The 115343-nt window shown below is 63.8% G+C and carries 110 protein-coding genes, 4 tRNA genes, 2 pseudogenes and 1 riboswitch (1 of these 117 running past the window's edge); of the genes and pseudogenes, 46 read left to right on the top strand and 70 right to left on the bottom strand.

Annotation, left to right across the window (positions count from 1 at the left end; genetic code table 11):
• The 39 genes from secY to ACKVEX_RS11180 all read right to left on the bottom strand — a co-directional run.
• A protein-coding gene (secY, locus tag ACKVEX_RS11370) for a preprotein translocase subunit SecY (RefSeq protein WP_473215841.1) crosses the window boundary here: on the bottom strand, positions 1-660 show its beginning. 666 nt of this gene lie to the left of the window's left edge; only the first 660 of its 1326 coding nucleotides appear in the window; the start codon lies at positions 658-660; the stop codon falls past the left edge of the window.
• A 15-nt stretch (positions 661-675) separates the two neighbouring features.
• Positions 676-1113: a 50S ribosomal protein L15 gene (gene rplO, locus ACKVEX_RS11365; protein ID WP_473215840.1), complete on the bottom strand. Its 438-nt coding sequence runs from the start codon at positions 1111-1113 to the stop codon at positions 676-678.
• 1 nt (position 1114) lies between these two features.
• The gene (gene rpmD / locus ACKVEX_RS11360) at positions 1115-1297 is read right to left on the bottom strand and encodes a 50S ribosomal protein L30 (RefSeq protein WP_473215839.1); all 183 of its coding nucleotides are present in this window, start codon (positions 1295-1297) and stop codon (positions 1115-1117) included.
• Positions 1298-1300: 3 nt separating this feature from the next.
• The gene (rpsE, locus tag ACKVEX_RS11355; protein WP_473215838.1) at positions 1301-1828 is read right to left on the bottom strand and encodes a 30S ribosomal protein S5; all 528 of its coding nucleotides are present in this window, start codon (positions 1826-1828) and stop codon (positions 1301-1303) included.
• Between the two features lie 12 nt (positions 1829-1840).
• Positions 1841-2194 (bottom strand): 50S ribosomal protein L18, encoded by a 354-nt coding sequence (gene rplR, locus ACKVEX_RS11350; protein WP_473215837.1) that lies wholly within the window; start codon positions 2192-2194, stop codon positions 1841-1843.
• A gap of 12 nt (positions 2195-2206) precedes the next feature.
• Entirely contained in the window at positions 2207-2740 is a 534-nt protein-coding gene (gene rplF, locus ACKVEX_RS11345) for a 50S ribosomal protein L6 (protein ID WP_473215836.1), read from the bottom strand.
• A gap of 9 nt (positions 2741-2749) precedes the next feature.
• Complete coding sequence (rpsH, locus tag ACKVEX_RS11340; protein ID WP_473215835.1) at positions 2750-3145, bottom strand: 30S ribosomal protein S8; 396 nt, start codon at positions 3143-3145, stop codon at positions 2750-2752.
• A 12-nt stretch (positions 3146-3157) separates the two neighbouring features.
• Positions 3158-3463 (bottom strand): 30S ribosomal protein S14, encoded by a 306-nt coding sequence (gene rpsN, locus ACKVEX_RS11335; protein WP_473215834.1) that lies wholly within the window; start codon positions 3461-3463, stop codon positions 3158-3160.
• Between the two features lie 7 nt (positions 3464-3470).
• On the bottom strand, positions 3471-4010 hold the full coding sequence (gene rplE, locus ACKVEX_RS11330; protein WP_473215833.1) for a 50S ribosomal protein L5: 540 nt from the start codon (positions 4008-4010) through the stop codon (positions 3471-3473).
• Positions 4011-4019: 9 nt separating this feature from the next.
• On the bottom strand, positions 4020-4337 hold the full coding sequence (gene rplX, locus ACKVEX_RS11325) for a 50S ribosomal protein L24 (protein ID WP_473215832.1): 318 nt from the start codon (positions 4335-4337) through the stop codon (positions 4020-4022).
• A 12-nt stretch (positions 4338-4349) separates the two neighbouring features.
• Positions 4350-4718 (bottom strand): 50S ribosomal protein L14, encoded by a 369-nt coding sequence (rplN, locus tag ACKVEX_RS11320; protein WP_473215831.1) that lies wholly within the window; start codon positions 4716-4718, stop codon positions 4350-4352.
• Positions 4719-4868: 150 nt separating this feature from the next.
• Positions 4869-5138 (bottom strand): 30S ribosomal protein S17, encoded by a 270-nt coding sequence (gene rpsQ, locus ACKVEX_RS11315; RefSeq protein WP_473215912.1) that lies wholly within the window; start codon positions 5136-5138, stop codon positions 4869-4871.
• Positions 5138-5329, bottom strand: coding sequence for a 50S ribosomal protein L29 (gene rpmC / locus ACKVEX_RS11310; RefSeq protein WP_473215830.1), 192 nt, complete (start codon positions 5327-5329; stop codon positions 5138-5140). Before rpmC ends, rpsQ begins: the two co-directional genes overlap by 1 nt.
• A gap of 2 nt (positions 5330-5331) precedes the next feature.
• On the bottom strand, positions 5332-5745 hold the full coding sequence (rplP, locus tag ACKVEX_RS11305; RefSeq protein WP_473215911.1) for a 50S ribosomal protein L16: 414 nt from the start codon (positions 5743-5745) through the stop codon (positions 5332-5334).
• The gene (rpsC, locus tag ACKVEX_RS11300) at positions 5745-6539 is read right to left on the bottom strand and encodes a 30S ribosomal protein S3 (RefSeq protein WP_473215829.1); all 795 of its coding nucleotides are present in this window, start codon (positions 6537-6539) and stop codon (positions 5745-5747) included. Before rpsC ends, rplP begins: the two co-directional genes overlap by 1 nt.
• Before the next feature lie 9 nt (positions 6540-6548).
• On the bottom strand, positions 6549-6878 hold the full coding sequence (rplV, locus tag ACKVEX_RS11295; protein ID WP_473215828.1) for a 50S ribosomal protein L22: 330 nt from the start codon (positions 6876-6878) through the stop codon (positions 6549-6551).
• A gap of 9 nt (positions 6879-6887) precedes the next feature.
• Positions 6888-7163, bottom strand: coding sequence for a 30S ribosomal protein S19 (rpsS, locus tag ACKVEX_RS11290; RefSeq protein ID WP_473215827.1), 276 nt, complete (start codon positions 7161-7163; stop codon positions 6888-6890).
• Between the two features lie 10 nt (positions 7164-7173).
• On the bottom strand, positions 7174-8001 hold the full coding sequence (rplB, locus tag ACKVEX_RS11285) for a 50S ribosomal protein L2 (RefSeq protein ID WP_473215826.1): 828 nt from the start codon (positions 7999-8001) through the stop codon (positions 7174-7176).
• Between the two features lie 5 nt (positions 8002-8006).
• The gene (rplW, locus tag ACKVEX_RS11280) at positions 8007-8312 is read right to left on the bottom strand and encodes a 50S ribosomal protein L23 (RefSeq protein ID WP_473215825.1); all 306 of its coding nucleotides are present in this window, start codon (positions 8310-8312) and stop codon (positions 8007-8009) included.
• Positions 8309-8929, bottom strand: coding sequence for a 50S ribosomal protein L4 (rplD, locus tag ACKVEX_RS11275; RefSeq protein ID WP_473215824.1), 621 nt, complete (start codon positions 8927-8929; stop codon positions 8309-8311). The genes rplW and rplD overlap by 4 nt, the downstream gene beginning before the upstream one ends.
• Before the next feature lie 11 nt (positions 8930-8940).
• Positions 8941-9585 carry a 50S ribosomal protein L3 gene (gene rplC / locus ACKVEX_RS11270; protein ID WP_473215823.1) on the bottom strand — a complete coding sequence of 215 codons (645 nt, stop codon included), beginning with the start codon at positions 9583-9585 and terminating at the stop codon, positions 8941-8943.
• A gap of 122 nt (positions 9586-9707) precedes the next feature.
• Positions 9708-10019 (bottom strand): 30S ribosomal protein S10, encoded by a 312-nt coding sequence (gene rpsJ, locus ACKVEX_RS11265; protein ID WP_473215822.1) that lies wholly within the window; start codon positions 10017-10019, stop codon positions 9708-9710.
• A gap of 59 nt (positions 10020-10078) precedes the next feature.
• Positions 10079-11269, bottom strand: coding sequence for an elongation factor Tu (gene tuf / locus ACKVEX_RS11260; protein WP_473215810.1), 1191 nt, complete (start codon positions 11267-11269; stop codon positions 10079-10081).
• A gap of 28 nt (positions 11270-11297) precedes the next feature.
• On the bottom strand, positions 11298-13394 hold the full coding sequence (fusA, locus tag ACKVEX_RS11255) for an elongation factor G (protein ID WP_473215821.1): 2097 nt from the start codon (positions 13392-13394) through the stop codon (positions 11298-11300).
• Between the two features lie 107 nt (positions 13395-13501).
• Positions 13502-13972: a 30S ribosomal protein S7 gene (gene rpsG / locus ACKVEX_RS11250; protein ID WP_473215820.1), complete on the bottom strand. Its 471-nt coding sequence runs from the start codon at positions 13970-13972 to the stop codon at positions 13502-13504.
• A gap of 33 nt (positions 13973-14005) precedes the next feature.
• The gene (rpsL, locus tag ACKVEX_RS11245) at positions 14006-14383 is read right to left on the bottom strand and encodes a 30S ribosomal protein S12 (RefSeq protein ID WP_473215819.1); all 378 of its coding nucleotides are present in this window, start codon (positions 14381-14383) and stop codon (positions 14006-14008) included.
• A 162-nt stretch (positions 14384-14545) separates the two neighbouring features.
• Complete coding sequence (gene rpoC, locus ACKVEX_RS11240) at positions 14546-18775, bottom strand: DNA-directed RNA polymerase subunit beta' (protein ID WP_473215818.1); 4230 nt, start codon at positions 18773-18775, stop codon at positions 14546-14548.
• 43 nt (positions 18776-18818) lie between these two features.
• On the bottom strand, positions 18819-22952 hold the full coding sequence (gene rpoB / locus ACKVEX_RS11235; RefSeq protein WP_473215817.1) for a DNA-directed RNA polymerase subunit beta: 4134 nt from the start codon (positions 22950-22952) through the stop codon (positions 18819-18821).
• A 168-nt stretch (positions 22953-23120) separates the two neighbouring features.
• Positions 23121-23501 (bottom strand): 50S ribosomal protein L7/L12, encoded by a 381-nt coding sequence (gene rplL / locus ACKVEX_RS11230; RefSeq protein WP_473215816.1) that lies wholly within the window; start codon positions 23499-23501, stop codon positions 23121-23123.
• A gap of 52 nt (positions 23502-23553) precedes the next feature.
• Entirely contained in the window at positions 23554-24078 is a 525-nt protein-coding gene (gene rplJ, locus ACKVEX_RS11225) for a 50S ribosomal protein L10 (RefSeq protein WP_473215815.1), read from the bottom strand.
• Between the two features lie 293 nt (positions 24079-24371).
• Entirely contained in the window at positions 24372-25070 is a 699-nt protein-coding gene (gene rplA / locus ACKVEX_RS11220; RefSeq protein ID WP_473215814.1) for a 50S ribosomal protein L1, read from the bottom strand.
• Between the two features lie 2 nt (positions 25071-25072).
• Positions 25073-25504, bottom strand: coding sequence for a 50S ribosomal protein L11 (gene rplK / locus ACKVEX_RS11215; protein WP_473215813.1), 432 nt, complete (start codon positions 25502-25504; stop codon positions 25073-25075).
• Positions 25505-25605: 101 nt separating this feature from the next.
• On the bottom strand, positions 25606-26139 hold the full coding sequence (gene nusG, locus ACKVEX_RS11210) for a transcription termination/antitermination protein NusG (RefSeq protein ID WP_473215812.1): 534 nt from the start codon (positions 26137-26139) through the stop codon (positions 25606-25608).
• Between the two features lie 2 nt (positions 26140-26141).
• Complete coding sequence (gene secE / locus ACKVEX_RS11205; protein ID WP_473215811.1) at positions 26142-26489, bottom strand: preprotein translocase subunit SecE; 348 nt, start codon at positions 26487-26489, stop codon at positions 26142-26144.
• A gap of 25 nt (positions 26490-26514) precedes the next feature.
• Positions 26515-26590 (bottom strand) — tRNA-Trp (locus ACKVEX_RS11200).
• Positions 26591-26660: 70 nt separating this feature from the next.
• Positions 26661-27851 carry an elongation factor Tu gene (tuf, locus tag ACKVEX_RS11195; protein ID WP_473215810.1) on the bottom strand — a complete coding sequence of 397 codons (1191 nt, stop codon included), beginning with the start codon at positions 27849-27851 and terminating at the stop codon, positions 26661-26663.
• Between the two features lie 79 nt (positions 27852-27930).
• Positions 27931-28005, bottom strand: a tRNA-Thr gene (locus ACKVEX_RS11190).
• Between the two features lie 23 nt (positions 28006-28028).
• Positions 28029-28102, bottom strand: a tRNA-Gly gene (locus tag ACKVEX_RS11185).
• A gap of 68 nt (positions 28103-28170) precedes the next feature.
• Positions 28171-28255, bottom strand: a tRNA-Tyr gene (locus ACKVEX_RS11180).
• A gap of 165 nt (positions 28256-28420) precedes the next feature.
• Between ACKVEX_RS11180 and ACKVEX_RS11175 the strand changes: the two genes are divergently transcribed.
• From ACKVEX_RS11175 to ACKVEX_RS11160, 4 genes are all read left to right on the top strand, one after another.
• Positions 28421-29821: an FAD-binding oxidoreductase gene (locus tag ACKVEX_RS11175; protein ID WP_473215809.1), complete on the top strand. Its 1401-nt coding sequence runs from the start codon at positions 28421-28423 to the stop codon at positions 29819-29821.
• A 193-nt stretch (positions 29822-30014) separates the two neighbouring features.
• The gene (locus tag ACKVEX_RS11170) at positions 30015-33584 is read left to right on the top strand and encodes an indolepyruvate ferredoxin oxidoreductase family protein (protein WP_473215808.1); all 3570 of its coding nucleotides are present in this window, start codon (positions 30015-30017) and stop codon (positions 33582-33584) included.
• Entirely contained in the window at positions 33581-34378 is a 798-nt protein-coding gene (locus ACKVEX_RS11165; protein ID WP_473215807.1) for a class I SAM-dependent methyltransferase, read from the top strand. Before ACKVEX_RS11170 ends, ACKVEX_RS11165 begins: the two co-directional genes overlap by 4 nt.
• 123 nt (positions 34379-34501) lie before the next feature.
• Entirely contained in the window at positions 34502-35215 is a 714-nt protein-coding gene (locus ACKVEX_RS11160) for a nucleotide-binding protein (protein ID WP_473215806.1), read from the top strand.
• A 24-nt stretch (positions 35216-35239) separates the two neighbouring features.
• Here ACKVEX_RS11160 and ACKVEX_RS11155 read toward each other — a convergent pair whose 3' ends face one another.
• On the bottom strand, positions 35240-35869 hold the full coding sequence (locus tag ACKVEX_RS11155; RefSeq protein ID WP_473215805.1) for a response regulator transcription factor: 630 nt from the start codon (positions 35867-35869) through the stop codon (positions 35240-35242).
• Between the two features lie 543 nt (positions 35870-36412).
• On the opposite strand from ACKVEX_RS11155, the gene ACKVEX_RS11150 reads away from it, so the two are divergent.
• The 3 genes from ACKVEX_RS11150 (at position 36413) to ACKVEX_RS11140 (ending at position 39716) form a co-directional block, all read left to right on the top strand.
• Positions 36413-37204 carry an ABC transporter substrate-binding protein gene (locus ACKVEX_RS11150; RefSeq protein WP_473215804.1) on the top strand — a complete coding sequence of 264 codons (792 nt, stop codon included), beginning with the start codon at positions 36413-36415 and terminating at the stop codon, positions 37202-37204.
• Positions 37201-39132: a hybrid sensor histidine kinase/response regulator gene (locus tag ACKVEX_RS11145; RefSeq protein ID WP_473215803.1), complete on the top strand. Its 1932-nt coding sequence runs from the start codon at positions 37201-37203 to the stop codon at positions 39130-39132. Before ACKVEX_RS11150 ends, ACKVEX_RS11145 begins: the two co-directional genes overlap by 4 nt.
• A gap of 122 nt (positions 39133-39254) precedes the next feature.
• Positions 39255-39716 (top strand): PhaM family polyhydroxyalkanoate granule multifunctional regulatory protein, encoded by a 462-nt coding sequence (locus tag ACKVEX_RS11140; RefSeq protein ID WP_473215802.1) that lies wholly within the window; start codon positions 39255-39257, stop codon positions 39714-39716.
• Positions 39717-39828: 112 nt separating this feature from the next.
• Here ACKVEX_RS11140 and ACKVEX_RS11135 read toward each other — a convergent pair whose 3' ends face one another.
• The 9 genes from ACKVEX_RS11135 to icmF form a co-directional block, all read right to left on the bottom strand.
• On the bottom strand, positions 39829-41013 hold the full coding sequence (locus tag ACKVEX_RS11135; RefSeq protein WP_473215801.1) for a CaiB/BaiF CoA transferase family protein: 1185 nt from the start codon (positions 41011-41013) through the stop codon (positions 39829-39831).
• Between the two features lie 5 nt (positions 41014-41018).
• A complete protein-coding gene (locus ACKVEX_RS11130; RefSeq protein WP_473215800.1) occupies positions 41019-42254 on the bottom strand; it encodes a phenylacetate--CoA ligase family protein in 1236 nt (411 codons plus the stop codon).
• A 194-nt stretch (positions 42255-42448) separates the two neighbouring features.
• On the bottom strand, positions 42449-43291 hold the full coding sequence (locus ACKVEX_RS11125; protein ID WP_473215799.1) for an ABC transporter ATP-binding protein: 843 nt from the start codon (positions 43289-43291) through the stop codon (positions 42449-42451).
• Between the two features lie 153 nt (positions 43292-43444).
• The gene (locus tag ACKVEX_RS11120) at positions 43445-44767 is read right to left on the bottom strand and encodes an ABC transporter substrate-binding protein (RefSeq protein ID WP_473215798.1); all 1323 of its coding nucleotides are present in this window, start codon (positions 44765-44767) and stop codon (positions 43445-43447) included.
• Between the two features lie 84 nt (positions 44768-44851).
• Positions 44852-45919 (bottom strand): branched-chain amino acid ABC transporter permease, encoded by a 1068-nt coding sequence (locus tag ACKVEX_RS11115; RefSeq protein WP_473215797.1) that lies wholly within the window; start codon positions 45917-45919, stop codon positions 44852-44854.
• A gap of 37 nt (positions 45920-45956) precedes the next feature.
• Positions 45957-46883 (bottom strand): branched-chain amino acid ABC transporter permease, encoded by a 927-nt coding sequence (locus tag ACKVEX_RS11110; RefSeq protein WP_473215796.1) that lies wholly within the window; start codon positions 46881-46883, stop codon positions 45957-45959.
• Positions 46884-46913: 30 nt separating this feature from the next.
• Positions 46914-47696 (bottom strand): ABC transporter ATP-binding protein, encoded by a 783-nt coding sequence (locus tag ACKVEX_RS11105; protein WP_473215795.1) that lies wholly within the window; start codon positions 47694-47696, stop codon positions 46914-46916.
• A gap of 13 nt (positions 47697-47709) precedes the next feature.
• Positions 47710-49674 carry an AMP-dependent synthetase/ligase gene (locus ACKVEX_RS11100; RefSeq protein ID WP_473215794.1) on the bottom strand — a complete coding sequence of 655 codons (1965 nt, stop codon included), beginning with the start codon at positions 49672-49674 and terminating at the stop codon, positions 47710-47712.
• 292 nt (positions 49675-49966) lie between these two features.
• Positions 49967-53245, bottom strand: a complete 3279-nt coding sequence (gene icmF / locus ACKVEX_RS11095) for a fused isobutyryl-CoA mutase/GTPase IcmF (RefSeq protein ID WP_473215793.1) — start codon at positions 53243-53245, stop codon at positions 49967-49969.
• 131 nt (positions 53246-53376) lie between these two features.
• On the opposite strand from icmF, the gene ACKVEX_RS11090 reads away from it, so the two are divergent.
• From ACKVEX_RS11090 to ACKVEX_RS11075, 4 genes are all read left to right on the top strand, one after another.
• Positions 53377-54471, top strand: a complete 1095-nt coding sequence (locus ACKVEX_RS11090; RefSeq protein ID WP_473215792.1) for an AraC family transcriptional regulator — start codon at positions 53377-53379, stop codon at positions 54469-54471.
• A 122-nt stretch (positions 54472-54593) separates the two neighbouring features.
• Complete coding sequence (locus tag ACKVEX_RS11085; protein ID WP_473215791.1) at positions 54594-56678, top strand: PAS-domain containing protein; 2085 nt, start codon at positions 54594-54596, stop codon at positions 56676-56678.
• Positions 56675-57397 (top strand): response regulator transcription factor, encoded by a 723-nt coding sequence (locus ACKVEX_RS11080; protein WP_473215790.1) that lies wholly within the window; start codon positions 56675-56677, stop codon positions 57395-57397. The genes ACKVEX_RS11085 and ACKVEX_RS11080 overlap by 4 nt, the downstream gene beginning before the upstream one ends.
• A gap of 154 nt (positions 57398-57551) precedes the next feature.
• Positions 57552-58028, top strand: a complete 477-nt coding sequence (locus ACKVEX_RS11075; RefSeq protein ID WP_473215789.1) for a VOC family protein — start codon at positions 57552-57554, stop codon at positions 58026-58028.
• Positions 58029-58159: 131 nt separating this feature from the next.
• Here the strand turns inward: ACKVEX_RS11075 and ypfJ are convergent, their stop codons facing one another.
• From ypfJ to scpA, 7 genes are all read right to left on the bottom strand, one after another.
• Positions 58160-59026: a KPN_02809 family neutral zinc metallopeptidase gene (ypfJ, locus tag ACKVEX_RS11070; RefSeq protein ID WP_473215788.1), complete on the bottom strand. Its 867-nt coding sequence runs from the start codon at positions 59024-59026 to the stop codon at positions 58160-58162.
• Between the two features lie 99 nt (positions 59027-59125).
• Complete coding sequence (locus ACKVEX_RS11065; protein ID WP_473215787.1) at positions 59126-60514, bottom strand: KamA family radical SAM protein; 1389 nt, start codon at positions 60512-60514, stop codon at positions 59126-59128.
• 339 nt (positions 60515-60853) lie between these two features.
• A complete protein-coding gene (locus ACKVEX_RS11060; protein ID WP_473215786.1) occupies positions 60854-62845 on the bottom strand; it encodes an acetyl-CoA carboxylase biotin carboxylase subunit in 1992 nt (663 codons plus the stop codon).
• 16 nt (positions 62846-62861) lie between these two features.
• A complete protein-coding gene (locus tag ACKVEX_RS11055) occupies positions 62862-63077 on the bottom strand; it encodes a GDCCVxC domain-containing (seleno)protein (RefSeq protein ID WP_473215910.1) in 216 nt (71 codons plus the stop codon).
• 5 nt (positions 63078-63082) lie between these two features.
• Positions 63083-64615 carry an acyl-CoA carboxylase subunit beta gene (locus tag ACKVEX_RS11050; RefSeq protein ID WP_473215785.1) on the bottom strand — a complete coding sequence of 511 codons (1533 nt, stop codon included), beginning with the start codon at positions 64613-64615 and terminating at the stop codon, positions 63083-63085.
• 66 nt (positions 64616-64681) lie between these two features.
• Positions 64682-65701, bottom strand: a complete 1020-nt coding sequence (gene meaB, locus ACKVEX_RS11045; protein ID WP_473215909.1) for a methylmalonyl Co-A mutase-associated GTPase MeaB — start codon at positions 65699-65701, stop codon at positions 64682-64684.
• Between the two features lie 17 nt (positions 65702-65718).
• Positions 65719-67884, bottom strand: coding sequence for a methylmalonyl-CoA mutase (gene scpA / locus ACKVEX_RS11040; RefSeq protein WP_473215784.1), 2166 nt, complete (start codon positions 67882-67884; stop codon positions 65719-65721).
• Positions 67885-68230: 346 nt separating this feature from the next.
• Here scpA and ACKVEX_RS11035 point away from each other — a divergent pair, with 346 nt between their 5' ends.
• Positions 68231-68908 (top strand): GntR family transcriptional regulator, encoded by a 678-nt coding sequence (locus ACKVEX_RS11035; protein ID WP_473215783.1) that lies wholly within the window; start codon positions 68231-68233, stop codon positions 68906-68908.
• A 163-nt stretch (positions 68909-69071) separates the two neighbouring features.
• On the opposite strand, the gene ACKVEX_RS11030 is transcribed toward ACKVEX_RS11035, so the two are convergent.
• Positions 69072-70211, bottom strand: a complete 1140-nt coding sequence (locus ACKVEX_RS11030) for a M48 family metallopeptidase (protein ID WP_473215782.1) — start codon at positions 70209-70211, stop codon at positions 69072-69074.
• A gap of 445 nt (positions 70212-70656) precedes the next feature.
• On the opposite strand from ACKVEX_RS11030, the gene ACKVEX_RS11025 reads away from it, so the two are divergent.
• Both ACKVEX_RS11025 and ACKVEX_RS11020 read left to right on the top strand, forming a co-directional pair.
• The gene (locus ACKVEX_RS11025) at positions 70657-72078 is read left to right on the top strand and encodes a DEAD/DEAH box helicase (RefSeq protein WP_473215781.1); all 1422 of its coding nucleotides are present in this window, start codon (positions 70657-70659) and stop codon (positions 72076-72078) included.
• 209 nt (positions 72079-72287) lie between these two features.
• The gene (locus tag ACKVEX_RS11020) at positions 72288-72560 is read left to right on the top strand and encodes a ComEA family DNA-binding protein (protein ID WP_473215780.1); all 273 of its coding nucleotides are present in this window, start codon (positions 72288-72290) and stop codon (positions 72558-72560) included.
• A gap of 148 nt (positions 72561-72708) precedes the next feature.
• Here the strand turns inward: ACKVEX_RS11020 and ACKVEX_RS11015 are convergent, their stop codons facing one another.
• Positions 72709-74163, bottom strand: a complete 1455-nt coding sequence (locus ACKVEX_RS11015; protein WP_473215908.1) for a cobyric acid synthase — start codon at positions 74161-74163, stop codon at positions 72709-72711.
• 155 nt (positions 74164-74318) lie between these two features.
• On the opposite strand from ACKVEX_RS11015, the gene cbiB reads away from it, so the two are divergent.
• The 3 genes from cbiB to ACKVEX_RS11000 are packed head-to-tail and all read left to right on the top strand — an operon-like array spanning position 74319 to position 77238.
• Entirely contained in the window at positions 74319-75251 is a 933-nt protein-coding gene (gene cbiB, locus ACKVEX_RS11010; RefSeq protein ID WP_473215779.1) for an adenosylcobinamide-phosphate synthase CbiB, read from the top strand.
• Positions 75248-76336 (top strand): threonine-phosphate decarboxylase CobD, encoded by a 1089-nt coding sequence (gene cobD, locus ACKVEX_RS11005; RefSeq protein WP_473215778.1) that lies wholly within the window; start codon positions 75248-75250, stop codon positions 76334-76336. Before cbiB ends, cobD begins: the two co-directional genes overlap by 4 nt.
• Positions 76333-77238 (top strand): cobalamin-binding protein, encoded by a 906-nt coding sequence (locus ACKVEX_RS11000; protein WP_473215777.1) that lies wholly within the window; start codon positions 76333-76335, stop codon positions 77236-77238. Before cobD ends, ACKVEX_RS11000 begins: the two co-directional genes overlap by 4 nt.
• A gap of 8 nt (positions 77239-77246) precedes the next feature.
• On the opposite strand, the gene bluB is transcribed toward ACKVEX_RS11000, so the two are convergent.
• The 7 genes from bluB to ACKVEX_RS10965 all read right to left on the bottom strand — a co-directional run bounded on the left by bluB (position 77247) and on the right by ACKVEX_RS10965 (position 84510).
• Positions 77247-77954: a 5,6-dimethylbenzimidazole synthase gene (gene bluB, locus ACKVEX_RS10995; RefSeq protein WP_473215776.1), complete on the bottom strand. Its 708-nt coding sequence runs from the start codon at positions 77952-77954 to the stop codon at positions 77247-77249.
• A 77-nt stretch (positions 77955-78031) separates the two neighbouring features.
• Positions 78032-78637, bottom strand: a complete 606-nt coding sequence (gene cobO, locus ACKVEX_RS10990; protein ID WP_473215775.1) for a cob(I)yrinic acid a,c-diamide adenosyltransferase — start codon at positions 78635-78637, stop codon at positions 78032-78034.
• 5 nt (positions 78638-78642) lie between these two features.
• Positions 78643-79992, bottom strand: coding sequence for a cobyrinate a,c-diamide synthase (locus ACKVEX_RS10985; RefSeq protein ID WP_473215774.1), 1350 nt, complete (start codon positions 79990-79992; stop codon positions 78643-78645).
• Between the two features lie 5 nt (positions 79993-79997).
• Entirely contained in the window at positions 79998-80801 is an 804-nt protein-coding gene (locus ACKVEX_RS10980) for an ABC transporter substrate-binding protein (protein WP_473215773.1), read from the bottom strand.
• A gap of 65 nt (positions 80802-80866) precedes the next feature.
• Complete coding sequence (locus ACKVEX_RS10975; RefSeq protein WP_473215907.1) at positions 80867-81625, bottom strand: ABC transporter ATP-binding protein; 759 nt, start codon at positions 81623-81625, stop codon at positions 80867-80869.
• Positions 81626-81633: 8 nt separating this feature from the next.
• Complete coding sequence (locus ACKVEX_RS10970) at positions 81634-82653, bottom strand: FecCD family ABC transporter permease (RefSeq protein ID WP_473215772.1); 1020 nt, start codon at positions 82651-82653, stop codon at positions 81634-81636.
• A gap of 18 nt (positions 82654-82671) precedes the next feature.
• Positions 82672-84510, bottom strand: coding sequence for a TonB-dependent receptor domain-containing protein (locus ACKVEX_RS10965; protein ID WP_473215771.1), 1839 nt, complete (start codon positions 84508-84510; stop codon positions 82672-82674).
• Between the two features lie 125 nt (positions 84511-84635).
• Positions 84636-84885, bottom strand: a riboswitch (cobalamin riboswitch).
• 153 nt (positions 84886-85038) lie between these two features.
• Between ACKVEX_RS10965 and cobU the strand changes: the two genes are divergently transcribed.
• The 17 genes from cobU to ACKVEX_RS10880 all read left to right on the top strand — a co-directional run bounded on the left by cobU (position 85039) and on the right by ACKVEX_RS10880 (position 100847).
• The gene (gene cobU, locus ACKVEX_RS10960; RefSeq protein WP_473215770.1) at positions 85039-85581 is read left to right on the top strand and encodes a bifunctional adenosylcobinamide kinase/adenosylcobinamide-phosphate guanylyltransferase; all 543 of its coding nucleotides are present in this window, start codon (positions 85039-85041) and stop codon (positions 85579-85581) included.
• Positions 85582-85614: 33 nt separating this feature from the next.
• Positions 85615-86643, top strand: coding sequence for a nicotinate-nucleotide--dimethylbenzimidazole phosphoribosyltransferase (gene cobT, locus ACKVEX_RS10955; protein WP_473215769.1), 1029 nt, complete (start codon positions 85615-85617; stop codon positions 86641-86643).
• A 19-nt stretch (positions 86644-86662) separates the two neighbouring features.
• A complete protein-coding gene (locus ACKVEX_RS10950) occupies positions 86663-87433 on the top strand; it encodes an adenosylcobinamide-GDP ribazoletransferase (RefSeq protein WP_473215768.1) in 771 nt (256 codons plus the stop codon).
• Positions 87418-87969, top strand: coding sequence for an alpha-ribazole phosphatase family protein (gene cobC, locus ACKVEX_RS10945; protein WP_473215767.1), 552 nt, complete (start codon positions 87418-87420; stop codon positions 87967-87969). Before ACKVEX_RS10950 ends, cobC begins: the two co-directional genes overlap by 16 nt.
• A gap of 139 nt (positions 87970-88108) precedes the next feature.
• Positions 88109-89401 carry a diguanylate cyclase domain-containing protein gene (locus tag ACKVEX_RS10940; protein ID WP_473215766.1) on the top strand — a complete coding sequence of 431 codons (1293 nt, stop codon included), beginning with the start codon at positions 88109-88111 and terminating at the stop codon, positions 89399-89401.
• Between the two features lie 133 nt (positions 89402-89534).
• The gene (rfaE1, locus tag ACKVEX_RS10935) at positions 89535-90482 is read left to right on the top strand and encodes a D-glycero-beta-D-manno-heptose-7-phosphate kinase (protein ID WP_473215765.1); all 948 of its coding nucleotides are present in this window, start codon (positions 89535-89537) and stop codon (positions 90480-90482) included.
• Positions 90483-90512: 30 nt separating this feature from the next.
• Complete coding sequence (gene rfaD / locus ACKVEX_RS10930; RefSeq protein ID WP_473215764.1) at positions 90513-91460, top strand: ADP-glyceromanno-heptose 6-epimerase; 948 nt, start codon at positions 90513-90515, stop codon at positions 91458-91460.
• A 220-nt stretch (positions 91461-91680) separates the two neighbouring features.
• Complete coding sequence (locus ACKVEX_RS10925; protein WP_473215763.1) at positions 91681-91947, top strand: type II toxin-antitoxin system Phd/YefM family antitoxin; 267 nt, start codon at positions 91681-91683, stop codon at positions 91945-91947.
• A 6-nt stretch (positions 91948-91953) separates the two neighbouring features.
• Complete coding sequence (locus ACKVEX_RS10920) at positions 91954-92403, top strand: type II toxin-antitoxin system VapC family toxin (protein WP_473215762.1); 450 nt, start codon at positions 91954-91956, stop codon at positions 92401-92403.
• 17 nt (positions 92404-92420) lie between these two features.
• A complete protein-coding gene (gene waaF / locus ACKVEX_RS10915) occupies positions 92421-93527 on the top strand; it encodes a lipopolysaccharide heptosyltransferase II (RefSeq protein ID WP_473215761.1) in 1107 nt (368 codons plus the stop codon).
• Positions 93512-94609, top strand: coding sequence for a lipopolysaccharide heptosyltransferase I (gene waaC / locus ACKVEX_RS10910; protein ID WP_473215760.1), 1098 nt, complete (start codon positions 93512-93514; stop codon positions 94607-94609). The genes waaF and waaC overlap by 16 nt, the downstream gene beginning before the upstream one ends.
• Positions 94609-95730 (top strand): glycosyltransferase family 4 protein, encoded by a 1122-nt coding sequence (locus ACKVEX_RS10905; RefSeq protein WP_473215759.1) that lies wholly within the window; start codon positions 94609-94611, stop codon positions 95728-95730. The genes waaC and ACKVEX_RS10905 overlap by 1 nt, the downstream gene beginning before the upstream one ends.
• A complete protein-coding gene (gene rfaP, locus ACKVEX_RS10900; protein ID WP_473215758.1) occupies positions 95727-96572 on the top strand; it encodes a lipopolysaccharide core heptose(I) kinase RfaP in 846 nt (281 codons plus the stop codon). The genes ACKVEX_RS10905 and rfaP overlap by 4 nt, the downstream gene beginning before the upstream one ends.
• A complete protein-coding gene (locus ACKVEX_RS10895; RefSeq protein WP_473215757.1) occupies positions 96569-97333 on the top strand; it encodes a lipopolysaccharide kinase InaA family protein in 765 nt (254 codons plus the stop codon). Before rfaP ends, ACKVEX_RS10895 begins: the two co-directional genes overlap by 4 nt.
• Positions 97334-97630: 297 nt before the next feature.
• Positions 97631-99127, top strand: coding sequence for a lipopolysaccharide kinase InaA family protein (locus ACKVEX_RS10890; protein WP_473215756.1), 1497 nt, complete (start codon positions 97631-97633; stop codon positions 99125-99127).
• Between the two features lie 127 nt (positions 99128-99254).
• Entirely contained in the window at positions 99255-99839 is a 585-nt protein-coding gene (locus ACKVEX_RS10885; protein ID WP_473215755.1) for a lipopolysaccharide kinase InaA family protein, read from the top strand.
• Positions 99840-100253: 414 nt separating this feature from the next.
• Entirely contained in the window at positions 100254-100847 is a 594-nt protein-coding gene (locus ACKVEX_RS10880; protein WP_473215754.1) for a Uma2 family endonuclease, read from the top strand.
• Here ACKVEX_RS10880 and msbA read toward each other — a convergent pair.
• Genes msbA through ACKVEX_RS10865 form a run of 3 tightly spaced genes read right to left on the bottom strand, consistent with a single transcriptional unit; the run spans position 100816 to position 103333 of the window.
• Positions 100816-102675 carry a lipid A export permease/ATP-binding protein MsbA gene (msbA, locus tag ACKVEX_RS10875; RefSeq protein ID WP_473215753.1) on the bottom strand — a complete coding sequence of 620 codons (1860 nt, stop codon included), beginning with the start codon at positions 102673-102675 and terminating at the stop codon, positions 100816-100818. The genes ACKVEX_RS10880 and msbA overlap by 32 nt on opposite strands.
• On the bottom strand, positions 102672-103091 hold the full coding sequence (locus ACKVEX_RS10870; protein ID WP_473215752.1) for a PIN domain-containing protein: 420 nt from the start codon (positions 103089-103091) through the stop codon (positions 102672-102674). The genes msbA and ACKVEX_RS10870 overlap by 4 nt, the downstream gene beginning before the upstream one ends.
• Positions 103088-103333 (bottom strand): antitoxin, encoded by a 246-nt coding sequence (locus ACKVEX_RS10865; protein WP_473215751.1) that lies wholly within the window; start codon positions 103331-103333, stop codon positions 103088-103090. Before ACKVEX_RS10865 ends, ACKVEX_RS10870 begins: the two co-directional genes overlap by 4 nt.
• Positions 103334-103548: 215 nt before the next feature.
• On the opposite strand from ACKVEX_RS10865, the gene ACKVEX_RS10860 reads away from it, so the two are divergent.
• From ACKVEX_RS10860 to ACKVEX_RS10835, 6 genes are all read left to right on the top strand, one after another.
• Positions 103549-103773, top strand: coding sequence for an AbrB/MazE/SpoVT family DNA-binding domain-containing protein (locus ACKVEX_RS10860; protein ID WP_473215750.1), 225 nt, complete (start codon positions 103549-103551; stop codon positions 103771-103773).
• The gene (locus ACKVEX_RS10855) at positions 103770-104195 is read left to right on the top strand and encodes a putative toxin-antitoxin system toxin component, PIN family (protein ID WP_473215749.1); all 426 of its coding nucleotides are present in this window, start codon (positions 103770-103772) and stop codon (positions 104193-104195) included. Before ACKVEX_RS10860 ends, ACKVEX_RS10855 begins: the two co-directional genes overlap by 4 nt.
• Before the next feature lie 137 nt (positions 104196-104332).
• Entirely contained in the window at positions 104333-104584 is a 252-nt protein-coding gene (locus ACKVEX_RS10850; protein ID WP_473215748.1) for a type II toxin-antitoxin system Phd/YefM family antitoxin, read from the top strand.
• Positions 104584-105009 carry a type II toxin-antitoxin system VapC family toxin gene (locus tag ACKVEX_RS10845; RefSeq protein WP_473215747.1) on the top strand — a complete coding sequence of 142 codons (426 nt, stop codon included), beginning with the start codon at positions 104584-104586 and terminating at the stop codon, positions 105007-105009. The genes ACKVEX_RS10850 and ACKVEX_RS10845 overlap by 1 nt, the downstream gene beginning before the upstream one ends.
• A complete protein-coding gene (locus ACKVEX_RS10840) occupies positions 105006-107222 on the top strand; it encodes a lipopolysaccharide kinase InaA family protein (protein WP_473215746.1) in 2217 nt (738 codons plus the stop codon). The genes ACKVEX_RS10845 and ACKVEX_RS10840 overlap by 4 nt, the downstream gene beginning before the upstream one ends.
• A 3-nt stretch (positions 107223-107225) precedes the next feature.
• Positions 107226-108875, top strand: coding sequence for a Fic family protein (locus ACKVEX_RS10835; RefSeq protein ID WP_473215745.1), 1650 nt, complete (start codon positions 107226-107228; stop codon positions 108873-108875).
• A 105-nt stretch (positions 108876-108980) separates the two neighbouring features.
• Here ACKVEX_RS10835 and ACKVEX_RS10830 read toward each other — a convergent pair whose 3' ends face one another.
• Together ACKVEX_RS10830 and ACKVEX_RS10825 are read right to left on the bottom strand one after the other, a co-directional pair.
• Complete coding sequence (locus ACKVEX_RS10830) at positions 108981-109487, bottom strand: GNAT family N-acetyltransferase (protein ID WP_473215744.1); 507 nt, start codon at positions 109485-109487, stop codon at positions 108981-108983.
• Complete coding sequence (locus tag ACKVEX_RS10825; RefSeq protein ID WP_473215743.1) at positions 109484-109762, bottom strand: type II toxin-antitoxin system TacA family antitoxin; 279 nt, start codon at positions 109760-109762, stop codon at positions 109484-109486. Before ACKVEX_RS10825 ends, ACKVEX_RS10830 begins: the two co-directional genes overlap by 4 nt.
• A gap of 140 nt (positions 109763-109902) precedes the next feature.
• Between ACKVEX_RS10825 and ACKVEX_RS10820 the strand changes: the two are divergent.
• From ACKVEX_RS10820 to ACKVEX_RS10795, 6 genes and pseudogenes are all read left to right on the top strand, one after another.
• Positions 109903-110052, top strand: a pseudogene (locus tag ACKVEX_RS10820) (HVO_A0114 family putative DNA-binding protein); the annotation flags it as partial.
• A gap of 270 nt (positions 110053-110322) precedes the next feature.
• Positions 110323-111159, top strand: a complete 837-nt coding sequence (locus tag ACKVEX_RS10815; protein ID WP_473215742.1) for a Wzz/FepE/Etk N-terminal domain-containing protein — start codon at positions 110323-110325, stop codon at positions 111157-111159.
• Between the two features lie 188 nt (positions 111160-111347).
• Positions 111348-112331, top strand: coding sequence for an IS5 family transposase (locus tag ACKVEX_RS10810; protein ID WP_473215741.1), 984 nt, complete (start codon positions 111348-111350; stop codon positions 112329-112331).
• Between the two features lie 122 nt (positions 112332-112453).
• Positions 112454-113959: an oligosaccharide flippase family protein gene (locus ACKVEX_RS10805; RefSeq protein WP_473215740.1), complete on the top strand. Its 1506-nt coding sequence runs from the start codon at positions 112454-112456 to the stop codon at positions 113957-113959.
• 205 nt (positions 113960-114164) lie between these two features.
• A pseudogene (locus tag ACKVEX_RS10800) lies at positions 114165-115007 on the top strand (IS5 family transposase); the annotation flags it as partial.
• 33 nt (positions 115008-115040) lie between these two features.
• On the top strand, positions 115041-115343 hold a 303-nt coding region (locus ACKVEX_RS10795; protein ID WP_473215739.1), incomplete at its 3' end, for a helix-turn-helix domain-containing protein.

Here is a 115343-nt window from a genome sequence, read left to right as displayed (position 1 = left end):
CACGCAGATCACCAGCGCGGTGAAGGGATGCATCGCACCGGTCCGCACCAGCTCGAACAAGCCGCCGATGGCACTTGGCAGACCCGCCACGATTCCCGCGAAGATGATCAGGGAGATGCCGTTGCCGATGCCGCGCTCGGTGATCTGCTCACCCAGCCACATCAGGAACATCGTCCCCGTCACAAGCGTGGCCACCGTCACGAATCTGAACATCAGACCCGGATCGAGCACCAGACCCGGCTGCGATTCGAGCGCGATCGAAATCCCGACCGCCTGCGCGAAGGCAAGCACCAGCGTGCCGTAGCGGGTATATTGCGTGATCTTGCGTCGCCCGGCCTCGCCTTCCTTCTTCAACTGCTCGAGCGTCGGGATCGCCACCGTCATCAACTGCATGATGATCGACGCCGAGATGTAAGGCATGATCCCGAGAGCGAAGATCGTGAATCGCGACAGCGCACCGCCGGAAAACAGGTTGAACACGCCGAGGATGCCACCGGCCTGCGACTGGAACAATTCGGCCAGCCGCTCCGGATCGATACCGGGCACCGGAATGTGAGCGCCGATCCGATAGACGATCAGGGCGCCGAGAACGAAAAGAATTCTCTTCTTGAGGTCCCCGAAACGCCCGCTACTACCCAGCGCGGCTGAAGTTTTTGCCACGGTCGCCTTCCTCGATTACCCGGTCACCACGGTACCGCCGGCAGCTTCGATCGCTGCCAGTGCGCCCTTGGTCGCGCCCACGCCACGCAGAGTGACCTTGCGGCTGATGGAGCCGGACAGGATCACCTTTGCATTCTGGGTGCCGGCGGGCACGATTCCGGCCTGGACCAGCGCCAGCAGATCGATCTCGTCGATCGGCAGACGGTCGAGTTCCGACAGCCGCACTTCGGCGTTGCCACTTGCCGTCAGAGACACGAAACCACGCTTCGGCAAGCGCCGCTGAAGCGGCATCTGACCGCCCTCGAAGCCGACCTTGTGGAAACCGCCTGCACGGGACTTCTGTCCCTTGTGGCCGCGACCGCAGGTCTTGCCGAGCCCGCTCCCGATGCCACGACCGACCCGGCGCGCGACCTTCTTGGAGCCTTCGGCGGGCTTGATTGTATTGAGTCGCATATCAACCCTCACTCTTCACAAGGTACGAAACCTTGTTGATCATCCCGCGCACTTCGGGCGTATCGACCAGCTCGACCGAATGGTGGAGGCGACGAAGACCGAGACCACGAACGGTCGCACGGTGAGATTGTTTGGTACCGATCACACTCTTGACCAGCGTGACCTTGATCTTCTTCTCGGACATTGCTTACCCCAGAATCTCTTGGACGGTTTTGCCACGCTTGGCGGCAATCTCGGCCGGCGTGCTGATCGCGAGCAAGCCACTGATCGTGGCGCGCACGACATTGTAGGGATTGGTCGAACCGATGCACTTGCATATCACATCGGTCACGCCCATCACTTCGAACACTGCACGCATGGGACCGCCCGCAATGATGCCCGTACCGCTCGGGGCCGGCTGCATCAGCACGCGCGACGCACCATGGTGACCGATCACGGTGTGCTGCAGCGTACCGTTCTTCAGCGACACCTTGGTGAGCTTGCGCTTTGCCTCTTCCATCGCCTTCTGAACGGCGACCGGCACTTCGCGGGACTTGCCCTTGCCCATCCCGATACCACCATCGCCGTCACCGACCACGGTCAGCGCCGCGAAACCGAGGATGCGGCCACCCTTGACGACCTTGGTCACCCGGTTGATCGCAACCATCTTCTCGCGAAGGCCGTCATCACGCTCTTGCGCGGCAGGCGCACGCTTGTTGCTTTGTTGCTTAGCCATACAAATCCTCGCTTAGAACTTGAGGCCGCCTTCGCGGGCGGCATCAGCCAGCGCCTTGACGCGGCCGTGATAGAGAAAACCCGCGCGATCGAAGGAAACACTTTCGACACCGGCAGCCTTGGCTCGCTCCGCAATCAGCTTTCCGACCAACTCGGCCGCCCCCTTGTTACCGCCATGCTTGAGCTGCGAACGGACGTCGTTCTCGACGGTGGAGGCCGAAGCCAGCACGCGCGAGCGGCAGCCGGAAATGACTTGGGCGTAGATGTGCGAATTGGTACGGAACACAGTCAGGCGCACCGCTTTCAGTTCTGCGATCTTGGCTCGGGTTTTGCGAGCGCGACGCAGGCGAACTTGTTTTTTGTTCATGACGAACCGCCCTTACTTCTTCTTGGTTTCCTTGAGCACCACCACTTCGTCCGAATATCGGACACCCTTGCCCTTATAGGGCTCAGGCTGGCGGTACGCCCGCACTTCGGCCGCTACCTGGCCGACCTGCTGCTTGTCGATACCCTTGATCAGGATCTCGGTCTGGGTCGGCGTTTCCACTTTCACCCCCGCGGGCATCTGATGCACGACCGGATGAGAGAAACCGAGCGTCAGGTTGAGCTTGTCACCCTGCGCCTGAGCACGATAGCCGACGCCCACCAGATTGAGCTTGCGCTCGAATCCCTTGCTGACTCCGGTGACCATGTTATTCACCAGCGCACGCATGGTGCCCGACATCGCACCCGCACCGGCAACGCCATCGGTCGCCTTGCAGACCAGCGCGTCGCCTTCGCGTTCGATAGTCACGCCCTTGCCCAGCCGCTGGGTCAATGCGCCGAGCGGTCCCTTCACCGTGACCTCGCCGGCAGCGATGCTGACATCGACGCCTGCAGGAACCACGATGGGATTCTTAGCTACACGAGACATGAGACCTCCTTACGCCACGTAGCAGATGACTTCGCCGCCGACACGTCCGGCTCGCGCTGCGCGATCCGTCATGACGCCGCGAGGCGTTGAAACGATGGCGACACCTAGCCCGTTCAGGACCTTGGGAAGCTTTTCGCTGCCCTTGTAGATCCGCAGTCCAGGACGGCTGACACGCTCGATGCGCTCGATCACCGGACGACCCGCATAGTATTTCAGCTCGATGTCGAGCTCCGGCTTGGCGCCGTTCTCGCGCACCGAGAAGCCGTCGATATAGCCTTCGTCCTGCAGGACTCGGGCGATCGCAACCTTGAGCTTGGAGCTGGGCATCGACACACTGACTTTCTGCGCCTGTTGCCCGTTGCGGATGCGGGTCAGCATATCGGCGATAGGATCGGACATACTCATATCATATTCTCCTTACCAGCTCGCCTTGGTCATGCCCGGAACCTCGCCCCGGAACACGAGGTCCCTGAGCTTGTTGCGGCACAGCCCGAACTTCCGGAACACGCCACGCGGCCGACCGGTCAAGACGCAGCGCTTGCGCTCCCTGACCGGACTGGCGTTGCGCGGCAACTGCTGAAGCTTCAGACGCGCAGCCATGCGCTCCTCATCGGAAAGCTTCGCATCATTGATCTGAGCGATCAGCGCGGCCCGCTTGGCAGCGAACTTCACCACCAGTTTCCGACGCTTTTCCTCACGATTGATCAGAGCAAGTTTCGCCATATCACCCTCAATTCTTGAACGGGAACTTGAAAGCCGCCAGCAGAGCCTTGGCTTCTTCGTCGTTCTTGGCAGTCGTTGTGATGGAGATGTTCATCCCGCGCAGAGCATCGATCTTGTCGTACTCGATCTCCGGGAAAATGATCTGTTCTTTCACACCGATGTTGTAGTTGCCACGGCCGTCGAACGCCTTCGCCGACACACCGCGAAAGTCGCGAATCCGCGGCATCGCGACCGACACCAGCCGGTCGAGAAATTCGTACATGCGCGGCCCACGCAGTGTCACCATGCAGCCAATCGGGTAGCCGTCGCGGATCTTGAAACCCGCGATCGACTTACGAGCCTTGGTGACGACCGGTTTCTGCCCGGCGATCTTGGTCATGTCACCGACCGCATGCTCAAGAATCTTCTTGTCGCCAACCGCCTCACCCACACCCATGTTCAGCGTGATCTTCGTGATGCGAGGAACTTCCATGACCGACTTGAACCCGAATTGCTTGAACAACTCAGGGGCAACCGTCTCTTTGTAAAATTGCTGTAAGCGCGCCATCGTCACTCCTTAGGCGTCCACGAGTTCGCCGTTCGACTTGAAGAAGCGCACCTTGCGCCCATCCTCAAGCTCCTTGATACCCACGCGTTCGGCCTTCTGGGTCGCCGCGTTGAAGAGCGCCACATTCGACACGTGAATCGGCATTTCTTTCTCGACAATGCCACCGACCTCGCCTTTCATCGGGTTTGGGCGCACATGCTTCTTCACGCGATTCACGCCCTCGACGAGCAAGCGCTCGGCATCGACGCGGCGCAAAACCGTACCCCGGCGACCCTTGTCCTTGCCGGCAAGAATCGTGACTTCGTCACCTTTACGGATCTTGTTCATACCGACCACTCCTCAGAGCACTTCAGGCGCAAGCGAGACGATCTTCATGAACTTCTCGTTACGCAGCTCGCGCGTGACCGGCCCGAAGATACGGGTGCCAATGGGCTCGAGCTTATTGTTCAACAACACCGCGGCATTACCGTCGAACTTGACCAGTGCGCCATCCGGCCGACGGACGCCCTTGGCGGTGCGCACGACCACAGCGTTATACACGTCGCCTTTCTTGACGCGACCACGCGGGGCGGCATCCTTGACGGTCACCTTGATGACATCCCCAATGCCGGCATAACGCCGCTTGGATCCACCAAGAACCTTGATGCACATCACCGAACGCGCGCCCGAATTGTCGGCGACGTCCAGCATGGACTGCATTTGAATCATGAAGTTATCTCCAACTTACCCCGCCACAGCGGTCAGTCTTGGAACCCGTTTGGGTAGGGGGCTCGAATGAGCAAAAGCAAAGACGAAAATTATAACAGCCTGGCAAATATCTTGCCAAGCTGTTTCTAAAACAAACTGCGCCGGAAAGAATCAGATGATTCGTGCCTTTTCGAGAACCTGCGACACTTTCCAGGACTTGGTCTTGGAAATGGGTCTGCACTCCTCGATCTCGACCAGGTCACCGGCGGCGGCCTGACCGTCCTCGACATGAGCGTGGTACTTCGCACTGCGCGTCATCACCTTGCCATACAGCGCGTGCTTGACCTTGCGCTCGACAAGTACCGTGACGGTGTTCTGCATCTTGTCGCTCACGACGCGGCCGACCAGCGCACGGCGTACCTTCTGTGTCTGTTCAGTCATCATTGTCCCGCCTTTTCACGCAGAAGAGTACGCACACGCGCGATGTCGCGCCGGACCTTTCCGAGTTGGCTCGTGTTGTTCAACTGCTGAGTGGCCAGCTGCATGCGCAGCGAAAACTGCGCCTTCAACAGTTCGAGCAACTCTGTGTTCAATTCGCCAGCGCTCTTCGCGCGGAGTTCACTCGCTTTCATGATCACCCCAAATGACGCAGAACGAACACGGTTTCGAACGGAAGCTTGGCAGCTGCTAGCCGGAAAGCCTCACGTGCGAGTGGTTCGCTCACGCCGTCCATTTCATACAAAACCTTACCCGGCTGAATCTCGGCGACCCAGTACTCCGGATTACCCTTGCCGTTACCCATGCGCACTTCGGCCGGCTTGCGCGAAATCGGCTTGTCCGGAAACACACGGATCCAGATCCGACCGCCACGCTTGATATGACGGGTCATGGCACGACGGGCCGACTCGATCTGACGCGCAGTCAGACGCCCGCGACCGACCGCCTTGAGCCCGAACTCACCGAAGCTCACCTTCGCGCCGCGCGTCGCGACACCGGTGTTACGGCCTTTCTGCTCCTTGCGATACTTTCTTCTAGACGGCTGCAGCATCATTCACTCCTGCTATCTTCTTCGGGCTGCCGGACCGGGGCGTCCGCACCGGGACGACGACCACCACGACGACCGGGTCGCGCTTCACCGGCCTCGTTGCGCGGTGCGCCACGACGACCTCGACGTGCTTCCGGTTCCGGCTCGACCGCTACCGGCTTCTCGTTGCGTCCAAGCATGTCGCCCTTGTACACCCACACCTTGATGCCGATGATCCCGTAGGTTGTCTTCGCCTCCGCGACCCCGTAGTCGATGTCGGCACGCAAGGTGTGCAAAGGCACCCGTCCCTCGCGATACCATTCTGTACGGGCGATCTCCGCACCGTTCAGACGGCCGGCACTCATGATCTTGATGCCCTGTGCGCCGAGACGCATCGCGTTCTGCATCGCCCGCTTCATGGCACGACGGAACATGATCCGCTTCTCGAGCTGTTGCGCGATGGAATCGGCGATCAACTGAGCATCGATCTCGGGCTTGCGCACCTCCTCGATATTCACATGCACCGGCACGCCCATGATCTTCTGCAACTCGCGCTTGAGTGCCTCGATGTCCTCGCCCTTCTTGCCGATCACCACACCTGGCCGTGCGCTGAAAAGCGTGATCCGCGCATTCTTGGCGGGACGCTCGATCGTCACGCGACCGACCGATGCATGAGCGAGGCGCTTCTTCAGGAAAGCTCTGACCTTCAGGTCTTCGTGAAGCATCGTGGCGTAATCGCCGGTCGAAGCGAACCAACGCGAAGTCCAGTCACGCGTGACCGCGAGGCGAAATCCGGTCGGATGAATTTTCTGACCCATATGTACTCCTTATTCCCCGACGGTCACGAAGATATGGCAGGTTGGCTTCAGGATGCGGTTGCCGCGCCCCTTGGCTCGCGCGGTGAAGCGCTTCAGGCTCATACCCTCCTCGACGCTGATCGTCTTCACCTTGAGTGTGTCGATATCGGCGCCATCGTTATGCTCGGCGTTTGCAATCGCCGACTCCACTACCTTGCGGATGATCTTTGCACCCTTCTTCGGAGAGAAGGCGAGAATGCTGAGCGCCTGATCAACCGGCTTGCCCCTCACCTGGTCCGCAACCAACCGCCCCTTCTGGGCCGAGAGGCGAACACCGCGAAGAATCGCTCTGGTTTCCATGTCCACTCCTTACCTCTTCGCTTTCTTGCTCGCTGCGTGACCTTTGAAGGTCCGCGTGAGAGCAAACTCACCGAGCTTGTGACCGACCATGTTCTCGGAAATGAACACCGGAACGTGCTGGCGTCCGTTATGCACCGCGATGGTCAGACCGACGAAGTCCGGCAGCACGGTGGAACGACGCGACCAGGTCTTGATCGGCCGCTTGTCATTGCTCGTACGAGCCGCGTCGACCTTCTTCAGAAGGTGAGCGTCAACGAACGGGCCTTTTTTAATTGAACGAGCCATCTCTCACCTCTTAACGCTTGTGCCGACGCTGCACGATCATCTTATCGGTACGCTTGTTGCTGCGCGTGCGGTAGCCTTTGGCCGGCTGCCCCCACGGGCTGCGCGGCACACCACCCTCGCCGGTCCGACCCTCGCCCCCGCCATGCGGGTGATCGACCGGGTTCATCGCGACACCGCGAACGGTGGGACGGATACCACGCCAGCGATTCGCACCGGCCTTACCGATCTTGCGAAGCGCATGCTCGCCGTTACCGACTTCGCCTATCGTTGCGCGACACTCGACATGAACCTTGCGAACTTCGCCGGACCGCAGCCTGATCTGGGCGTACGACCCTTCCCGAGCCAGCAACTGGACCGAGGCTCCGGCCGAACGAGCGATCTGAGCCCCCTTGCCCGGCATCAGTTCGACGCAGTGAACCGTCGTGCCTACCGGAATGTTGCGAATCGGCAGGGTGTTCCCGGACTTGATGGGCGCCTCGGAACCGCTGACGACCTGCTGACCGACTTCCATGCCCTTGGTCGCAATGATGTAGGCGCGCTCACCGTCCGCGTAGCACACCAGCGCGATATTGGCCGAGCGGTTCGGGTCGTACTCGATGCGTTCGACGCGACCCACGATGCCGTCCTTGATGCGACGGAAATCGACGACGCGGTAGTGCTGCTTGTGGCCACCGCCCTTGTGGCGGACGGTGATATGTCCGTTGTTGTTACGGCCGCCGTTACGTGACTGCTTCTCCACCAGCGACGCCAAAGGGCGCCCCTTGTAGAGGTCGGCATTGACGACTCTCACCATGGACCGACGCCCTGCGGAGGTCGGCTTCGATTTTACCAGTGCCATTATTCTTACTCCCCGGCCGCGAAGTTGATTTCCTGGCCCGGCTTGAGGCATACGAATGCCTTCTTCCAGCCCTTGCGTCGCCCGGTAATCTTACCGAAACGCTTCACCTTGCCTTTCACGTTGGCAATCTGAACCGACTCGACTTCGACCTTGAACAACAACTCGACCGCTGCCTTGACCTCGGGCTTGGTCGCGCCACTCGCTACCTTGAACACGACCTGCTCGTTCTTGTCGGCTATATACGTGGCCTTCTCGGAGATCTGGGGCGCGAGCAGCACCTGCATCAGACGCTCTTGGCTAAATCCGCTCATTGCCAGGTCTCCTCCATCTTGGCCAGCGCACCCTTGGTGACCAGCACCTTGGAATAATTCACCAGCGAAACCGGGTCGGCTTCGGCGACCTCGAGAACCAGCACCTGGTGCAGGTTGCGCGAGGACAAAAAGAGGTTCTCGTCAAACTGATCGGTGATGACGAGCACTGAATCCAGCCCCATACCCTTCAGCTTTTCGGCCAGCAGACGCGTTTTCGGCGCATCGATATTGAAACTCTCGACCACGGCAAGACGGTCTTCACGCGCGAGCTGCGACAGAATTGCAGCGACGCCGGCGCGATACATCTTGCGATTGACCTTTTGCGAAAAGTTCTCGTCGGGCCTGCTCGGAAAAATCCGACCACCCCCACGCCACAGCGGGCTCGACGCCATACCCGCACGCGCACGGCCAGTGCCTTTTTGACGCCACGGCTTGCGCGTGGACTTCGCGATTTCAGAGCGACCCTTCTGGGCGCGGTTTCCGGAGCGCGCGTTGGCCATGTAGGCAACGACGACCTGGTGGACCAACGCCTCGTTGAAGTCGCGGCCGAACAGCGCATCGGACGCTTCGAGCGTCGACGCCTGCTCACCTTGTTCGTTCAGGAGTTTAAGTTCCATTACTTCCTCGCTCAGCTACCGGCCTTGACCGCGGGACGAATCAACACATCGCCGCCACGGGACCCGGGCACCGCCCCCTTGACCAGCAACAACTGGCGCTCGACGTCGACCTTGACCACCTCGAGACCCTGAGTGGTGCAAGTGACCGATCCCAGATGCCCGGCCATCCGCTTGCCCGGAAATACGCGACCCGGATCCTGCGCCATGCCGATCGAACCGGGGGCATTGTGAGAGACCGAGTTACCGTGCGAAGCGCGGTTGGACGAGAAATTGTGACGCTTGATGGAGCCGGCGAACCCTTTACCGATGGACGTACCGGTTACATCGACCTTCTGCCCCACTGCGAAGATATCGACGCCGACGACATCACCAGCTTTGAGCTCGGAGAGCTTGGCCGTATCGACGAGAAATTCCTTCAGGATATGACCGGCTTCGACGCCGGCCTTGGCACAGTGACCTGCAAGGGACTTGTTTACCCGGCTTGCACGACGCTTGCCAAAAGCCACCTGGACGGCCGAATAGCCGTCTGCTTCAGGTGTCTTGAGTTGGGTCACACGATTATTGGACACGTCAAGCACAGTCACCGGGATGGAACGACCATCCTCAGCAAAAATGCGAGTCATGCCAACCTTGCGACCGACAAGGCCTAGACTCATTTTCTTCTCCTGATTCCCGGTTACGATTGACCGGGGCCTATGAAAAACGCGACTTTACGCCAAAAAGCGTAAAGGCCGGATTATACCGGCCTTTTTCACTCACGCGCAAGTAGCGCGGGAACTTACTGCAGCTTGATCTCGACATCCACGCCGGCGGGCAGATCGAGCTTCATCAACGCGTCCACGGTCTTGTCGGTCGGGTCGATGATGTCCATCAAGCGCTGATGCGTACGGATCTCGAACTGATCCCGCGAGGCCTTGTTGACGTGCGGCGAACGCAGGATGTCGAAACGCTCCTTGCGGGTGGGCAGGGGGACCGGCCCACGAACCACGGCGCCGGTGCGCTTGGCCGTGTCGACGATTTCAAGGGCCGACTGATCGATCAGGCGATAGTCGAAGGCCTTCAGGCGGATGCGGATTTTCTGGTTTTGCATTTGAACTGTTCCTAAAGAGCGGGCTGCCCGGCGCCATGTGGCACCGGGCCGTCTGTAACTTACTCGATGACCTTGGCGACGACACCGGCGCCGACGGTACGACCGCCTTCGCGGATCGCAAAACGCAGACCTTCTTCCATCGCGATCGGCGCGATCAGCTTCACCGTGATCGACACGTTGTCGCCCGGCATCACCATCTCCGTGCCTTCCGGCAGCGAGATCGAACCGGTCACATCCGTCGTGCGGAAGTAGAACTGCGGACGGTAGTTGTTGAAGAACGGCGTGTGACGGCCGCCCTCTTCCTTGCTCAGCACATACACCTCACCCGTGAAGTGCGTGTGCGGCTTGATCGAACCCGGCTTGCACAGCACCTGGCCGCGCTCGACGTCTTCACGCTTGGTGCCGCGCAGCAGCACACCCACGTTGTCGCCCGCCTGACCCTGATCGAGCAGCTTGCGGAACATCTCCACGCCCGTGCAGGTGGTCTTGACCGTCGGCTTGATCCCGACGATCTCGATTTCTTCACCGACCTTCACGATCCCGCGCTCGACACGACCAGTCACCACCGTACCACGGCCCGAGATCGAGAACACGTCTTCGATCGGCAGCAGAAACGGCTTGTCGATCGCACGCTCGGGCGTCGGAATGTAGCTGTCCAGCGCAGCGGCCAGCTCAAGGATCGCCGGCTCGCCGATCGGGCTCTGGTCGCCCTCGAGCGCCTTCAGCGCCGAACCCTTGATGATCGGAATGTCGTCGCCCGGAAAATCGTACTTGGACAGCAGCTCGCGCACTTCCATCTCGACCAGCTCGAGCAGCTCCTCATCGTCGACCATGTCGCACTTGTTCAGAAACACGATGATGTACGGCACGCCGACCTGGCGGGCCAGCAGAATGTGCTCGCGCGTCTGCGGCATCGGGCCGTCCGCGGCCGAGCACACCAGGATCGCACCGTCCATCTGCGCTGCACCCGTGATCATGTTCTTCACGTAGTCCGCGTGACCCGGGCAATCCACGTGCGCATAGTGGCGGCTCTCGGTCTCGTACTCCACGTGCGCCGTGTTGATCGTGATCCCGCGCGCCTTCTCTTCCGGCGCCGCGTCGATCTGGTCGTACGCCTTCGCCTCGCCCCCGAACTTCTTCGACAGAATCGTCGTGATCGCCGCCGTCAAAGTCGTCTTGCCATGGTCAACGTGACCGATCGTGCCCACGTTTACGTGCGGCTTCGTCCGCTCAAACTTGCCTTTAGCCATTTCTCGAATCCTCGCTTGATATCAGAGCTTACTTACGATTGTTGATGACCGCTTCAGCGACGCTCTTCGGCGCTTCGGCGTAGTGTTTGAATTCCATCGTGTAGGTGGCGCGCCCCTGGGTCAGCGACCGCAGTTGCGTCGCATAACCGAACATCTCGGCCAAAGGCACTTCCGCCTTGATCTCCTTCATGCCGCCGGGAATGTCGTCCATGCCCTGCACGATACCGCGACGCCCGGACAAGTCACCCATGACATTGCCCATGAAATCCTCCGGCGTCTCGACAACGACCGCCATCATCGGCTCGAGCAGCGCCGGACTGGCCTTGCGCATGGCGTCCTTGAACGCCATCGACGCGGCCATCTTGAACGCGTTCTCGTTGGAGTCGACATCGTGGTAAGAGCCGTCGAACAGCGTGACCTTGACGTCCACCACCGGGAAGCCGGCCAGCACGCCGTTCGGCAGAGTGTCCTGCAGACCCTTGTCGACCGCCGGGATGTATTCGCGCGGAACCACACCACCCTTGATCGCATCGACGAACTCGTACCCCTTCCCGGTCTCGTTCGGTTCGAGCTTGATCCACACGTGCCCGTACTGGCCACGACCGCCCGACTGCTTGACGAACTTGCCTTCCTGCTCGACAGCCTTGCGAATCGCTTCACGATAGGCCACCTGTGGCGCGCCGACGTTCGCCTCGACATTGAACTCGCGACGCATGCGGTCGACGATGATTTCGAGGTGCAGTTCGCCCATGCCGGAAATGATCGTCTGACCCGACTCCTCGTCTGTCCGGACGCGGAAAGACGGGTCTTCCTGCGCGAGACGCGACAATGCCAGACCCATCTTCTCCTGGTCACTCTTGGTCTTCGGCTCCACGGCTACGTGAATCACGGGCTCCGGGAACACCATGCGCTCGAGGATGATCGGCGCCGACGGATCACACAGGGTTTCTCCGGTGGTGACTTCCTTCATGCCGACACAGGCCGCGATGTCGCCCGCACGCACCTCCTTGATCTCGGCACGCTCGTCGGCATGCATCTGCAGCAGACGACCGATCCGTTCCTTCTTGTTCTTGATCGAGTTCAGCACCGTCGACCCGGACTGCAACACGCCCGAATACACGCGAACGAAGGTCAGCTGACCGACGAAGGGATCGCTCATCAGCTTGAATGCGAGCGCGGAAAACTTCTCTTCGTCATCGGCACGGCGCGAAGTCTCTTTCTCGTCGTCATCCACACCGATGACCGGGGGAATATCGACCGGCGACGGCAGCAGATCGACCACCGCGTCGAGCATGCGCTGCACGCCCTTGTTCTTGAATGCGGTGCCGCACAGCATCGGCTGGATCTCGCAGGCGAGGGTGCGCTGACGAAGCCCCTGGATGATCTTCTCCTCGGACAGATCACCCCCCTCGAGGTATTCGTTCATCAGATCTTCGTTGGCCTCGGCGGCCGCCTCGATCATCTGCTCGCGCCAGTTCTCCGCCTCGGACTGCAACTCCGCCGGAATCGCGCGATAATCGAACTGCATCCCCTGGGAGGCCTCATCCCAGTAGATCGCCTTCATCTTGATCAGATCGACGACGCCTTCGAAGTTCTCCTCCGCACCGATCGGAATCACGATAGGCACGGGATTGGCTTTCAGACGGGTCTTCATCTGATCGACGACCTTGAAGAAATTCGCGCCCTGGCGGTCCATCTTGTTCACGAACGCAAGCCGCGGCACCTTGTACTTGGTGGCCTGGCGCCATACGGTCTCGGACTGCGGTTGCACGCCGCCGACCGCACAGTAGACCATGCAGGCGCCATCGAGCACGCGCATCGAACGCTCGACCTCGATCGTGAAGTCGACGTGACCCGGAGTGTCGATGATGTTGAAGCGGTGCTCCTGGTACTGCTGCTCCATCCCCTTCCAGAAACAGGTCGTTGCGGCCGAGGTGATGGTGATGCCCCGCTCCTGCTCCTGCTCCATCCAGTCCATAGTGGCGGCGCCATCATGGACTTCACCGATCTTGTGACTGACACCGGTATAAAAAAGAATACGCTCGGTCGTTGTCGTCTTGCCGGCGTCGATGTGAGCTGAGATACCGATGTTACGGTAACGCTCAATGGGAGTCTTTCGAGCCACGGTACTATCCTGTTTTCGTTTGTCACGCGTACGCGTGATCTTGGGTTCTTGCCTTACAAAACAATCGAGCCCTTGTCAGGGCCCGATCCACTACCGTTTTGAGATGATCAGAAACGGTAGTGCGAAAATGCCTTGTTTGCCTCGGCCATGCGGTGCACTTCTTCTCGCTTCTTCATTGCTGCGCCACGACCCTCGGCCGCTTCGAGCAACTCACCAGCAAGGCGCTGCGCCATTGATTTTTCTGCCCGCTTGCGCGCGGCCTCGCGCAGCCAGCGCATGGACAGAGCCATACGACGGGACGGACGAACTTCGACCGGAACCTGGTAGTTCGCGCCACCGACGCGACGACTCTTCACCTCGACCACCGGCTTGATGTTGCCGACCGCAGCGGAGAAGACTTCCAGCGGATCCTTGCCCGCCTTGCCGGAAATGTGCTCGAACGCGCCATAGACGATGCGCTCTGCAACCGACTTCTTGCCGGACTGCATGATCACGTTGATGAATTTGGACACATCCTGCGAACCGAACTTGGGATCGGGCAGGATTTCACGTTTGGGTACTTCGCGACGACGCGGCATAACGACCTCTTGCTTATCTCTTGATGCGTGGAATTAGGCCTTTTTCGGACGCTTGGCGCCGTACTTGGAACGAGACTGCTTACGATCCTTCACACCCTGAAGATCGAGCGAGCCACGCACGATGTGATAACGCACACCCGGCAAATCCTTGACACGACCACCACGAATCAGAACGACCGAGTGCTCCTGCAGGTTGTGACCCTCACCACCAATGTACGAGATCACCTCGAACCCGTTGGTCAGGCGCACCTTCGCGACCTTACGCAGCGCGGAGTTCGGCTTTTTAGGTGTGGTCGTGTAAACACGGGTGCAGACACCCCGTTTCTGCGGGCAGGCCTCGAGCGCAGGCACCTTGCTCTTGACCACAACTTTTTCCCGCGGCTTGCGGACCAGCTGATTGATTGTTGGCATAGCTTTCTGTTTTCCAAATAACCCGAGGCAGCCCGCTTCAGGCTGCCTCGGCAGATTATTCCGGGCCCGGGCGCGAACACCACCCCTTGCGAGCACGACGCTGACTACGATTGGTCAGCCCGCATAAAGAGGCCGGATTTTACGCCGAGTCGCGGTCTCTCGTCAACCTGCCTGCACGTCCTGTGCGGCATCGCCGGTAACTTCGGCCGGCGTCTCATCCACACTGGGCCATGCATGCTCGGCGCCGAGATCTTCCCCCGCGGCCTGGTTCCGTCTGTTGCGATGGTAGGCCATGCCCGTTCCGGCCGGTATCAGGCGACCCACTATGACGTTCTCCTTCAGCCCACGCAGTTCATCGCGCTTGCCCATGATGGCCGCTTCGGTCAGCACGCGCGTAGTCTCCTGGAACGATGCCGCCGAGATGAAGGAATCGGTGGACAACGAAGCCTTGGTGATGCCGAGCAATACGTTTTCATAGTTGCACGGCAGCTTGCCCTCGGCTTCCATCCGGTCGTTCTCCTCGAGCACATCCGAACGCTCGACCTGCTCTTCCCGAATGAAGCGGGTTTCGCCGGGGTCGGTGATCACGACACGACGCAACATCTGACGGACGATAACCTCAATGTGCTTGTCGTTGATCTTTACGCCCTGCAGTCGATAAACGTCCTGCACCTCGTCGATGATGTAGCGCGCCAGCGCGGATACGCCCTGCAGACGCAGGATGTCGTGCGGATCGGCCGGGCCGTCGACGATCAGCTCACCCTTATTGACCACCTGCCCGTCGTGCACCATCAGATGCTTGTCCTTGGGAATCAGGAAATCGTGCGCGGTGCCGTCGGGCTCGGTGATGACCAGACGCTGCTTGCCCTTGGTATCCTTGCCGAACGACACAGTGCCGGTGAACTCGGCCAGCACGCCAGCGTCCTTGGGTGCGCGGGCCTCGAACAGTTCGGCCACACGCGGCAGACCCCCGGTGATGTCACGGGTCTTGGCCGACTCCTGGGGAATACGCGCCAGCACGTCGCCGACACTGACCTGCTGGCCATCCTTGACGGTGATCAGCGAACCCACCTGGAACGTGATCGCTACCGAGTGATCGGTGCCGGCATTGCGGACCTCCTCGCCCTGTTCGTCCAGCAGTTTGACCTGCGGACGCACGCCCTTGCTGCCGGTACCGGACGCACGACGCTTCGCGTCGATGACCACCAGCGTCGACAGGCCGGTGACCTCGTCGATCTGCTTCGCGACGGTCACGCCTTCCTCGACGTTCTCGAACCGCACCGTACCTGCGTACTCGGTGATGATCGGCCGGGTGTGCGGATCCCATGTGGCCAGCTGCAGCCCCGCCTTGATCGTCATGCCGTCATCGACGAACAGTGTCGCGCCGTAGGGCAGTTTGTGACGCTCGCGCTCGCGACCCATGTCGTCGGCCACCACCAGTTCCGCCGAACGCGCGATGACGACCTTCTCGGCCTTGGCGTTCGTCACATAACGCATGTTGCCCGCAAACCGGATCGTCCCGCCCGACTTCGCCTCGACACCACTGGCCGCCGCTGCACGCGAGGCCGCGCCACCGACGTGGAAGGTCCGCATCGTCAGCTGGGTGCCCGGCTCACCGATGGACTGCGCCGCGATGACACCGACAGCCTCTCCGACGTTCACCTCGCTGCCGCGGCCCAGGTCACGCCCGTAACATTTGCCGCAAATACCGAAGCGGGTTTCGCAGGTCAGTGCAGTTCGGACCTTGACCTCATCGATACCGACGCTGTCGATCAATTCGACCATGTCTTCGGTCAGGAGCGTGCCCGCTTCGATCAGCGTTTCCTGCGTATCCGGATTCACCAGATCTTCGGCACAGACACGGCCAAGGATGCGTTCGCGCAGCGGTTCGACCACTTCGCCGCCCTCGATCAGGGCTTTCATCACGAAACCCTCGCGGGTGCCGCAATCGTCTTCGGTAACCACCAGATCCTGGGTCACGTCGACCAGACGACGGGTCAGGTAACCCGAGTTCGCGGTCTTCAACGCGGTATCGGCCAGACCCTTGCGCGCGCCGTGGGTGGAGATGAAGTACTGCAGAACGTTCAGACCTTCACGGAAGTTCGTCGTGATCGGGGTCTCGATGATCGAACCATCCGGCTTGGCCATCAGGCCGCGCATGCCCGCCAGCTGACGGATCTGCGCGGCCGAACCCCGTGCCCCCGAGTCGGCCATCATGTAGATCGAGTTGAACGACTCCTGCTTGACCGTCTCGCCGTCACGATTGACCACGTCATCCTGGCCCAACTGGTCCATCATCGCCTTGGCGACCTGGTCGCCTGCACGGCCCCAGATATCCACGACCTTGTTGTAGCGCTCGCCGTCGGTCACCAGACCCGACGTGTATTGATCGGCGATCTCCTTGACTTCCTTTTCCGCTTCGGCGATCAGTACGTTCTTCTCGCTCGGGACGAGCATGTCCTTGACCGCAATCGAGATACCCGCGCGAGTCGCCAGCGTGAAGCCGAACTGCATCAGCTTGTCTGCGAAGACCACCGTCTCCTTCAGCCCGCACCGACGGAATGTCGCGTTGATGAGTTTTGAAATTTCCTTTTTCTGCAGCGCCTTGTCGATGATGCTGAACGGCAGACCGGCCGGCAGGATGTCGGACAGCAGCGCGCGACCGACAGTCGTTTCATAGCGTTGCAGAACCGGGATGTGCTCACCGTCCGGTCCAAACTCGACCGTCGGGATACGCACCGAGACCTTGGCGTGCAACGAAGCGTAGCCGGACTCGTAGGCACGACGCGCCTCGGCGACATCGGAGAACATCATGCCCTCACCGGGCGCGTTGATCGCCTCGCGGGTCGCGTAATACAGACCCAGCACGATGTCCTGGGACGGCACGATGATCGGCTCGCCGTTGGCCGGCGACAGAACGTTGTTCGACGCGAGCATCAGCGTGCGCGCTTCCATCTGCGCCTCGAGCGACAGGGGCACGTGAACGGCCATCTGGTCACCGTCGAAGTCGGCGTTGAACGCGACGCAGACCAGCGGGTGAAGCTGGATCGCCTTGCCTTCGATAAGGACCGGTTCGAACGCCTGGATGCCGAGACGGTGCAGCGTCGGCGCGCGGTTCAGCATGACCGGGTGCTCTCGGATCACCTCTTCGAGAATGTCCCACACCACCGGCTCCTGGCTTTCGACCATCTTCTTGGCCTGCTTGATCGTGGTCGCCAGACCGCGCAGTTCGAGCTTGTTGAAGATGAAGGGTTTGAACAGTTCCAGCGCCATCAGCTTGGGCAGGCCGCACTGGTGCAGCTTCAACTGCGGACCGACCACGATGACCGAACGGCCGGAATAATCGACCCGCTTGCCCAGCAGATTCTGACGGAAACGGCCGCCCTTGCCCTTGATCATGTCAGCCAGCGACTTCAGCGGCCGCTTGTTCGGGCCGGTCATCGCCTTGCCGCGGCGACCGTTGTCGAGCAGCGAATCGACCGACTCCTGCAACATGCGCTTCTCGTTGCGCACGATGATCTCGGGCGCCTTGAGTTCCAGCAGCCGCTTCAGACGGTTGTTGCGGTTGATCACGCGACGATACAGGTCGTTCAGATCCGAGGTCGCGAAACGACCGCCGTCCAGCGGCACCAGCGGACGCAGATCGGGCGGTAACACCGGCAATACTTCGAGGATCATCCACTCGGGCTTGATCCCGGAGCTCTGGAAGGCCTCGAGTACCTTGAGGCGCTTCGAGAACTTCTTGACCTTGGCTTCCGAGCCGGTCGTCTCGAGTTCGCCGCGCAATTTCTCGACTTCGTTGTTGAGGTCGAGTGTACGCAGCAATTCGCGGATGCCCTCGGCACCCATCGACGCATCGAAATCGTCACCGTACTCCTCGACCTTGGCCAGATAGTCGTCCTCGGTCAGCAACTGACCGCGGGTCAACGGCGTCAGACCGGGCTCGACCACGACGAAGGCTTCGAAGTACAGCACGCGTTCGATGTCGCGCAGGGTCATGTCCAGCACCATGCCCAGGCGGCTCGGCAGGCTCTTCAGGAACCAGATGTGCGCGACCGGGCTGGCCAGCTCGATGTGGCCCATGCGCTCACGCCGAACCTTGGACAGCGTCACTTCGACGCCGCATTTCTCGCAGATCACGCCACGATGCTTGAGCCGCTTGTACTTGCCGCACAGGCACTCGTAATCCTTGACCGGTCCGAAGATCTTGGCGCAGAACAACCCGTCCCGCTCCGGCTTGAAGGTTCGGTAGTTGATGGTTTCCGGCTTACGGACCTCGCCGTAGGACCAGGAACGGATCTTGTCCGGTGAGGCCAGACCGACCGTGATCGCGTCGAACTGATCCTCATTGGGAAGGGTTTGCTTGAACAGGTCAGCGAGCAGGCTTTTCATGTATCACTCCATCCGGGTAAGCATTAAGGGGCTTTCACCCGGGTCAATAAGTGTCCAGATCGATGTCGATCGCGAGGGAGCGGATTTCCTTCACCAACACGTTGAACGACTCCGGCATGCCGGCATCGATCCTGTGTTCACCCTTCACGATGTTCTCGTAGACCTTGGTACGACCGGTGACATCGTCCGACTTCACGGTCAGCATCTCCTGCAGCGTGTAGGCGGCGCCATAGGCCTCGAGCGCCCAGACCTCCATCTCCCCGAAACGCTGTCCGCCGAACTGCGCCTTGCCGCCCAAAGGCTGCTGGGTGACCAGCGAATAAGGGCCGGTGGAACGGGCATGCATCTTGTCATCGACCAGATGGTGCAGCTTGAGCACATGCTTGTAGCCGACCGTCACCTTGCGATCGAAGGCGTCCCCGGTGCGTCCGTCATAGAGCGTGACCTGGCCGCTGGGGTCCAGCCCCGCCAGCTCGAACATCGCCTCGATCTCGGACTCGTTCGCACCGTCGAACACCGGCGTCGCGAACGGCACGCCATGCTTCAGATTGGACGCGAGTTCGATGATCTCGGCGTCGGTCATGGAGTCCAGATCCTCTTTCTTGCCGCTGCCGTTGTAGATCTTGTCGAGCATCGCACGGACTTCGGACACCGCGGCATTGCGACGCAGCATCTCGTCGATCCGCTGCCCCAGCGCCTTCGCGGCACGCCCGAGATGTGTCTCCAGAATCTGACCGATGTTCATCCGCGACGGCACGCCGAGCGGGTTCAACGCGATATCGACCGGAGTGCCATCGGCCATGTAGGGCATGTCCTCGACCGGCACGATGCGCGAAACCACGCCCTTGTTGCCATGACGACCGGCCATCTTGTCGCCCGGCTGCAGGCGACGCTTGACCGCGAGGTGGACCTTGACCATCTTCTGCACACCCGGGGGCAACTCATCGCCCTGGGTGAGCTTCTTCTTCTTGATCTCGAAGGCGAGCTCGAAATCCTTGCGGGTCTTCTCCAGGCCTTCGCGAATCGCTTCGAGCTGAGCCGCGATCCCCTCGTCCGCCATGCGGATGTCGAACCAGTGGTACTGCTCGAGCGAATCCAGATAGGCTTCGCTGACTTCGGTCCCCTTGGCGAGCTTGCGCGGACCGCCATTGACCTTCTGCCCGACGATCAACCGGCGCATACGCGCGAACGCATCGCGCTCGACGATACGCATCTGATCGGCCAGATCGGTCTTGAAGCTGCGCAACATGTCGTCGATGATCGACTGCGCGCGCTTGTCACGCTCGATGCCCTCACGCGTGAACACCTGCACGTCGATGACCGTGCCGACCATGCCGGACGGCACCCGCAACGAAGTGTCCTTCACGTCGGAGGCCTTCTCGCCGAAGATCGCACGCAACAGCTTCTCTTCCGGGGTCAGCTGGGTCTCGCCCTTGGGCGTGACCTTGCCGACCAGCACGTCGCCCGCCTCGACCTCCGCACCGATGTACACGATGCCCGAGTCGTCCAGACGCGACATCTGGGCTTCGCCCAGCGACGCGATATCCCGGGTGATCTCCTCGGGGCCGAGCTTGGTGTCGCGCGCGACGACCGTCAATTCCTCGATGTGGATGGACGTGAAACGATCGTCGGCCACCACGCGCTCGGAGATCAGGATCGAATCCTCGAAGTTGTAGCCGTTCCACGGCATGAACGCGACCAGCATGTTCTGTCCGACCGCCAGTTCGCCGAGGTCAGTCGACGCACCGTCCGCGATCACGTCACCACTGCCGATCAGATCGCCGACCTTCACGATCGGACGCTGGTTGATGTTGGTGTTCTGGTTCGAGCGCGTGTACTTGATCAGGTTGTAGATGTCGACACCGACCTCGCCCGCCAGAGTCTCGTCGTCATTGACCCGGACCACGATCCGGTTGGCATCGGCATAGTCGACCACACCACCCCGTCGCGCACGCACTGCGGTACCCGAATCGACCGCGACGGTGCGTTCGATTCCGGTGCCGACCAGCGGCTTCTCGGGACGCAGGCACGGGACCGCCTGGCGCTGCATGTTGGCGCCCATCAGCGCACGGTTTGCGTCGTCATGCTCGAGAAACGGAATCAGCGAGGCGGCGACCGACACGATCTGGCCCGGCGCGACGTCCATGTACTGGATCTGGTCGGTCGTCGACAGCGTGAATTCGCCCTTGAAACGACACGACACCAGATCGCCGACCAGTCGGCCGCTTTCGTCCATGTCGGCATTCGCCTGCGCGATCACGTAATGCCCTTCCTCGATCGCGGACAGATAATCTATCTGGTCGGTCACGACGCCGTCGACGACCTTGCGATACGGTGTCTCGAGGAAACCATAGCGATTGGTGCGCGCATACACGGCGAGCGAGTTGATCAGGCCGATGTTCGGGCCTTCGGGCGTTTCGATCGGGCAGACGCGCCCGTAATGGGTCGGATGCACGTCGCGCACCTCGAATCCGGCGCGCTCGCGCGTCAGACCGCCCGGGCCGAGTGCCGACACGCGGCGCTTGTGCGTGATCTCCGACAGTGGGTTGGTCTGATCCATGAACTGAGACAACTGGCTGGACCCGAAGAACTCCTTGATCGCGGCCGAGATCGGCTTCGCGTTGATCAGGTCGTGAGGCATCAGGTTGTCGGATTCGGCCTGCGACAGGCGCTCCTTGACCGCGCGCTCGACCCGGACCAGACCTGCACGGAACTGGTTCTCGGCCAGTTCACCGACCGAACGGACGCGACGGTTACCGAGGTGATCGATGTCGTCGATCTCGCCGCGGCCATTGCGCAATTCGACCAGCACCCCAATGACTGCAAGGATGTCCTCGTTCGACAGCGTTCCAGGACCCTCTTCGTCGAACTTGCCGACCCGCTCATAGAAGCGCTTGAGCCAACCCGGCGAGCGATCGTCGACCGTCTCCGGATAGGCACGCCGGTTGAACTTCATGCGCCCCACGCCGGAGAGGTCGTACCGCTCCTCGGCGTAGAACAGTCCCTGGAACAAGGCCTCGACCGCATCCTCGGTCGGCGGCTCGCCCGGACGCATCATCCGGTAGATCGCGACCCGAGCCGCCCACTGGTCGGCGGTCTCGTCGATTCGCAGCGTCTGCGAGATGTATCCGCCGCGATCGAGATCGTTGATGTACAGCACCTGGAAATCCGCGATGCCGGCAATACGCATTTTCGCGAGAAGGTCCTCGGTGATCTCGTCGTTGGCGCGCGCCAGCAACTCTCCGGTTTCGGGATCGGCGATGTTGCGTGCGATCACGCGTCCCAGCAGAAAGTCTTCCGGAACCTCGATCATCCGCACGCCAGCCTGATCCATCTCGCGAATATGCTTCGCTGTGATCCGCTTGTCGCGCGCAACGATGACCTTGCCGCTGCCGTCCGCAATGTCGAAACGCGCCACCTCTCCACGCAGGCGTTCGGGCACGACCTCGAATCCGATGGTCTCGCCGTTCAGGCGGAACGCGTCGAAATCATGGAAAGCCTCGAGAATGTCCTCCGGGGACATGCCGATCGCGCGCAGCAGGATGCTGACCGGCATCTTGCGCCGGCGATCCACACGGAAGAACAGGCAGTCCTTAGGGTCGAACTCGAAATCGAGCCACGAACCACGGTACGGAATCACGCGCGCCGAGAACAGCAGCTTGCCCGACGAATGCGTCTTACCCCGGTCGTGATCGAAGAACACGCCCGGGGAACGGTGCAACTGGGACACAATGACCCGCTCGGTACCGTTGATCACGAATGAACCCGTGGTGGTCATGAGCGGAATCTCGCCCATGTACACTTCCTGCTCCTTCACTTCCTTGATCGTTTCCTTCGGCGCGTCGCGATCCATGATCACCAGACGAACGCGCGCCCGCAGGGGCGCCGCAAAGGTCAGGCCGCGCTGCTGACATTCCTTTACATCGAAGGCGGGTTCGCCCAGCATGTATTGAACGAACTCGAGCCTGGCATTGCCGCTGTGACTGACGATCGGGAAGATCGACGTGAAGGCCGCCTGCAGCCCCTCGTTCAACCTGACCTCCGGCGGGGTATCCGCCTGCAGGAAGGAGATGAAGGAATCGATCTGGGTTGCGAGCAGGAAAGGCACGTTCCGCACGGCGGTGCGCTTGGCAAAACTCTTGCGAATACGTTTCTTTTCGGTGTAGGAATACGCCATGGATGCTCCGAGTAGAGGTCAGACGTCAAAGAGACAGAACACAGCGCCCCACGCGAAATGGGATCGAAGCGGCTGGTACATCGTACGCTGAGTTATGTCCATTTGCTGTTACAAAGCACGAAAGGGCCGGCGTCCCGAAGGTCGCCAGCCCCGAACAAAACCAAGGACTTACTTGATCTCGACCTTGGCGCCGGCGTCTTCGAGTTGCTTCTTGAGCGCCTCGGCGTCAGCCTTGGAAACAGCTTCCTTGACTGCCTTCGGAGCGCCATCGACCAGGTCCTTGGCTTCCTTGAGGCCCAGGCCGGTTGCGGCACGGACGACTTTGATCGCCTCGACCTTCTTCTCGCCGGGAGCCAGCAGGATCACGTCGAACTCGGTCTTCTCTTCCACGGCGGCAGCTTCGCCACCGGCGGCGGCCGGAGCGGCCACTGCAACAGCGGCGGCGGCCGACACGCCGAACTTCTCTTCCATGTCCTTGATGAGCTGAGACAGCTCGAGCACGGTCATGTTGCCAATTGCTTCCAGAATTTCGTCTTTGGACACAGCCATTTCTTACTCCTGAATCATGTAAACACCTTCGCGAGAAGGTGAATCTAGGGAATTACGCAGTCTCTTTGGAATCGCGCAGTGCGGCCACGGTACGAACAAACTTGCCCGGAACTTCGTTGAGCGTCTGAACGAACTTGACCACCGGCGCCTGCATCGTCCCCAACAACGTGGCAAGCAGTTCCTCGCGGCTCGGCATCGATGCCAACGCCTTGACGCCATCGGCGTCCATGACGTAGTTCGGCATCGCACCGCCCTTGATCACCAGCTTGTCATGGGTCTTGGCGAAATTCTGCAGCACTTTCGCGGAAGCCACCGGATCCTTGGAAATTCCATAGATCAGCGGTCCCACCAGCTGCGTAGCCAGACCCTCGAACGGCGTGCCTTCTACGGCACGGCGAACGAGCGTGTTTTTGAGGACGCGCAGGAACACACCGGACGAACGCGCCTGAGCGCGCAGAGCGGTGATATGCCCGACTTCGAGACCACGGTACTCAGCGACGATCACGGCCTGGGCGCTCGCCAGTTCGGCGGACACTTCGGCAACGACTGCCTTCTTGTCATCAAGATTGAGACCCAAGGTCATCTCCCTTCAGTGAAACGTCTGCGCAGACACCGTTTCGGGCATCATTGCAGACAACCAAGGCGACCGTCTTCAGGAGCAAGGCTCATGTTCGGGGACATGCTGAACCGAAATCCTGTTTCGGGATACGCCATCTGCGTTGGGTTGGTTCATCGCGAACCTGAATTAAGGTCGGTCCGGTCACCCTGTGAAACGAGCTGCCCGAATCTTCCCCCAACGGTCTTTGACAACCTGCCGCCCCTGCGGGGCGACAGCCCAAAGTTCCAGAGCGGCATACGCCGCCCGGTAAATCAAACTGCCGAAATGCTGCCCGGCTCGACCTTCACACCCGTGCCCATGGTGCTCGACACCGCGACGCGGCGCAGGTACACGCCCTTGGACGCGGCCGGCTTGGCCTTGACCAATGCGTCGATGATCGCACCCGCGTTTTGCTGCAGGGCCTCGATGCTGAAAGATGCACGACCGATCGTCGCATGGATGATGCCCGCCTTGTCGGTGCGGTACTGCACCTGACCGGCCTTGGCATTCTTGACCGCGGTCTCCACGTCCATCGTCACGGTACCGACTTTCGGGTTGGGCATCAGGCCACGAGGACCGAGGATCTGGCCGAGCTGACCGACGACGCGCATCGCATCGGGGGTGGCGATACACAGATCGAAGTTGATATTGCCCGCCTTCACCTCCGCCGCAAGGTCATCGAAACCGACCACGTCCGCACCGGCCGCACGGGCCAACTCGGCCTTGTCGCCCTGCGCGAACACCGCGACACGCACACTCTTGCCGGTTCCAGCCGGCAGCACGACCGAACCACGCACCAGCTGGTCCGATTTGCGTGCATCCACACCGAGGTTCACGGAGATGTCGATCGACTCGTCGAACTTGGCGGTCGCACATTCCTTGACCAGCGTCAGCGCTTCGACCACGGGATAGACGCGATTGCGATCCACTTTGGCGCGCAGCGCCTGCACACGCTTCGAAATCTTGGCCATGATCAGAGGCCCTCCACGGTGATACCCATGCTGCGGGCGGAACCCGCAATGGTCTTGACGGCCGCTTCCAGATCCGTGGCGGTGAGATCCGGCATCTTGGTCTTCGCAATCTCCTCGACCTGGGCACGCGTGATGCTGCCGACCTTGTCGGTATGCGGCTTCGGCGAGCCCTTCGTGATCTTGGCCGCCTTCTTGATCAGGATGGACGCCGGCGGCGTCTTCATGATGAAGGTGAAGCTCTTGTCCGCAAACGCAGTAATGACCACCGGAATCGGCAGGCCCGGCTCGAGACCCTGGGTCTTGGCGTTGAAGGCCTTGCAGAATTCCATGATGTTCAGGCCGCGCTGACCGAGCGCCGGACCGATCGGGGGGCTTGGGTTGGCTTTACCAGCTGGCACCTGCAGCTTGATGTAGCCGATGATTTTCTTTGCCATCTAGGCTGACTCCTATGGTGAGTACAAGCGCGCCGGACGGTATCGACGCTCCTCGAGACCCGGAAGATCCGGGCATTCGCCCCTTGCAGGGCACTGACCGATCAGGTCTTCTCGACCTGACCGAAATCCAGTTCGACTGGCGTCGCGCGACCGAAGATGGTCACCGACACCCGCAATTTGCTCTTGTCGTAGTTGACGTCTTCCACGGCTCCATGGAAGTCGGTGAAGGGACCTTCCTTCACACGCACCACCTCGCCCAGTTCCCACAAGACCTTGGGACGCGGCTTCTCCACGCCCTCCTGCATCTGGTGCATGATCTTCTCGACTTCCTTCTCGGAAATCGGCGTCGGCTTGTTCGCGGAACCGCCGACGAACCCGGTGACCTTGGGCGTCGACTTCACCAGGTGCCAGCTCTCGTCGTTCATATCCATTTCGACAAGCACATAACCCGGGAAGAACTTGCGTTCGGTGATGCTCTTCTGGCCGCCTTTCATCTCGACGACCTCTTCCACCGGCACGAGAATCTGGCCGAACGCATCCTGCATCCCGGCGCGGCTGACCCGCTCCACCAAAGCCCGCTGAACGGACTTCTCGAAGCCTGAATAGGCATGCACCACGTACCAGCGCTTCGTCATGATCACTTCCAACCCAGAACGAGGTCGTACAACACCCACTCGAGACCCTTGTCGGTCAGCCAGAGGAAGATTGCTATCACGACCACGAATGCAAAGACCATTCCGGTCATCTGAACCGTCTCTTTCCGGGTCGGCCAGACGACCTTGCGGGTTTCGACGATCGCTTCACGCGCGAAGGCAACGAATCGCTGACCCAACTCGGTCCGCCAGGCGACGGCCACCGCGACGCCGACACCAATCAGCACCGACAGCACGCGCACGACCAGCGCCATTTCGGAAAGAGCGTAAAAGCCGGCTATCCCGGCCCCGACCAGGGCAAGAGCCAGTGCAAGCTTTATCTTATCGGCCATCGACTTATTGAGATCCGGAAAAGAGTGGCAGGGGCAGAGGGAATCGAACCCCCAACCTTCGGTTTTGGAGACCGACGCTCTGCCAGTTGAGCTATACCCCTGCGGCAGAACTACGAGGGCGCCCTCTTGCGGAGGACGCCCGTCCCCGAGCGATTACCCTTGCAGGCGCAATTACTCGATGACCTTGGCAACGACACCGGCGCCGACGGTACGACCGCCTTCGCGGATCGCAAAACGCAGACCTTCTTCCATCGCGATCGGCGCGATCAGCTTCACCGTGATCGACACGTTGTCGCCCGGCATCACCATCTCCGTGCCTTCCGGCAGCGAGATCGAACCGGTCACATCCGTCGTGCGGAAGTAGAACTGCGGACGGTAGTTGTTGAAGAACGGCGTGTGACGGCCGCCCTCTTCCTTGCTCAGCACATACACCTCACCCGTGAAGTGCGTGTGCGGCTTGATCGAACCCGGCTTGCACAGCACCTGGCCGCGCTCGACGTCTTCACGCTTGGTGCCGCGCAGCAGCACACCCACGTTGTCGCCCGCCTGACCCTGATCGAGCAGCTTGCGGAACATCTCCACGCCCGTGCAGGTGGTCTTGACCGTCGGCTTGATCCCGACGATCTCGATTTCTTCACCGACCTTCACGATCCCGCGCTCGACACGACCAGTCACCACCGTACCACGGCCCGAGATCGAGAACACGTCTTCGATCGGCAGCAGAAACGGCTTGTCGATCGCACGCTCGGGCGTCGGAATGTAGCTGTCCAGCGCAGCGGCCAGCTCAAGGATCGCCGGCTCGCCGATCGGGCTCTGGTCGCCCTCGAGCGCCTTCAGCGCCGAACCCTTGATGATCGGAATGTCGTCGCCCGGAAAATCGTACTTGGACAGCAGCTCGCGCACTTCCATCTCGACCAGCTCGAGCAGCTCCTCATCGTCGACCATGTCGCACTTGTTCAGAAACACGATGATGTACGGCACGCCGACCTGGCGGGCCAGCAGAATGTGCTCGCGCGTCTGCGGCATCGGGCCGTCCGCGGCCGAGCACACCAGGATCGCACCGTCCATCTGCGCTGCACCCGTGATCATGTTCTTCACGTAGTCCGCGTGACCCGGGCAATCCACGTGCGCATAGTGGCGGCTCTCGGTCTCGTACTCCACGTGCGCCGTGTTGATCGTGATCCCGCGCGCCTTCTCTTCCGGCGCCGCGTCGATCTGGTCGTACGCCTTCGCCTCGCCCCCGAACTTCTTCGACAGAATCGTCGTGATCGCCGCCGTCAAAGTCGTCTTGCCATGGTCAACGTGACCGATCGTGCCCACGTTTACGTGCGGCTTCGTCCGCTCAAACTTGCCTTTAGCCATATCACCACCTTTAGTTCAGTTCAGAAAATCCGGATCAAAGTCACTTCGACAATCGCGCGCAGCGAGACCTGCGAAATAGTGGTGCCCATGACGTGGATTGAACACGTGGCCTCTCCCTTACCAAGGGAGTGCTCTACCACTGAGCTACATGGGCTCCGAAATCGTTCATGCCTGGCCTGGAGCGGGTGAAGGGAATCGAACCCTCGTCGTAAGCTTGGAAGGCTTCTGCTCTACCATTGAGCTACACCCGCGTACAACGCAGACGACCCGCTTCATGCCCGCTGCGAGGCCAGCCAAACACCGGACAACTGGCGAAGCTTGGTGGAGGGGGAAGGATTCGAACCTTCGAAGGCTGAGCCGTCAGATTTACAGTCTGATCCCGTTGACCGCTTGGGTACCCCTCCAAGCGAGAAGCGCCGCACTATAGAGCGTAGCGAGAATAATGTCAAATATTACGGCAAAAATGTTGGGGCCGTTACGAGCGCATCGCCGCGGTCCAGCGCCGGAACCCCTGCGGCCTCATCTGGTGTAGGCTGTCCGCAGAATACAGCCTGCACGGAGACATGGCCATGAATGCGCGACCGAGACATCGCCCCCTGCCGGACGACTTCATCGCTGCGCTGACCCAGGCCTTCGGCGGGCGTTTCAGCACAGCCGAGGCGGTGCGTGCGCATCACGGACATGACGAGTCCCACTTTCCGGACGCCCTGCCCGATGCCGTGGTCTGGCCGCACTCCACGTCGGATGTGGTCACGATCGTGAAGGCCTGCCGCGAACATCGCGTGCCGATCATCCCGTATGGCGCCGGCAGCTCGCTCGAGGGCCATATCCTCGCCCTGCATGGGGGCATCAGTGTCGATTTCTCCGAGATGAACAAGGTGCTGGCGGTACGCGGGGAAGACCTGGACGCAGTCGTTCAACCCGGCGTCACGCGCAAGCAGCTGAACACCGAACTGCACGGAAGCGGTCTGTTCTTCCCGATCGACCCCGGCGCCGATGCGAGCCTCGGGGGCATGACCGCCACACGGGCATCCGGCACCAACGCGGTGCGATACGGCACGATGCGCGACAACGTGCTCGCGCTGGAAGTGGTCATGGCCGATGGCCGCGTCATCCGCACCGGCAGTCGCGCGCGCAAATCGTCGGCAGGCTACGACCTGACCCGATTGATGGTCGGTTCGGAAGGGACGCTGGGGCTGATCACCGAAATCACGGTGCGACTCCACCCCTTGCCCGAAGCGATCTCGGCTGCCGTCTGTGCGTTTCCCGATGTCGATCGGGCCGTTCGCACCGTGATCGAGACGATACAGCTCGGCGTGCCGATCGCGCGCATCGAACTGCTCGACAGGCTCACGGTGCAGGCGATCAACCGGTACAGCAAGACCACGCTCGAAGAGGCTCCGATGCTTTTCTTCGAGTTTCACGGCTCGCCCGCCAGCGTCGAGGAGCAGGCACGCACGGTGCAAACACTGGCAATGGACAACGGCGGCGCGAACTTCGAATGGACGAGCCGCCCGGAGGATCGCAGCCGCCTGTGGCAGGCGCGTCACGACACCTATTTTGCCTGCCTGAACCTGCGCCCCGGCTCGCGCGGCCTCACCACCGACGTCTGTGTGCCGATCTCGCGTCTGGCCGACTGCATCGCCGGAACGCGACAGGACATCGAGGCCAGCGGCCTGATCGCACCGATCGTCGGCCATGTCGGGGACGGTAACTTCCACACGCTGATTCTGGTAAAGCCGGACGACGAAGCAGAACTCGAGCGGGCCGAGGCCCTCAACCGCAGCATCGTGGCGAGGGCACTCGCGATGGATGGCACCTGCACCGGCGAGCACGGCATCGGCTGCGGCAAACAGAACTTCCTCATCGACGAACATGGGCAGGCCGCCGTCGACACGATGCGCGCGCTCAAATGCGCGCTGGATCCGGACGATCTGCTCAATCCCGGCAAGATCATCAAGGCGCCGTGAACCTTGAGCGCCTCAGGGTATCCATGTATTTGACCGCATCGACAGATTGGCTTCGCTCGCTGTGCAGCCGGCAGAGTGGGAAGGCGCGATCTCGTACCCTGTGGCGCGCGCTTCACACGGCAGAACAGAGTCCGCCCACGAGGCGGATGGCATGCAAAGCCCGATCCAAGCTTTGACTGAAAGGAGCCGCAACATGGCAACAGCCGACCCCAGCACCCCCGCTCCCGTTCGCACCGCCACGCTGGAGGACAAGTACCTGATCTCCGGTCGTGTCTTCATGACCGGCTATCAGGCGCTGGTGCGACTGTTGATGATTCAGCGCGAACGCGACCAGAGCGCCGGTCTGAACACGGCCGGGTTCGTGTCGGGCTATCGCGGTTCTCCGCTGGGCGGGCTCGATCAGACCCTGTGGAAGGCAAGAGATCACCTCGCCGATCACCAGATCGTGTTCCAGCCCGGCGTAAATGAAGACCTCGCCGCCACGGCGGTGTGGGGTTCGCAACAGGTGAATCTGTCACCGCATGCAAAATACGATGGCGTGTTCGCGATGTGGTATGGCAAGGGACCGGGCGTGGACCGATGCGGCGACGTGTTCAGACATGGCAATGCCGCGGGCAGCTCACGCCACGGCGGTGTGCTGGTGATCGCGGGCGACGATCATGCGGCCAAGTCATCGACGCTACCCCATCAGACCGACCACTTCTTCAAGGCCATGATGATGCCGGTGCTCGCGCCGGCCGGCGTGCAGGAGTACATCGACCTGGGCGTGCATGGTTATGCTCTGTCGCGCTACTCCGGCTGCTGGGTGGCGTTCAAGGCGCTGGCCGACACGGTCGAAACGTCCGCCTCGGTCGATGTCGCGCCGAATCGGGTCGAGGTGCAGATTCCGACCGACTTCGCGTTGCCCGACGACGGCCTGAACCTTCGCTGGCCGGACCCTCCGCTGATCCAGGAAAAACGGCTGCTCAACCAGAAACTGTATGCCGCGCTGGCCTACTGTCGTGCGAATCAGCTGAATCGAATCGTCATCGACTCCCCGCTGCCACGCCTGGGCATCATCACGTCCGGAAAGTCCTATCTCGATGTCCGCCAGGCCCTGGACGACCTCGGAATCGACGACGCGCTCGCGGCCGAAATCGGCATCCGGCTCTACAAGGTCGCCATGGTCTGGCCACTGGAGGCGGACGGCGTGCGCCATTTCGCCGAGGGCCTGGACGAAATCCTGGTGATCGAGGAAAAGCGCCAGCTGCTCGAATATCAGCTCAAGGAGGAACTCTACAACTGGCGCGAGGACGTGCGACCGCGCGTGATCGGCAAATTCGACGAAAAGGGCGAATGGGCACGCATCCAGCAGGCCGACGGCACCATAGACCATGGACAGTGGCTGTTGCCGGCGGCCGGCGAGCTGACCCCGGCGATGATCGCGCGGGTCATCGCGGCGCGCGTCGGCCGCTTTTTCACGTCCGACCGGATCAAGGCACGCCTGACCTTTCTCGAGGCCAAGGAGAAAGCCCTGTCCCAGCGCATCTTCTCGGTCGATCGCGTCCCGACCTTCTGCTCCGGCTGCCCGCACAACACCTCGACCCGCGTGCCGGAGGGCAGCCGCGCCGTGGCCGGCATCGGCTGTCACTACATGGTGACCTGGATGCCCGACCGGCGTACCGGCACCTTCACGCAGATGGGCGGTGAGGGCGTGCCCTGGGTCGGTCAGGCGCCGTTCACCAGCGAACAGCACATCTTCGCGAATCTCGGTGACGGAACCTACTTTCACTCGGGCCTGCTGGCGATTCGCCAGTCGGTCGCGGCCCGCGTGAACATCACGTACAAGATTCTGTTCAACGATGCGGTCGCAATGACCGGCGGACAGCCGGTCGAGGGTGAACTCACCGTGCCGAAGGTCGTGCGCCAGTTGCAGGCCGAGGGGGTCGGCAACATCATCGTGGTCACCGACGGCACCGAACGCAACTATGGGCCCGCCGACATCGCGCACGTTCCGATCCGCCATCGCGACGAACTCGATGCGATCCAGCGCGACCTGCGCGCTTCGCCCGGGGTGACCGCGCTGATCTACGACCAGACCTGTGCCGCCGAAAAACGGCGTCGGCGCAAACGGGGGCTCTACCCGGACCCGGCGCGTCGGGTCTTCATCAATGAGGCGGTTTGCGAAGGCTGCGGAGACTGTGGCCACGCGAGCAACTGCATGTCGATCGTACCGGTCGAGACCGAGTTCGGCCGCAAGCGCCAGATCGACCAGTCTTCCTGCAACAAGGACTATTCCTGCCTGAACGGATTCTGCCCGAGCTTCGTGACCATCGAAGGCGGCCAGCTGCGCAAGGGCAAGGCGGTCGCCGCCGACGAGTCGATGTTCGACGAATTGCCGGTGCCCGTCCTGCCGAGCCTGAACGAGCCCTTCGGAATCATGGTGACCGGCGTCGGCGGCACCGGCGTGGTCACCATCGGCGCATTGATCGGCATGGGTGCGCATCTCGACGGAAGGGGGGTCACCGTGCTGGACATGACCGGTCTGGCACAGAAGGGCGGTTCGGTCTTCAGCCACATCCGGATCGCGAACCAGCCCGAGGATCTGCATGCGGTGCGCATCGCCGCCGGGGAGGCGGACGCCGTGATCGGGGGCGATGTCATCGTCACCGCGAGCACCGAGGCGCTCGCGAAGATGGCCCCGGGGCGCACCCGGGTGGTTGTCAACAACGCCGAGACACCCACGTCGGACTTCACGCGCAACCCCGACTGGCAGTTTCCGCTCGACAAGATGGTGAAGACCATTCGCGATGCGGTGGGCGGCGGCGCTGTTGACGACTCCCCAATCGACGTGCTGGACGCGCAGCAGATTGCCACCGCGCTGATGGGCGACGCCATTGCGACGAACCTGTTCCTGCTCGGCTATGCGTGGCAAAGAGGCCTGGTACCGGTCAGCCACGACGGGCTGATGCGGGCGATCGAACTGAACGGCGTCGCGATCGACATGAACAGGAAAGCCTTCCTGTGGGGGCGACGTGCCGCCCATGCGCCCGACAAGGTGGAACGCTTCACCCGTCCGGCCGAAATAGTCCCGATCCGGGCGATCGATCTGGATGACATCGTCGCGAAGCGCGTCGACCTGCTGACCGCCTATCAGGACAAGGCCTATGCTGCACGCTATAGGGCGCTGGTGGTCAAGGTGCGCGAAGCGGAACTGCAAGTCACCGGCAATGCCGGTTCGGCACGCCTGACCGAAGCGGTCGCGCGCAATTATTGCAGACTGCTCGCGTACAAGGACGAGTACGAGGTCGCGCGCCTGTATTCCGACCCCGGCTTCTGGAAGCGGATCGAGGACACCTTCGAAGGCGAATTCACGGTCCGGTTCCATCTTGCACCTCCGCTGATCTCCAGGCTGGATCCGCAGACCGGACGGATCCCCAAGAAGGCCTTCGGCCCTGCCATGAAGCGGGTCTTCGGCGTGCTCGCGAGGCTGAAGGGCCTGCGCGGCACCCGCTGGGACCTGTTCGGACGGACCGAGGAACGACGCATGGAACGCGCACTCATCGCGCAGTACGAACAGCACATCACCGAGATTCTGGAGGGTCTGAGTTTCCTGAAGTTGCCGCTCGCGGTCGAACTGGCCTCGCTGCCGGACGGCATTCGCGGCTTCGGTCATATCAAGGAACGCAGTGCGCAAAAGGTCGAGCGGGAACGCGAGCGCCTGCTGGCTGCCTGGCGGGCACCACAGGCACAGCCCGAGACGACCGCGCTGAAACGTGCGTGAGCGATGCGGCCCGACCCGGTCCCGACCGAAAGACCCGGTTCACCCTCCCCGCGTCGCTGAAGGCACTGCTCGCACAGGTCGCAGGCTGGGCCATCGTGATCCTGCTGCTCGGCATCGGGGCGATCCCACCGAAGCCCTGGACAATCGTGCTGCTACAGGCACCGATCACGATGACTGCCGCAATCGTCATGCGCAGCGAACGCTGGTGGCTGATCATCCATCTGGTCTTCTCACCGCTGCTGCTGGCGGCTCACGGACTCGGCATCGCCGCCGGCTGGTATCTTGCCGGTCTGGTCGCGCTGATCCTGGTCTATTGGAACAGCTTTGCGACCCGCGTACCGCTGTTCCTGTCCAACCGCCAGACCAGCGCGGCGGTCGCCGGGCTGTTGCCGCAAAACCGCGCTTTACGCGTGCTCGACATCGGCAGCGGAACGGGGTCGTTCCTGATGGCGCTCGCGCACCTGCGTCCCGACTGTCAGCTGGTCGGCATCGAATCCGCGCCGGCCCCCTGGCTGATCAGCCTCGTCCGCTCACGCCGCGACCGCAACGTCCGGATCCTGCGTCGGGATTTCTTCTCTGAGTCCTGGGCGCAGTACGATCTGATCTATGCCTTTCTGTCGCCGGTGCCGATGTCGGCCGTGTGGGCCAAGGCCAGGCGGGAACTGCGCCCGGGCGCCATGCTGGTCAGCAACAGTTTTCCGGTCTCCGAGACCACGCCGGCCCGCGTGATCGACGTCGGAGACCAGCGCGCAACGAGGCTGTTCGTCTATGTGCAGCCTGACCGTCCGGGTTGAGCCGCGTGCTGCGATCGTCGGAATTGGCGGAATAAACGTCGTGTGTTTCGTCCATGCGATCGATGATTCGACGGCATAATCTCTTCGACTGGCGGACGACCGAGGCAATCCAGGAATCGAACAATGGCTGAAATAATCTGCGTCATCGGGAACAAGGGCGGGACCGGAAAGACCACCCTGTCCCACATGCTTTGTCAGGGGCTGGGTTTGCTCGGACACCGTTCGGCCTGCGTGCTGACCGACACGTCGCGGGAACCCCTGAAACCCGAGGGCCGACGCTACATCACCGCCGACGCGAGGACCCGCGAATCGCTGACCAAGGTCGTGGACAAGCTACGGACGCTGGACAGCTGGATCGGGGTCATCGACGGGGGCGGCAACCGCACCGAGATGGACCGCAAGCTTTACGCACTGTCCGATATCGTGCTGCTCCCGTTTCGCGAGTCGCACGAGGACATCCGCACCGTGGTGCGCGACCTCGAGATGTTTCCGCGCGCCTACGCGGTGCCGTCGCAATGGCCGACCAATCCATGGCAGCGCGATGCGGCCGATCGAAGTGTGCTGCAGATGATGCGCCCCTATCGCCACCGCATCCTGAACCCGGTCAACTCACTGTCTGCCAGCAAGCTGCTGCTGCAGAAGACCATCCCGGATCAGTTGCCCACGCCGCTGGCGAACGCGTGCCGTGCGCTGGGTCGACAGATTCTGGAAGTGCTCGAGATCGACCATGACGATATCCTGGACATCGGTGATGAACACGCCGCGTTGAACCCCGACGTGCGGCTGTCCGCGGAAGAGATGCCGTTGCGCCTCGCGGTGGCGACGCGCCGCGACTGACACGCAGCGCACACCGGTGCCATGTCAGACGGTATTGCCCTTCTTCGACAGAGCCACCAGCACCTGGGCGCGATTGCGTACGTTCATCGCCCGAAAGATCGCCGACATGTGCACCTTGACCGTACCCTCGGACAGGGTCAGCAGATCGGCGATCTCCCGGTTCGTCTTGCCCTGTCCCAGCAGCTCCACCACCCGGGTCTGGGCCGCGGTCAATCCATAACATTCGCTCACTGACTGATTCGGCCGCCGCTTGTCGCCCGTAGTCGCGATATCGGGGGCGTAGATCCCGCCGTTGAGAACCGTTCTGACCGCCTCGCGCAGCACATCACCCGGGCTTGCCTTGGACACGAACCCGGACGCGCCCGCCCGCATCGCGCGCCGAACCGACGCGACGTCATCGAGGGCCGACACCACGACCGCCGGCACATCGGGAAATCTCTTGGCCATCACGCCCAGCAGGGAAAAACCGTTCAGATCGGGCAACATCAGATCGACCACCGCCAGATCCCAGTCGGGACTCTGCTCGAGGCAGGCGAGCGCCTGCTCCGAATCGGACACTTCGACACACTCGACACCCTGCTGCAGACGTGCGAGCGTCTGAGCCATTGCTTCGCGCACCAGCGCGTGATCCTCGACGATCAGAATTCTCGTCATTCAGCCCCCCTGAAGGCATGCGACCGGAAACCGACAACGATACGATGATATCAGCATAAGCTGGGCATGCCCAGCTTCGAGACCGCGCGCGACGTCGAGCCTGCCGTGTCGGATCGGAAACGCGATGCCTGACGCACCCCCGGCCGGATCCCGCTCTGCGACAATGATAGCGCGACCGATCGATCGCCGAGACACGCGGTCCACCGCCTGTCGGAAGCGAGAGGGTTTTTTCATGATCCGAACGCGATTCATCGCCCCGGGCAGGGGCCAAACAGTGGAAAATTCGCCGTCCGGACACGCGCCTCAGATGCTCGTCCGTTCGGTCGCCGCGACCGGAGGAGCCGGACTCGATCCGTCCGTCACACTTGCCGAAAATGGAATGCTGAAGAATCGATGAAGCGGTGCTGCGGCCGATGGCCAGCCCTTTTCCTGCTGATGTTCTGGCTGATTCCGGGCCCCGCATCCACCGCGCTGTCCGGCGATGCAGACATCCTGATCGTCAGCAGCGAAACCGGCGGTGCGTATGAGGCGGTCGTCACGGCCTTGCGCGAAGGTCTGGCCGCCCAACACCCTCGGACAACGATAGACTCGATCCAGGCCGATGCCTTCGATGGGTTGCAACCGACGGACGCGCGGATCGTCGTCACCGTCGGTTCGGTCGCCGCGAAGGCGGTGCGGCAGCATGCTCCGCCGGTTCCGGTGCTGAACGCATTCATCCCGCGAGACAGCTATCTCGCGCTTGGACAGAAGCATCCGGCTCCCGAACAGGTCAGCGCCATCTTCATGGATCAGCCGGTAGCCCGGCAGATCGCGCTGATCGCCGAGGCCCTGCCGGACTGGCGGATACTGGCCTTGATCTACGGCCCGGGCACCAGCGCGCTGGCAAGCGAGATCACCGTTGCCGCGCAGCGCGACGGTTTTGACGTTCGTGCCACTCCGATCGACAGTGACCGGGAGCTGTACCAGGCAATGCAGCGGACCCTGTCGCAGCCCGCCGTCCTGATCGCTGTACCCGACCGGAGTGTTTACAACAGCCACACCATCCAGAACATCCTGCTGACGTCCTATCGCTACCGTTCGCCGCTGATCGGCTTTTCGCCCGCTTACGTCCGGGCCGGCGCGTTGCTGGCGATCTACGCCACTCCGGAACAGATCGGCAAGCAGGCCGCCGACGCGGTCAGCGACGTGTTGAACGGGCTGGCATTGCCGCCTCCCGCCTACCCGGTTCGCTTCGAAGTCGACATCAATGCCACGGTGGGACGTTCACTGAGCATCAGGCTCGATTCGGCGGAAGAGATCGCCCAGAGGATCCGAGATCGGGAGGCACGACGGTGATCGACAGCTGGGGAATCCGCTCACGCGTCATCCTGGTGGCCGTGCTGCCGATGCTGGTCCTTGCGCTGCTGCTGACCAGTTTCTACACCACGGCACGGCTGGCCGATCTGGACAAGGCCTTTCACGCGCGTGGCCAGGCTTTCGCCCGCCAGCTCGTCGCCGCCAGTGAATACGCGGTCTTCTCCGGCAACAGGGAGTCGTTGCAGCAGCTCACCAATGCAATCCTGACCGAGGACGGCGTGAGCAGCGTGACCGTGGTCAGCCGGCAGGGCGTACCGCTGGCGCGCAGCGGTAGCGCCCGCAGCCTGACACCCGAAGAACTGGAACGCGCCTATGACTTTTGGATGCAGGTCGATGGCAGCGTCCTGCGCATCGTGGAGCCCATCATCCCGAGTCGTCTCGAACTGGATGAGGATCTGTCCACGATCCCGGCCGGCCGGCCCGATGCCGCCGCCGAACGTCCGATTCTTGGCTTCGTGGTGCTGGAATTGTCCCGGCAGCAGCTCGACGCAAGACGCGACGAACTGCGGCGCACCGGCGTCATGACGATCCTGCTCGTTCTGATGGGCACGCTGATGCTCGCGCTCAGCATGAGTCGCGGGGTGACCGGCCCGATCAGGCAGGTGGCGGCAACGGTCAAGCGGATCGGGCTCGGGGGATTCGACGAACGCGTCCCCATCGTCGGTGGCGGAAGCCTTCGCTCCCTGGCCGAGGGCGTCAACGACATGGCGGCCGAACTGGCGAGCATGCATGAGGACATGAACGCCCGCATCGACGAAGCGACCGCGGCCTTGCGCGCACGCAAGGAAGAAGCCGAGTTCGCAAATACATCCAAGTCACGTTTTCTTGCGGCAGCCAGTCATGATCTGCGCCAACCCATGCATGCGCTCGGCCTGTTCATCGCGGAGCTCTCGCAGCAGACGCTCGATCAACGCTCTGCCCATCTGGTCCATCAGATCTCGGCCTCGGCCGAGGCCATGGAAGATCTCCTCGACAGCCTGCTCGACATCTCCAAGCTGGACGCCGGCATCCTGCAACCGGACATCCAGCCCTTCGAACTGCAACCCATCTTCAATCGGATCGAAGCCTCGCTGAAACCGGTCGCAAGCGAGCTCGGACTCGGTCTGAAGCTACGACCCACGCGTGCGTGTGTGATCAGCGATCCGGTCATGCTCGAGCGCATCCTGACCAATCTTGTCAGCAACGCGGTGCGACATACGCGCACCGGACGCATATTGGTCGCGTGTCGCAGACGCGCAGACCGGATTCGAATCGAGGTCCGCGACACCGGCGTCGGCATTCCACAGGAAGCCCGTGCAATCATCTTCCAGGAGTTCGTGCAGTTGAACAATCCGGAGCGAAACCGGGAAAAAGGTCTCGGACTCGGCCTCGCCATCGTGCGCCGGCTCACCGACCTGCTGACGCATCCGCTCTACCTGGAATCCACACCGGGGCACGGGTCGCTGTTCGCGCTCGAAGTTCCGGCCTGCTCCGCCGAAGGAACGCCGACCGGCCGCACAGCCGACCAGCGACGCGAACCCGGCGATCTGGTCGGACTGCACCTGGCCGTCATCGACGACGATCCGCTGGCCCGCACGGCCATTCGGAGCCTGCTCACGTCCTGGGGCTGCGAGGTCACGGCCACGGCAGATGCAAACAGCCTGATGCCGGCGTTGAGCGAACGCGACCCACCCGACATCGTCATCATCGACCTCAGGCTCGGCAACGAGACGGCGGGACTCGAGGCGATCGACACGCTGCGACAACGTTACGGCGCCGACCTGCCGGTAGCGCTGATCACCGGCAACACCGCGCCCGATTCGCTGGATGCCGCACGGCTTGCAGCGTTGCCGCTGCTGCACAAGCCGGTCAGGCCCGCACGCTTGCGCGCACTGCTGAACCGGATCAGTTCCCGAGCAGACGAATGAGCGGCCGCCTGCCCGGGTGTCGGACCACTGCAGGGTCCTGCCAAGGCTTCGACCTGTGCGGCGCAGATTCCCGCAGGATGGCGTAACATGAACGCTTGGGACAAGAAGAGGGAGAGACAGGCATGTCAAAGGACAACTCGGCACAGGATCCGCTCGATTTCGTGCGTAGCATGTGGAACAACATGGGCTTTCCATTGCCCGGCATGGTTGCGCCCACGCTCGACCTCGACGAACTCGACAAGCGCATCCAGGACTTGAAGGCGGTCGAGCACTGGCTCAAGATGAACCTCAACATGTTGCAGATGACGACCCAGGGGCTGGAGATGCAGCGCGCTGCGGTGGCGGCGGTCAAGGCCATGAGCGAACATGCCGCCGAACAGACCACGGAGGCCCCCAAGGCGGATGAACAGAGTCCGTTCGCATCCGCGGCGATGTGGCCGTGGAACTTCATGAATGCGCAGACTCCGGCGGCCAAGAGCGACGAGGACACGGCCGCCGGCGCGCAGGCGAACGGCGACGCCAAGGCCGAGGGCAAACCGCGTCCACGCGCGCCGTCGCGAAAGACGAACGCCGATCAGAAATAATCGCAACTGCCACATCGGATGCTCGCGCGCCCGGCCCAGCGATTGCAGCACTGGAGGGCCGCTCCGGCGGCGAGCGAAGCGCTCGACAATCCGGCCGCTGGCGCGCGCCGGATCAGATCACCTTCAGGGCGCGCAACGCATGAATCTGGCCGGGGCCGAGACCGATTTCCGCCAGCAATTCATCGTTGTCGGCACCTGGTGATCGAACCACCGCCGCTTCGTCCGCAACGAAATCGGACATCGTGACGAAGGGCCCGAAGTGGCGCACGCCATCGATGTCACGGACCATCTGTCGTGCCCGCAGTTGAGGATCGCTCAGCGCTTCCTCCGGACGGAGGACCGGCGTCACGCAGCAATCCACCGAATCGAACACGGTACGCCACTCGGCCCGGGATCGACGGCGGAACACGTCTTGCAGCTCCGCCCTTGCCCAGGCACCCGTCTCACCGCGTGCCAGATGAAAGGGCTTGAGATCGGGACGCTGCAGCGTGTCGCACAGCAGCTGCCAGAACTTCTCCTCCAGCGCCCCGACCGCCATATGCGCCCCGTCGGCCGTCTCATACACGCCGTAGCACGGCACGCCCCCGTCGAGCAGGTCTTCGCCACGCGGACGCGCTGCGCCATGCGCCAGCACTTCCAGCATCGGAAAGATGCCGTGCGCGAACGTGGCGTCGGTCATTGCGACATCCACATGTCGTCCCTGCCCGCTCGCACGGGCGTCGATCACGGCGACCAGCATGCCGAACAACGCACTCAGCGTACCCCCCAGCAGGTCCCCGATCTGCAGGTTCGGGATCGCCGGCGCACCACCGGCCGTGCCGATCTGATCGAGTACGCCGGCGTAGCCGATGTAATTGATGTCGTGCCCGGCCCGCTGCGCATAGGGCCCGGTCTGTCCATAGCCGCTGATGCTGCAATACACGATGCGTGGATTGACGGCCGCGACCTGCTCATAAGCCAGTTCCAGCTTCGCCATGACGCCCGGACGGAAGCCCTCGACCAGCACGTCCGCGGACTCGACCAGACGCAGGAAGACGTCCCGTCCAGCCGCCTGCTTGAGGTCGAGTCGGACATTCTTCTTGTTGCGGTTGATCAGGTCGTAGAAGAAGCTTGAATCGCCATTCATCGCCCCCATGCTGCGGGCATAGTCTCCGGCGCCGGTGTCCTCTATCTTGATCACCTCGGCGCCATAGTCGGCCAGATGCTGTGTCGCCAGCGGGCCGGGCAGCAACCGCGTGAGATCGAGCACGCGCAATCCGGCCAGCGGCTTGGCCCGGACGGCGCCGACGTCCGTCATCGCGTTCACTCGTACTTGCGGACGTCGTCGATGACCTTTCCGTCGTTCGCCAGCGAACCGGGTTCGCAGAACCTCACCTCGCCGCGCAGCTTGGTCATCTCACGCATGCTGTCGGCGATCGCCCGAACCAGCACGTCGTCGCCGCCAGCTGCGAGTTCGCAATTGAGCGTCATGCGATCGTTCATGTCCGGATTATCGACCACCAGGCGCGCCCGTAAGATCTCCGGATGCCGCTTGACCACCGCCGCGACCTGACCCGGGTGCACGAACATGCCCTTGACCTTGGTGGTCTGGTCGGCGCGCCCCATCCAGCCCTTGATCCGGGTGTTGGTCCGCCCGCAGGGTGACACCCCCGGCAGGATGGCGGACAAATCCCCGGTGCCGAAGCGGATCAGCGGGTAATCGGGATTGAGCGTGGTCACCACCACCTCACCGACCTCACCTGCCTCGACCGGATCGCCCGTACCCGGACGTACGATCTCGAGGATGATGTCCTCATCCAGCACCATGCCCTCGCACGCCGAGGTTTCATACGCGATCAGCCCGATGTCGGCCGTGGCATAGGCCTGGTATGCGGTGATGCCACGCGCAGCGAACGCGTCGCGGACGCTCGGCGGAAAGGCCTCACCCGACACGAAGGCCTTCGTTAAGCTCGCCTTGACTCCCATCTCCTCGGCCTTGTCGAGGATGATGCGCAGAAATGACGGCGTGCCGGTATAGGCGCTGGGCTGCAGGTCGGCGATCGCAGCGACCTGCTGCTCGGTCTGGCCGACCCCGGCCGGAAAGACCGTGCATCCCACCGCATGGGCCGCCGTCTCCATCATCGAACCGGCGGGCGTGAAGTGATACGAGAAGGTGTTGTGCACCAGATCACCTTCGCGAAAACCGGCGGCGAACAGCGCGCGGGCGAGTCGGTAATAGTCCGGTCGCGCCGCCTCGGGTTCGTACAGGGGGCCAGGCGATGCGAACACGCGCCGACACTCCCTGCCCCACTCGACCGTCGCAAAGCCCCCGAACGGACGCGCGCCCTTCTGCAGTTCCAGCAATTCGGACTTGCGGGTCACCGGCAGGCGCGCCAATGCGTCGCGGCTACTGACAGCGGCGGGTTCCACGTCGACAAGCAGCTTCGCGAACGCTGGCGCATTCGCCTTTGCGTGAGCGAGCTGCAGCGGCAGGCGTGTCAGCAGATCATGCTCCCGCTCGGCCGGATCGCGGGTTTCTCTGGTGTCGTAGAACATCATCCGTATTCCTCTCGCGTCGATTGTCCCCACGCGCATCAACTTCGGTACCTTTGGTTCCGCGCGGCCTGACGAGCCCAGGTGCAACGAAGGCAAAAGCAAGCGACGGGCGGCAGGCCAAGGCGCAGGGCCGCGCCGTTTGCTGGTGGCAAACAAGCGGGCCTGCAACGCCGGCGTGCCGTTCGTCGCGCCGCTTTTCAGGAGAGCCAGCGCTTGCGGCGGCGGTAGTGCTTGACGTCCCGGAAGCTCTTGCGCCCTTCGCCCGACAGGCCCAGGTAGAACTCCTTGACGTCTTCGTTGTTGGCGAGATAGTCGGCATCGCCTTCCATCACGATGCGCCCGTTCTCCATGATGTAGCCGAAGTCCGAATAGCGAAGCGCCACCATCGTGTTCTGCTCGGCGAGCAGGAAGCTGACCTGCTCCTTGGTGTTCAGATCCTTCACGATCTCGAAGATCTCCTCGACGATCTGTGGCGCAAGGCCCATGGACGGTTCGTCCAGCAGGATCATCTCGGGCTTGGCCATCAGCGCCCGTCCGATCGCGCACATCTGTTGTTCACCACCGGACGTGTAACCCGCCTGGGAACTGCGACGTTCCTTCAGGCGCGGAAAGTAGTGGTAGACCTTGTCCAGGCTGTTCTTGAGCTCGGCGCGCGAGATCCTTCGGGTATACGCACCGGTCAGAAGGTTCTCCTCGATGGTGAGGTGGGCGAAGCAATGCCGCCCCTCCATCACCTGAATGACGCCGCGCTTGACCAGTTCGTTCGGGGTCAGCCGCTCGATGCTGTCGCCCTGGAACTCGATGTTGCCCTTGGTCACGTCCCCGCGCTCGGCGCCGAGCAGGTTCGAGATCGACTTGAGTGTGGTGGACTTGCCCGCGCCGTTGGCACCGAGCAGTGCAACGATCTTGCCTTTGGGCACCTGCAGCGAAACCCCCTTGAGGACCAGGATGACGTGGTCGTAGATGACCTCGATGTTGTTGATGCTGAGGTAGGGCGCCGTGTTTGCGTCGGTCGCGGAAGTTGTCGTGGCTGTGTTCATTGTGCTGTCTTCGCCTGTTGTCTCCATCCCACCTCCCCGGAAAAGCCGAGAGAGGGTCTGCAGGGCACCCGTTGCGGGTACCCTGCAGACCTCCCCACGGATGGGGAAGCCTGCACGGGGAGAGCCTTCGCGCTCCCCGAAGGTTTGCGCGTCTTACATTTCCTTGGAGCAGTCGCGCAGCGTAATGCCCTTCTCGGCCGCATAGGCAGTCGCGGACGCCTCGATCATCGGCCGCACCAGCGCCTGGTCGCTCTCGACCCAGTCGGTGATGACGTTCCACTTGGTGCCGTCCCACTGCTGGAACTTGACCATCCCGGAACCTTCGTGGTTTTCGCAACTGGTCTGCAGCGGCGGCAGGAAACCCTCTGCGCCGAGTTCGACCAGACGCGCATCGTCGATGTCCAGGTTTTCGAAGCCCCACCGCACCTCTTCCGGCGTCAGAGCGCGCCCGGAGCCAAACTTCTCCTGGGCCTTGCGAATCGCCTCGACGGTGACGATGCCATGCACCACGCCACGGTTGTACAGGACGCCGCCGACGCGGGACTTGTCTTCCATGTTGCCCTTGTTGTTGGCGTAGACATGCTTCTCGATCTCCTGGATCACAGGGAAGTCACGACCGGCCACGTTGAAGCCCGCGGCGATGTAACCCTTGGCACCGTCACCGACCGGGATCACGTCCTCCTCGGCGCCGGACCACCACACCCCGACGATCTTGTCGCGCGGGAAACCGGTACGCGATGCAGTCCGGATCGCAGTCGGGTTCATCACGCCCCAGCCGCGCAGGATGACCCAGTCCGGACGCTCCTGGCGGATGCGCAGCCATTGCGACTGCTGCTCGTTGCCCGGGTGGGCGACCGGGATATGGATGATCTGGAACCCGTACTGCTCAGCCTGCGCATTCAGCACCGGGATCGTCTCGTTGCCATAGGCCGAATCGTGATGCAGGTTCACGATCTTCTTGCCGCGCAGGTTTTCCATGCCGCCTTCCTGCTGGCCGATGAACTTGATCTTGGCCGTGTTCTGCGACCAGTAGGTCGTGATCAGCGGGAATACCCACGGGAACACCCGGCCATCCGCCGCATCGGTGCGACCATAGCCCATCGTGACCAACGGGATCTTGTCCTCGGCAACACGATCCAGAACCGAGTATGTGATACCGGTCGACAGCGGCTGGAACACCGTGTTGCCGGTGGAACCGCGGTTCTTCATGCGCTCGTAGCACTCGACGCCACGTGCGTTGTTGTACTCGGTTTCACACTCTTCCCAAACGAGCTTGACGCCGTTCACCCCGCCGTCACGCTCGTTGAGCATCTGCATGTAATCGATCCATCCGCCGTACAACGCGGTACCGCCCGCTGCATAAGCGCCGACGCGGTAGCTCGGCAGACCGATGTATTGCTCCTGGGCCACCGCGTATCCGGTGGTGAGCAGACCCGCGACGGTCGCTCCGAGCATCAAGCTTTTCTTGAACTGCATGTGAATGCCTCCTCTTTTATGTGCTGCCACTGGTGAAACACTGTCGACCGACGGCCCGGAATCGGACCACCGGATGAAACAATCTTAGTGCGGGAAGGGCCAAAGGCGCAGCTTTTCCTTCGCGATTTGCCACAATCGGGCAATCCCGTGCGGCTCGACGATCAGGAAGAAGATGATCAGCGCACCGAAGATGATCAGTTCCAGGTTGGCCGAGACGTTGGCCGGCACGAAAGACCCGATCGACGAATGCATCATGACGTTCAGGAACACCGGCAGCAGCACGATGAAGGCCGCGCCGATGAACGAGCCCAGGATGGATGCGACGCCGCCGATGATGATCATGAACAGGATGCGGAAGGACAGATCCAGGTTGAAGCCTTCCGGTTCGACCGTACCGAGGTACATGTAGGCGTACAGCGCGCCGGCGATACCGCAGTAGAAGGACGAGATCGCGAAGGCCTGAAGCTTGGTATGCATCAGACGGATACCGATGACCTCGGCCGCAACGTCCATGTCACGCACCGCCATCCATTTGCGGCCGGTCGAGGAGCGCACCATGTTCTTCGCGAGCAGCGCCAGCACCGTCACGATCGACAGCGTCAGCAGGTATTTCATCACCGGCGACTGGAACTCCATGCCGAGAATGCTCACGTGCTGTGCGGTGATCACACCGGATGACGAGTAGTTCGAGAACCACCCGAACTTGACCAGCGCCCACACGATGAAGAACTGCGCCGCCAGCGTCGCGACCGCGAGGTAGAAGCCCTTGATCCGCAGACTCGGCAGGCCGAACAGGATGCCGACCACGGCTGCGCAAGCCCCGCCGAGAATGATGGCCACCAGGAAGGGCATGCCATCGATTCGCAACATGAAATTGTAGGTCCCGAACGCGCCGACCGCCATGAAGGCTGCCGAACCGAGCGACAGCTGACCGCAATAGCCGGTCAGGATGTTCAGGCCGAGCGCGGCAAGCGAGAAGATCAGCACCGGAATCAGGACGGCCTGCAGCCAGTACTGGTTCGCGATGAACGGTACCACCAGGAAGAAGAACGCGAGCGTCGCCCAGAATCCGATCTGGTCCTGGCGGATCGGGAAGATCTGCTGATCCTGTTGATAACTGGCCTTGAACTGGCCGGCTTCACGATAAAGCATGTGTTGTCTCCGAAATCGTTGTCGTCATGCCGGTCGATCAGACGCGATCGATGTGCTTCTCACCAAAGAGCCCTTCCGGCCGGAACAGCAGGAACAGCATCGCGAGAACATACGGGAACCAGCCCTCGATCCCACCGCCGACGAAGGGTCCGAGATAGACCTCCGCGAGCTTCTCCGAACCCCCGATGATCAGACCCCCGATGATCGCCCCGGGCACCGAGGTGAAGCCACCCAGAATCAGCACCGGAAGCGCCTTCAGCGCAGTGAAGGTCAGCGCGAACTGCACGCCGTTGCGTGCGCCCCAGATCAGACCGGCCACCAGCGCGACGAAACCCGCGACACTCCACACGATCGCCCAGATGTGCTTGAGCGGAATACCGACCGACAGTGCGGCCTGGTGGTCATCGGCCACCGCCCGCAGTGCCCGGCCGATCTTGGTGTATTGGAACAGAAGCGCCAGAACGATGAAGAGCACGAGCGCAATGCCAGCCGCGATGACGTCGAACTTGGAGACCAGCATATTGAAGTTGTCCATCAGGAGCATCACCGGCTCGTCGTCGATACCGAGACTCAGTCCCCGCACCTGCGTGCCCCAGATTCCCTGCGCAACCCCTTCGATGAAGAAGGTCAGGCCGATGGTCGCCATGAACAGCGTGATCGGCGGCTGGTTGACCAGATTGCGCAACACCACCTTCTCGGTCGCGATGCCGAGCACGATCATAGACGACAACGCAAGGATGAAGGCCAGCCAGAAATTCGCCGCACTACCCTGCTCGAGCCCGGTCCAGCCAGGCAGTACTTCGGTGAAGCCGACGAAGGTCAGCGCGGCGAAGAACACCATCGCGCCCTGCGCGAAGTTGAACACACCCGAAGCCTTGAAGATCAGTACGAAACCGAGCGCGACCAGGGCGTACAGGACACCCGACAGCAGGCCAGCGATCAGCACCTCTAAAAAGAAAGTCATTGTTGTCTCCTCGTTTCCCTCTGGACCTGGTCAGTGCGACGTGCCCAGATAGGCGTCGATCACCTGCGGATCGTTCTTGACTTCGTCCGGCGTCCCGTCGCCGATCTTCTTGCCGTAATCCAGCACCACGACCCGATCGGAGATATCCATCACCACCCCCATGTCGTGTTCGATCAATACGATGGTGGTGCCATAGTGATCATTCACATCGAGTACGAAACGGGACATGTCCTGTTTTTCCTCGACGTTCATGCCGGCCATCGGCTCGTCCAGCAACAGCAGCGTGGGCTCGGCCGCCAGCGCGCGCGCCAGCTCCACGCGCTTCTGCAGACCGTAGGGGAGTCGTCCGACCGGCGTCTTGCGGATGCTCTGGATCTCGAGAAACTCGATGACCTCCTCGACCTTCTTGCGATGCTCGATCTCCTCGCGCTGGGCCTTTCCCCAGAACAGCGCGTGATGCAGGAAGTTGGTCTTCATCATCAGGTTGCGACCGGTCATGATGTTGTCCAGCACGGTCATACCCTTGAACAGCGCGATGTTCTGGAATGTGCGGGCGATCCCCTGCGAGGCAGCCATATAGGGCTCCATCTCGCGGCGCTCTTCGCCCCGAAAGATGATCTTGCCTTCCTGCGGGTGATACACCCCGTTGATCACGTTCAGCATCGAACTCTTGCCGGCCCCGTTCGGACCGATGATCGCGCGGATCTCGTGTTCGCGCACGTTGAAGCTGATGTCGGTCAGCGCCTTGACGCCGCCGAAGCGCAGCGAGATGTTTTGCAGGTCGATGATGACCTCGCCGAACTCTCTTGTCATGAATGCTTCTCCCTCAAGCGGCCTGTTTACCGGACTGACTCGGGAACGTCTTCACGTCCTGGATCCGCAGCGTCGCGGCGACCTTGCCGGTACGGCCGTCTTCGTATTTCACCTCGGTCTCGATGTACTGACTGTCCTTGCCACCGTACAGCGCATCGACCAGTATCGCGTAGCGTTCCATGATGAACTTGCGACGTACCTTGCGGGTACGGGTCAACTCGCCATCATCGGCGTCGAGTTCCTTGTGCAGGATCAGGAAGCGCTGGATCTGCGAGCGGCTCATCATGGGGTCGGACGCGAGATCCGCATTGACCTTCTCGATGCCGTCACGAATCAGTTCATAGACCGCGGCTTGCTGGGCCAGATCGGTGTAACCGGAGTAACCCAGACCCTTGCGCTCGGCCCAGTTGCCGACCGCCTCGAGATCGATGTTGATGAACGCAGTCACGAAGTCACGATCGCTGCCGAAGGCCACTGCTTCCTTGATGTGCTGGAAGAACTTCAGCTTGTTCTCGATGAAGTTGGGCGCGAACATCGAACCGTCGGTCAGCTTGCCGACGTCCTTGGCGCGATCGATGATCTTCAGGTGACCGTCCTCGTCGAAGAAGCCGGCATCACCAGTCATGAAGTAGCCCTCTTCGTTCAGCGACTCGGCGGTCGCGTCCGGACGCTTGTAGTAGGACTTCAGCAGCATCGGCCCCTTGACCAGGATCTCGCCGTTGTCGGCAAGTTTGACCTCGACGAAGGGTGCCGGCTTGCCGACCGAGTCGAGCTTGATCTCTCCGTCCGGCTGAAGGCACACATAGGCGCAGGTCTCGGTCTGGCCGTAGAGCTGCTTCAGGTTGATGCCGATCGAGCGATAGAAGCGGAACAGGTCCGGACCGATCGCCGCGCCGGCGGTGTAGGCGACACGGACACGACTCATGCCGAGCACGTTCTTCAGCGGCCCGTATACCAGCAGGTTCCCTAGCCAGTACTGCAGCCGTTCGGCGGTCGACACCGGCTTGCCGTCGAGCAGTTCCGCGCCGCAGCGCTTCGCTACATTCATGAAGTGGGCGAAGATCTTGCGCTTGAACCAGCCCGCGTCTTCCATGCGGATCATCACCGTGGTCAGCAGGTTCTCGAACACGCGCGGCGGCGCGAAGTAATAGGTCGGACCGATCTCACGCAGGTCGGTCATCACGGTCTCGCCCGATTCCGGGCAGTTGATCGTGAAGCCGGCGTACATCGCCTGTGCGAACGAGAACAGATGATCGCCGACCCAGGCCATCGGCAGGTAGGACAGGATGTCCTCCTGATCGGTCAGCTTGTCGAACTGGGTGCCACCCTTTGCGGCCGCGATGAACGCGCCGTGCGTCTGGCACACACCCTTGGGCTTTCCAGTCGTACCCGACGTATACAGCATGATCGAGATATCGTCAGAGGCGCCCTTGTCGATTTCGCCGTTCAGGAAATCGGACTGGTTGCGGTCATGGATGCGCCCCATCTCCTGCAACTCGTCCAGACCCATCAGCAGCGTCTGCGTGTAATGGCGCATGCCGCGCGGGTCATCGTAGACGACATGCTCGAGAAGCGGCACGTCGGGCTGGATCTCGAGCATCTTGTCGACCTGCTCCTGATCCTCGACGACCGCGAAGCGGATCTCCGCGTCCTGGAGCACGTAGGCCATCTCCTCGGCCACGGCGTCCTGATACAGCATCACCGGAATGCCGCCCAGGCACTGGCAGGCCGCGACCGACCAGTACAGACGCGGCCGGTTATCGCCGATGACTGCCAGCCGGTCTCCGCGCTTGAAGCCCAGCTCGGCCAGCCCGCAGGCGATCGCCCGCACGTTCTCGGCGACCTCGGCCCACGTGTAGGTCTGCCAGATACCGTATTCCTTCTCGCGCATGGCGGGCCGGGTCGGCCGTACCTTGGCGTGATTCATCAGCAGCCGCGGAAACGTGTCGAGCGAGGTTTGCCCGGATGAGTCGGACATGCCCATTCCTCCTTTGGTTGATCCTTGTTCGTCGCGCAACCCGGGCCGTGTTGTTGTTTGATTCCGGGCGCAAGCCCCGGGGACTCGCAGCGCATTCGGCAGTGAATCGCGATCAGGCCATTCACTACGTTCTGTGACAAAGTGGAGTTTCGCAGCGCATGTTTGCGCAACTGTTTGCGCAATGTATCGAATTGTGAAGACCTGGGACTTCAGCGCGATACATTCGGGATCGCTGCGGTAAACGGCGAACGGCGCCGCGGCGCCGTTCGCGTCTTCGCGCTTCAGCCGACGATCACATGCTGCGCCGATACTGCCCGCCCACCTCGTACAGCGCGCTGGTGATCTGCCCCAGCGAGCAGTGACGTACCGCATCGACCAGCACCTCGAACACGTTGCCGTTGTCGATCACGGTCTGCTGCAGCTTGGCTTGCCACTTCGGCGCCTCGGCCTTGTTTCGTGCCTGGAAATCGGCCAGACGCTTCAGCTGCGACTGCTTTTCTTCCTCGGTCGAACGCGCCAGTTCGATCTCCTGTTGCGCGCTGCCCTTCGGATTGAGAAAGGTGTTCACGCCGATGATCGGGTAGGAGCCGTCGTGCTTCTTATGCTCGTAGTACATCGACTCCTCCTGGATCTTGCCGCGCTGGTAACCGGTCTCCATCGCGCCGAGCACACCGCCACGGCTCGCGATCGCCTCGAACTCCTTCAGCACCGCCTCCTCGACCAGGTCGGTGAGCTCGTCGATGATGAAGGCACCCTGGTTCGGATTCTCGTTCTTGGCCAGGCCCCATTCACGGTTGATGATCAACTGGATCGCCATCGCGCGGCGCACCGACTCCTCGGTCGGCGTCGTGATCGCCTCGTCATAGGCGTTGGTATGCAGCGAGTTGCAGTTGTCGTAAATCGCGATCAGGGCCTGCAGCGTCGTGCGGATGTCGTTGAAGTCCATTTCCTGCGCATGCAGCGAGCGGCCGGAGGTCTGCACGTGATACTTGAGCTTCTGGCTGCGCTCGTTCGCGCCATACTTGTTCTTCATCGCGACCGCCCAGATGCGGCGCGCCACGCGGCCGATCACCGAGTACTCCGGATCCATGCCGTTGCTGAAGAAGAAGGAGAGATTCGGAGCGAAGTCGTCGATGTGCATGCCGCGCGCCAGATACGACTCTACATAGGTAAAACCGTTTGACAGCGTGAACGCGAGCTGACTGATCGGGTTCGCACCGGCCTCGGCGATGTGATAGCCGGAGATCGACACCGAGTAGAAATTCTGCACCTGGTGGTGCACGAAGTATTCCTGGATGTCGCCCATCATCTTCAGCGCGAACTCGGTCGAGAAGATGCAGGTGTTCTGCCCCTGGTCTTCCTTCAGGATGTCGGCCTGCACCGTGCCGCGCACCGTCGACAGCGTCCAGGCCTTGATCTTCTGCAGTTCGTCTTCGGTCGGTTCGCGCCCGTTGTCGACCTTAAACTTCGCGACCTGCTGATCGATCGCGGTGTTGAAATAGAAGGCGAGGATGATCGGCGCCGGACCGTTGATCGTCATCGACACCGACGTCGTCGGTGCGCACAGATCGAAGCCGTCGTACAGGACCTTCATGTCGTCCAGCGTCGCGATCGACACACCGGAGTTGCCGATCTTGCCGTAGATGTCCGGACGGGGATCCGGGTCGCAACCGTACAGCGTGACCGAGTCGAAGGCGGTCGACAGCCGGTGCGCCGGCATCCCCTCGGACACCCGCTTGAAGCGGCGGTTGGTGCGGAACGCGTCGCCCTCGCCGGCGAACATGCGGGTGGGATCCTCGCCTTCGCGTTTGAACGCGAACACGCCCGCGGTGTAGGGGAAAGAACCCGGGACGTTCTCCTTCATCAGGAACTTCAGGCTTTCACCGTCGTCGTCGAAACTGGGCAGCGCGACCTTGCGGATCTTGCTGCCGGACAGCGATTCGCTGGTGAGCTTGGTGCGGATCTCCTTGTCGCGGATCTTCACGACATATTCCTCGGCCGCATACAGCTCCCTGGTCTTGGGCCACATGTCGAGGAGCTTGCGGGCAGCCGAGGTCAGCTCGCCGTCCTTCCAGTCGATCAGTTCGTCGAACGTTGAGAACTGAGGCTCAACCGCCTTGCCGCATTCGGCGAACAAGGCCTTGGCGATCCTAAGCGACTGACGCTCGCGCGCGACCCTCGCCTGCCGGTCGACCAGTTTGTGATAGTCGCGAACCGTATCCGCGATCTCGGCCAGGTAGCGGGTCCGCTCCGGCGGTACGATTGCGCGTCCGATCGACGACGCGCGGGTCGTGACCTTGGGCAGCTTGCCGGCCTTGACCTTGAGCCCCCTTTCGACCAGCCGCGGCAACATCGCCTGGTAGAGCGCGCTCACGCCGTCGTCGTTGAAGCGTGCGGCCATCGTGCCGAACACCGGCATCTCGTCGACCGGCGTGGTGAAGGCCTCGCGATTGCGCTGGTACTGCTTGCGCACATCGCGCAGCGCATCCTCCGCGCCCTTGCGGTCGAACTTGTTGATCGCGACGAAATCGGCGAAGTCGAGCATGTCGATCTTCTCGAGCTGGCTCGCCGCGCCGAACTCGGGGGTCATCACGTACAACGACAGGTCCACGAAGGGCACGATCGCCGCATTGCCCTGGCCGATGCCGGAGGTCTCGACGATGACCAGATCGAAGCCGGCAAGCTTGGTCGCCGCGATCACTTCGGGCAGCGCGGTCGACACTTCCGAACCGGTATCACGGGTCGCGAGCGAGCGCATGTAGATGTGCTCGTGCTCGATCGCATTCATGCGGATCCGGTCGCCCAGCAAGGCCCCGCCGGTACGCTTGCGCGACGGGTCGATCGAGATGATCGCGAGCTTGAGCCGGTCCTGCTGATCAAGACGGAAGCGGCGCACCAGTTCGTCGGTGAGCGAACTCTTGCCCGCACCGCCAGTGCCCGTGATGCCCAGGGTCGGCGCACCGAGCTTGGCCGCGGCCTCCTTGAGCACCTGCTTGACGTCGTCGCCGTAGCCGCCGTTTTCCAGCGCCGTGATCGACCTCGCGAGCACGCGACGGTCACCCGCCTTCAGCGCCTTGATCAGATCGTCCGCCTTCTTCGGCGCCTCGTGGGTCAGGTCGACATCGCAGCGCTGTACCACACTGTTGATCATGCCTTGCAGGCCGAGCTTGGCGCCATCGTCGGGCGAGAACACCTGGCTCACACCGTAGGCATGCAGTTCCTTGATCTCGGACGGAACGATGACGCCCCCGCCGCCGCCGAACACCTTGATGTTCTCGCCGCCGTTGGCACGCAGCAGGTCCATCATGTACTTGAAGAATTCGACGTGGCCGCCCTGATAGCTGGTGATCGCGATGCCCTGCACGTCTTCCTGCAGCGCGGCATTGACGATCTCGCCGACCGAACGGTTGTGGCCGAGATGGATGACTTCGGAACCGGTCGACTGCAGGATGCGCCGCATGATGTTGATCGAAGCGTCATGCCCGTCGAACAGCGCCGCCGCAGTCACGAATCGCACCTTGTTCTTCGGTTTGTAAGGGGTCAGTTTGTTGCTCACGCTGAGGTCGGTCATGTCTGTCTCTTCCGTTTGTTATCGGCACCATTCTATATGGTAGAGGCCGTTCGTCGTGATTGCCATTGCCGTTGGCGCCGATGATCATGCAAAATCCGCCAAATCCGATGAGCACTGCACGGACCCCTCGCATGACCGCCGCACACCGCCCCGACGATACGCCCTCGCCCCGTTATGGCGCCAGATCCCGCGCCTCGGTGGCGATGGGTTTCGTCACTGGAATGCTCTCGGGACTCGACCGCCAGGGCTTCGACGCCGACCCCATGCTGCACGCGGCCGGGATCGACCTTGCAGACCCCGCCAACCGCGTGCCAGTCGAGCGTTATGCCGACCTGTACAACCGGGTCACCCATGCGCTCGACGACGAAGGTTTCGGCCTGTTCGAACGCAGGCTCGCCCCCGGTTTCTTCGAGTTCCTGTGTCGCAGCATGCTCAGCGCCCCCACGCTGGGCGATGCGCTGGCGCGCGCGTCACGCTTCCTGCGGCTGACGCTACCCGATCTGCGACTGACGGTGAGCCGCGATGGGCTGATGGCCCGACTGACGATCTTCGAAACGCGCACGCTGGCGCCGCGCCCGGAAGATCCCGGACGGGTGTTCGCGTTCGAATGGCTGCTGCGCATGGTGCATGGGCTGTCCTGCTGGTTCGTCGGTCGCGGGCTGGCGCTGGATGCGGTCGACTTTCCCTACCCGCGCCCGGCGCATGCGGACGACTATGCGCTGGTGTATACCGCGCATTCGCGCTTCGGCGCCGAGCGCCTGGTGGCCGTGCTGCAGGCCAACCTGCTGGACCTGCCGCTGCGGCGCGACGACACTGCGGTCGAACGCTTTCTCGACGGCGCACCGGGCAAGATCACGATGCTGTATCGACGCGACCGCGAGACGGTCGCCCGCGTGCGCGACACGCTGCGCGATGCGCTTCCGGACAGCCTGCCGCTGAACGAGGTGGCGGCCCGGCTGCACCTGTCCGAGCGCACGCTGGCACGCAGACTGGAGCAGGAAGGCTCCGGCTATCGCGCGATCAAGGACGCGCTCCGGCGCGACATCGCGATTGCGCGGCTCACCAAGACGCGTCAGCCGATCGCCGGATTGGCCGCCGACCTGGGCTATGCGGACCCCTCAGCCTTTTACCGCGCCTTCGTCGGCTGGACCGGGGTCTCGCCGGAGCACTACCGCAATCGGCTTGCGCTGCATCGGCCGCGACGCGAGGACCGCCCGGCAGGCTGAACGTCGGCGCTACCGGTACGCCGCGCCGGCTCGACCTGGGCACAACTGTTTTGTCGGCGTATCAAGTTGTGACACCATCACACTGATCAGCGAACCGCCCGGTCGAGGAGACCGCCTGTCCCATGGCGACCACAGACATCAGTGCCCAGATCAGTGCGCAGGCCTCCGAGCAGCGGCGCCGCTACGACCTGCTGTTGGCGGGACTCGATCTGCTCGACCAGGCGATCGCGGTGTTCGATGCGACGCCCAAGCTGGTCACCTGGAACAAGGCCATGCTGCGGCTGCTCGACTTTCCCGAGTCGATGGTCAGGGTGGGAACACCGTTCGAAGAGTTCGCCCGATTCAACGCGGTGCGCGGCGAGTACGGCGAGGGGGATCTGGAGAAGCTCGTGGCCGCGCGCATGGCCGCGGCCCGTTCGTTTCAGCCACACTATGCGGAGCGTACCCGCCCGAATGGCCGCATTCTCGCCATCCGCGGCGTCCCGATCCCGAACCTCGGCTTCGTGTCGCTATGGACCGACGTCACCGACCAGCGTCGCTACGAAGAGGTCATCCAGCAGCAGAACGCGATGCTGGAGGCGCGCGTCAGCGCCCGGACGCGCGAACTCGAGAACGCGAACGCAAGACTGGCGCATGCGAACGCCGAGATCGACCAGATCGCCGACGCGCTGCGCCGCTCGGAGGCACGCCTGAGGCTGATCATCGACTCGATTCCGGCCCTGATCGCCTACGTCGATCGTAACGAGGTCTATCAGTTCGCCAACAAGGGCTACGCGGAATGGTTTGGCCTGGGCAAGGAGGAGATCGTCGGCAAGACGATCACCGAGGTGTTCGGCGCGCCACTCCACGCGCAGATCGCCACGCACCTGAACATCGCGAAGCGCGGCAAACGCGTGAGCTACGAATACTCGCGCAAGCTTCCCGATCGCCGCACGGTTCATGCGCGCAGCGTCGTCGTACCGGAGGTGGACGGAAGCGGCCACGTGCAGGGGTTCTTCGTACTGTCGATCGACATCACCGAACAGAAGGCACATCAGGCCGCATTGATCCAGGCGCAGAAGATGGAAGCCGTCGGGCAACTGACCGGTGGTCTCGCGCATGATTTCAACAATCTGCTGTCCATCATCATCGGCAACCTGTCGGTGCTCGATGAGCGCATGCCTGCGCATGATCCGGCCGGCGAGTTCGTCACGCCCGCACTTCATGCGGCCCGTCGCGGCGCGGAACTGATCAAGCGTCTGCTGACCTTTTCGCGCCGGCAGACCCTCGAACCGACGGCGGTCGAGGTCGGCTCACTGGTACGCAACATGATGCAGTTGCTGACGAGATCGCTGCCGGAGAACATACCCATCCACACCAGCATCCCGGATACGCCCATCCATGTCTTCGCCGACCCGCATCAGCTCGAGAACGCATTGCTGAACCTCGCGCTGAACGCACGCGATGCGATGCCGGCAGGCGGAGAGCTGAGAATCACGGTGTCGGGTCGGGCGATTCCGGAGAGCGTCGCGACGCTGGTGGAGCTTCCGGTCGGCGACTATGTTCAGATCGATGTCAGCGACACCGGCACGGGCATCGAAGCCGAGAACCTGAGCAAGGTCTTCGAACCCTTCTTCACCACCAAGGATTTCGGCCGGGGCAGCGGTCTCGGTCTGTCCATGGTGTATGGCTTCGTAAGGCAATCCGGCGGCAACATCCGGATCCGGAGTACTCCCGGCCAGGGCTCCACGGTCACCTTCGTGCTGCCTGAAGCCGCCGCTCCCGGTTCGCTTGACGGGCAACCCGACAGCGCCCACGCAGGGCCGGAACGGATCAAGGGTCCGGTGCTGCTGGTCGAGGACGAACCCGAGGTGCGACGCATCATCCGGCTGGAACTGTCGGCACTCGGCTACCCGGTGCTGGAGGCTTCGGATGGCCCCGAGGCGATCGCACTGCTCGACAACGTTCCGGAGATTGCGATTCTGGTGACCGACACGATCATGCCGGGTGGCATAGGCGGACGCGAACTGGCCCGCCATGCCAAGGCGCGACGTCAGGATATCCCTGTCTTGCTGATCACCGGCTATGCGAGCGACGGGGCGCTGGCCGATGTCGCCGATCTCGACGTTCCGGTGTTGCGCAAACCCTTCAGCCGCGATGCACTCGATGCCGCGCTCCGGTCGCTGGACACCCATGCAGCAGCTCAACAGGAATCCACCCACCCATGATTTCGGACAATCTGAACGCGAACATTCTCATTCTCGAGGACGACCCGGATATCGCGCGGCTGATCTGCGGGAGTCTCGCCGAGTACGGGTTTCGTTGCGAGCATGTCGGCACCGGTCGCGCGTTGCTGGACCGGGCGCAACGCGCAACGCCGGATCTGTGCGTCATCGATCTCGGCCTGCCGGATATGGACGGCATGCAGGTCGTGCGGGAACTGCAGGAGGGCAGTCCCTGCGCGGTGCTGATCCTGACCGGCCGCAACGACGTCACCGACCGGGTTCTGGGACTGGAACTGGGGGCCGACGACTACATCGTAAAGCCATTCGAACCCCGCGAGCTGGTCGCACGGATACGCTCCATCCTGCGCCGCTATCAGCGCGCCGCACCCGCCGAAACGGCCAACGTGGAGCGCAATCTGGCGCGATTCGGCCAATGGCGCTTCGACAAGGGTCGGCATGCGCTGCTCAGCCCCGATCAGCGCGAGATCAACCTGTCGGCCGCCGAGGCCAGCCTGTTGCTGACGCTGCTGGAACGACCGAACCGTATCCTCAGCCGGGAACAACTGCTTGGCGAGCGCGACGTCGACCCCTTCGATCGCAGCATCGACGTCCGCATCTCGCGCTTGCGCCGCAAACTCGAGGACGACCCGCACGACCCGAAGCTGATCAAGACCGTGTACGGCGCGGGCTACCTGTTCTCGGCCCAGGTCAGCTGGGAGTGAAGTCGGAACTGTCCGAGCCGCTCCCCCGCGAGTCGGGGAGGCCGGTCGCTCCCTCGGCTCCGACGGCCACTCGCGCTGCGACGATTCTGCACCGGAGGGCACATTGCGTATAATTATGAATTCTTAATCCAAACAATTTATGAGGAGTCCCGGTATGTCCGCTCGTCCCTTCAAGATTCTCGGTATCCAGCAGATCGCCATCGGCGGCCCGAGCAAGGACCGGTTACGTTCGCTGTGGGTCGACATGCTCGGCCTGCAAGTCACCGGCAACTTCGTGTCCGAGCGCGAGAACGTCGACGAGGACATCTGTGCGATGGGTGCGGGTCCGTTCAAGGTCGAGGTCGACCTGATGCAGCCGCTCGACCCCGAGAAGAAGCCGGCGGTGCACACCACGCCGCTGAATCACGTCGGGCTGTGGGTGGACGACCTGCCGAAGGCGGTCGAGTGGTTGACCGCGCAGGGCGTGCGCTTCGCCCCCGGCGGCATCCGGCGCGGCGCGGCCGGCTACGACATCACTTTTCTGCATCCCAAGGCGAACGACGAATTCCCGATCGCCGGCGAGGGCGTGCTGATCGAACTGGTGCAGGCTCCGGCCGAAGTGGTCGATGCCTTCGCACGACTGGCCGGCTGAGCGCCTACATCTTTCCCGCTCGCGCAAGCGTGCGTCGGCAGCCCTGAAGACTGCCGCGAGGGCACCTGGGCGCGGCGCTGGAATTGCAGACGATCCAGAACCGACGCCGGCCGCCGGCTTTTTGCCTTTTTCTACAGTACGGGCGCCGAAAAGGTGTCGCAGGCGTCCATTTCCCCGCGCTGCAAACCGGTGCGGAACCAGCGCACGCGCTGCGCAGCGCTGCCATGGGTGAAACTGTCCGGCACCGCGTAGCCCTGCGCCTGCTTCTGAAGGCGGTCGTCGCCGATCGCGCTCGCCGCCGCCATTCCCTCCTCCACATCGCCCGCCTCGAGTACCTGACGGCTACGCTCGGCGTGATGCGCCCACACGCCCGCGAGACAGTCAGCCTGCAGCTCGAGCCGTACCGAGAGCTGGTTGGCCTCGCGCTCGGACACGCGCCGGCGCGCCTGCTGCACCTTGTCCGAAATGCCAAGCAGGTTCTGCACATGATGACCGATCTCGTGCGCGATCACATAGGCCTGGGCAAAGTCGCCAGGAGCGCCGAAGCGGTGGTGAAGTTCGTCGAAAAAGGATAGGTCGAGGTAGACCTTGCCGTCGGCGGGACAGTAGAACGGCCCCATCTGCGCCTGACCGACGCCGCAGGCGCTACGCGTGACGCCGGTGTAGAGCACCAGCTGCGGCTCCTGATAGCGCGCGCCACCGGCGCGGAAGATCGGTCCCCAGGTGTCCTCGGTGTCGGCCAGCACCATCGACACGAATCGCGCCGCTTCATTCTCGGCCGCCGGCCTTGGCGCGCCCGGTCCGGGTGATTCGATCGCCGGAGGCTCCAACATTCCGGTATTGAGCACCACGCTCGGATCTATCCCGAAATACATCGCCACCAGCACCAGCACGATCGTGCCGATACCGATCCGTCCGCCACGCCCGCCCAGCCTTGGTCCGCCCTGCCCACGCCGGTCCTCGACGTTCTGGCTTTCCCTGCCCTTGCGAAAATCCATGCGGCCGCTCCCTGAGGACTTCGATCAATGCATCTTAGCAGCCGCCAATGCAAAAAGAGAACGCAATAGCAGGCCCTTTATCGCGCTCGACCAGACTGCTCAGGCCGCGCTGCGACGCTCCCTGCGGATGGCTTCGTACTCGTCCTCCCAGAACCACTTCTCCTCGCTGAACGCCGGCTTCAGGTGATTCAGCCAGGTCGCCTTTTCATCGAACTTCGCGAAGAAGGGTCGTTGCACCCAGTCCGGATTCCGCCCCTGTATGAAGCGCAGCACGAACACCTTCTCGCCGGCGACCTCGGTCACGCCCTGCACCTCGACCTTGCCCGGGCTCGCACTCATGCTCGGCCCGCGCGCGGTGCGCGACAGCCCGGACACCTGCTGCATCGCGGTCCGATAGATCTCCCAGGCGCGCACCAGCGGCACCTCGAAGTAATGCTGCGCGCCGGTGTCGCGTTCGACGAACATGTAATAGGGAATGATGCCGAGCCTGACCTGAAGCTTCCACATCTTCGCCCAGACGTCCGGATCGTCGTTGATGTGCGCAAGCAACGGACCCTGCGAACGGATCACCGCACCCGTGCCACGGACGCGACGGATCGCCGCCTGCGCCGCTTCGGTATCCAGTTCCTTCCAGTGGTTGTAATGCGCCATGATCGCGACCTGCTTGCCCGATTCGACCACGCGCTCGAGCAGACGGATCAGATCGTCCGCATCTTCCGCTCCGAGAAAGCGATGCGGCCAGAAGGTCAGCGCCTTCGTACCGATGCGTATGGTCTGGATGTGATCGAACTCGGGCTCCAGCAGTGGCTCAAGGTAGCTCGCCAGATGCGAGGTCTTCATCACCATCGGATCTCCGCCGGTCACCAACAGGTCCGACACCTCGGGGTGGGCGCGCAGATACGCATGCAGGCTCGTCGCCTCCGAACTCGCGATGCGCAAAGCCTTGTCGCCCACGAACTGGGCCCATCGGAAGCAGAAGGTGCAATAGCTGTGGCAGGTCTGCCCCTGGCTGGGGAAGAACAACACCGTCTCACGGTATTTATGCTGGATGCCGTCCAGCCGGTGCCCCTCGTCATCGCGCGGAATGTTCATTTCGATCTGGTCGGCCGGATGCGGGTTGAGTGCATGCCGGATCTCGTCCACGGCGGCCTCGAGCACCTTCTTGTCCGCGCCCTGGGTCAGCAGTTCGGCGATCCGGTCGTAATGGGCCGCGTCGAGCATGCCCCGCTGCGGAAAGGTCAGCTGAAAGATGGGATCGGCCGGGACCCTGTCCCAGTCGATCAGTTCGTCGATGACATACTGATTGACCCTGAAGGGCAGCACAGACGAAACGACCTTCATCTCGAACCGCTGCGCTTCGCTGAGCCGGTTCAACTGTGCGATGCGATCGATGTCGCGCTGGGTGTAGACCTTGAATGGCACGTTCTCGAACTTGCCGGAGTACTTGATCGTCGGCTTCCAGACGAGGGGCGAGAGCTGAGCACTCATGCTGTCTTCTCCTTTTATGCCCGCCGACTCGACACCCCCGTGCCTGCCCATGGGCACGCACTCAGTGTTCGGTTCCTGCGGGACGGTCATCTGCCGACAGCTCGGGCGGACAAGGGGTAAGACGTGGTCCGCTGCCGGCATTCAAGGCGTCACCGACGGTCGTCAGTGACGCGAAGTGTGACGCATGTTATTCGATCAAGAATGTTTGCGCAAATATGACCGACCGAATCCGCGAAAAGTTCCTCGACGCCGGGACGGTGAGACCTACGCCCGTTCGCGCCCATAAGCAGAACAGCCTGCTTTCGCAGGCTGTTCGATGTCGGTGCTGCTATGAATCGTTCATTCGAACTCGACGATGATCTCATCGACCGACAGGCTCGCACCGGGTCGCGCGACGACCTTCCTGACCTTGCCGTCCTGCTCGGCCTTGAGCACGTTTTCCATCTTCATCGCCTCGATCACCGCGAGTTTCTCGCCGGCCTTGACCTCCTGCCCTTCGCTGACCGTCACTTCCCGCAGCAGACCCGGCATCGGCGAGAGCAGGAACTTCGACATGTCGGGCGGCAGCTTGACCGGCATCACCGCCTGCAGTTCGGCCCACCGTGCGCTCATCACCAGCAGGCTGGCCTGCGTGCCGTTATGGCTCAGAAGATACTGCAGACCGTCGCGCGCGACCTGCAGCGTGAACGGCTTTCCGTTCAAGGTGCCGTGCATCAGGATCTCGCCGAACTGCCAGTCGCTGCGCACCGCAAACAGTTCGCTGCCGATCTGCAGGTCGTAACCCCCTTCGGCCGGCGTCACACTAACCAGCGTGCGCTCTTCACCACGGATCACCGTGAAATCGTCGCCGACGACCCGCTCGTGCCCGGGCATCTGCCCGGAGATCAGCGCACGCCTGTCCTCGTAGCGCCGGTGCAGCGCGACCGCGGCCGCGACGAACAGCATCGGATCGTCGTGCGGAACCATCTTCGCATCGAAACCCGTCGGGTACTGCTCCGCGATGAAACCGGTGTTGAAGTCGCCCGAGATGAAGACCGGATGCTGCAGCAGCGCAGCCTGGAACGGGATGTTGGAACTGATGCCGCGGATCACGAAGGCATTGAGCGCCTCGCGCATGCGCTCGATCGCCTGGTCGCGATTGACGCCGTGCGTGATCAGCTTCGCGATCATCGAATCGTAGAACATCGAGATCTCGCCGCCTTCGAACACGCCGGTATCCACCCTGAGCTGGCCGTCCACCTCGGCCGGCGGCCGAAACTTGACCAGGCGGCCGGTCGAGGGCAGGAAGCCGCGGAACGGGTCCTCGGCGTTGATCCGGCACTCCATCGCCCAGCCGTTGATGCCGATATCCGCTTGCGTGATCGACAGTTTCTCACCGGCCGCGACCCGGATCATCTGCTCGACCAGGTCCAGACCGGTAATCAGTTCGGTGACAGGGTGTTCGACCTGCAGGCGGGTGTTCATCTCGAGGAAGTAGAACTCCTTGGTCGCCCCGGACACGACGAACTCGACCGTACCGGCCGATTCGTAATCCACCGCCCGGGCCAGCGCCACCGCCTGCTCGCCCATGGCCCGGCGCATGTCGGGATCGACGAAGGGCGACGGTGCCTCCTCGATGACCTTCTGGTGACGGCGCTGGATCGAGCAGTCGCGTTCGTTCAGATACACGTAATTGCCGTGGCTGTCGCCGAGCACCTGGATCTCGATATGGCGCGGCTCGAGCACGTACTTCTCGATGAACACACGATCGTCGCCGAACGCGTTCTTCGCTTCATTCACGCACGCGGAGAAGCCCTCGAAGGCCTCCTCGTCGTCGAATGCGACACGCAGCCCCTTGCCACCGCCACCGGCCGACGCCTTGATCATCACCGGGTAGCCGATGCCCCTGGCGATCTCGACCGCCTGCTCCGGCCCGTCGATCGCGTCGTTGTACCCGGGGATGGTGTTGACCTGGGCTGCGATGGCGAGCTTCTTCGACTCGATCTTGTCGCCCATCTTGGCGACCGAGTAATGCTTGGGACCGATGAACTTGATGCCCTCTTCTTCCAGGCGGCGGGAAAACTCGGCGTTCTCCGACAAGAAACCGTAGCCCGGATGGACCGCCTCGGCGCCGGTCTGCTTGCACGCGGCGATGATCCTGTCCATCAGCAGATAGGACTCCTTGGACGGCGCCGGCCCGATGCACACCGCCTCGTCGGCCAGTTCCACGTGCAGCGCGGCGGCATCGGCCTCGGAATACACCGCGACCGTCTTGATGCCCATCGTGCGGGCGGTCTTGATGACGCGGCAGGCGATCTCGCCTCTGTTCGCTATCAGAATTTTCTTGAACATACGAGTCATTCCTCGTTCAACCGCAGCGATTTTGCCGCGGGTTTCGTTGAATAGGCGGACACGGAACCGAACCGTAGGAGCAGAACACACAGCAATCGCCTTGCTTCGGCCGCAAGAGCGCTTTGCACGCTGGGCATTCGTGCAAATACAGGCACGCATCCTCGGGCATGCGCTCGATACTGCGATGCCCACAATGAGGGCAGGTCAGTTCGGATTCGATAATGACGTCCATGTCGGTCAGAGCGGGATGTTCCCGTGCTTGCGCCATGGATTGTCGAGCTGTTTGTCGCGCAGCATCGCGATCGAGCGGCAGATACGCTTGCGGGTCGCATGCGGCATGATCACGTCGTCGATGAAGCCGCGGTGGGCGGCGACAAACGGATTCGCGAACTTCTCCTTGTACATTGCCTCGCGCCCGGCGATCTTCTCCGGGTCGTTCTTCTCCTCGCGGAAGATGATCTCGACCGCGCCCTTGGGGCCCATCACCGCGATCTCGGCGGTCGGCCAGGCGAGATTGACGTCGCCGCGCAGGTGCTTGGAGCTCATCACGTCATAGGCGCCGCCATAGGCCTTGCGCGTGATCAGCGTGACCTTGGGCACGGTGCACTCGGCGTACGCGTACAGCAGCTTCGCCCCATGCTTGATGATGCCGCCGTATTCCTGGCTGGTGCCCGGCATGAAGCCCGGCACATCGACGAAGGTGACCACCGGAATATTGAAGGCGTCGCAGAAACGGACGAAGCGCGCAGCCTTGATCGAACTCTTGATGTCCAGACAACCGGCCAGCACCAGCGGGTTGTTCGCGACGAAGCCGACCGTCTGACCTTCCATGCGGCCGAAGCCGATCACGATGTTCTTCGCATGATCCGGCTGGATCTCGAAGAAATCGCCCTCGTCCACCACCTTGGTGATCAGTTCCTTGATGTCGTAGGGCTGGTTGGGATTGGCGGGCACCAGCGTATCAAGCGAGTCGTCCATGCGGTCGGCTGGATCGGCGGTCGGGCGCACCGGCGGTTTCTCGCGGTTGGACAGGGGCAGGAAATCGATGAAACGGCGCAGTTGCGCCAGCGCCTCGACATCGTTCTCGCAGGCGAGGTCGGCCACGCCCGAGCGGGTGGTGTGCGTGACCGCACCGCCGAGTTCCTCCGCGGTCACCGATTCGTGGGTCACCGTCTTCACGACCTCGGGACCGGTCACGAACATGTAGCTCGAGTCCTTGACCATGAAGATGAAGTCGGTCATCGCCGGCGAGTACACCGCACCGCCGGCGCATGGCCCCATGATCATCGAGATTTGCGGAATCACGCCCGAGGCCATCACGTTGCGCTGGAACACGTCTGCATAGCCGCCTAGCGAATCGACGCCTTCCTGGATGCGCGCGCCACCCGAGTCGTTCAGGCCGATCACCGGCGCACCGACCTTCATCGCGTGATCCATGACCTTGCAGATCTTCTCGGCGTGGGTCTCGGACAGCGAACCGCCGAACACGGTGAAATCCTGGCTGAACACGAACACGAGGCGCCCGTTGACCGTGCCGTAGCCGGTCACCACGCCATCGCCCGGCACCGTCTCCTGGTCCATGCCGAAGTCGGTGCAGCGATGCTCCTTGAACATGTCCCACTCTTCGAAGCTGCCCTCGTCGAGCAGCAGTTCGATGCGCTCGCGCGCAGTCAGCTTGCCCTTGGCATGCTGAGCGTCGATACGCTTCTGACCGCCACCGAGGGCGGCCTTGCGGCGCTTCTCGTCCAGTTGTCGAATGATTTCCTGCATCGATGTTCTCCGTGATTGATCCTGTGGAGCGTCATGCGCAATGCGAGCGCTCCGGTCTGTTGGGTACTAACTGTTCAAGTGGCCCAGCAACTGCAGGGCCGCCACCGTCGGCGTGGTTTCGCCTGCCCCGACCGCCGCCTGCAGCGCCGGCAGATCTGCCCTGACCTCCGGATGATTGCGAAAGCGGTTGCGCAATCCGGCATCGATCAGTTCCCACATCCACGCCAGCGCCTGGTGCTTGCGCTTGGATGCGAACTCGCCGCTGGCCTGCATCGTGTCTCGATACTTGCGCACCGTGTCCCAGAAGGCCTGGATGCCGTCCTTTCTCAGCGCCGACATGGTCAGCACCGGTGGGCTCCAGTTCGGACTCGCCGGCCGCAGCATGTGCAGCGCGGTCTTCATCTGCGACTGCGCACGCATCGCAGCCGTGCCGTCGATGTCGGCCTTGTTGATCACGATCAGATCGGCGATCTCCATGATCCCTTTCTTGATCGCCTGCAGGTCGTCGCCGGCATTGGGCAACTGCAGCAGGCAGAAGATGTCGGTCATGCCCGCCACCGCAGTCTCCGACTGGCCGACGCCGACCGTTTCGACGATGATGACGTCGAAGCCGGCCGCCTCGCACACCAGCATCGTCTCCCGCGTCTTCTCGGCCACCCCGCCGAGCGAACCGGATGACGGGCTCGGCCGGATGTAGGCCTCGGGGCGCTGGGACAGCAGTTCCATGCGGGTCTTGTCCCCCAGAATGGAGCCGCCGCTGACCGACGACGACGGATCGACCGCCAGCACCGCGACCCGATGGCCCTGTTCGATCAGATAAAGCCCTAGCGCCTCGATGAAGGTCGACTTGCCGACACCGGGCACCCCCGAGATGCCCACCCGGATCGCGTTGCCGGTATGCGGCAGCAAGGCCTCGAGCACCGCGCGCGCACGCGCCCGGTGTTCGTCGCGCTGCGACTCGATCAGCGTGATCGTTTTTGCGAGCGGCCGCAACTGGCCGGCGAGCAGCCCATCGACGAGATGCCTGTCGGCATCGCTCGACGATTCGCAGGCCGCCTGATGCGGCATCGCGTCCATGTGCGCCATGCGTTCCACGCTCGCACTCAGGCCGGGCGGCGCGCCGCCCGGATCGCCTTCAGCACGTCGCGCGCGGCCTTCGGAATCGGGGTGCCCGGCCCGAAGATGCCCTTGGCGCCCGCCTGGTACAGCATGTCGTAGTCCTGGGCCGGAATCACGCCGCCAACGAACACGATCACGTCATCTGCACCGAGCGCCTTCAGTCCGTCGATCACCGCCGGCACCAGTGTCTTGTGACCGGCCGCGAGGCTGGAGCAGCCGACCGCATGCACGTCGTTTTCGACCGCATGTCGCGCAACCTCTTCTGGCGTCTGGAAGAGCGGGCCGACGTCGATGTCGAAACCGAGGTCGGCGAAGGCCGACGCGACCACCTTGGCGCCCCGGTCATGACCGTCCTGACCGAGCTTCGCGATCATGATGCGGGGACGACGGCCCTCTTCCGCGACGAAGGCCTCGATGTCGACCTTCAATTCCTTCCAGTCGGCATCGTTTTCCACGACCGCTCCATAGACACCGGAAACGGCCTGCGGGTTGGCACGATAGCGCCCCCACACCTTTTCCAGCGCATCCGATATCTCACCCACGGTCGCCCGCACCCGCATCGCCTTGACTGCCAGATCGAGCAGGTTGCCCTGACCGGTTTCGGCACACGCGGTCAGCGCCGCCAGCGCGGCGTCGACCGCAGCCGCATCGCGACTGGCACGCACACTGGCCAGGCGCGCGATCTGCGACTCCCGTACCGCATGGTTGTCGATGTCCAGGATCTCGATCGGGTCTTCCTTGGCGAGCTTGTACTTGTTCACGCCGACGATGACGTCCTTGCCCGAATCGATGCGTGCCTGCTTGTCGGCGGCGCACTCCTCGACCTTCATCTTGGCCCAGCCGCTCTCCACCGCCTTGGTCATGCCGCCCATGGCCTCGATCTCCTCGATCAGGGCCCAGGCCTTGTCGGCCATGTCCTGGGTGAGCTTTTCCATCATGTAGGAGCCGGCCCACGGATCGACCACGTTACAGATGTGCGTCTCTTCCTGGATGATGATCTGCGTGTTGCGCGCGATGCGGGCCGAGAACTCGGTCGGCAGCGCAATCGCTTCGTCGAGCGCATTCGTGTGCAGCGACTGGGTGCCGCCAAACACCGCCGCCATCGCCTCGATCGTGGTGCGCACCACGTTGTTGTAGGGATCCTGCTCGGTCAGCGACCAGCCCGAGGTCTGCGAGTGCGTGCGCAGCATCATCGATTTCTGGCTCTTGGGATTGAACTGCTTCATGATCCGCCACCACAGCAGACGCGCGGCGCGCATCTTGGCGATCTCGAGGTAGAAGTTCATCCCCACCGCCCAGAAGAAGGACAGGCGCCCGGCGAAGGTGTCGACGTCCATGCCGGAGTTGATGCCGGTGCGCACGTACTCCAGGCCGTCGGCCAGCGTGAAGGCGAGTTCGATCGCCTGGTTCGCGCCCGCCTCCTGGATGTGGTAGCCGGAAATCGAGATGCTGTTGAACTTCGGCATGTGCTGCGCGGTGTAGCCGAAGATGTCGGCGATGATCTTCATCGACGGGGTGGGCGGATAGATGTAGGTGTTCCGCACCATGAACTCTTTGAGGATGTCGTTCTGGATCGTGCCCGACAACTTGTCCTGGCTCACGCCCTGCTCTTCGGCCGCGACGATGTACCCGGCCAGGATCGGCAGCACCGCGCCGTTCATCGTCATCGACACCGACACCTTGTCGAGCGGAATGCTGTCGAACAGGATCTTCATGTCCTCGACCGAATCGATCGCCACACCTGCCTTGCCGACGTCACCGGTCACGCGCGGATGATCCGAATCGTAACCACGGTGGGTCGCGAGGTCGAAGGCCACCGACACGCCCTGGCCGCCCGCGGCGAGCGCCCTGCGATAGAACGCGTTCGACGCCTCGGCCGTTGAGAAGCCGGCGTACTGGCGTATGGTCCACGGCTTGACCGAATACATGGTCGGCTGCGGGCCCCGGACATAGGGCTCGAAGCCAGGCAAGGTATCAGCGAACGGCAGACCGGCCACGTCAGCCGCGGTATACAAGGGCTTGACCTCGAGGCCCTCCGGCGTCTTCCAGACCAGGTTTCCCGGCTCGCCACCGGGCGAATGCTTGGCAGCCGCCTTTTTCCAGGCCTCGAGATCGGGTTCCGGGCAGGCAGGATAATCAGATTTGGACATGATGTACCTCACAATGACTCGCCGCAGCGCTGCAGCTTTCAGAATATGGGATTTGCCGTGCGACGAACAGGCCACTCGCAACACGGGTTGCGAGTGGCCGTCGACGCCCGGGGTGTGACGCGCCCCTCTCCCGGCCCAAGGCTTCGGACCTCCCTCTTTCTGCGTCACACCCCGAAACTTGACTTGCTTCAACGGTGAGATAATACTTTATCCATAATTATGAAAGCAACCTGCATGTAGATCATCGCGTCAAGTGCTGCCAAAAACGGGTTGCACCCGAGCCAAGGAATGCACGCAATCGGGTTGCACCGAAACTGTTAACCATCAAGCGAATCGATCCACGTCCATGAACTCGTCCAGAATCGCTCCGCTCGCGCTGTACCAGGAGGTCGCCGAACGACTCCGACAACGCATCTTCTCGCACGAACTCAAGCCCGGCACCTGGGTCGATGAGCAGGCCCTGGCCGAACATTACGGGATCTCGCGCACGCCGCTGAGGGAGGCCCTCAAGGTGCTCGCCTCCGAAGGCCTGGTGACGCTGAAACCGCGCCGTGGCTGCTACGTGACCGAGATCTCGGAGCGCGACCTCGACGACATCTTCAGCATCATGCGGCTGCTGGAAGGGCAATGCGCGCGGGACGCTGCCGCGCGCGCCACCGACGCAGACCGTGCCGAACTCGAGCGCATCCACGCGCAGCTCGAGGCAGCGGCGCGCACCAAGGACATCGATGGCTTCTTCGAGGCCAATCAGGCTTTCCATCGCGCGCTGCAGGACATCGCGGACAATCGCTGGTTGCTGCAGGTCATCGGCGATCTGAGACAGGTCATCAAGCTGTCCCGCCATCACTCGCTGTTCAGCGCGGGGCGACTGGAGCAATCCTTGAGCGAGCACCGGGCCATTCTCGGCGCCCTGCTGGCCCGGGACCCGGAACGGACCGAGCGGGAGATGCGCACGCACATCGACAGCGGACGCAAGGCACTCGCCCGCATCGCCAACGCCCGCGGCGAGGTCGCCTCGGCGTGATCCGCGCGGCGACAGACCTCGCTTTCGTCGTCGCATCCGGCTGCGCGACGGCGGCCGGGATCAGCATCATGGACGATGCGGGCCGGGAGGCCCGGCTGCCCTCGGGCCCGGCCCAGCGAATCGTCGGCCTGGCGCCCCGCATCACCGGCCATCTGTGTCGCCACTAGGAGGCTGTCGGATCCCGATAGCGGTGGCGCCACTGACGACGCGTATCGGCCCACCAGGCGCGATCGAAGACCAGCGCGAGCGTCGGCAGCAACATGGCCAGGTGGTTGTCGGCCACCGACGCCTCCCCGGCGACCGGATTCACATGCGACAGGCCGAGACGCTTCAGGCGTGCCTCGAGCGGCGGGTGCGGGTCGAACGCGGCGACATCGGGGTCGAAGCCAGCTGCATGCTGCGGCAGGGAACCGTCCTCTGGCCGTCTGAAACCCGCGGCCATGCCCAGCCCCATCTCGCGATACGGCCGGATCGAGGGCGACGGCAGGTGGGCACTCTGCGCCATGACCTTGGTCCAGTAGTCGTCGATCAGGAAACGTTCCTTCAGCGCCACCTCGATCAGCACCTCGCCAATCAGATGCCGCCCCGCGACCGACGCGGCCGCGTGATCGGCCTCGAACTCCTCCAGGCGCGCAAGCCGCATCGCGTCGGCGAGGTTCGCCGTGGATGCCTGGTCCAGCCAGCATGCGAGCGGCCCCGGCAGATCCTCGATGATGCGATCGAGCGCCCGGAACCACCAGGCGCGCAGATGACAGCCCCAGGCACCGATACCGCAGCGCTGACGATGAAGGTGGCCGAACTCGTGCGCAAGCACGCCGGCCAGTTGCCGGTCGGACAGGCTGTGCGCGAGGGGAAGCCCCAACAGCAGGTGGGTCTGCATCGGTCCGACCCAGCCCCAGCGCGGTCGTTGCACGACTGTGGCATTCATGTCCCCGGTCATCCACACCGCGTCGAACGCCGGAAAGCCGAAGTGCCTGCCGACGCGCTCGATGAAACGATGCAGGGACGGCGCAGCATCATAGGGCAACAGCACCCCCCGGGGCGGCGGGGCGGGCGCCCGCAGCCAGTGACCACATGTGGCTCCGATGAACAGCATCACCAACGCCAACATCGTCAGCAGCACGCCTTGGGCAAAATCGGCACCGACGATCGCGTGAATGCCGTGCCACGATGCAAACGCCGCCAGCACGATCGACGCCCCGCCCAAACCGGACAGCGCCAGCAGACAGACGAGGGCGCGCACGCCGAGGCTACGGGACAGGCGAACACGGGTGGCGATCAGATCGCGTTGGCCAGCACTCACAGGCGCGTCCCCCTCTTTGCCATAGGAGGCTGTCGGACTTGAGGCTGATCTACTGCGCCGGTGGGAGAAGCGGTCCATAGCTGCCCGATTTTTCGTTGCATAGAGCCACTATGCGCCTCAAAATCGACCAGTTCTGTCCTCGCTTTCCCACCCGGCTCGTGACGATCGCTCAAGTCCGACAGCCTCCTAGAATGTTTCCGGACTATACCGGCATCGACCACCGAGTTGAATTGCGCAAAGGTAATAACGGGCCTGTCGTGACCCAGCCGCAACGCCGTTCAAAGTTATATGCTGCATTGCGCAACAAAGTCAGTACAATGGCGAAGCTGTGAGCCTGACCAATCGGCCACACCACCCTCCGGACCGCACTCCGGTCCAACACCCGCCCGCCTCGATTGGTGTCACTCAGCTTGAGCGACAGGCCGTCGCTGGAGCTATACGAACAATGTCGAACACAAACGAATTCGCTGGTCTTGGACTGGCCGAACCCCTTTTGCGCGCCGTGGCCGATGCCGGCTATACCGTGCCCACCCCGATCCAGGCGCAAGCCATCCCGATGGTGCTGGCCGGCGGTGACCTGCTCGCGGCGGCCCAGACCGGCACCGGCAAGACCGCCGGATTCACGCTGCCCATCCTGCACCGCCTGATGACACCGCGCCCCGGCAAGGCTATGCCCGGGCGACCGCGTTGCCTGATCCTGACGCCGACCCGCGAACTGGCAGCGCAGGTGCAGGAGTCGGTAGAAACCTACGGCAAACATCTGCCGCTCGCCTCGATGGTGATATTCGGCGGGGTCAACATCAATCCCCAGTTTGCACAGTTGCGCAAGCCGCTGGACATCCTCGTCGCCACGCCCGGCCGTCTGCTAGATCACGTCGGCCAGAAGACGGTCGACCTGTCCGGGGTCGAGATCCTCGTGCTGGACGAAGCCGACCGCATGCTCGACATGGGCTTCATCCGCGACATCCGCAAGGTGCTCGCGCTGCTGCCGAAACAGCGCCAGAACCTGCTGTTCTCGGCGACCTTCTCGGATGAGATCCGCGCACTCGCGAACGGGCTGCTGAACAATCCCGGCTGCGTCGAGGTCGCGCGGCGCAACACCACCTCCGAACTCGTTTCGCAGTCGGTCTACCTGATCGCACAGAAGCAGAAGCGCGAACTGCTGGCCCATCTGGTCAAACAGAACGGCTGGGATCAGGTGCTGGTCTTCACCCGCACCAAGCACGGCGCCAACAAGCTCGCCGAATACCTGCTCAAGCGCGGCATCGCTGCGGCAGCGATTCACGGCAACAAGAGCCAGGCGGCTCGCACCCGCGCGCTGTCCGAATTCAAGGACGGCTCCCTGCCCATCCTGGTGGCCACCGACATCGCCGCACGCGGCCTGGACATCGAGCAACTGCCTCACGTGGTCAACTTCGAATTGCCCAACATCGCCGAGGATTATGTGCACCGCATCGGGCGCACCGGACGGGCCGGCAGCCCGGGCCATGCGATCTCGCTGGTCGACGGCGAGGAGGTCAAGCATCTGGCCGGCATCGAACGCCTGATCAAGCAGCGCATCGACCGGGCCACCGCATCGGACTTCACCCCTTCGGCCAATGATGCCGATCATGGTGTCGAGCACGGCCGTTCCGGCCCCGGCACGCAGAATCGCGGCGACCGCTCGCGCGCAAACGCGCCGCGGTCGGGCGGGGGCCGACCGAACCCGGCACGCAGCGAAACCAAACGACCGACCGACGAGCGCCGGCCGGCGGCGAGCAAGCCTGCCTCGAGCGGCGCAGCGCGCGCCAACCGACCCGCCACGCCGGGTCGTGCGGCACCCCGGGCGGCACTGTTCGCCGGCAAGTCGGGCACGCGTAACCACTGACAGCCGCCTGTAGCACGCCTTCGGGCGTTGCCACCGGCTCGGAGGCCCGATCTCGTCACGAGGTCGGGCTTTTTTGTTGATGCCACCGATCGCGGATGCAGCCTCGGCAGATCGGCGTCGATTCAATACGAATATCTACTTGACATTTTCCAGAACATCGAACGAAAATCCGTTTGCCATATGGCATTTACATTTTCTGGGAGATCGTCATGGGTAAGTTGATTCGCGCAATCCTTTTCGCCTTGCTTGTTTCGCCGCTGCATGCCCTCGCCGTAGAACCGGTCGACATCAACACCGCCGAGCCCGCGACGCTCGAGCAGGTGAAGGGCATCGGCCCGTCCAAGGCCAGTGCGATCGTCAGGTATCGTTCCGAGAACGGCCCATTCGCATCGGTCGATGATCTGGTGCGGGTACCTGGAATCGGAGAGAAATCGCTGGAACAGCTGCGCGATCGGCTGACCGTCGGACAGGCGACGCGCTGAGTCAAGCCGCCACTGCAACGGCGCCGGATGCATCCACGACGATGCACCCGGCGCCGCCGCGCTGGTCAGGGCTCACACGGCGGAAGGCGCTGAGCTTTTCCACTCGACATGCGCTTAGCATAAGGCTCGAACAGCGTGGACCTCTGCACTAGGCGCCCGCGGCGAAGGCCCGCGTGGCGGCGAGCAGGCCATCCACGTCGAGATGCGCTTCGATCGCGTCGGCGAGCCGCTCGAGGTCGGCTTCGCGTCGCTGGCCCAGATCGGACCGCCCGGGCCGCGTCAGTCCGGCCCAATCCAGCATCGCACTCAGCGCCTCCGGATGATCGAGCAGCCCGTGTACATAGGTGCCGGCAACCAGGCCGTCGTCCGAGATCACGCCATCCGCACGACCATCGTCGAGTTTCACCAGAGGCCGTTCCGACGCCGGACCCGCACTGGTTCCGAGATGAATCTCGTACCCTTCCACCCTTGCCGCCCCGAAGGTCAGCCGACCAGAGACGCGTCGCAATTGCTTGTCCCGCTCCAGCGTGCTGTCCAGGTTCAGCCAGCCGAATCCCTCGCCCGCGGCCGCCTGACCTTCCAGCCGGTGCGGATCCCGGATATGGCGGCCCAGCATCTGGTAGCCGCCGCACAGCCCCAGCACCTTGCCGCCGTATCGCAGATGGCGCGCGAGGTAATTCTCCCATCCCTGCGCGCGCAACCAAGCGAGGTCGGCGATCACGCTCTTGGACCCCGGTAGCACCACCAGATCCACTGCGGGGATCGACTGTCCCGGCCCGACCCATGAAAAATCGACCTCCGGGTGCAGGCGCAGCGCATCCAGATCGGTGTGGTTCGACACCCGGGGCATCGCTGGCGCGATCGCCCGAAACCGGGCCTCGGGCTTGGACCGCCGGGCGTCATCGATCGCATCCTCGGCATCCAGGAAGAGGCCATGCAGGTACGGCAGCACGCCGAAGACCGGCCGGCCGGTGCGCTGTTCCAGCCACTCCAGCCCCGATTTCAGCAGTGCCGGATCGCCTCGAAAACGGTTGATCACGAACCCCAGCACCCGCGCCTGCTCGCTCGCGGACAGCAGCTCCAGCGTCCCGACCAGATGCGCGAAAACACCGCCCTTGTCGATGTCGGCGACGATGATCACCGGCACATCGGCCGCCTCGGCGAAACCCATGTTGGCGATATCGCGGTCGCGCAGGTTGATCTCGGCCGGACTGCCCGCGCCTTCCACCAACACGCATGCGTAACGCTCGCACAGACGACGCCAGGACGCCATCACCGCCTGCATCGCCAGCGGCTTGAACGCATGGTAGGCGCTAGCCGACAATTGAGCATGCACCTTGCCGTGAATGATCACTTGGGCGCCGACGTCGGTGGATGGCTTCAGCAGCACCGGGTTGAAGTCGGTGTGCGGCTCGATGCCGGCAGCCAGGGCCTGCAGGGCCTGCGCGCGACCGATCTCCCCACCATCGATGGTGACAGCGGAATTGAGCGCCATGTTCTGCGGCTTGAACGGCGCGACCCGCAGCCCCCGGCGTACCAGCACCCGCGCGAGTCCGGCCACTAGCGTGCTCTTGCCCGCATCGGAGGTGGTGCCCTGAACCATCAGCGCGAGCACATGCGCCGGATCGGATCGGGCGGGCCCGAGCCTCAGTTCGTTCGATGGACCGGCGGACGGCGGCTTTGCGCTTTCACTCACGTATACTCTCCCATTTAGCTGTGTCGCCCGGCTCCCTGCGGCGGCCTATATCACCGGCGTTCATGTCGATGCTGTTCCTCAAACTCGTGGCCGCGCTGTGCGCGGACCGTTTGCTCGGCGAGCCGCGCCGCTGGCATCCGCTGGTCGGATTCGGCCGGTTCGCAAATCTGCTCGAGACGCTCACGCGACGCCTGCTCGGCGACAGCGTGACCGCGGGCGCGGTCGCGTGGCTGGTGGCCGTCGTACCGGCGGTGGCCGTCGCGGCGCTCCTGCGCGAGGCGCACCCGCTCGCCCACTGGGTCACCGACATCGCGCTGCTGTACTTCGCCGTCGGCGCACACAGCCTCGCCGCGCATGCACAGGCGATCACGACACCACTCGAACTTGGCCGTCTCGACGAAGCGCGCCGCGCCGTATCCTACATCGTCAGTCGTGACACTGCCGACCTCAGCGAGGCGGAAGTGGCCGCCGCCGGGGTCGAGTCGGTGCTCGAGAACGGACATGACGCGATCTTCGGCGCGATCTTCTGGTTCATGCTGCTTGGCGGTCCGGGGGCACTGCTGTTCCGGCTCGCGAACACGCTGGATGCAATGTGGGGTTACCGGAATCGACGCTACGCGCTGTTCGGGCGTGTCGCCGCGCGCGCGGACGACGTGCTCGGCTGGCTGCCGGCCCGCCTGACCGCGCTGACCTATGCCATGCTCGGTCACACGCGCAACGCGCTGACTTGCTGGAGGACCCAGGCCGGGGCCTGGAAAAGCCCGAATGCGGGCCCGGTCATGGCCGCCGGCGCCGGCGCCCTCGGCGTCAGCCTCGGTGGCGCGGCCCGTTACCACGGCGAAACCCAAGCGCGCCCGCCGCTCGGCTGCGGTCCGGTACCCGACGTACTCGCACTCACTGGCGCGCTCGAACTGACCCGACGCGGCATGCTGCTGTGGGTCTGCGTCCTCGGCGCTGTCGCGCTCGTGCTTGCACTCGGCGGGTGGGCGCGATGAACGCACCTGCGACGCCCTTGACCGACGCGCTCGACGGCCCCGTCGCCGACGATACGCGCCCCGTCCATGGCGGACGGCTGCGCCAGGCTGCGCGCGAGTACGGCATCCCGCTGTCGGCATGGCTGGACCTTTCCACCGGCATCAATCCCCGGCCCTACCCGCCGCCGGCGCTGCCGCTGTCGGCTTGGACCCGCCTGCCTGAGGACGACGACGGGCTCGAGACCGCCGCGGCCGCATACTACGGCACCGCCGACTTGTTGCCGGTGGCCGGCTCCCAGGCTGCGATCCAGGCCCTGCCCGCAGTGCTGCCGGGCAACCGGGTGACCATCGTCGGCCCCACCTACGCCGAGCACGCCCACGCATGGCGAGGACGCACGCTTCACCACATCGGTCCCGACGCACTCGCGTCGGCCGCCGCGAGCGACATCGTGGTGGTCGTGAACCCCGACAATCCGACTGGCCGGCTCATCGCTCCCGAAGACCTGCTGGCCCTGCACGATGGACTGGCGCGACGCGGGGGGTGGCTGATCGTGGACGAAGCCTTCATCGACCCGTACCCCGAAGCGAGTCTGGCCGCTCACGTCGGGGCGGTCGGGTTGGTGGTGCTGCGCTCACTCGGCAAGTTCTTCGGCTTGGCCGGCGCGCGCGTGGGCTTCGTGCTCGCGCCTGCGTCACTGCGCGATGCACTGGCCCGACAACTGGGCCCCTGGACGCTTTCCGGTCCGGCACGCGAGGTCGCGCGTGCAGCGCTGGCCGACTCCGCCTGGCAGGGGCACACTCGCACCTGGCTGGCGGGCGAAAGCCGGCGCCTGCTCGACCTGCTGCGCCGAGCCGGCTTGGCCGAAGCCTCCACGTGCGCGCTGTTCTGTCAGGCGCGGACCGAGGCCGCGGGTCCGTGGCACACGGCGCTCGCCCGGCTAGGCATCCTCGTGCGGCACTTCGACCAGCCGCCGCGCCTCCGCTTCGGCCTGCCCGGCACCGAAGCCGAATGGCAGAGACTCGAGACCGCCCTCACCACCACCGCTGGCCTGTTAGCCGCCCAAGGCCAGACATCTGTCCCCGCCGTCGAGGCCCGAACCACATGAATCCACGCCAACGCGTCCGCGCCGCAGTTGCACTGATCGCACTGACCGCCAGCCTCGCCGCCGGCGCGGTCGACCCGCTGACCGTCGTCGACGACACCGGCCGCACTGTACGACTCGCCGGGCCGGCCGAACGCATCGTAAGCCTCGCACCGCACGTCACCGAGGTCCTGTTCGCCGCCGGCGCCGGCGCACACGTCGTCGGCGTGGTGGCCTACAGCGACTACCCGGAGGCCGCCAGATCCCTGCCGCAGGTAGGCGGCTACAGCAACGTCGATCTCGAGGCGATCGTCGCACTGCGCCCGGATCTGGTCGTCGCCTGGGCCAGCGGCAACCGGCACGCCCACCTCGACAAGCTAGAGGCGCTCGGCATTCCGGTCTATCTGAACGAATCCCGCGACCTCGCCGGCGTCGCACGCAGCATCGAGCAGTTCGGCCTGCTCGCCGGCACCGGAGACGTCGCGGGTGATGCGGCGGCGGCCTTCCGCGCCCGCTGGCAGTCGCTCGCCGAACGCCATGCGCACCGGCCGACGGTGCGCATGTTCTATCAGATCTGGAACGAGCCACTGATGACGGTCAATGGCCAGCACCTGATCTCGGACGTGATCCGGCTGTGCGGCGGCGAGAACGTGTTCGCCGAACTCGACCAGCTCGCTCCGCGCATCGGCGTCGAGGCGGTGCTGACCCGGGCGCCGGAAGTCATCGTCGCCAGCGGCATGGGCGAGGCGCGGCCGGAGTGGCTGGACGCCTGGCGCGACTGGCCCGGACTGCCCGCAGCCGAAGCCGGCAACCTCCATTTCATCCCGCCCGACATCCTGCAACGCCACACACCGCGTATTCTCGACGGCGCCGAACGCCTGTGCGGTTTTCTCGAGGCTGCCCGCGGCAAGCGCCCGACCGACTGAGCCCGATCTCAACGCGACGCGCGCAAGGCCTGGACGCTCGCCAGCAGCGCCGCGTCGCCCTCCTGCGGTTCGCCCCGCCAACGCTCGAAATGCAGCACCGACTCCAGCGGCATGCGACGCAGCCATCCGGCGCGCTCGAGGTCGGGCTTGGCGTGGAAGGCCTCGACGTAGCCCATGCACATCCACCCGATCAGCTCCAGCGCCGGCGGCAGACCCAGCACCGCGCGGATGCGCAGCGGATCGAAGATGCTCACCCAGCCCATGCCGATGCCTTCGGCACGAGCGGCCAGCCACATGTTCTGCACCGCGCACACCGTGCTGTAGACATCCATCTGCGGCATGTGGGTACGGCCGATCACCACCGGTCCGTGGCGCGACCGGTCGCAGGTCACGCACACGCCCACCGGCGCGTCGAGAATGCCTTCGAGCTTGAGGCGCCGGTACTGTGCCTGCCGCTCGCCTTCGAACATCTGCGCCGCTTCGGCATGAGCGCTCTCGAATGCGGCGCGGACCTCACGCCGGGTCTGCTCGGCGCGGATTACGATGAAATCCCAGGGCTGCATGAAACCAACCGAAGGCGCGTGATGGGCCGCGTCCAGAATGCGCGCCAGCACCCTGTCCGGAATCGGATCGGGCAGGAACTCACGACGCACATCGCGGCGCGAATGGATGACGCGATACACGGCATCGCGCTCTGCCTGGCTGAAATCAGGCATGCGGACAGTCCCTCCTGGTCACATCGTTCAGGCGCGCGCGGGGCCACACGGCGGTGGCCACCGCACGCACCTGCGGTTCAGAAATCGACACCTGCCTGAGCCTTGATGCCCGCCTTGAAGGCATGACGCACATCGGCAATCTCGCTGATGGTATCGGCGATCTCGAGCAACTCCGGCTTGGCGGCGCGGCCGGTCACGATCACGCTTTGCGCCTGCGGCCGCGCGCGAATCGCCTCGACCACCCGCGCGGTGTCGAGATAGCCGTATTTCAGCATGTAGGTGAGCTCGTCGAGCACCACCAGAAAGCGCGACGCATCGGCCAGCATGCGCTCGGCGTGGGCCCAGGCGGTCTCGGCGGCGCGCTGATCCGCCTCCCAGTTCTGGGTTTCCCAGGTAAAGCCGGTCGCCATCGCATGGTAGTCGACTGCCTCGCCGAAGGGTTCGAGCGCGGCCACCTCGCCGGTGTTGCGGGTACCCTTGATGAACTGCACCAGACCAACCCGCTCGCCATGGCCTAGCGCGCGGAACAGCGTGCCGAAGGCCGACGTGGTCTTGCCCTTGCCGTTGCCAGTGATGACGATAAAAATGCCACGCTGCTCGCTGGCGCGTTCGATCGCGGCATCCACCACTGCCTTCTTGCGCTGCATGCGCGCCTCGTGACGACGCTTGCCGGATTCATCCATGGGGTTCAAACCTCCTGATGTGATGGCGCGGCCGTGGGTTCGGCGCCTGAAAAGAGCGCCGCGACCGCCTTGGGGTTGGACGGAAAATACAGATGCACATACGAGGCGGTCAGCCGCTGTCGACGATACACCGCCTCGCCCGGTTGGCCGTCGCCCCGCCGGGCGTGCAGCAGCGGCACGAGGTCGGTTTCGGTGCGGGAGTGGTGATAGGTGTGACCGGACAGCGTGCCCTCGGGCAGTTCGACCCACTGGGTGCCGAGCGCCACGAAGCGTGGCTGCAGCACCGCCCGACCCGGCAACACGCCGGCAAAGCGATGCGTCTGCCCCTCTTTGTCGACGATGGCGTCGAACAGGCTCATCATGCCGCCGCACTCGGCCAGCACCGGGCGCCCGGAGTCGGTGAAGTCAGCAAGCGCCCGCCACAAATCGTCCCGCTCGGTCAGTCGCCCGCCGTGCAACTCGGGATAACCACCCGGCAGCCACAGTGCATCCGCGTCGGGTAGCGCATCGCCTGCGAGCGGCGAGAAAAAGCACAAGTCAGCCCCCAGCGCCCGCAAGGTGTCGAGGTTGGCGGGATAGATGAACCCATAGGCCGAATCATGCGCGATCGCGATCCGCTTGCCCGCCAGCAGTGGCGGCAGGCCGGGCGGCGGCACCATGTCGAAGCACACCGCCTCGGGCAGCGCGCCCGCGCCGGTGCGCTCCAGCGCATCGGCGAAGCGGTCCAGCCGCGCGAGCAGGTCCGGAATCTCCGCCGCCTGCATCAGCCCGAGATGCCGCTCCGGCAGCGCCGCCTCGGCTTCGCGGGGCAGTGCCCCATACCAGCGGATGCCCTCCGGCAGCGCGTCGCGCAGCATGTCCGAATGCCCGGCGCTGCCGACCCGGTTGGCGAGCACGCCCGAAAACGGCAAGCCCGGACGATAGGTCGCCATGCCGTGCGCGACCGCGGCGAAGGTCTGCGCCATCGCCGATGCGTCGATCACCGCCATCACCGGAATACCGAAGCGCTCGGCGATGTCCGCGCTCGACGGCGTGCCGTCGAACAAACCCATCACCCCCTCGACGATGATCACGTCGGCCTCGGCTGCGGCCGCACTCAGCCGCCAGCGCGCATCGGCCTCGCCGCACATGCCCAGATCGAGGTTGTAGACCGGCGCGCCACTGGCGATCGCGTGGATCTGCGGATCCAGAAAATCCGGCCCGCCCTTGAACACCCGCACCCGTTTGCCCCGGCGCGCGAACATCCGCGCCATCGCCGCAACGACGGTGGTCTTGCCCTGCCCCGAGGCCGGCGCCGCGACCAGAATCGCCGCACAGCGCAGAGGCGGCGCCGACTGCCCGGTCAAACGTTGCACGCCGCTCATCGCGCAGTCTTGTCGAAATACCGGCGCAAATCGTCCAGCCCGTGGAGCAAGGTCGGCGCCGGGTGCAAGAACTTTTCGCCGTCGAGCACAACCAGCCTCGCATCGTCCGGCCACGGAATCGTCGCGCAGGATTGAGCGACCTGTCGCGTGAACACGAACACATATTCCGGTCGCAGGTCGTTCATCCGGTGCAAGATGTCTTCGCTCGTCATCTCCTGCGACAGATGCGCAACGCCGGTTTCGGTCTCGACAATCTCGAAACCTGCCGTCTCGAACAACTCGGTCAGCCAGGTCTCCCGGCCAAACGAATAGGGCTGGCCGGAGCATGAGGACAGCAGCAAGGCCCGCTGCCCTTGACCGATGTTGTCGGCTTTCTCGCGCCACGTACGCGCAAATTCGTCAGCACGTGCATCGCCATCGGCGAGTCCTGCCGCGCGAGCGATCTGGCGCAGGTTGTCCTCGATCTGCGCCATGCTGGCGAAACTGTCCAGCCGCAAGGCAATCGCAACGGGCGGGGTCAGCGCGGCCAGCGTGTCCGACGGCGTCCAGTTCGAGGTAATGATGAGGTCGGGCTCGAGCAACGCAATCGCCTCTGCATCGGGGTCCAGCACACCGCCGGTATCGAGCGCGTTCTGCACGAGCCGCTCATAGCGGCTGGCACCGACGACACAGCCATCCAGACCGAGCCAGGCCAGTTGCTGGCTGATGTAGGGTGATTGGCTCACGATGCGCGGACAGGCCGGATCCTGCGCCAAGCCGATGGCCGGCCACAAAAGCAACAACAGAAACACGATTCGCATCACCTACTCCCTTAACTATCCAATAAAACTCATAAAACATTGACAAATAAGCAATCTTCCTACGCTCAGGCGGGCAAAAAAACCGTACGACCGCCCAGTTCATGGCGCAGCAACCGGTGACCGAAGGCAGCGCTCAGCCAGTCCTCGCGCAACACCTCGTCCCGGCTACCGGCCCTGACCCCGCCGCTACCGTCGAGCAGGATCACCAGGTCGGCGTAGCGCACGGCAAGGTTGACGTCGTGCAACACCATCACGACCCCACAGCCGGCATCGGCGCGCCGGCGGAACAGATCGAGCATTGCGATCTGAAAACGCAGGTCCAGGTGATTGTTCGGCTCGTCCAGCAGAAACAGGCGCGGCGACTGTGTCAGCAAGGCAGCGATCGCCACCCGCTGACGCTCCCCGCCGGACAGGGTCAGGATGTTGCGCGCCTCGAACCCGGCCAGACCCACCTCGCGCAAGGCCTCGCGCGCCATGCGCTCATCCGCTTCGCCCTCCCAGCCCCAGCGGCCGAGGTGCGGGTGTCGTCCGATCAGCACCGTCTGCAGCACCGAGGACGAAAAATGATCGCCCTGGTGTTGCGTCAGCAAACCCCTGCAACGGGCCAGTTCCAAGCTGTCCCATTGCGCGAGCGGGCGCCCCTCGATGCGGATTTCGCCCACGCTCGGCGCGCGCAAACCGGCGATGGTGTTGAGCAGTGTGGTCTTGCCCGCGCCGTTCGGGCCGATCAGCGCGAGACATTCTCCGGCGGCCAGCCGCATGCCGAACTCGCAACACAGCCAGCGCTCGCCAACCTGTAGCGCCACGCCAGCGACCTCGAGCATCGGCGCGCTCACGTGGCCCGCCGCGTGCGCGACAGCAGGAACAGGAACACCGGCACGCCGATCAGGGCGGTCAACACCCCGACCGGCAACTGCAGCGGCGCGATCACGGTGCGTGCGGCGGTGTCGGCCAAGGTCAGCAAAGTGCCTCCGGCGAGCATCGCCGCAGGCAGTAACAGACGCTGGTCGTTGCCGATGACGAATCGCACCAGATGCGGCACCACCAGCCCGACAAACCCGACCGAGCCGATCAGCGTGACCGCGACCGCGGTCAGCAGCGACGCCACCACGTAAAGCAGGTAACGCAGACGCTGCACCCGGACCCCCAGCGCCAGCGCTATCGTTTCGCCGCGCGCGAGCACGTTGAGGTCGCGCGCGAACGGCATCACCAACGCCAGCCCCACCAGCATCACCAGCGCCGCCGGCCACGGGTTGCGCGCGCCGGACGCGTCCCCCATCAGCCAGAACAACATCGACATCACCCGGTTGTCAGCGGTGAGCGACAACAGCAGCGTGATGACCGCGCCGCAACCTGCGGCCACGATCACTCCGGTCAGCAGCAACCGCGTCTGCGTCCATGAGCCGTCGCCGTGGGCGAGCCCGAATACGAGCAGCATCGCCGTCATCGCGCCCGCGAAAGCCGAGACATCGACCAGCCACGGCGTCAGTCCGAACAGCATCGCGGACAGCGCGCCCACCGCCGCCCCCCCGGAGATCCCCAAAACGTAGGGGTCGGCCAGCGGATTGCGCAGCAGCACCTGCATCAACGCGCCGGCCATCGCGAGCAGGCCGCCGCAGACGAACACCGCCACCGCCCGCGGCAGACGCAACTGCATCACTACGTTGGCTTCAATGCCGTCGATCGCACCGGTGAGCGCACGAAACACCGCCGCGACCGGAATGGGCAACTCCCCACTCGTGAGCGCCAGCACGATGCTCGCCGCGCCGGCAAGGGTCAGCGCGAGCACGACCACGACGGCCCGCTGCGCCGAGCCGCTCGCCCCCCCCCTGCGCGCGACGCCAGGGCTCACGCGAGCCCCCGTCCGTCCTCAGCGGGGTGCATAGCGAAGACCCGCGAACAAGTTGCGCCGCGGCGTGCCGAAGTCACGACCCCGGAAATCCTGCGCCAGCGCGTACCTTTTGTCGAAGATGTTGTTCGCGCGCAACTCCAGGCGCCAGTCCGGTGTGAAATCATAATCGGCGGTCAGGTTGGCGAGTACGTAGCCCCCCATGCGCTGCTTGTTGGCAACGTCGTTGTAGCGCCTGCCCTGGCCCGTGAGTTCCCCGCCGACGCGCCATGACGCAATGCGGGTGAGGGCCCGCACATGGCCCGAATGGCGCGCGCGCCGGGGCAGCCAGTTGTCAGTGCGCGTGTCGCGCGCGTTGAGCCAGTCCCAGCCGAACTCGAGATCCACATCCGCCAGGCGCGTCCCCGCCGCGACCTCGACCCCCTCGAGCTTGGCGGTGTTGATGTTGACTGGCGGCCAGCCAGCGATCAGCTCGCTGACGCGGTTGTTGAAATAGGTCACACCGAGCGCATATTTGCCATCGTCCCAGCGTAGTCCGAGTTCGCGGTTGCGCCCCTCCTCGGGCTCGAGATCGGGGTTCCCGCCGCCTCCGAAGACCGGATCCGCCGGCCAGTAGAGATCGTTGAAGCTCGGGGCACGGAACGACGTACCGTAACCGGCGACCAGCCGCAACGCATCCGTCAGCTGATAGCCGTAGGCGATATTGCCGGTGTCGTGGCTGCCGAAGCCAGTGATGCGGTCGCGCCGAAGGTTGAACTGCACGTCGTGGCGGCCGAACTGTCCGCCCCAGCCCGCCAGCCATGAGCGGGTGGTGCGATCCGTCTCGACGAAGTCGGTGCTGCTGTCCACCCGCTGCCGCAGTTCCTCGTAGGCCAGCATCATGTTGCCGCCGGCCACATCAATGTCGTGCTGCCACATGAACTGGCGCTGCCGGGTATCAAAATGGCTGCGCGTCCTGCGGTTGCTCCGATTCGTGAGTTCGTCCCTGCTCTGGCCCAGGCGCACCGTGCTGCGCCAGCCCTCGGCCAGCGCGTTGCTCATCGTCAGGCCAAGCACCTGCGAGCGCTTGTCGAGGAAGGAGTCGAAATCCTGCGCGTTGTCATAACGGTTGCGGCCATCGGTATCCCAGTAGTTCAGGCTCACGTCGTCGCGCTCGCGAAAGCCCAGCGCGACCGTGGCATTGACGAAGTCATTGCGCCAGCCGTCACGATCGGCGTCGGTACCGGCGAAGGACTCGGGTTGGGCATCGAAACCCCTGCTGCGGTCGTGACCCACGTCGAGGTTGTAGCGCAGCCGCCCTGTGCCACCGGCCACACCTGCGCTCGCGGTGTAGCTGTCCCAGCGACCCGCCCCGAAGTGCGCACGCGGCACCACGCCATCCACGTCGCGGCGAGTGAAGATCTGGATCACGCCGCCCACTGCGTCCGCGCCGTACAGCGCGCTGGCGGGGCCGCGCAGGATCTCGATGCGCTCGATCAGGGCCAGCGGAATCGTCTCCAGCGAAGGCGCGCCATTGGTTGCGGAACCGATACGCATGCCGTCGATCAGCAGCAGCGTCTGATTGGCGTTCGCGCCGCGGATGAACACGCTCGTGTTCGCGCCGGCTCCGCCATTGGTAGAGATCTGAATGCCCGGCCGGGTCCCCAGCAGTTCGGTCAGTGTCCGGCCACTGGAACGCTCGATATCCTCGCGGGTAATGACATCGACGCTTGCGAGGACTTCGTCGACGCGCTGCGCCTGGCGGGTCGCGGTGACGACGGTGGCCGGCATCACCGCGCCATCCCTGAGACCATCGACCTGTGCGGATGCGGGAAAGGCAGTGGCCACCGCGATCGCGGTGGCAGTGAAACGGATCTTCATTATTGTGCTCCCTTGCGCCACGGCGCGCGTCCCCGCACGTCATGGTCATGCCAAGAAAGATGCGCACGCACGGAAGGGAAACAGACAAGCACACGAACGCCCGTTGCCGCCTCCCCGCGGCACATCGCCAAATCCGCATCCGGGCCGGTATCCGGGCTCGTGGGCTGTGCCGGCAGGGTGCTCGACCTGCCGGACTCGAGACGTCGCCTTCCCAAGCCTGCGCTCAGTGGCGGAATGACGTCTCTTGCGTCCACTTACCGTTGCGGGGGCAGCACAGGCGTTGCGCTTGGGGTATGCTCCCGACCGCGCGCACCTGTTTCCCGTTTAACCCTCTGGCTTGAGCCGCCTTCGGGCACCTGAAATGCGTTCGTCCCTGAGGACGAGGGCCGCATGATAGCGCGAATATGCGGCAAGGCCGCAAGCGGTAACGTGAAAATCTCTTCCGACCCGCCCGATAAAACGCATGATCTCCGATCGCCCAAGCACCAATCCCATGCGCAAGTGCCCCCCCCACCTCGCCGCCCGCACATGCCCCGCCACCTGATCCTGGGGGGCGCCCGCTCGGGCAAGAGCCGCCTCGCCGAGAGACTCGCCCACGCATCCGGCCTGCCGGTGACGGTCATCGCCACCGCCGAGGCGCTGGACGAGGAAATGGCCGCACGGATCGCGCAGCACCGACGCGACCGGCCGCCCGGCTGGCACACCCTCGAGGTTCCACGCGATCTCGCGGCCGCGCTGCGCGAGACCTGCGCGGCGCGTCGCTGCGTCGTCGTCGATTGCCTCACCCTGTGGCTCAGCAACACCTTCGCCGGCGCCCGATTCGAGCCGGGCGCCATGCCACTGCAAGCACCTCAGTCGAGTCGTGACGAGCAGACGGCGCTGCTGTCGGCATTGCCGCAGCTGACCGGCGAGCTCATCCTGGTGGCGAACGAGGTCGGACTCGGGTTGGTGCCCGAGACACCGCTGGGGCGCCTGTTCCGGGACGAGGCCGGACGGCTCAACCAGCGGGTGGCGGCGATATGCGAGCAGGTCAGCTTCGTCGCGGCCGGCCTCCCGCTCAAGCTAAAGTAGAATGTCGCACTCCGTTTCAGAGCGTCGCATCTCATGCACTTCGCCATCGCCGCCCCCGACGCCTCACCCTGCGCGCACATCCAGCGCCACATCGACCGCAAGACCAAGCCGGTCGGCGCCCTGGGCAGACTCGAGGCCCTCGCGCGGCAACTCGCGCTGATCCAGCATCCCGCCGAACCCGCGATCCATTCACCGCACATGCTGGTGTTCGCCGGCGACCACGGCGCGGCCCGCGCCGGCGTCTCCGCCTATCCACAGGACGTCACCTGGCAGATGGTGGAAAATTTTCTGGCCGGCGGTGCCGCAATCAACGTCTTCTGCCGCCAGGTCGGCATGACGCTGGACGTCGTCGATGCCGGCGTGGCCCACGATTTCGGTGTGCGAGACGGTCTCATCGACGCGAAAATAGCCTACGGCACGGCCAATTGGCTGGAGTCGCCGGCGATGTCGTGCACTCAGCTCGAGCACGCGCTGCTCTGCGGACGCGACATCGCGTACACACATGCCGGGCGCGGCGCCAATTTGCTCGGTTTCGGCGAGATGGGCATCGGCAACACCGCTTCGGCCGCACTGATCACCCACTGCCTCACCGATGCACCGCTGCAGCGGGTCACCGGCCGGGGCACCGGGCTGGACGACGCCGGGCTGGCCCGCAAGCTGGCGCTGCTTGAACGGGCGGTCGCGCGCGGTGGCCGGCCGTCGGATCCACTGCAGGCCCTGTCCGAATACGGTGGCTTCGAGATCGCGATGATGGCCGGCGCGATGCTCGGCGCAGCCGAACGGCACATGATCCTCTTGATCGATGGCTTCATCGTAACCGCGGCCTTGCTCGCCGCGCACCGCATCGCGCCGGCCATCCTCACCTACTGCGTGTTCGCCCACCGCTCCGAGGAACCCGGCCATGCGGTGCAGCACGCCCACCTCGGGGTCGAGCCGCTGATGTCGCTGGACCTGCGCCTGGGTGAGGGCACCGGCGCGGCGCTGTCCCTGCCACTAGTCCGCGCGGCGGTCGCCTTCTACAACGACATGGCAAGCTTCGAGACGGCCGGCGTCAGCGGCTGAACCGGGGTATCCGCAAGCCGTGCGCTACCAGGTCGAACTCTTCTTCACCGCGCTGGCCTTCTTCACCCGACTTCCGGTGCCGGGCTGGGTGCCGTGGTCGGTGGAACGCCTAAACCACGCTGCGCGCTACTTTCCGCTGGTGGGCTGGGTGGTCGGCGCCGCCGCTGCGGTGAGCCTGCTGCTGTTCGCATTATTCCTGCCGGTCACGCTCGCGGTGCTGCTGTCGATGGCGGTGACGATCCGCCTCACTGGCGCGTTCCACGAGGACGGCTGGGCCGACACCTGCGACGGTTTCGGCGGCGGATGGGACAAGTCGCAGACGCTGGCGATCATGAAGGACTCGCGCAACGGCACCTACGCCACCGTCGGGCTCGTGCTGATGCTGCTCGCCAAGGCCGCGGCCCTGCTCGCGCTGGCGGCGCAGGATCCATCGGTGGCGGCGGTCGCGTTGCTGGTCGCACACCCGCTGTCGCGGCTGGCCTCGACCAGTCTCATTCACACGATGACCTACGTGCGCGAGGACGAACTGTCCAAGGCCAAGCCGCTCGCCCGCAGGCTGGACGCCCACGAGCTCGCGCTGGCGACGCTGTTCGGCCTGCTGCCGCTGACGCTGCTCGCGCCGGCTCGCGCGCTGCTGGCATGCGCGCTGGTCGCAGTCGCGACGCTGCTCGCCGCGCGCGCATTCCACCGCAAGCTCGGCGGCTATACCGGCGACTGCCTCGGCGCCGCGCAGCAACTCACCGAACTCGCCTGCTACCTGGCACTGGTCGCTACATGGAACTCCATCTGATCCGCCATCCCCGCCCCGACGTGCCGGCCGGGGTGTGCTACGGCCAGTCCGACGTCGGGCTGGCCGAATCCGCCAGCGCGGTCGCCGCCCGGCTGCGCCCCATGTTGCCAGCCCGCTTCGCGCTCCATGCGAGCCCGCTCGCGCGTGCGCGCCTGCTCGCCGAGGCTCTGGGCGAGCCGGTGCTCGACGACCGGCTGATGGAGATGCACTTCGGCCAATGGGAACTGCAGCGCTACACCGACCTCGGCGACGCGGTCGATCGCTGGGTGTCGGATCCGCTCGGCTTTGCTGCACCCGGGGGCGAGTCGGCGCATGATCTGGCGCGTCGGGTCCTGCGCTGGCTGGACGGCCAGTTGTGCAGGCGTGACGACACCCCCCGCGTCATCGTCGCCCACGGCGGTCCCCTGCGTGTCATCGCGGGCCATCTGCTCGGGCTGCCGGCAGAGCGGTGGCTGACGCTCGACTTCGCGTACGGCCAGGCCACCCGACTCGACGTGCATGACTGGGGGGTCACGCTGAAATGGTTCAACCGCTGAGGGCCCCGCCTCGACGCACGCCGAGGCGCGCCGAGAAGGGGTCGCGGCTCATCACGGGAACATATTTCACGGTGCTACGGGCGCAGCTTCCGTACAATGGAGGCAGATCCGTGGTCTTCAACCCGACCTGTGAGTCTCCATGTCCTCCTCGACATCGCTGATCCTGCTGGGTGTGCTCGCCGCGTTGACACTCCAGCACCTGCTGCTCGTCACCGTCCTGCGCACCCGTATCCACGCCGAGTTCATGCTGCTGATCGCCGGGCTGGGCGTGGCGCTGTCCTCGCTGCCGCCACAGTCGGCGAACCTGCAGTGGCTGCCCGCTACGGCGGGCTCCGCCGACCGGCTCGCGCCGGTCGGCCTCGCGCTGGTCGGCCTGTTCGGATCGTTGCTGAGCCGCAGCATGCTGCAGCGATCCCGATCCGAGGACATCCTGAACCGCTTCATGACGGGCTCGGCCGCGATGTTCGGCGCGGTGCTGGTGCTGCTATGGTTCGTACCCGCCGCGGTGGGCACTGCGGTGCTGTCGGTGGCGATTCCGCTGTTCGCGGCGCTGGTGATCGTGTGTGGTGCCCGTTCGGTGCAGGCCGGCATGCGCCGCAACGTGCTGTACACTTCGGCCTGGGTGGTCATGCTGGCCGGCTTTGGCGCACACGGCGCCCGCGACTCGGGTTGGGTACCGTCCGGACTCGCGACCGACGACACGCTCTTCCTCGCAACGGTATTCGCGGCGATCCTGATGTCCTCTGCGCTGATCCTTCACACCAGGCAGGGCACGACCGGCCCGGGTCGCGCGCTCGCGGGCCCGAACCGGGCGAACGAGGAACTGATCGAGACGCTGCGGGCGTCCGAGGAGACGCTCGCCGCGCGTCTGGCCGAGCGCACCGAAGCGCTGGAGCACGCGAATCGCGAATTGCAGGAAGTTCGCCATGCGCTGGATCAGACCCACCACCACGACGCCCTGACCGGCATCGCGAACCGCCTGCTGCTCGAGGACCGCGCCGCACATGGCATGGTCAGGGCGCGCCGTCACAATACGCGCATGGCGCTGCTAGTGATCAGTCTCGACCATTTCGCGCAAGTGCGTGAGCGTTGCGGCCAGGCGGTGGCCGACCAGTTGCTGCTCGGTGTCGCAAGGCGGGTGAAGGCGGTCGTTCGCGCGCAGGACACGCTGGCCCGAGTCAGCTCGGAAGAGTTCGCGATCGTTCTGGAAGAAGTCTTCCAGCAGGAAGACGTCGAGCGCGTGCGCAACATCATCGTCGGCGAAGTCGAGAAACCATTCACGATCGGCGACAGGACGCTCAGCCTCGGTGTCACGATAGGTTGCGCGTTCTTTCCGGAAGACGGCAAGGACCCGGGCAGCCTGCTGAAGTCCGCCGCCAAGCAGGTGCACAGCATTCGCGAACGGCACTGCGTGACCGCGTCGGCGGCCTGAGCGGCGCACCACTTCAGGACGACGATTGCGCGCTGGACAGTTCGCGCACCGCTGCGGCCTGCGCGCCGCAGCCGCGGCGTCAGTTCATGGGATAATCTTTGCCCAACCCAATCCTGGTGAGCCAACGACCGTCATGCATCCAGCGCTTCCCGACTTTTCGACCGGCCGTGCACTCGTGGTCGGCGACGTCATGCTCGACCGCTACTGGCACGGTTCGACCAACCGTATCTCACCGGAAGCGCCGGTGCCCATCGTCAAGGTCGAGGGCGACGAGTTCCGGGCCGGCGGCGCCGGCAACGTCGCGTTGAACGCGGCGTCGCTCGGCACACGGGTCGATCTGGTCGGGCTGGTCGGACGTGACGAAGCGGCGACGCTGCTGCGCAATCGTCTCGAAGCGGGCGGCGTCGGTTGTCATCTGCTGGAAGCCCCGCAGCACCCGACCATCACCAAACTGCGCATCATCAGCCGGCACCAGCAGCTGATCCGGCTCGATTTCGAGGAGAGCTTCGCGGTGCTGGAATCGGCCGGCATCGAAAGCGTGTTCGAATCCGCACTGCCGGGCGCCGGCGCACTGGTGCTGTCGGACTACGGCAAGGGTACGCTGTCCCAGGTCGGCAGCCTGATCCGGGTCGCTCGGGAACAGGGCGTGCAGATCGTCGTCGACCCCAAGGGAACCGATTTCGGGCGCTACTGCGGCGCAACCGTGATCACACCGAACATGGCCGAATTCGAGGCGGTGGTCGGGCACTGTGCCGACGAGCAGAGCGTCGTCGCCAAGGGCGAGGCCCTGCGCGACGCGCTCGATCTGGAGGCCCTGCTGATCACGCGCAGCGAGCGCGGCATGACCCTGCTGCAGCGCGGCCTCCCGACCTTGAACCTGGCCACCCGCGCCCGCGACGTATTCGACGTGACCGGCGCGGGCGACACGGTCGTCGCCGTGCTCGGTGCAGGGCTTGCGTGCGGCCTGCCGATGTCGGACGCGACCACGCTCGCCAATCTGGCCGCCGGTATCGTGGTCGGCAAGCTCGGCACAGCGACGGTCGGCGTGGATGAACTCCAACGCGCGATGCAGGGCACCTGACACCCTCAGACCACATAGCGAGGACAGCACATGATCATCGTCACCGGCGGCGCCGGCTTCATCGGCAGCAACATCGTGCAGGGGCTCAACGCGCGCGGCATCTCCGACATCCTGGTCGTGGACGACCTGACCGACGGGCACAAGTGCCTGAATCTGGCCGACGCGCACATCGTCGATTACATGGACAAGGACGCGTTCCTGCGCTGCCTGCAGGCCGGCGAGGACTTCGGTCCGGTCGAGGCGGTGTTCCACGAGGGCGCCTGTTCCAGCACCACCGAGTGGAACGGCCGCTTCGTCATGGACGTGAACTTCAGCTACACCAAGGCGCTGTTCGGCTGGTGCGTGGCACGCGGCGTCCCGCTGATCTACGCGTCGTCGGCCTCGGTGTATGGAATGGGCCCGGTCTTTCGCGAGTCCCGCGAGTTCGAACGGCCGCTCAATATGTACGCGTATTCCAAGTTCCTGTTCGACTGCCACCTGCGCCCGCGACTGCCGGACATCCCGAGCCAGGTAGTCGGCCTGCGCTACTTCAACGTCTACGGCCCGCGCGAACAGCACAAGGGCGGCATGGCCAGCGTCGCCTTTCATTTCGATTCGCAGCTGCGCGAGGGCGGCCGGCTCAAGCTGTTCGAAGGCTCGGACGGCTATGGTCATGGCGAGCAACGGCGCGACTTCATCCATGTGGACGACGTGGTCGCAGTCAATCTGTGGCTGCTCGACAACCCGCAGGTCTCCGGCATCTTCAACCTCGGTACCGGCCGCGCGCAAAGCTTCAATGACGTCGCCCGCGCCGCGATCGGCTGGCATGGTAACGGCAAGATCGAATACATCCCGTTCCCCGACACGCTGAAGGGGCGCTACCAGAGCTTCACCGAGGCCGACATGAGCGCGCTGCGTGCCGCCGGCTGTGCCCACGACTTCATGCCGGTCGAGGTGGGCGTGCCGAAGTACATGGAGTGGTTGTCGCAGCGGTCGTGAGCGTCATCCGGTTGGGGCCTGACGCTCACGCGGCACGACGATGGCAGCACCGGTTCGCCGCTTGCGCGGCTCCTGCAATGGAGCACGGGATGGGCGTGGTGTTGCGGTTCGTCCTGGGTGGGAGCGGCGCAAGCCGCGAAACGGCGGCTACACACTCTGAACGCATTGAGTACGCAAAATATTATACAATGAGAACACAATCAGTCTCGGAACGAGCACCATGTCGCAAACCGTATCGGTTCGCGAACTTCGCGAACACCTTGCCGACTACCTCCAGGCCGCACAGCGCGGCGAAACGATCACGGTGACCTCGCACAAGAAGCCTGTCGCCCGTATCGTGTCGCCCGAGCCGCCACCCGAAGGCATGCCGGACATTCCGGGGGTGCGTTGGGCGAAGAACAAGCAACGCCTGTCCCGGCCGGTGTCCGAATGTCCGTTCAACACCGGCACGCCGATTTCCGACTGGGTCATCGAGAACCGGCGCTGATTCGTCATGCCTGCGTCCCCCGGCTATTTCGACACCTCGGCCATCGTCAAGCTCTACGTCAGGGAAGCGTTCAGCGAGGACACCGCACAGCTCTTTACGGTCGCGCAGTTCGTGAGCACGCACGAACTCGCCTACGTCGAGACACGTGCCGCGCTGGCGGCGGCAAGGCGGGCCAATCGCCTCGATGACACCGAATACACGATCAGTGTCAGAAACTTTTCCAGCGACTGGTCCTGCGGCATGACCTCGGTCAGCACCGACGACGCCCTGCTCGAACGTGCCGCGGAACTGGCCGAGGGCTTCGGTCTGCGCGGCTACGATGCCATGCACCTCGCCAGCGCCCATCGGCTGCGGTCGCAGTTGCCCGAACTCGCGTTCGTCAGTTTCGACCGCACGCTGAACCGCGCCGCAAGATTGCTCGGTCTGTCGCTGCCCGACTTCACCCCGCTTTCCTGAAACCGACACCGCACACCATGCCCCAGCACGACACAGCCGACACCCCGGACGAACTCGACGACGACAGCCTCGCGCCGCAACAGGCGGCCGCCCGGCGCATCCTGATCGTCGGTCCATCCTGGGTGGGTGACATGGTCATGGCACAAAGCCTGTTCATGGCACTGAAGGCGTCCGGGCCGTGCGAGATCGACGTGCTGGCGCCGGGCTGGTCGCTGCCCATCCTGGCGCGCATGCCCGAGGTCAGCCGCGGCGTCGCGATGCCGGTGGGGCACGGACAGTTCCAGCTGGGCGTGCGCTGGGACCTGGGGCGACGGCTCGGCACGGTGGGCTACGACCAGGCGATCGTGCTGCCCAATTCGCTGAAATCGGCGCTGATCCCGACCTTCGCCGGCATCCCGGTGCGTACCGGCTTTCGCGGCGAGATGCGCTACGGGCTGATCAACGACATGCGCATGCTCAACACGCGCCGCCTGCCGATGACGGTGCAGCGCTTCGTCACGCTGGGGCTACCGATCAACCGCCCGTTGCCCGACCCGCTGCCGCGACCGCGCCTGCTGCCCGACCGCGACAATCAGGCGCTGCTACCGGGCAAGCTGTCGTTGAACACCGACCGCCCGGCGATCGCGTTCATGCCGGGCGCCGAGTACGGGCCGGCCAAGCAATGGCCGCTGCCGTATTTCGCCACCGCCGCCGCGACGCTGGTGGACCGCGGCTTCCAGGTGTGGATACTCGGTTCGGACAAGGACCGCGCCGCAGGCGACATCATCGCGGCGGACCAGGAACGGCATGTGATCAACCTGTGCGGGCGCACTGCGCTCGGCGACGCGGTGGATCTGCTGGCGCTGTGCGCGGGCGCGATCACCAACGATTCCGGGCTGATGCATGTCGCCGCGGCGCTCGATGTGCCGCTGGTCGCGATCTACGGCTCCTCCACACCGGCCCACACGCCGCCGCTGTCCGACCGGGTCGCGATCCGCTATCTCGGCATCGAATGCTCGCCCTGCTTCAAGCGCACCTGCCCGCTGGGCCATACCCGCTGCCTCACCGAAATCACGCCCGACAGCGTCGTCGACGCACTGGCCGAGGCCGGCACCCCCGGAACCCCGCCTTGCACGTCCTGCTGATCAAGACTTCTTCGCTGGGCGACGTCATCCACGCACTGCCGGCGGTGACCGACGCCGCGCGCGCGATTCCCGGTATCCGCTTCGACTGGGTGGTCGAGGAGGCCTTCGCCGAGATCCCGTCCTGGCACCCGGCGGTCGACCGGGTCATCCCGGTCGCGATCCGGCGCTGGCGCAAGTCCATGGTCAGGACCTGGCTGAGCGGGGAATGGCGGCGCTTCACGCGCGAGCTGGTCCAGCGTCATTACGATCTGACCATCGACGCGCAGGGCCTGATCAAGAGCGCGATGCTGTCGCGCTACGCCACCGTGCCGGTGCATGGCCTGGACCGGCATTCCGCGCGCGAACCGCTGGCGAGCCGCTTCTATACCGACACGCATGCGGTCGCACGGGATCAGCACGCGGTGCAACGCATGCGCGAGTTGTTCGCGCGCGCGCTCGGCTACCCGATCCCGACCGACGACGGCGACTACGGGCTCGACCCCGAGCGCATCCGGGCGTCGGTCGACCCGCAGGTCGCGCCGACCGAAACCCCATACCTCGTCTTTCTGCACGGCACGACCTGGGCGACCAAGCACTGGCCCGAGGACTACTGGCGCAGACTGCTGACGCTGGCCGATGGCGCGGGCTGGGCCATCCACCTGCCGTGGGGCAACGATGCGGAGAGGGCCCGCGCCGACCGGCTCGCCGCTGGACTCGCGCATGTGTCGGTGCTGCCGCGCCTGACGCTGTCCGGCATCGCCGCGGAACTCGGCGGCGCACGCGCCTGCGTCGCGGTCGACACCGGTCTCGGCCACCTCGCCGCGGCACTGGCCGTGCCGACGATCTCGCTGTACGGTCCGACCAACCCGGGCTTCACCGGCGCCTGGGGACGCGGTCAGATCCATGTCGCGTCGGACTTCGCCTGCGCGCCGTGCCTGAAGAAGCAGTGCGGCTACACGCCGTCGGACGAGGACATGCAGCGCTTCGACGTCGCGTCGGAATCGCCGCTGTGCTTCACGCGGCTCGGCCCGGAGCGCGTGTGGCAGACGCTGGCCGAGTTGATCACGGATACCCCCCGGCCCACCGCACAGGAACCCGCCTGATGCAGCTCGCATTCTGTCTGTACAAGTACTTCCCCTACGGCGGCCTGCAGCGCGACTTCCTGCGCATCGCCAGCCTGTGCCAGCAGCGGGGCCATGCGGTTCGCGTGTATGTGCTCGAATGGGAGGGCGAGACCCCGCCGGGATTCGATGTCGTGCGGGTGCCGGTGCAATCCTTGTGGAACCATCGCCGCTACGCCAAGTTCACCGCGTGGGTCGACGCCGATCTCGCGCGCCGGCCGGCCGACCGGGTGGTCGGCTTCAACAAGATGCCCGGGCTGGACGTGTACTACGCTGCCGACCCGTGCTTCGAGGAGAAATCGCGCACATTGCGCAAGCCGCTGTACCGCTTCAGCCCCCGTTATCGCCACTTCTCCGCCTACGAACGCGCGGTCTTCGGGCGCGACGCGAACACCCGCATCCTGTCTATCTCGACGGTGCAGCAGGCGCTGTTCATGCACTACTACGGCACGCCCGCCGAGCGCTTCCACGCCTTGCCGCCCGGCATCGCACCGGACCGGCGCGCGCCGGCGAACGCCGCCGAGATCCGCAATGCGTTTCGTCGCGAGTTCGGCCTCGCGGACGACGCACTGCTGCTGGTGCAGATCGGCTCCGACTTTCCGCGCAAGGGGCTGGACCGCAGCATCGCGGCGATGGCCGCGCTGCCGGAGCCGATCAGACGACGCACGCGGCTGATCGCGCTCGGCGCCGACGACCCGAAACCCTTCATGGACCAGGCCCGCGCGCTGGGCATCGCGGACGCGGTGTCGATTCCGGGCGGGCGCGACGATGTGCCGCGCTTCCTGCTCGGGGCCGACATCCTGTTGCACCCCGCCCGTCACGAGAACACCGGCACCGTGCTGCTCGAAGCCGTGGTCGCGGGCCTGCCGGTGCTGGCGAGTGAGGCCTGCGGTTACGCGCATTACATCGTCGAGGCCGACGCCGGACGCATCGTGCCGCAGCCCTTCGAGCAGGCGGACCTGGATCGCGCGCTGGCCGACATGCTCGGCGACGACGCGGCCCGCGCGCGCTGGCACGCCAATGCGCTCGCGTTCGCGGACCACGCCGACCTCTACAGCCTGCCCGAGCGGGCCGCAGACGTCATTCTCGGAACTCCGGCATGACGCGCTGGTTCGCCGCGACCGACGAATGCGTGCTCGACGAGCCGTTCGCGCGTCTGTGGGCGGATCGCGATCCGTTCGCCGAGGCGGCCGCGATCCGCGGCCACATCGTGCGCGACGTCGAGGGGCGGCGCACGCTGCGCTTCGAGGTCGCCGGCCGCGGCTACTACCTGAAGCTCCACCGCGGCATCGGGTGGGGTGCGATCGCCGGCAACCTGCTCCGCCTGCGCCTGCCGGTGCTGGGCGCCGACAACGAATGGCACGCGATCCGCGCCTTCCACCGGCTCGGACTGGACACGATGCGGGTGGTCGCCTTCGGCCAGCGCGGCCGCGGTCCGGCCGGTCTCGAGTCCTTCCTGATCACCGAGGCGCTCGAACCCACCTGCGATCTGGACGTCTTCACCAAGCCCTGGCCGCAGGAACCGCCCGCGCCGCAACTGAAGCGCGCCCTGATCGTCAGCGTCGCCGACATCGCTCGACGCATGCACGCGGGTGGCATCAATCACCGCGACTTCTACCTGTGCCATTTTCTGCTGCACCTGGCGCCGCCACCGACCTCCGACGCGCTGCGCATCTCGGTCATCGACCTGCACCGTGCCCAGATCCGCGACCGGACGCCGCAGCGCTGGCGCGACAAGGATCTGGCCGCGCTGTACTTCTCGGCGCTGCGCATCGGCCTGACCGGGCGCGACCGCCTGCGCTTCATCCGCAGCTACTTTGGCGGCGATCTGCGCGACATCCTGCAGCGCGAACATGCGCGGCTGGCACGCCTCGAACACGAGGCCCAGCGCCTGCTGCTGCGCTACGACCGCAAGTTCGCCCACCGCCCGGCGCTGCAACGATGATCGAATGGTCCGTCAATGCGGCGTATGGCGGGCAGGTGGCGCGCGCCGGTTTCGCGAGCCTGGACGACACCTTCGCGGTCGACGGCGAGCCGATCACGTCGGACAAGGTCAGCGAGGTCCTGCGGGTCACGCTCGACAGCACCCGCTATTACGTGAAGCGTTACCGCAGCCGGGGCTTCGCGCTTCGCAACGCGATCGGGCCCTCACGCATCGAATCGGAATGGAAGAACCTGCAGCGCTTCGCCGACTGGGGCATCCCGACCGCATCGGTGGTCGCGAACGGCCAGGAGCGGCGGTTCGGGCTGTTCGTGCGCGGCGCGATGGTCACCGAGGAGATCGCCGGCACCATCGATCTGGCCGAGTTCGCAAGCAAACAGCCCGAGCAGGTTCGCGATCGCAGCCGCTTCGACCCGCTCAGCCGGCAGGTCGCGCACATCGTGCGCAGCCTGCATGCGCATGGCTTTACCCACAACGACCTGTTCTGGCGCAACCTGTTGCTGCACGGCGAAAGCGGCACCGTTTATCTGATCGACTGCCCCAACGGCGCGTTCTGGCGGGGGCCGATGTTGCGCTACCGCATCGCCAAGGATCTGTCGGCGCTGGACAAACGCGCCCGGGCCCACCTGCGCCGCAGCCAGCGGATGCGCTTCCTGCTCGACTACTGCGGCAAGGCGCGCCTGGACGCGGACGCGAAACACTTGATCCGACGCATCCTGCAGGCCCACAGCCGCCGCCGGCTGCGCAAGCGGCTGGGCCTGTAGCGCAGGGTGATCGCCTGGATGGTTTCAGAGCACTTCTGGCGCGGTGAATGCCGCATTTCGCCGCTCGCGCGGCTCCCACCCCGCCGACAAACGCCAATCGGACAGGTGGAAGTGGCGCCAGCCGCGAATACAGCGCCCATAGGATTGCACGCGGCCGGAACGCACCGGTGCGCGGAATGCGGCGATAATCGCGCATCGGCAGGAAGCCCGGTTGGCCGCAACCTTGCCTGAACCGAGATGCCGACGACGTTTTCCGACGACGACCTCACCGGAGCCACATTGCAAGACAAGCGATCGATGACGATCCCCAGCGACCCCGAGCGCAGTCCGTCCGCGCACGCGGCCGCGTCCGCGACGCCGCCACCGCTGCTCGGCGAAGCCGCGCTGAGCGCGGCCGGGCGCGAACTGGCCACCCCGTTCCGCGTCCGCCTCAACGACGCGAACACGGTGTGCGTGACGCGGATCCTGCGCAATCTCCCGGGCAGGCGCATCGCTGGCGAAGCCCGGATCGACGGCCGCACCGTCTTCGTGAAGATCTTCATCGGCCAGGGCAGCGAGCGGCGCTGGACCCGGGAAGTCGCGGGCGTGCGTGCGCTGCTCGAGCGGCATATCCCCACGCCAGACCTGGTCTCGGCCGAAGCACTGCCCGACGGCGGGCAGATCGCCGTCACCGCTTTTCTCGGCGACGCGGTGAGCCTCGCCGCTCGGTGGCAGGCGCTGGCGCAGCGACCGGCGGGCAAGCCCGGTGACGTCGCGTGGCTGGCGCCGGTGTTCCGGCTGCTCGGTGCGATGCACCAGGCCGGCCTCACGCACGAGGACCTGCATCTGGGCAATTTTCTGGCGAGCGGACAGGGCTTGTTCGTCGTCGATGGCGACGCGGTCGTGCAGCATGCCGGCGCGCCGGTCACACCGGCCGAGGCGACCCGCAATCTCGGCATGCTGATCGCGCAACTGCCGATGGAGTGGGACACGCGACTCGCACCGTTGCTGGCTGCGTACCGCGAGGGCCATCCCGCAGCGATCATCTCGGACGACGCCCTCGCCGCATCGATCGCACGCGCCCGCGCGGACCGCCTCGCGGATTACATGAGCAAGGTCAGGCGCGAGTGCACATTGTTTGCGGTCAGCCGCACGCCGGGCCGCATGAGCGTGGTGATGCGCGAGCATGCCGACGCGCTGGCGCCACTGCTGGCCGATCCGGACGCTTGGATCGCGACCGGGCGCATGCTGAAGATGGGTCGCAGCGCCACCGTCGCCGGCGTCGAATGCGCAGGCAGGCCGCTGGTGATCAAGCGCTGCAACATCAAGAGCCCGCTGCACGCGCTGTCACGCGCGATGCGGCCGAGCCGCGCCTGGCATGCGTGGGTGGCGGGTCATCGTCTGAAGTTGCTGGGCATCCCGACGCCCACGCCGCTCGCGGTCATCGAGGAACGCACCGGTCCGCTGCGCGGGCGCGCCTGGCTGATCACCGAGTTCTGCGAGGGCATCACGCTGCGCCGGCATTTCGATGGCGCCGCCGATCGCGAACCCACGCCGGACGAGGCCGACGCGATCCGCTCGCTTTTCGACACGCTTTACCGGGCGCGGATCACGCACGGCGACCTCAAGTGCGACAATCTGTTCTGGCAGGACGGACGCATCGCGTTGATCGACCTGGATGCAATGGTGCAGCACCGCGGTGCGGCCTCGCATCGCCGCGCATGGCAGAAGGACCGCAACCGTTTGCTGCGTAACTGGCCGGAGGGCAGCCGACTGCATCGGTGGCTCGCCGCCAACCTGCCGCCCTGCGCATGAAACGGGGCACCGAACGGCACGACACCACCGGCCAAGCCATGTGCCCCCCAGGGGCATGCCGAATTAGTCGGATGAACAGCACAGCGAGAAGGGCCCGACATTCGGCGCTTCATGCAGAGGACACACAGTGAAGACACTCGAACACGAGGCCTACCTCGCGCTCAGGGAAGGCGCCGAAGTCATCGAGGCGGACGGCCGGGGCGACAAGGTGCTGCTGCTGCCCGATGGCAACTACCTGAAGCTGTTCCGGCGCAAGCGCCTGATCTCGTCGGCCGCGTGGTCGCCTTACGCGCAGCGCTTCGCGGACAACGTGGTCGCGCTGGCCGAGCGCGGCATTCCGTGCCCGCAGGTCATCGCGGTCTATCGCATCCCGAGCATCGAACGCGATGCCGTGCACTATCATCCGCTGGAAGGCAAGACCCTGCGCCAGTTGATCCGCAATGGGCTGACGCCCGAATCGAAGCAGGCGCTGCGCGCCGCGTTCAACCGCTTCGTGAAGCGACTCCACGACTCCGGCATCTACTTCCGCTCGCTACACCTCGGAAACGTCGTGCAGACGCCGCAAGGCGAACTCGGCCTGATCGACATCTCCGACACCCGCATCCACCGCAAGCCGCTGAGCCGCTACTGGCGCGCACGCAACCTGCGTCGCATGGAAGGCATCGACGGCGAGCGCGACTGGATAGACCGGGACACGATTCTGGCGCGTTGAGGCGCACGGGGTAGCAACACGACCAAGCCCTGCGCGTCGCATGGCGCGTAGCCCCGGCTTCGGATACCCTTCGTCTTATCAAACCCGGCAAACAGTTGAGCGAAGTCAGTCCTCGCACCCGGTTCCTCCCCCTTCAAGGGGGAGGTCAGGAGGGGGATGGGGTCCTGCGGCGGCGTCTGGCGGCGTCTGGCGGCGTCTGCTTGACCCATCCCCACCCCGGCCCTCCCCTTGAAGGGGAGGGAGTATAGGTGCCGCTCTCGGGGGAGGGAGCATGGGTGCCGCCTTCGGGGGAGGGAGCGTGGGTGCCGCCTTCGGAGGGAGGGGCATGGGTATCAGCCTCGGTCCGATATCGCCCGATTGATTGCTGAAAGGGCATACAGCGGCCGTTTGGCGACGAAAAGGCAGGAGGATCTCATGGGTCTTGCATTGCGCGACACCAAGCACCATACCTACGGCGAATACCTGCAGTGGCCGGACGAGGTCCGGTACGAGTTGGTCGATGGCGAAGCGATCATGATGTCGCCTGCCCCGGCACTGGACCATCAGGACATCACCGGCGAACTGTACTTTCAGGTCAGGTCACAACTCGACGGCAAACCCTGCCGGCCCTTCGTCGCGCCGGTGGACGTTCGCCTGCCGCGCGGGGACGAGGCCGACGACGCGATCGACACCGTGGTTCAGCCCGACGTCATCATCGTGTGCGATCCCGGCAAGCTCGACCGGCGCGGCGTGCGCGGCGCGCCCGACTGGATCGCCGAGGTGCTATCGCCCTCCACCGCCGCGCATGACCAGATCGCGAAGCGCCGGATCTACGAACGCGCGGGCGTGCCGGAATACTGGCTGGTCCATCCGTCGGACCGCACGCTCACGATCTACACGCTGCGGGACGGTGTCTACGGTCGGCCCGACATCTTCGAGCTGAAGGGGATCACGCCTTTCCTGACGCTTCCCGAGCTCGAGATCGCGTGGGATGCACTCATCGCGCGGCTTCCGCCGGTGGAGCCGTAGCGTCCGACGGGCTCTCCGCTTCGGCGCCTTCATCGCGAAACTGCATCGCATGGAGCCGCGCATAATGCCCGCCCTGCGCGATGAGTTCGGCATGGCTGCCGCGTTCGACGATGCGGCCCTGGTCCATGACCAGGATCACGTCCGCCCTTTCGATCGTCGATAGCCGGTGCGCGATGACCAGCGTGGTGCGGCCCTGCATCACGCGGTCGAGCGCAGCCTGGATGTGGCGCTCCGACTCGGTGTCGAGCGCCGAGGTCGCCTCGTCCAGGATCAGGATCGGCGCATCCTTCAGCAACGCCCGCGCGATCGCGAGGCGCTGGCGCTGCCCGCCGGACAGCAATACGCCGTTCTCGCCGACCAGCGTGTCGAAGCCCTGCGGCAGGCGGTCGATGAATTCGCGCGCGAAGGCCGCCTCGGCCGCGCGCTCGATGTCGGTACGCGGCGCCCCGGCGAGATCCCCATACGCGATGTTGTTCGCGATCGTGTCGTTGAACAGCGTGACCTGCTGCGTCACCAGCGCGATATGCCGGCGCAGGTTGCGTAGCCGGTAGTCGGCGACGCTGACGCCGTCGATCAGGATGTCGCCGTCGCGATGCTGGTAGAAGCGCGGAATCAGGTTCGCGAGCGTGGACTTGCCGCTGCCCGAGCGCCCGACCAGCGCGACCATCTGCCCCGGCTCGATGCTGAAGCTCACGTCCTCGAGCACCGCATGCTCGCTGCCCGGGTAGCGGAAGCCGAGATTGCGCACGTCGAGTCGGCCGGTCACGCGTTCGCGCTCGATGGTGCCGTCGTCGCGCTCGGATGGCTGGTCGAGCTGCTCGAAGATGCTCTCCGCGCCCGCCAGGCCCTTCTGGATCGTCGAGCTCACCTCGGAGAGCTGCCGGATCGGCTTGGGCAGCAGGCCCGCCGCGGTGATGTAGGCGACCAGGTCCCCGGCCGACGAATCGCCGCGCAGCAGCAACACCAGAAACAGCAGCACCGACATCGCACTGAAGGTCACCAACTGCAGCGACGGCGTGAAGACGGCCGAAGTTTTCACCATACGCAGCTGCTTGGCCATGTTGTCGCGGCTGGCCTCGCGGAAGCGCGCCGACTCGTAGTCCTCGCCGCCGAAACTGCGCACCACGCGGTAGCCCTGTATCGTCTCGGAGGCGACATGGGTCACGTCCCCCATCGCCGCCTGGATCTTGCGACTCTGTTTGCGAAACTTGCGGCTCGCGCTGGTGACCATGAAGCCGATCAGCGGCAGGATGCCCACCATCACCAGCGTGAGCTTCCAGTTCATCCACAGCAGATAGGAGAACAGGAACACGATGGACAGGCCTTCGCGCACCACCGTCTTGATCGCATCGGTGGCCGCGCCGGTCACCATCGTCACGTTGTAGGTGATGCGCGAGATCAGGTGGCCGGAGTTGTTCTGGTCGAAGTAACCGTTGGGCAGGGTCAGCAGGCTGTCGAACAGCGCGCGCCGCAGGCTGTCGACCAACCCCAGCGACACCCGCGCAAGATAGTAATTGCCCAGGAAGGACCCGATCCCCTGCCAGATCGCGATCGCGATCATCATCAGCGGCACCGCGTACATCAGTTCCATGCCCGACAGCAACGGCACCCCCTGCAGCACCGACGCGGCGGGTTCATTGAGCCCGTCTACGAAGTACTTCAGGATCGCGGCCATCATCGGCTGCGACGACGCGAAGATCATGTAGCCGACCAGGCTGATCGCGAACAGCCCGATGAAGGGCCGCACGTAACCGAGCAGGCGGAGATAGATCTTCCAGGAGGAGGCGGCCGGTTCGCCCGGCTTCAGTGCGATGGTTTCAGTGTTCATGCTTGGGCCGGAGGCTGTTCCGCTGACTCCCAGTCCTCGGTGAGGAGCCTGGGTACCCGCTCGAATTCACGCATGTTATGGGTGACCAATGTCAGTCCGCGCGCGACCGCCTGCCCTGCGAGCAGCACGTCGTAAGGTCCGATCTCGCTACCCTGGCGCGCGAGCTGCGCACGAATCTCGCCCGCCTGGCGGGCATCCTCGCGATCGAACTCGAGCACTTCGAACAGCAACGAATCGACCAGTGCCACATTCGACTCGGTTCGCTGGCTCTTGAAGGCACCGTAGAAGAATTCGTGCATCACGATCGACGAAACCATCACATCCGACGGTGCATGGCCCACCAGCCGGTCGCGAACCGAACCTGCGCCGCGCAGGACAGCGATCACCGCGTTGGTGTCGAGCAGGTAGCGCGTCACTTGAACAATTCGTCCAAGCCGGGCCTGGGCTGGGGCCCGCTCGCCTCCCGGGTGGCCTCGACGAAATCGTCGTCGATCGAAGCCGACAGCGCTTCGAGCCAGTTCCAGTCCTTGTTCACCGGCTCCAGTATCACCGCCCCACCATGGCGACGGATACGAACCTCGTCGGTGTCGAAACGGAACTCCTTCGGCAGCCTCACCGCTTGCGACCGGCCCGACCAGAATACGCGCGCTGTTTCCATGGAATCACCACTCCTTGCTATATATTCATGATATATCCTGAGCGGGCAAATACAAAACACAGAGGTGGCCCCGGTTCCTTGGAACACAGAACAACTATCGACTGAAAGTGTTCTACAGACAAAACACTTTGGCTTCACGAGTGTATTCATGATTTTCAATGAAAAGGAAATCACCTAAAATTTTCATCCTTACTTCCTTACTTTCGGAGTCAGCCATGCTGGCCAAGCGGACGAGCAAGAACCAGATCACCTTGCCCAAGGCGGTCGTGCAGATGACGGGAGACGCGGACTACTACGACGTCACGGCACAGAACGGCAAGATCATCCTGACGCCGGTGCGGCTTCAGCAGGCCGACGCCGTGCGGACGAAGCTGGAAGAACTGGGGATTACCGAGGACGATGTCGGCGACGCCATCGCCTGGGCCAAAAAGCGCGGATGAACGCACCACGCGTCGTTCTCGATACCAACTGCCTGGTTTCGGCCCTGATCTTCTCGCGGGGCAGGTTCGCCTGGCTACGTGAAGCCTGGCAGGCCGGGCGCTTCACCGCCCTGGCCAGTCATGCAACGGTCAGTGAACTCCTGAGAGTCCTCGCCTACCCGAAGTTCGCGCTGACTCGCGACGAGCAGCAGACGCTGCTGGCCGAATTCCTGCCGTACGTCGAAACCGTCAAGATCGAAAGCGCACCAGACGGATTGCCACGCATCCGCGACGCCGACGACATCATCTTTCTGGCGCTCGCGGCCGCTGCCAACGCCGATGCGCTGGTCAGCGGCGACGGCGACCTTCAAGCTGTCAAAGCGCAGTTTCACATCCCCATCCTCACGCTGACCGAATTTGCCGACTGGCTCCAGGGCCAGTGAAACCCGGAGAACTGCGGGCCGTCGTCGCCGTCCTGGTCGATGCAAATCGTCCGCGGTGGGTAGTCGAACACGCGTCGTCTCCCATCGCGATCACCGTGCTATAGTCACATGGTCATCTAGCCTTGAATACCGAGCCCATGCGAACCCTGACCCTTGCCGAAACAAAGGCCCACCTCTCCGCCGTCATAGACCAGGTCGTCGAGGGCGAGGAAATCGTCATCACGCGCCGCGGCCGCCCGGTGGCCCGCATCGTGCCCGAGCGCGAAGTGCCGCTCAGCGATGTGGCACATCTGGTGGCCGACCTGCGCGAATTCCTGCTCGCGCAGGAACCGCAGCCGCATCCCGCCGCGGAGGTCGTGCGCGCACTGCGCGACGGCGAGCGTTATTGATGGTTCGCTACGCGGACACCTGCCTGCTGCTGTCGCTGTTCTTTCGCGACGCCGGAACCGACGCGGCGCTCGAGTGGCTCGAGCGCGCCGGTACCGAACCGATAGCGATCAGTCACTGGACGCGCACCGAGTTCGCCAGCGCCGCGGGCATCATGGCCCGGCGCGGGGACCTGTCCGAAGCGCTGCATGCCGAGGGCCTGGGGCGCTTCGACGCGTTCGCCACGGCCCGTCTGATCACCGATGCAGCCACGCCAGCGGATTTCCTGCGCGCGCGGGTGTGGCTCGACGATTACCGTGCGGCCCTGCGCGCGGGCGATGCGCTGCACCTGGCCCTCTGCGCCCGTCAGGGTCGGCTGCTGTGCACCGCGGATGAGACGCTCGCCGCCGCAGCCAGTGGGCATGGCGTCGCGGTGCTGCTGGTATGAGCTTCGGCCTGCCCGACCCGCTGACGCGCCGTTTCATCACCGCCAACCTGTCCGCGCTGGTCCGCGGACGTCTGTTCATTCCCGGCGGCCATCTTCCGCCGGCCGGCCACACCGTGCCATCCGATTTCGCCGGCGTCGGTGTGGCGACCAATGCGGATCCCGGCACCGACCGGCAGGTCATCGCGCATCTGCGCGCGCTCGGCGTGATGCAGGTCCGGCTCGACTATACCTACGGCGATGGCGACGGGTCGGTCGCGCGCTTTCTGGATGCGCTGTGCGCCGAGGGCTTCACCGTGATGCTGCATCTGCTGCAGCCGTTCGACGCCGCCCGCAGCATGCCCGACGCAGCCGCCCGTGCCGAATGGCAGCGCTTCGTCGTCGACACGCTCGACCGCTTCGGCGACCGGGTCGAGCTGGTCGAGGTCTGCTCCACGATCAACCGCAGGCGCTGGGCGGGTTACACGCTGGCCGGCTTTGTGGCCGCATGGCGGATCGCGCACGACGAGATACGCCGGCGCGGCCTCATCCTGGCCGGCCCCAGCATCACCGACTTCGAACCGCCGTGGACCGTCGGCATCCTCGCGCTGCTGCGCGACCAGAAGCTGCTGCCCGACATCCACACCGACAACCTGTTCGCCGAACGCGCCACAGAACCCGAGCGCTGGGACCACAAGATCCTCGGCCCGCGGCTCGCAGGGCTCATCCGGGTCAACCTGATCAGGAAGGCCCGCCTGATCGCACGCCTCGGCGCCGACGCGGGCGTGCCCCGGCTGATGTCCCCGGCCGCGTTCTGGACGCTGCCCCGCATCGAACGCCTGCTGCCGGACAGCGAGCAGAAACAGGCCGACTACCTCGCCCGCTACATGGTGCTGTGCGCCGCCTCCGGCGCCTTGGAACGCGCCTGCTGGGGCCCGCTGGTGTGCCATCGCGAAGGCCTGATCGACGACGGCCCTTACCCCTATCCCGCACTCGAGCGCATCACCCACTATGCCGAAGTCACCGGCACGCAGGGCGCCTTCCGCGCCCGCCCCGCCTTCGACGCGATGGCCGCGTTCAACCGGCTGATCCCGGGCTGCACCTACGAGGGTCGCCTCAACGATGGCCAGGGCCTGGAGGCCCACAGCTTCGCCGACACCACCCAACGCATCCATGTCGTGTGGACGATCAACGCGCGCGCCGCAGCCGCATGCGACCTGTACGACGATGCCGACCTGGATGCCGCCCGGCACATCACCCGCGACGGGCACACGCTAAACCACGCCCCGACGCTATTCACCGAATCCCCGACGCTGCTGCGCTGGCCGATCGAACGCACCGTGCGCGTCAGACCAGGCGCCGCACCGCTGCCCGGCCTCAGCATCCACCGTCACGGCCCCCTCGAACATTTCTATTACCGCGATGCCGACTGGCACGGCATGGTGCTCGCCGCCAGCCCCGTCGAGGCGGACGCGCTGGTCGAGGCGCTGCACCCCGACCGCATCGGCGCACCGGACCGCACCCGCTCCCTGCGCCACGCGCGCAACGCGATCTGGACCGTCGACGACCCCCGCACATCCGGCGCCAGGCTGGTCGTCAAGCAACCGGTCAAGCACCATCTGCACAAGAAGCTGCTGGACCGCTTCAAGCCGTCCAAGGCCCGACGCAGCTGGAACGGTGCCTGCGAACTGCTGCGCCGCGGCCTCGCCACTGCGCCGCCGGTCGCGTGGTTCGAACAGCGCAACGGCGACGACATCACCCGCAACTGGTATGTGTGCGAGTACGTCGAAGGCCAGCTGTCGGTGCGCGAGCTCTTCGACGCCTACGCCCGCGGCGAACCCGAACATGCCGGCATCGCCGCCGACACCGCCTACGTCGCGCTGGCCGACTTCCTGCTGAAACTGCACGGCCGCGGCTGCTTCTTCCGCGACCTGTCCGGCGGCAACCTGCTCGTCACCCGCACTGATTCCAGCGCCCTCGCCTTCTCGCTGATCGACACCGCCCGCGCCCGCTTCCAGACGCGCGGACTGCCGCTGCGCCAGCGCCTGTCCGACCTCAGCCGCGCCTGCCACAAGCTCCACCCGGAAGGGCGCAGGCGATTCCTGACGCTGTATCTGGGCGGGCTGAATCGCAAGCCGGGGTTCATGACGCTGCTGCCACTGAAGATCTATGACTTCAAGACCTGGCTCAAACGAAAGTTGCGCAGGACGCGGATCTACAAGGCGCTGAAGAACTGAGGCGTGCAGGCAGCGCTTGCGCGTGTTTTTCGACATGGCCGGCAAAAAGCGGAGATAATTCGACATCAACGCATTCTTTTCGACGGGGTCAAGCCCGCTCCACCCATGCCCCAGCCTTTACCCCCCCACTTCGACACGCACGCCCTTGCGCTCGACGCCTCGCGGAGTTGGGTCGGCTACGCGGCGCTGCTGCGCGGGCTGGGCTTGGAGGCACCGCTGGAGGTCGAGTGCGCAGTGCTGGATAGTCATGTGCGCGGCAGCGTACGCACGGAGAAAGGGATCCGCGTCTTCGATCGACGCTACCGCCCTGATGACGACCCGGCCGGCCACCTGGCGTTCGCACTCAAGCACGAAACACTAGACCTGCTTATCCTTTCCCGGGTCTTCAAACGACTCGGTGCGGATGCGGTCGCAGGGATCGTCGGTCGCAATCCGGCTGGACAGAGCGCCCGGCGCCTGTGGTTTCTGTACGAGTGGCTGACCGGACAGACACTACCTCTTCCCGATCTTGCCCGCAGCGTGCACTACATCCCGCTGCTGGATGCCGAGAAGTATTTCGTCGGCCAGCCTTCCAGTTGGTTGCGCGAGGCGCGCCACAAGATTCTGAACAACCTGCCCGGCAACGCTGCCTTCTGTCCGCTCGTGCGTCGCACGCCGGTGCTCGACGCCTTCGTCGGACAGGCGCTCGATCAGCAAGCCAAACGCACCATGGGACGCACCGCGCAGGATGTCTGGCGGCGCGCGGCGAGTTTTCTGGTGCTGGCCGACAGCCGCGCCTCGTTCGCCATCGAGGGCGAACGCCCGGCTCGCAACCGCATCGAACGCTGGGCCCATGTGATCCAGCAAGCGGGCCAGCGCGCCCTGTCGATCGACGAAATGCTCCGCATGCATGACGCACTCATCCAGGGCGATCGTTTCGTCGCCAAAGGATTGCGCACACAGGGCGTTTTCCTCGGCGACCGCGACCGCTTCGGCGACCCCGTCCCGGAATTCATCGGTGCACGCGCGCCCGACCTGCCCGAACTCCTCGCCGGCCTGCTCGACACTCACCGCATGCTTGGTACAAGCGGCATCGACCCGATCATCCATGCCACCCTGATCGCCTTCGGTTTCGTCTTCATCCATCCGTTCGAAGACGGCAACGGTCGGCTGCATCGCGCACTCATCCACCACCTGCTCGCAGAGCGTTCATTCGCCCCAACCGGACTCGTGTTCCCCGTGTCAGCTGTCATGCTCGATCGCATCGATGATTACCGCGAAGCCCTGCGCACGCACAGCAGCCGGCTCATGCCCTTCATCGACTGGACGCCCGACGCACAGCGCAACGTCGTCGTGCGCAACGACACCGCCGACCTGTATCGCTACGGCGATTACACCCACCTGGCGGAATTCCTCTATGCCTGCGTGGCACACACCGTCACCGATGTCCTGCCGCAGGAAGTGCGCTACCTCCAGTGCCACGATCGTGCGCTCACTTCGATTGCCCAACACCTCGACATGCCGCAAAACCGCGCGCGCGATCTGATCATGTGGGTCATCCAGAACGGCATGAAGCTCCCCGCCCGGCGCCGGAGAAACGAACTCGCCGCGCTCAGCGACGAAGAGGTCAGCCTGCTGGAAGCCGAAATCGCCCGCGCGTTCGAGGCGGAGTAGGCGGTGGGCCGGCCTTGTGCCGGCAAAGCGGCAGCGCAGTGTATTCCGGCCCATACAAGCACACTCATTTCCGACACCAGGCGAAATCAGTGTCTCAGATTGCCTTCAACCGCTCAGCGCCCCCTTCAGATCCTTGAGCATCAAAAACAGATGATAGGGATCGGTCGGGCTCGGCTCGAAATCCCACGACGCATACCACTGTCGCGCCGACTCGTCCTTGGCATGCACCAACAGCCAACGAATACCCGCAATGTCGGCAGCCTGCACGGTACGTAGCAATGCATCCTTCAGCAGCGCTCTGCCAAGCCCCCTGCCCTGATGATTCCGATCGACCGCGAGCCGCGCCAGAATCATGACCCGTACGGGATGTCGCGCCAGACCCTTCATGACCCGCGTCGGCGCATCGTCCGGATCGACGCTTCCGACCGCCAGACTATAAAAGCCCACCACCTCGCCGCGCAGGCAGCAGACGTAGGTTTGCGCGCTGTTGGCTTTCTGATTGAGCAGGGCGTAGCGCTGCAGAAAATGATCGAGCGCGGGCTGGCCACAATCGAACTGCTCGACCGCGTCCGCCGCCGAGAGCTTGCGGACCGGCTCATACGCTGCACTCAATCCAGCACTCCAGGCTCGCCGAGCAGCTTCTTCAGGCGCGGCTTGGCCTGAACGGGGCGATCCAACGCCTCCTGAAAGGCCTGCCATTGGTCTTCGCTCACGACAAAACGGCGACGGTCGGCCAAGGCCTGGTTGGCTGCCGTCACCCCGGCATCCAGCAAGAACTCGCTGACGTTCTTGTGACACGCACGCGCCGCCTCCTGCAGCAACTGCTTGACGGTGCCGCTGGCCCGCACATCGATACGTTCGGTTTTTGAATGATTCACGGCGCTCATGACGACCTCGAGATTGTGACACAGCCCCATCTTAACGTCCGGATATCGTACTGACAAACTAAATCGATACCCGATGTTGGCTGCGCTCGATTTCCGCACAGATCCGACGTGGACGCTCATCGAAGTAGGCCGTCGCCAAGGCGCTTGCACGCAACTATTCGAACGTCCATGCCGACGTGCAGAAGTTGATCGAACACGGCCTGGTCGAAAAGGATGATGCCGGCCATGTGTTCGTACCGTGGGACGACGTGCTGGTGCGGGTAAACGCCTCACTGCTCGAGGCTGCGTAAGCTCGCGGGTTCGCATTCGACACCGACGCGAGGTCCATCGCTGCCCCCGGAGCGATACGCCATGTGTCCGAAAACACTGATCTCCGGCTTGCCGGATGAACTGTCTGCCGGGTAGGGGCTGACGCGCCCCGACCCGGCGGAAGGCATCAGGCCACGCTTGAAAATCTGGATATCGGGGCGCAACCCGTCCAGCGCGGCGTGAAAAGCACTATCTTGGGTACAAACCAAACCCGGACGCTCGTCGAAATGACATAATTCGGGTTTTCCCGAATGCCGCAACAGCCGATGTCGATCGCACAATCCGTCAATCAAGCCTACCCCGACGACGAAATCAGTCTCATCGAGCTGTGGGACATCCTGGTCAAACGCAAGGCGCTGATTGTGTTGTTCTTCGTGCTGTGCGTAGTTGGTGGAGCCGCCTTTGCCTATCTGCAGGCACCCGTCTATGAAGCAAGCGTCAAACTGCGAATCGGCCAGGTGGTTTCGCAGCAGATCGAGAATGCCGACGAACTGTCATCGCGGCTGATCGCGCTGCATGGGGAGGACGTGGCGACCGGCGTCAAACGCCCTCGTCCGTTCCTGACCAAGGCAGCCGCCCAGCGAGGTGTTGCCACCACGATCGAACTCGTCGCCGAGGGGGATCACCCGGAAGACGCGGCCAGATTACTGACCGAAGTCATGGAGGAGATCAAGGCGAACCACAGTGACATCTACCAGCGCAACATGACGCTGCTGACGGAACGTTTGGCGAATCTCGACCTTCAGGGGGCCTCATTGCAGAAGCAGTATGAGAATGCCAGCCAGTTGATGGAGCGACTCAGCCAGCAGGATGCCGTGCAAGCATCGTTCATGATGATGGAACTCAGCCGGATATCGACTTTGATCCGCGCACTCGATTCGGAGCAACCTGCACTCGCCCAGAAACTTCTACCGCCGCAAACACGACCGACCGAGTTGCTCGGGAAAATCACGGCTCCAGCGAAGCCGTCGAAACCGAAGAAGGCACTCATCCTGGCCTTGTCCGCAGTGCTCGGGGTGATGGGTGGCGTCATGCTGGCGTTTGTGGCCGAGTTTGCTGCAAAGTCCAGAGGCGCTGCCAGAGCGTAATCAACATGGCGCTCCGGCTAGAATTGGCTCGCGCATACTGAACTGGCGACACACTCGCTTCGCGCGCGCATTCAGAGCAAATCGAGTCGCCCATGTTTAAGGAAGCGCTGATTTATTCCGAGCGCACTGTCCTGTGGCCGGGTGCGATCTGGGATAATAGCATCAGCAGATCGACACTGAGACACCCTATGCAATCGAGCTGTTCCGATCCTAAGCACTGTGCGAAGAAGAAACTGACACGCCGCGACTGGTTTCTGGGCGAGATCGAGACAGTGGCGCCTTGGTCGGCGCTGGTGGCTGAACTCGAACCGTTCTACCCGAAGGGCGAAGGCCGGGGTCGTCCACAGATCGGTCGCGAACGCATGCTGCGCATTTACGTGGCACAGCAGTGCTTCGGACTGTCGGACGAGGGGATCGAGGACGCGATCTACGACAGTCAATCGATCCGCCGCTTCATCGGTATTGATCTGGCGCGCGAGTCCGCACCCGATGCGACCACGCTGCTGAAGTTCCGACGCCTGCTCGAGACCCACGCACTGACCCGAAGGATCTTCGAGACGATCAATGGCCATCTTGCGCAGAAGGGTCTGATGATGCGCGAGGGCACGATCGTCGATGCGACGATTATCGCCGCACCGCCCTCGACCAAGAACCGGGACCAGGCACGAGACCCCGAGATGCATCAGGCCAAGAAAGGCAACCAGTGGCACTTCGGGATGAAGGCGCACATTGGTGTCGATGCCGACTCCGGTCTGGTCCATACGCTCGTGGGCACCGCAGCCAACGTCTCGGACGTCACCCAAGCGCATGCGCTGCTCCATGGTGATGAGACCGATGCACTGGGTGACGCGGGCTATCAGGGCGTGGAGAAGCGTGAAGAGAACAAAGGCTCGCAGATCAACTGGCACGTGGCCATGCGCCCGGGCAAGCGCAAGGTGCTGGGCACGGATCGGTTGGGCCGGTTGCTCGAGCAGTACGAACAGGCCAAGGCGCGCATCCGCGCGAAGGTCGAGCATCCGTTCCATGTCGTGAAGAACCTGTTTCGTCATCGCAAGACCCGCTACCGGGGCCTGGCCAAGAACACCGCACAACTGTTCTCGCTGTTCGGCTTGGCCAATCTGGTGATGGCGCGACGGCGACCCATAGCGCTCCACAGCCAAGGTGCGTCCTGAAGGGCCGAAAATGAGGAGTCTTCGGTGAAGTCCTGCATGATCGAGCCGATTCGAACGCCTAGAACGGCACTTCGCGGTGAACCGCTGACGCATTCGGCCACTCCGGCCGCATTGGCCATGTCGTGCCTCGTTTGTTCAGTGCTTCCTTAGTATTATTTCAAGCAACCAATCCAACACCAGTGAAGCTTACGCGAATAGTAGGTATCGGCACAGCATTTGGGCTCCTAAGCCTTGTAGCGCAAGCGTTTTCCGTGCTAATCGTGGCCAGGTATATCGGCGCGGAGGAATATGGTGTTGTCACGGCAACACTTGCCATCATCGCTTTTTCCCATATATTTACAGAACTTGGCCTCGCTCAGGCTTTAATTCAAAGGAAAAGAATTCGCAAACCATTTATTGCGACTGCATTGTACTTTTCGGTAGGTGTTGCGACGCTGATTTATGCACTACTTTATGCTAATTCCGCTCGCATCGCCGATATGATGAACATGCCAGAACTTGGTACTTTGATTGTATTAGGCGGCGCAACCTTCATCGCGCGTGCCTATGGGTCTGTATTTGAGGCACTTGCATACCGTAAGCACCTTTTTACCAAAGTTGCTCAGCTTGATTTTTTCGCCTTAATCCTAGGCTATGTATTGACAGCAATCCCAATGGCTGTAAATGGATTCGGCGGAGTCGCCGTAATAGTTGGCGCTGTCGTGCAGCAATTCACTCGGTCAGCGTTGTTACGAGCACTTACGCCTTATGACGTAATTGCACCCTGGGATAATCAGGCCTTTCTACGAATGTTCTATTTCGGATTCTGGTTTAGCGTCGCAAGAATTCTAAACTACGCTGCAACCCAAATCGATAACTTAATAGTCGGTAAGTTTCTAGGTGCCGAGGCACTAGGCTATTACGGCCGCATATTCCAGATAATTGTCGCGCCGGCCACACAGACGGCTGGTGTATTAAGCAATATTTTATACCCTATATTTTCCAAGCGGCAATCCGAAGTTGGTAAACTGTCCGAACCCTTCCTGCTGTCTGTGAAGTCACTTTTTATAGTTACGACTCCGATTGCTGTTTCCGTTTGTATATTCGCAGATCCGTTGGTCACATTCTTGCTAGGAGAAGCATGGGCGGGAATGATCCTTCCACTACAAATACTTGCGCTCTCGCTGCCCGCGCGTGCCGCATACAAGGCAGCGGACCCAGTTTTCAAAGCTATGGGCTATCTGAAAAGTCGAAGCTTAATTCAATTTATCTATGCGGTACTTGTCATAACGTCTGCGGTTATAGGCTCGCGTTTTGGCCTCGAAGGCGTCGCTTTTCTCGTAACCATTTCAATATTTATTCATTTTACAATAAGCATTCAAGGAGCGATGCACATACTTCAACTCCCCATACAACTATGGAGCAGCATTCTCGTCGATTCGCTGCGATTTTTGATTTTCAGTTCGGGAGTTGCGCTTTTAGGTTATGCCGTTTTGCGCATGTTGGAACTCAGTGCCTTCCAGGGAACGGTGATGTTAGGACTAATTCTTATTATCTGTTACGCCTCGTTCACGCTTTATCCCAACCTCCTTTTTAGCAAAAGCTATTCTGATATTGTGCGTTCAGCCATTTCAAGACCCCAGAAGTAAGACGACGCCAGCACGATTCATGCAAGGTGCTGAGTGAGTTCCGCTGCAAAATGGCGAAGGCAGCCTAAAGGTCCGTCTTGATGGCCGTGCACTTGGTGATGGATGTCGACTGCGGCAAGACTCGATAGAGGGCGCCTCGAAAAACCTCGGCACCTCTGTGATTGGTAAAATTCGATTGTCTTGATTTCGTTCTCTGCCGCCAGCCGTGAAGAAGCGCACCGCCATCAAAACCGACCTGTTCGCCGATGAACATCATCGCAAGAAGATCGACACGCTTGGAGATCCGCTGGCCGAGATCGAGTCGTATATCGACTTCGCGGCGTTGGCGGCGGAAGTGGATCGGGTGGCGCCGCGTCCGGTGAGTCCGCAAGGCGGTCGTCCGCCGTATCCCACAGAGACGATGGTACGTATTCTGGTGTTGAAGCGGCTTTACAACCTCTCGGATGAACAGTTGGAATATCAGCTGCTCGACCGCATGAGCTACAAGCGCTTCTGCGGTCTGGCCAACGTGAGTAATATCCCGGATCGAACCACCGTTTGGACATTCGAGAACCGTATCGGCGAAGCCGGCGCGAAGGTACTGTTCGGCGGTGTCACGGCCCAACTGCTCAAGCACGGCTTCATCGCCCGTGGCGGTCAGATCGTCGATGCGACGCTGGTGCCCGCACCCGAGCAACGCAACAGCCGTGAAGAGAACAAGCTCGTCAAGGAAGGTGCGATGCCGGCTGGCTGGAAGCCAGCCAAGCGGCGCCAGAAGGACACGGATGCGACCTGGACGCAGAAGCACGGCAAGAACCACTTCGGCTACAAGCTCTCGATCAACGTCGACAAGAAGTACAAGGTCATCCACAAGATCGAGACAGGCACGGCCAGCACCCACGACAGCCAGCACTTCGAGAACGTGTTCTACACACTGAACACGAGCCGAGACGTCTATGCGGACCGGGGCTACACGTCCAAGGGGCGTGAAGACTGGCTCAAGGACAAGGGTTACCGTAATCAGATCCAGCGCAAAGGCACCCTTACTAAGAAGTACGTGGGTTGCCGTACATAACTCTGAATAGGCATGCGATAATGACGCATGAGCAAAAGAGACGGTCGTTCCATATCGCACGAGGCGATGGAGGAGATTCGGATTCGGGCCGTACAACGGGTCGAAGCGGGCGAGTCTCCGGAGGTGGTCATTCAGGCGCTGGGTTTTTCGCGTCCGCGCATTTACGAATGGCTGACCCACTACCGAGAAGGTGGGCTCGATGCGCTGCGCGCCAAGCCGGTGCCAGGGCCGAAGCCGAAGCTCGATGGCAAGGCGCTGGACTGGTTGTATCGCACGATCACCTTGTCCGAGCCGCAGCAGTTCAAGTTCGAGTTTGCGTTGTGGACACGC

The organism is Denitraticella aggregata (assembly GCF_048158365.1).
Classification (GTDB): Bacteria; Pseudomonadota; Gammaproteobacteria; order Burkholderiales; family Rhodocyclaceae; genus Azoarcus_F.
This window is presented reverse-complemented; position numbering and strand designations above follow the sequence as displayed.

Bases quoted from the DNA above. Each gene is read 5' to 3' on its own strand.
- rplO (WP_473215840.1), bottom strand. From the start codon at position 1,113: ATGCGACTCAATACAATCAAGCCCGCCGAAGGCTCCAAGAAGGTCGCG.
- rpmD (WP_473215839.1), bottom strand. From the start codon at position 1,297: ATGTCCGAGAAGAAGATCAAGGTCACGCTGGTCAAGAGTGTGATCGGT.
- rpsE (WP_473215838.1), bottom strand. From the start codon at position 1,828: ATGGCTAAGCAACAAAGCAACAAGCGTGCGCCTGCCGCGCAAGAGCGT.
- rplR (WP_473215837.1), bottom strand. From the start codon at position 2,194: ATGAACAAAAAACAAGTTCGCCTGCGTCGCGCTCGCAAAACCCGAGCC.
- rplF (WP_473215836.1), bottom strand. From the start codon at position 2,740: ATGTCTCGTGTAGCTAAGAATCCCATCGTGGTTCCTGCAGGCGTCGAT.
- rpsH (WP_473215835.1), bottom strand. From the start codon at position 3,145: ATGAGTATGTCCGATCCTATCGCCGATATGCTGACCCGCATCCGCAAC.
- rpsN (WP_473215834.1), bottom strand. From the start codon at position 3,463: ATGGCGAAACTTGCTCTGATCAATCGTGAGGAAAAGCGTCGGAAACTG.
- rplE (WP_473215833.1), bottom strand. From the start codon at position 4,010: ATGGCGCGCTTACAGCAATTTTACAAAGAGACGGTTGCCCCTGAGTTG.
- rplX (WP_473215832.1), bottom strand. From the start codon at position 4,337: ATGAACAAGATCCGTAAAGGTGACGAAGTCACGATTCTTGCCGGCAAG.
- rplN (WP_473215831.1), bottom strand. From the start codon at position 4,718: ATGATTCAAATGCAGTCCATGCTGGACGTCGCCGACAATTCGGGCGCG.
- rpsQ (WP_473215912.1), bottom strand. From the start codon at position 5,138: ATGACTGAACAGACACAGAAGGTACGCCGTGCGCTGGTCGGCCGCGTC.
- rpmC (WP_473215830.1), bottom strand. From the start codon at position 5,329: ATGAAAGCGAGTGAACTCCGCGCGAAGAGCGCTGGCGAATTGAACACA.
- rplP (WP_473215911.1), bottom strand. From the start codon at position 5,745: ATGCTGCAGCCGTCTAGAAGAAAGTATCGCAAGGAGCAGAAAGGCCGT.
- rpsC (WP_473215829.1), bottom strand. From the start codon at position 6,539: ATGGGTCAGAAAATTCATCCGACCGGATTTCGCCTCGCGGTCACGCGT.
- rplV (WP_473215828.1), bottom strand. From the start codon at position 6,878: ATGGAAACCAGAGCGATTCTTCGCGGTGTTCGCCTCTCGGCCCAGAAG.
- rpsS (WP_473215827.1), bottom strand. From the start codon at position 7,163: ATGGCTCGTTCAATTAAAAAAGGCCCGTTCGTTGACGCTCACCTTCTG.
- rplB (WP_473215826.1), bottom strand. From the start codon at position 8,001: ATGGCACTGGTAAAATCGAAGCCGACCTCCGCAGGGCGTCGGTCCATG.
- rplW (WP_473215825.1), bottom strand. From the start codon at position 8,312: ATGAGCGGATTTAGCCAAGAGCGTCTGATGCAGGTGCTGCTCGCGCCC.
- rplD (WP_473215824.1), bottom strand. From the start codon at position 8,929: ATGGAACTTAAACTCCTGAACGAACAAGGTGAGCAGGCGTCGACGCTC.
- rplC (WP_473215823.1), bottom strand. From the start codon at position 9,585: ATGAGTCTAGGCCTTGTCGGTCGCAAGGTTGGCATGACTCGCATTTTT.
- rpsJ (WP_473215822.1), bottom strand. From the start codon at position 10,019: ATGCAAAACCAGAAAATCCGCATCCGCCTGAAGGCCTTCGACTATCGC.
- tuf (WP_473215810.1), bottom strand. From the start codon at position 11,269: ATGGCTAAAGGCAAGTTTGAGCGGACGAAGCCGCACGTAAACGTGGGC.
- rpsG (WP_473215820.1), bottom strand. From the start codon at position 13,972: ATGCCGCGTCGTCGCGAAGTACCCAAACGTGAAATCCTGCCCGATCCC.
- rpsL (WP_473215819.1), bottom strand. From the start codon at position 14,383: ATGCCAACAATCAATCAGCTGGTCCGCAAGCCGCGGGAAAAAGTTGTG.
- rpoC (WP_473215818.1), bottom strand. From the start codon at position 18,775: ATGAAAAGCCTGCTCGCTGACCTGTTCAAGCAAACCCTTCCCAATGAG.
- rpoB (WP_473215817.1), bottom strand. From the start codon at position 22,952: ATGGCGTATTCCTACACCGAAAAGAAACGTATTCGCAAGAGTTTTGCC.
- rplL (WP_473215816.1), bottom strand. From the start codon at position 23,501: ATGGCTGTGTCCAAAGACGAAATTCTGGAAGCAATTGGCAACATGACC.
- rplA (WP_473215814.1), bottom strand. From the start codon at position 25,070: ATGGCCAAGATTTCGAAGCGTGTGCAGGCGCTGCGCGCCAAAGTGGAT.
- rplK (WP_473215813.1), bottom strand. From the start codon at position 25,504: ATGGCAAAGAAAATCATCGGCTACATCAAGCTGCAGGTGCCAGCTGGT.
- nusG (WP_473215812.1), bottom strand. From the start codon at position 26,139: ATGACGAAGCGCTGGTACGTGGTGCATGCCTATTCAGGCTTCGAGAAG.
- secE (WP_473215811.1), bottom strand. From the start codon at position 26,489: ATGGCCGATAAGATAAAGCTTGCACTGGCTCTTGCCCTGGTCGGGGCC.
- tuf (WP_473215810.1), bottom strand. From the start codon at position 27,851: ATGGCTAAAGGCAAGTTTGAGCGGACGAAGCCGCACGTAAACGTGGGC.
- ACKVEX_RS11175 (WP_473215809.1), top strand. From the start codon at position 28,421: ATGAATGCGCGACCGAGACATCGCCCCCTGCCGGACGACTTCATCGCT.
- ACKVEX_RS11170 (WP_473215808.1), top strand. From the start codon at position 30,015: ATGGCAACAGCCGACCCCAGCACCCCCGCTCCCGTTCGCACCGCCACG.
- ACKVEX_RS11160 (WP_473215806.1), top strand. From the start codon at position 34,502: ATGGCTGAAATAATCTGCGTCATCGGGAACAAGGGCGGGACCGGAAAG.
- ACKVEX_RS11155 (WP_473215805.1), bottom strand. From the start codon at position 35,869: ATGACGAGAATTCTGATCGTCGAGGATCACGCGCTGGTGCGCGAAGCA.
- ACKVEX_RS11140 (WP_473215802.1), top strand. From the start codon at position 39,255: ATGTCAAAGGACAACTCGGCACAGGATCCGCTCGATTTCGTGCGTAGC.
- ACKVEX_RS11135 (WP_473215801.1), bottom strand. From the start codon at position 41,013: ATGACGGACGTCGGCGCCGTCCGGGCCAAGCCGCTGGCCGGATTGCGC.
- ACKVEX_RS11130 (WP_473215800.1), bottom strand. From the start codon at position 42,254: ATGATGTTCTACGACACCAGAGAAACCCGCGATCCGGCCGAGCGGGAG.
- ACKVEX_RS11125 (WP_473215799.1), bottom strand. From the start codon at position 43,291: ATGAACACAGCCACGACAACTTCCGCGACCGACGCAAACACGGCGCCC.
- ACKVEX_RS11120 (WP_473215798.1), bottom strand. From the start codon at position 44,767: ATGCAGTTCAAGAAAAGCTTGATGCTCGGAGCGACCGTCGCGGGTCTG.
- ACKVEX_RS11115 (WP_473215797.1), bottom strand. From the start codon at position 45,919: ATGCTTTATCGTGAAGCCGGCCAGTTCAAGGCCAGTTATCAACAGGAT.
- ACKVEX_RS11110 (WP_473215796.1), bottom strand. From the start codon at position 46,883: ATGACTTTCTTTTTAGAGGTGCTGATCGCTGGCCTGCTGTCGGGTGTC.
- ACKVEX_RS11105 (WP_473215795.1), bottom strand. From the start codon at position 47,696: ATGACAAGAGAGTTCGGCGAGGTCATCATCGACCTGCAAAACATCTCG.
- ACKVEX_RS11100 (WP_473215794.1), bottom strand. From the start codon at position 49,674: ATGTCCGACTCATCCGGGCAAACCTCGCTCGACACGTTTCCGCGGCTG.
- icmF (WP_473215793.1), bottom strand. From the start codon at position 53,245: ATGACCGACCTCAGCGTGAGCAACAAACTGACCCCTTACAAACCGAAG.
- ACKVEX_RS11090 (WP_473215792.1), top strand. From the start codon at position 53,377: ATGACCGCCGCACACCGCCCCGACGATACGCCCTCGCCCCGTTATGGC.
- ACKVEX_RS11085 (WP_473215791.1), top strand. From the start codon at position 54,594: ATGGCGACCACAGACATCAGTGCCCAGATCAGTGCGCAGGCCTCCGAG.
- ACKVEX_RS11080 (WP_473215790.1), top strand. From the start codon at position 56,675: ATGATTTCGGACAATCTGAACGCGAACATTCTCATTCTCGAGGACGAC.
- ACKVEX_RS11075 (WP_473215789.1), top strand. From the start codon at position 57,552: ATGTCCGCTCGTCCCTTCAAGATTCTCGGTATCCAGCAGATCGCCATC.
- ypfJ (WP_473215788.1), bottom strand. From the start codon at position 59,026: ATGGATTTTCGCAAGGGCAGGGAAAGCCAGAACGTCGAGGACCGGCGT.
- ACKVEX_RS11065 (WP_473215787.1), bottom strand. From the start codon at position 60,514: ATGAGTGCTCAGCTCTCGCCCCTCGTCTGGAAGCCGACGATCAAGTAC.
- ACKVEX_RS11060 (WP_473215786.1), bottom strand. From the start codon at position 62,845: ATGTTCAAGAAAATTCTGATAGCGAACAGAGGCGAGATCGCCTGCCGC.
- ACKVEX_RS11055 (WP_473215910.1), bottom strand. From the start codon at position 63,077: ATGGACGTCATTATCGAATCCGAACTGACCTGCCCTCATTGTGGGCAT.
- ACKVEX_RS11050 (WP_473215785.1), bottom strand. From the start codon at position 64,615: ATGCAGGAAATCATTCGACAACTGGACGAGAAGCGCCGCAAGGCCGCC.
- meaB (WP_473215909.1), bottom strand. From the start codon at position 65,701: ATGGCGCACATGGACGCGATGCCGCATCAGGCGGCCTGCGAATCGTCG.
- scpA (WP_473215784.1), bottom strand. From the start codon at position 67,884: ATGTCCAAATCTGATTATCCTGCCTGCCCGGAACCCGATCTCGAGGCC.
- ACKVEX_RS11035 (WP_473215783.1), top strand. From the start codon at position 68,231: ATGAACTCGTCCAGAATCGCTCCGCTCGCGCTGTACCAGGAGGTCGCC.
- ACKVEX_RS11025 (WP_473215781.1), top strand. From the start codon at position 70,657: ATGTCGAACACAAACGAATTCGCTGGTCTTGGACTGGCCGAACCCCTT.
- ACKVEX_RS11020 (WP_473215780.1), top strand. From the start codon at position 72,288: ATGGGTAAGTTGATTCGCGCAATCCTTTTCGCCTTGCTTGTTTCGCCG.
- ACKVEX_RS11015 (WP_473215908.1), bottom strand. From the start codon at position 74,163: ATGGTTCAGGGCACCACCTCCGATGCGGGCAAGAGCACGCTAGTGGCC.
- cbiB (WP_473215779.1), top strand. From the start codon at position 74,319: ATGTCGATGCTGTTCCTCAAACTCGTGGCCGCGCTGTGCGCGGACCGT.
- cobD (WP_473215778.1), top strand. From the start codon at position 75,248: ATGAACGCACCTGCGACGCCCTTGACCGACGCGCTCGACGGCCCCGTC.
- ACKVEX_RS11000 (WP_473215777.1), top strand. From the start codon at position 76,333: ATGAATCCACGCCAACGCGTCCGCGCCGCAGTTGCACTGATCGCACTG.
- bluB (WP_473215776.1), bottom strand. From the start codon at position 77,954: ATGCCTGATTTCAGCCAGGCAGAGCGCGATGCCGTGTATCGCGTCATC.
- cobO (WP_473215775.1), bottom strand. From the start codon at position 78,637: ATGGATGAATCCGGCAAGCGTCGTCACGAGGCGCGCATGCAGCGCAAG.
- ACKVEX_RS10980 (WP_473215773.1), bottom strand. From the start codon at position 80,801: ATGCGAATCGTGTTTCTGTTGTTGCTTTTGTGGCCGGCCATCGGCTTG.
- ACKVEX_RS10975 (WP_473215907.1), bottom strand. From the start codon at position 81,625: ATGCTCGAGGTCGCTGGCGTGGCGCTACAGGTTGGCGAGCGCTGGCTG.
- ACKVEX_RS10965 (WP_473215771.1), bottom strand. From the start codon at position 84,510: ATGAAGATCCGTTTCACTGCCACCGCGATCGCGGTGGCCACTGCCTTT.
- cobU (WP_473215770.1), top strand. From the start codon at position 85,039: ATGCCCCGCCACCTGATCCTGGGGGGCGCCCGCTCGGGCAAGAGCCGC.
- cobT (WP_473215769.1), top strand. From the start codon at position 85,615: ATGCACTTCGCCATCGCCGCCCCCGACGCCTCACCCTGCGCGCACATC.
- cobC (WP_473215767.1), top strand. From the start codon at position 87,418: ATGGAACTCCATCTGATCCGCCATCCCCGCCCCGACGTGCCGGCCGGG.
- ACKVEX_RS10940 (WP_473215766.1), top strand. From the start codon at position 88,109: ATGTCCTCCTCGACATCGCTGATCCTGCTGGGTGTGCTCGCCGCGTTG.
- rfaE1 (WP_473215765.1), top strand. From the start codon at position 89,535: ATGCATCCAGCGCTTCCCGACTTTTCGACCGGCCGTGCACTCGTGGTC.
- rfaD (WP_473215764.1), top strand. From the start codon at position 90,513: ATGATCATCGTCACCGGCGGCGCCGGCTTCATCGGCAGCAACATCGTG.
- ACKVEX_RS10925 (WP_473215763.1), top strand. From the start codon at position 91,681: ATGTCGCAAACCGTATCGGTTCGCGAACTTCGCGAACACCTTGCCGAC.
- ACKVEX_RS10920 (WP_473215762.1), top strand. From the start codon at position 91,954: ATGCCTGCGTCCCCCGGCTATTTCGACACCTCGGCCATCGTCAAGCTC.
- waaF (WP_473215761.1), top strand. From the start codon at position 92,421: ATGCCCCAGCACGACACAGCCGACACCCCGGACGAACTCGACGACGAC.
- ACKVEX_RS10905 (WP_473215759.1), top strand. From the start codon at position 94,609: ATGCAGCTCGCATTCTGTCTGTACAAGTACTTCCCCTACGGCGGCCTG.
- rfaP (WP_473215758.1), top strand. From the start codon at position 95,727: ATGACGCGCTGGTTCGCCGCGACCGACGAATGCGTGCTCGACGAGCCG.
- ACKVEX_RS10895 (WP_473215757.1), top strand. From the start codon at position 96,569: ATGATCGAATGGTCCGTCAATGCGGCGTATGGCGGGCAGGTGGCGCGC.
- ACKVEX_RS10890 (WP_473215756.1), top strand. From the start codon at position 97,631: ATGACGATCCCCAGCGACCCCGAGCGCAGTCCGTCCGCGCACGCGGCC.
- ACKVEX_RS10880 (WP_473215754.1), top strand. From the start codon at position 100,254: ATGGGTCTTGCATTGCGCGACACCAAGCACCATACCTACGGCGAATAC.
- msbA (WP_473215753.1), bottom strand. From the start codon at position 102,675: ATGAACACTGAAACCATCGCACTGAAGCCGGGCGAACCGGCCGCCTCC.
- ACKVEX_RS10865 (WP_473215751.1), bottom strand. From the start codon at position 103,333: ATGGAAACAGCGCGCGTATTCTGGTCGGGCCGGTCGCAAGCGGTGAGG.
- ACKVEX_RS10860 (WP_473215750.1), top strand. From the start codon at position 103,549: ATGCTGGCCAAGCGGACGAGCAAGAACCAGATCACCTTGCCCAAGGCG.
- ACKVEX_RS10855 (WP_473215749.1), top strand. From the start codon at position 103,770: ATGAACGCACCACGCGTCGTTCTCGATACCAACTGCCTGGTTTCGGCC.
- ACKVEX_RS10850 (WP_473215748.1), top strand. From the start codon at position 104,333: ATGCGAACCCTGACCCTTGCCGAAACAAAGGCCCACCTCTCCGCCGTC.
- ACKVEX_RS10845 (WP_473215747.1), top strand. From the start codon at position 104,584: ATGGTTCGCTACGCGGACACCTGCCTGCTGCTGTCGCTGTTCTTTCGC.
- ACKVEX_RS10840 (WP_473215746.1), top strand. From the start codon at position 105,006: ATGAGCTTCGGCCTGCCCGACCCGCTGACGCGCCGTTTCATCACCGCC.
- ACKVEX_RS10825 (WP_473215743.1), bottom strand. From the start codon at position 109,762: ATGAGCGCCGTGAATCATTCAAAAACCGAACGTATCGATGTGCGGGCC.
- ACKVEX_RS10815 (WP_473215742.1), top strand. From the start codon at position 110,323: ATGCCGCAACAGCCGATGTCGATCGCACAATCCGTCAATCAAGCCTAC.
- ACKVEX_RS10810 (WP_473215741.1), top strand. From the start codon at position 111,348: ATGCAATCGAGCTGTTCCGATCCTAAGCACTGTGCGAAGAAGAAACTG.